Origin of the sequence: Chlorogloeopsis sp. ULAP02, from assembly GCF_038404745.2 — a bacterium.
Classification (GTDB): Bacteria; Cyanobacteriota; Cyanobacteriia; order Cyanobacteriales; family Nostocaceae; genus Chlorogloeopsis.
In genome coordinates this window covers 1-93,657 of record NZ_JAYKTT020000082.1, presented here as the reverse complement: position 1 = coordinate 93,657, position 93,657 = coordinate 1, and the positions used below count along the sequence as shown (strand labels likewise).

Genomic DNA, 93,657 nt, shown 5'->3' with positions numbered 1-93,657 from the left:
GATTTATCAATTCCACCAATGTGATTTAACGGCCAAAAGCGGAGGACTGCACGACCGATAATATTCTCACGTGGAACAACACCCCAACAGCGGCTATCGTAACTGCTACCACGATTATCACCTAATACTAAGTAGGAATCAGGGGGTATGGTTACAGGTTTAGATAAAAAGGGTGGTTGTGGCCCTGAGGTACAAACATCAGTTACTGTACGTTGTGAGGAAGCCAGATACTGGTTTTCCTGCAAGGGTTGATTGTTAATATAAACTTTACCATTCCTGATTTCTATCCTTTCTCCTGGCAAACCAACAATACGCTTAATAAAAGCATCTTGATATTGTTCTTCTTGTAACTCTTTTGTAGGCGAAAAAACTACAATATCTCCTCTTTGGGGATTAGAAAATTTGTAGCTCAACTTATCAACAATAATTTTGTCAGCCTCCCACTGGTTAGGTGAGCCGTGTAGTGTTGGCTCCATTGAACCAGAGGGAATCCAACGAGCTTCAGCGACAAAAGTACGAATACCCAAAGCGAGTACGATACTTAATACAATTGTTCTACCTAGTTCTGCAATCCAGGAGTTATCAGGTTTTTGGCTAGAGTTGTTATCAGACACTTGATTTTGCATGAAATTACTTAACTAAAGACACCATGTGCAGGTGATAAACTTCTCTGTCTAGGGATACTATAATAACTATGTATTTGTTAATTTTAGCTTTATCAATTTATTTTTTGGGTTATGTTGAGATTCTAGCAAGCTAATTTATACATTAGAGACGATAAACTTAATTAGTGACACACCATCTAAATTGATTGCTAACAGTCCAACTAAGTTTAACCCAAACAAATAGTTATTTGTCACAAATCCTTGTTGCCCTCAAACTCTATTATCCATGCCATCTTCCACCAGTTTGCTAATTCGCCGTGCTCAGATTGTTTTAACAAATGGAGATTTAATGACAGGGGATGTGCTAACGCGCGATCGCCTCATTGTCGAAGTTGCACCCGAAATCTCCACAGTGAAGCCTGATAGAGAAATTGACGCACAAGGATTAACTTTGTTGCCGGGAGTTATCGATCCGCAGGTGCATTTCCGAGAACCAGGATTAGAGCACAAAGAAGACTTATTTACTGCTAGTTGTGCCTGTGCCAAAGGAGGAGTCACTTCTTTTCTGGAAATGCCAAATACACGCCCTCTTACCAGTAATCAGCAAGCTCTTGATGATAAGTTGCAGCGTGCTCAAAATAAATGCCTTGTCAACTATGGTTTTTTTATTGGGGCAACAGGAGAAAATCTGCCAGATTTACTAGCAGCTAATCCGACTCCAGGAATTAAAATTTTTATGGGATCGATGCATGGGCCATTGCTTGTTGATCGCGAAGAAATACTAGAGGCAATATTTGCTCAGGGCAATCGTTTAATTGCCGTTCATGCTGAAGATCAAGCGAGAATAAATCAACGACGACAGGAATTTGCTGGTATCCATGATGTCGCAGTTCATTCCCAAATCCAAGATAATCAAGCAGCACTATTAGCGACTAAGCAGGCATTAAAGCTTTCACAAAAGTACCAGCGCCGTCTGCACATTTTACATATGTCCACAGCAGAGGAAGCTGAGTTACTGCGTCAACAAAAACCCAGTTGGGTAACAGCAGAGGTAACACCCCAGCATTTGCTTTTAAATACCAGTGCCTATGAAAAGATTGGCTCCCTAGCGCAAATGAACCCGCCTTTGCGATCGCCCCACGATAACGAAGTCCTTTGGCAGGCTTTGCATGATGGAGTGATAGATTTTATTGCCACGGATCATGCACCCCATACGCTAGAAGAAAAAGCACAACCTTATCCCAATAGTCCCTCAGGAATGCCTGGGGTGGAAACTTCACTTCCTTTGATGTTGACGGCAGCAATGCAAGGGCGATGTACTGTTGCCCAAGTTGTGAAATGGATGTCAACTGCGGTAGCTAAAGCTTATGGCATTCCTAATAAAGGGGCGATCGCTCCCGGTGATGATGCCGATTTAGTGCTTGTAGATTTGAATACTTACCGTCCTGTTTTACGCGAGGAACTTTTGACTAAGTGTCGTTGGAGTCCTTTTGAAGGTTGGAATTTGACTGGTTGGCCTGTTTATACGATTGTAGGTGGACAAGTTGTTTATGAAAAAGGTAATTTAAATACACAAGTGCGCGGACAAGCTTTAACTTTTAATTAAAAGATAATTCTTTGCACGCAAATTGGTATCAATTGAACTGCTGTGTAGGTTGAGTCAGCCGTTCCCAGAAAAAACCTGCTACATTGGCCACTTGGGATACTACAAATAATACTGAAATGAAGATTCCAGGCTGGCTTGATTTTTGCAATAAGGGGTGAGTCAGCAAATTAAAATAGAATGTTAGTGGTTCAACCTTAAAACGCCCTTTGCTACGTTGAGATCTGCGAGTGTGAAAACAGAAAGCACCACGACCGTAGTTAAAATGCTGACGCCAGAATGTAGATAGTGTGAGCTTATGGGCATGATAGACATGAACTTCTGGGGCGTAAATCATCTGATAACCATGATGCAACCAGCGATCGCAAAATTCCCGATCTTCTCCCGCAGCTAAAGGAAAGGTAGTGTCAAACCCCCCCAGAACTTGGAACAGATGTGCTGGCAATGCTAGGTTGTTGGAGGCAAAAAAGCTGACCGGATGAGAACCTGTATTGTAGTATTTATAAAGATAATCAATAAGCACCTGGCTGGCGGTGGAATACAAATTTTCAGGAAGAGCGTTGAGAGTCTGGCCGCCAATCATGCTATCGTCTTCTTTAGCAAAGCGGGCAGCTAACTTTGTCAACCAGTCAGACGCAGGCATACAATCATCGTCAGTAAAAGCTAGGAACTTACCTTGTGCTTGTGCAGCACCTGTATTACGTGCTTTTGCCGGGCCAGAATTATCTTGTCTAAGTAACTTTAGGTTAAGCTGTTGTTGAAAACGAGCCACTATAGGTTCCAAAGACACTTGACTACCATCATCAACTACAATTACCTCAAAGCCAGCATGGGGAAATTCCAAGCGCACCAGAGACTCAAGACAGGTGGCAAGTCGCTCTGGACGATTGTAGGTGGGGATAATAATTGAAAACAAAAGTAGTTCTTGTGCCATTAGAACTTGTATTTGTTGGATTTACTTATATGTTCAGAGGAAATATATCTGTGCAGTTTTTCCTTGAAAGGTATAGTAATCTGGGCGAGGGTATGAAGTGGATCTAGCCGCATAGCCCAAAATAAGCTGGACAAAGCAGCACCTTTTTGACCAAGTTTGTATGACATACGGGCGTGTTCATATACAAAGTTGGCAAACATCTTGGGATGTGCTTGAAATAACTCTTGATGCTTGGCAATCATTCTGTGAAAGCTTTCCTGGCGCAGAATCGGGTTATTGGATACGCGATTTCCCTCATAAGTGTATAGTTGATAGGTAACTATAGGCACACCAAGAATAGAACAGGCTGGGTTGAGCCGTAAAAATAGTTCAGAATGGACGCGAGAGCGAAATAACTCGTCCCAACCACCGATTTGATGAATAACCTCGCGCTCTACAACCAAAGTTTGCTTGGTGTTGTAAGAACTACCAGGCTCTAACTCCTCCAGAGAAAAGTGAGCGCCTCTTAATCGAACTGGAGGCGGAAGGCGTTTATTGATGACTTGTCCTTCGGCATTCACCACCTCTATACCGGAGATGACTGCTACAGGGGATGGTAGTGTTGTCTCAGCCAGTGCCTTGAGAGACACCTCTGCCATGTAGGGAAGGAGGCGATCGTCGTCGTCGAGATATGTAATCCAACAACCTCGCGCTGCTTCTGTTCCAACATTGCGAGCTCCTGCGCCACCACGAGAGGTATTGAGGCGTAAAAGCCGTAGCCGTGGTTCCTGTGGTAAGTTAACTGGCTGCGCTGAATTGTCATCTACGACAATGACTTCTAAATCATCCACAGTTTGTTCCAGAGCACTTTTGACAGCACGGGGCAGTAAGTGAGGGCGATCGCGCGTTGGGATAATGATGCTGAGTAGAGGATTGCTCATTTTCCAGGTATTTATTTTTTAAATTCTGCGATCAGATTAACTTTGTTTAATCACGTATTGTTTCCGTAACTGCATGACTGATCACATTCCAGTTTCTTGGTTGATAAAACAAACATTTACTGATGTTTTTACTTGCTCTGACAATAAATCTAAAAGATTCCACTATATCGAAGGAGCGCACTCCTTCTCTGATATAAATTTTGGAGGTATAAACACCAGGAACTAAACCACAGTAGGGCATTTGCATCTGAATTTCTACTATGCCTGGAGATATTTTTAGATGCTCATTATCACTAGTTGAAGTCATATATAATACATTTTCATTTTCTCCTGCTAAAGCTTTAACTAAAATTCCTAAATTTGCATTATCAACTTTTTTATAAGCTTTGCATTTTACACACAGAGTCACAGACTCACCAGTCATTGGTTCTGAAATTACATTCCCTTGGTCATCCCTAAAATATATAGCGATAATATCTATTCCCAAACTTTCTCTTTCAGGTTTTTCTGGTAATACCATTGCCCCTAAAACATTTTTTGCCCCATTTAAATAGAGGTCTTCTTCGTATTGACGAATGACTGCTTCGGTTTCTCCGGCTAAAATTAGCTTACCTTTTGCAAGATAAAGTGAATTATTACATATATTTAATACACTATGAGAATTATGAGAAACCAGCACAAAAGCTGTACCTTTTTCTCGAAGTTTTGCTAACTTGTTATGACACTTAACTTTAAATTTTATATCTCCTACAGAAAGCACTTCATCAATTAATAAAATATCTGGCTCAATATGAACTGCACAAGCAAATCCCAACCGTGCCGCCATACCAGAACTATAAGTTTGCACTGGTGCATCAATAGCATCCGAAATTTCAGCAAACTCTACCACATCATCAAATTTATCCTTAATTTCTTTTGTTGATAAACCTAAAATTGACATATTTGCATAAATATTTTCTCGTCCAGTTAGGATTGGGTTAAATCCAGCTCCTAATGCAATCAAAGGAGCCAACCTACCCCTAACCTTGACAGTGCCAGTATCTGGCTTAATCAAACCGCTAATAATTCGTAGCAGGGTACTTTTACCAGCTCCATTCGCCCCTACCAAGCCCAGCGCTTCTCCCCGTCGGATTTGAAAACTAACATCCTTAAGAGCCCAGAACTCTCCCGCTCTAAGCACATCGCTCTTGCGGCGTCCCCCTACCAACTCTGTAGTAATATCTTGAACTCCGTAAAACAAGGACTGCTTTAAATCCCGACAAAACTTCTTAGAAACCTTGTCAACTGAAATAAGTAAATCATCATCTGTAGATTGAGTAGCAGTTTCTGTATCAGTCATTCCACTTACGATCATGAACTCACCCTCTCAATCACAAAAGGCATCGCCAGACGAAACGCCACCCACGTTAATAGTAAGCCAACCACGGTAATAAAACTAACAATCCAAAATCCATAAGCATTTGATATCACTCCAGTGGTTGCCAATTCTCGCGTTGTTACCAACAAAGGAGTGACGGGATTGAGTTTTACCAACAAACCAAAGGTTCCACTACTTGGTACAGGATAAATGACTGGAGTTAAGAAAATCCAAAAACCTGTCACCATTGTTAGTCCCTTTGACACATCCTGATATAGTATCCCCAATGGAGATAATAAAGTACCAATTAATGTTCCTAGCAGAATCAGGTGAATTAAAGCCACTGGAGCTAAAATGACTGTCCAACTGACAGGCACCCGAAACCAAACAAAAAAAGCCACAATCAGAATAAGTTTGATCGCAAAGTTGAAAAAGACTTCACCCAGCTTTGCTAAGATAATTGCCTCTCGCGGAAAATTGACTCTGGCTAACATTGGTTTTGCTACAGTCACCGCTTGCACAGGGCCATTTAGTGCTTCTACAAAAGTCTGCCACAAGGCTGTGCTAAACATCACATAAGCTGGATAAGGAAAATCTGTTACCCCAACATTAATTACCTTTGCATCATTTGCCAGAGTAAATCCTGCTGCCATCACAATTGGCGGTAAAAAAGCCCAAGCAAAACCCAGAACTGACTGGCGATATTGAGCACTAATGTCTCGTACCATCAGTCGCCAAGCTAGTTCTCTAGAAGCTAGCAAGTCTAGCCACATGAATCTGAATAATTGCAAAGGATGCCTGAGCAAACTCTCTGGCGTATATATTATCTCAGGCGGCATACGAGACTTTGTTCTACTAGAATTTATCTTTTTCACGGCATTATCCATAATCTTTTCTTCTATTTCAAGTTTGTGATAATGCTCTGGTTGCCGATCGCTCCCCCTGCTGTGAAGCTTGCTTTTGCATCCGTTGAGCTTGCTGTTTAGCATAGCGATCTGTGAGATAGCGGTTCAACATCTTATCTAAAGGAATTAAGATGCGATCGCCCAAGTGATTACTTAACCCAAAGGTAAGGAGACGGTTCAAAGGACTTAGAATTGACATTTGTCGCCTCCATCCCAATTTTTTGTATTTTGCTTGGAAATATCCATCCTCGGCTAGATTCCATTTGTCACGTAAGCGATGTAAGCTTCCAAGCTGCCAAGCATCGCTCCAACGCAGCATATAGTAATGTAAGTCTGTCCACTCTAAAGGCGGGCCTGGAACATAAGTCACTATAGAGGCAGGCTCAAAGTAGACAGTGCCGCCTGCCTGCCTGACACTCATGCAAAAATCTAGATGCTCTTTGGTATTGAGCATCGCTTCGTCTAAAAAGCCAATTCGCTCAAATATTGCCTTGCGCACCAGTACGCAGTGAAATTCTGCTAGTTCAGTCTGGGTGCGTTGCAGTTGTTCGCGCACATCCTTGACTGACTGCCCTTGTTTGTACATTTTCTCTCGCAGACGCTGTCTGGCTTGCTCGCCAGTTTTATCAACCCAAATATGCGATTCTCCCCCGGCAAAATGTACAATTTCGTGTAAGGGCAGATTTTGACACATCAATGGCCCAACAACAGTGGCGGCTGTTTCTTCAGCACACTCAACTAAAGCTTTCAGCCAACCGGGAGAAACAATCACGTCGTTATCAATAAAGACAACGTATTTTGTTTTCACCTCACGCAAACCCAAGTTTCTGGCATGATTGGGCCAGAGGTAATAATTAGTCCGAATCAGTTGAAATCCCTTAGCCTGTGCTTGTGCTTCTAAATAACGCCTAACCTTAGCAGGTGAATTACCATCTACGTAAACTAATTGGAAGGGAAAATCTGTGTGTTCGTAAATGCTCTCTAGTGATTCACGAGCGCAGCTAAAACGCTCTCGCGGCACAACAACAATCGTAACTAGTTCGTCATTCATAAGTGGCAACTCCATATATAAATCTTCAGCCTTCGTAGGGTGTGTTATGGACGGTAGTCTTAACGCACCAAGAATTTAGGATGGTGCGTTGCGCTTTGCGACAACACACCCTACAAAACTAATTTCCTACCTGCGGAAGCCGCGGAGCGGCTTCCGCGTCTACTGCTATCTGCCATCTGTTCTCTAACTTGAAAGTGGGTATGGGGGTGTAAGGGTATAGGGGTGTCGGAGAAAGACATTTTCATGCTTGGCAGTAAAAGTTTTTCATCAGGACTGCCTTCTAAATTCAAATAGGCATAAAAGTTGCGGGTTGAACTGACAACTTTTTGTGAGAATCTTCTGGACGCAATAACTGCTGATAAATTTTGACTAGCTCATCATTAAGCTTTTCGATATCATAGTGTTTTTCAACATATACGCGACCAGATTTGCCCATTTGCGGCCAAATTTCTGAATGGTTAATTAAGTAATCTAATTTCTCAGCCAAAGCATCTACGTCGCGTTCTGGAACCAGGAAGCCGGAAACACCATTTTCTACAAGTTCAGGTACACCACCATGTAAAGTGCTAACAACCGGCAAACCCATTGCCATTGCTTCTTTTAAGACATTCACAGGAGCGTCTTGGTTGCCATCTTTAGCCGTGACACAAGGTGCTGTAAAAATATGGGAGTTGTCGAGAATTTCAATCAGTTCTTGTTGGTTTTTTTGACCTAGTAACTTGACTATGTGACTAACGCCCAACTCCTGTATTAATTTCTGCAACTCATGTTTTAAAGGGCCATCACCTATGATGTTGTACTCAATATTTGGGTTAGTTTTTGCTAGTTTCGCAATTGCTCTAATGCTGTACTCTATACCTTTTTTTTCTACAAGGCGGCCAGTTGTGGCAATCCGCACTTTACCATCGGGATGGGGATAACGGGGAGCAAAACGAAAACGACTGCAATCAATTCCTGAACCATGTACGACAATTTTATTTGGATTGCAACCAAGCGTGATCGCCCGCTGTCTGAAATATTCGCAGTTGGCAAGAAAAAAGTCCCCATTACGGAATAGTTGGCGATAAATGCGATCGCCACGCTGTTGAACATAGCTGCTAATATCATGTCCGCGAAATGTGGTAATTAACTTTGCGTTGGGAGCATTCATGTGACGAAATGCCATGCCACTGAAACTTTGTGTTCCAAATTGGCAATGAATGATATCGTATGACTTTTGAAATGAAGGTATGGCTGTATATAGCAACCACAATGAAATCGCTTCTTTGCCATACTTAAAAAAGTTTAGCGATCGCAGATACAGTAAGGGGTGTTTGTAGAAATTGACGCACAGCAATTCAATACCTTTTATAATCCGCCACAGAAGATTTTTTGGTATTTGATTTAAATAGTAAGTACGCTCAAGTAATTGATATTTTTTCACGTCTGGATGGACTTTCGAGATATCACCCTGTTGGCAGGCATAGATATCAACTTCATGTCCCCGTTTGATTAAACCGACAATTTGATTCAATATAAATGTTTCTGATAAAATTGGAAACTCCCAGACAATAAAAGCTATTTTCATAATAATTATTTTCTAGATTTTTACTTCAAATTATTGTTCAATTGCTTCTAGTTTAATGCCCTTAAGAAATATAATTTTCAATGCTTAATCACTGCTATTTTTATTATTTATGACCTACGCAAAATCCCTCTAAAATCCTCTTGGCTCCGTGTCCTACCCTTACGGGAAGCCGTACCTACGGAAGCCGCTAGCTAACGCAACGCCTTACGGCGAACGCGTCTACCGCGTCTAATGTGTCCTCTGCGGTTTATTATTCCATAACTCGTGTACAAGTCCTGTTATTCTCTAGCAGAAACACCTCCAAATTTTAACCGTATTAACTCCCATGCATATGTATATCTAATAAAAAACATTACAAAAGCAACCTTGATTTTTTCATCCATTTTTTTTAATCTTACATCTACAAAAGCACTACCAACCCACATTAAAGGAGGAATCAAATTCTTGACCAAATTCTCACAAAAGATAAGATTTTGCTTCAAATTAGAGGATTGTTTCTTGATTTGTAAATCAAAAAATCCCCCAGCTAATCTGATTGTTCTTTGATAGAGTTGAGCGAAAGAATATCTAGCCGGATGAGCTACAAGAGTGTCATCTGCGTAAATCTGTTGATAACCAAATGAATAAACACGCTGTCCCCACTCAGCATCACCACTAGATTTTAATGTGGCATCAAACAACCCAACTTTTTCAATTACATTTCTAAAAGTAAAAACATTTGCTGTGGCTCCGTATTTATGCTTTTCCAGGAACTCCTTTTGAGGAAGAGCCATAATACTCTCATATAGTTCTACAGGTGTTGCTTGATTTGGATTCTTGAGGAAGATTTCTACTTTGCCTGCAACTAACCCACAATTAGGAACTTGCAGCAAATTTTTCACACCTTTTTCGATCCAATCTTGAGCAGGAATGCAATCGGCATCAGTAAAAGCAATTACATCTCCTTTTGCTAAAGATATTCCTTTATTGCGAGCTGCGTAGGAGCCAGGAAGACTTTCTGAAGTAGCGATCGCTTGTCCAAACTTAGCAACCACACCCTCAATATCTTCGTCTGGATCTGAATCGTTATCAACAACAATGACTTTGTAAAGGTGTTTTGGGTAAGTTTGATTTTCTAATGCCTCTAAACAAATTTTCAGACGTTGAGCATCATTGAAAACTGGAATGATAACAGAAACAAGTGGACTATATTTATCATCTGTCAGTCTATCTTTATTTAGATAATTTAGACTGCTCATATTTCTGTAAATCAACTTTTTGGTTAACAAATATTCTACTTTAAACTTTTACTGACTCTGTAATCGAGTGCTGGTTTTTTAAAGAATATTTCAAACCAGCAACCGATGAGATATTTTAAAGCAATTACTTCTTGGGAGACTGGCTGACAAGCTCTTGTTCTGAAGTGTTGTCCTGATTTTTACTTTGGCTACTGACCTCTAACACAGTGACGTAATTTTTATGATCTTTATTATCTATGGATGGATTTTTCGACTGCCATTCCTGTTTGGTAAATTCTTCGTAGTAAGAACGTTCTGTATTAACATTCCACAAATCGTGGTTTTCTCCTAAGATGTTTTTGACAGCAAGCATTCCTGTTAGCATCGAATGGTCTTGATTATTGTATCGGTGCATTCCATTTCGACCAACAGTTTGTAAATTTTCAAATGTTTCTAAATAATTCTGAATCACTTGAAGATATTGGCGATATTCTCCGTCATATACTGGATAGGCTTTGTGCTGTCGGATAACCACTCCATCTTCTATATTGCCTAACTTATTTACTAAACCTAATTCAACAATTTCATGACTAGCTAAATCAATCAGTTTTTTATCAGACATTTCCCAAATTTCATCACCCTGGCTACAGAAGTATTCCATCCCCAAGCAAGTCTTGCTTTGGTCGGGTACCATTGCCGGACTCCAATTTTTAAAATTCTGAATGCGTCCGACTTTGAATTGTGGACTGTGGATGTAAAGCCAGTTGTCGGGGAATAGGCTTTCTTCATCAATAATCAGCGACACAATCAAGAAATCTCGGTATTTCAGACCACGAGAAGCTTCCAATATATAGTCAGGTGCTGGAGGATCAAGTCGATGAATTAGTGCGCTTACCGGCATACTAGAGATGAAGTGGTCGCCAGAAAATTGGATGGTTTTCTCTCCTTGCCGAACTGTAATGCTCTTGATGCGATTGTCTTGGCGTTCTACACGGGTTACTTGAGTGTTGAGAAGGACTGGAGTACCTTTTTTTTCTACTTCTTCTTGAAATCGCTCCCACATCATTCCCGGCCCTAAAATCGGGTAGTCAAATTCCTTGATTAAGCTTTTGGCATTTTGACTTCCAAATACAGCATTGATTACTGCTCTTTTGAGCGACATTCCTTGAATTCGTTGTGCTGCCCAATCTGCACGAATTTGGTTGCAAGGAATTCCCCATACCTTCTCGGTATATGTTTTGAAGAATATTTCGTAGAGACGACCACCAAAGCGATCGCTTACCCATTCTTCAAAATTTTCAGGTTCTACTTTGGGTTGTAATCTTGCTTTGAGTTTTGCCTTCAGGTAGCTCAATAAAATCAAGATACTTTGTTTGATACCCAGATTGGATAGTGTATTGAATAAAGAAAGGGGATAGTTGAAAAAATTACCCTGGTAGTAGATTCGCGACAGACGAGGAACTTTGATAAAGTCGTCTTTTAAAACTTCATGCCATAGTTGTTGTACTTCTGTAACTTTAGTAAAAAAGCGATGACCACCAATATCAAAGCGATAGCCTTTATACGTCTCTGTACGGGAAATTCCACCAACTTTGTCAGCTTGTTCAACAACGATAGATTTAATACCTTGCTTAACTAGTTGGTAGGCAGCTGTCAAACCAGCTGGGCCAGCCCCGATGATGACAACAGGATATTTTTCCATTGATATTTTCCTATTGGTATAGTTGTGGATGCATTGTTTCCAAAATTTGTATGTACTTTTCAATACACTAGGTCTATGCAAGCTTGACAGAAAAAATGTAGCGGGCTGTCCCGATTGCAAATGCTAGACCGCCATACAGGTAGTACAGCCAATGCCACGGAATGACACGAAGCGCAAACCAAAAACCGCGCTTGCAATGAAAGAAACGATAAACTTGGAGATTAATGGCTAAAAGTAAAAAGCTTAGTATCAAGGCCACTGCTAGAAACCCTGGAAACCAAAAGGCGGCAAGCAGAGAAATTACAAGCCCATAAGTCAAAATCACACTCAGGCGACTTTTTAGCCCTAAATTTAGATCATTACTCAACTGGTGATCGCGCCAAATCAATTCCGTCCAAGGCAGAGCACGGTAAAAAAATTCAGCTTTTAATAAAGACACTACACCCCAATACTTTAAGTGCTTGACTTGCAAATCTTTGCAAAGTCGAATTTTGTGGCCAGCCTGTTTCAAACGATAACCTAACTCTATATCTTCAATGCTAGGTCGGCGATAACTTTCATCGAAGCCTCCTAAGTCTAGGAATATTTGACGTCGAATAGCCCCGCAAGCACCCCAGAAGGTAAATGCTTCTTCTTTTGCTGTCTGATGAGTGTAGTGGTGGAACAAGTTTTTATACTGCGACAAAAAGTTGCTCGCACCAGGTGCATCATCATATGAGCCAATCAGAGCAGCCAATTCTGGCTCATCGATAAAAGCCTTTTCCACCTTGCTAATAGCATCTGGAGTGATGGTTACATCAGCATCTATAAAGAAGAGAATGTCACCTGTTGCAGCACGCGCTCCTAAGTTACGCGCTTTCGCTGGGCCACCAGATGTAGGTATTCTCAGCACCTTTGCGCCGAATTCCTCAGCTACAAGCCATGAACCATCTGTATCTCCATCAGCTACAACTATGATTTCGGTGGGAGCAGGCATGGCATTAGCCAAACTGGACAGGCAGTGGCGAAAGCTAGCACCTCCATTGTGAACAGGAATAATGACTGAGATTACCAATTTTGTAGCAGGTAAAGTCATTTTTACTACTTGGTTGTGTAAGGTCTAAGTGAGCGTGCAAACGAACGATGAAAACAATGATTTATACCAACTTCGTTCTTGAGCCTCAGCATTACTTTGTCGCTTATTTAAAAGTAATAGAAGTATTTTTGGTAGAGAAACCACTATGAATTCTATAATCTATGAGCAAAATTGTTTATGTAAATATGACTAAATCTGACAAATAATATAATTAACTTCTTTATAGAAAATTTATATTTAATTCTGATCTCAATATTTTTTATAGCTTAAAAATTAAGTATCAATTTTATTGATACTTAATAGTATAAATTTTACCGTTTATAGCAATTTTTGCTTTTTTCTTACGTATAAATATTTAATAATTTAAAATAAAATGTACAAAAAAATACAATATTAACATTAGAACTTTCTAAATATTTTACAAGTTACATAATACAGATATAGAAGTTGCCAAGAGAGTTGTCAGTGTTGATTTTAGAAAATATCCTTGCCTAGCAAGTATTTTAGGTTTTAGTGCTACCTCAATATTATTAATTTACATTTTTTGGTTATATTTAGGTTAACAAAGGTTATGTTTAGGTTAAATACAAGTAAATAGAACTAATATTTTTGAGCTTGCTAATACAAGCAAAGTTTAGTAATACGAAATATCGAGAAATATAGATATCTAGAATTCTTTTTGTTATTCTCAAGTTAAATATTCTCTAAGATTGAAAAGTCGTAGTCGGTAGGAATTGCAGTGACAAAAAAACGAGTCTCGCTCAAGCGACGCCACTTTCTAATGGGCATGAGTACTTTTGTAGGAACAGATGTCTTGGCGATCGCTAGTAGATATAGAGGTGGGAACAATCTTATTCAAGTGACTGCTCAAAAGAATAAAGATTTTTCAGTCACAGAGAATACTCCCTTACGTAACCGAGCGGCAGCAAAAGGATTAATTTATGGGGCAGCTACTCAAACATCTGTACTGTGCTTAGATACAAAGTTTGCGACTAGGTTTGCTCAAGAATGCGCCATGCTGGTGCCAGAGAATGAGCTGAAATGGAAAGCACTTCGCCCTAGCTTTAACAGTTTTGATTTTACTCGCAGTGATCGGCTAGCTCACTTTGCCAGCACTAATAAGATGCTTTTCCGTGGACACACCTTGGTATGGCACAAAAGCTTACCGGAGTGGTTTGAGGCTACAGTCAATAGTCAAAATGCCGAGCAGATAATGCTGAAACATATTACAACAGTTGTTGGGCATTATGCTGGGAAAATTCACTCATGGGATGTGGTTAACGAGGCAGTTTTTCCTGAACACGGGCGAACTGATGGCTTGCGTAATACGCCGTGGCTGAAGTTTTTAGGGCCAAATTATATCGACTTTGCCTTTCGTATGGCTGCACAAGCAGATCCGAAGGCGTTGTTAGTCTACAACGATTATGGAATGGACTACAACACTCCTGGTGATGAAGCAAAGAGAACTGCTGTTTTAAAGTTGCTAGAGCGTTTAAAGTCTAAAGGAACACCAGTGCAGGCTCTTGGTATTCAAGCTCACTTAGAAGGAGAAGCTCCCTTTAGCACTAAAAAGCTCAAGGCTTTTTTGAAAGATGTTACTGATCTTGGTTTGAAAATCATGATTACCGAACTGGATGTAGCAGACAATATGCTACCTAAAAATATTTTGGTGCGCGATCGCCTGGTTGCTAAGATTTATGAAGATTATCTGTCGGTAGTTTTGGATGAAACAGCAGTAATTGCTGTCTTGACTTGGGGATTAAGCGATCGCTATACCTGGCTACGGGATCAAAAATTTCGGAAAGATGGTGAAACAGTACGTCCTTTGCCACTGGATGCCCAAATGGAGCGTAAATTAGCATGGTATGCGATGGCACGCACTTTCGCTCAGGCTCCCATGCGTGTGTTCTAGATTTTTCATACAGATTTACTTTTTTTGCACCAAATACAAATAATATTTTTCATCACCAACAAGGTTTTTACTAAAGCTTTCTAGTTGAGATATCCGAAGATTAGGGGATTCGGTTTTCAAAGGGGAATCTAGAATTAATAGAATCTGATTATTTGTTTGAATGACAAAGTTATTAACTTCTTCAATCACTCTTTGCGACTTGACATCTTTTCTTCTACCCCAATCAACAAAACTACTAAAACGATTCACTTCAGGATAATAAATTTTTCTCTCCAAATGAGCAGCAAGAGGAGACATTATATAATCCTTACTGCCAATAATTACATTATTATTTAACTGGTTACTAATAATAAAGTTAGCTGCATCTCTGCTAGCAGAGAATGGATAAGCCATATCCATACTGAATGCAAATATTCCCGCAAAAAGATGAAGTAACAAGATACTTGTTATCAATTTATTTTTTTGTTTATACCAAAAATTAACAAATCTTTGGAATCTCCCATGAAACCAGTTAGAATCACTATAATAATTGCAAAGCCATAAACAAGCTATAAATAATATAAATAGATGCCCATGATGCCTTAATACTCCTCTAATTTTCGTATAAGCGAACAAAAGAATGCCCAATGTTCCAGAAAGATAAAAGAAAAGTACAAATGGTTTTCGGATAAAAATACATATAGCCAAACACAACAAAATTATTGACAATATTCGAGAAATTTCTGATGGAAAGATATTATTATTCCAAAAGTGAAAATTAAAAATTGGTGGTATGGGAATGTAGCTTTGGAAAATGATTGTAATTATTCCAGCAAGTTTTTTGAGACTGTTAATTAATAAGTCAAACTGTGTAAGTGCAACTTGATTACCTAAATTACCTATCTGTGATTGGCTTGTAACTGTAGTTGTTGTTCTTAGTAGTTGACTGAGAGAAAGTATTAATCCCAGAGAAAATATAGTGAGACTGAAAATTAGATTTTTCTGATTGTGAGCGTAAGAAGTTCTTAGATTTTGATCAAAAATATATTCAGTTAGCAATGTTAATGCTAAAGACAAAGCAATAATCATTATATAAACATTTGTATTTAACATTAATGCTAGAAGAATTGCCAGCCATAAGTAACTATGGTAACGTCTAGGGAACAAATAACAAAATAGAAAAAGAAAAAGAATTCCTAAGTTATAGTTTCTGCTGATTAAGTTATATTCAAAAAAAGGAAAGTATCCGAAAGTAAACAATACTTTTTGTATGCGAGTAAAAGGTGAGTATTGTACAAAAATATAAATGACAAGTGTAGCAATCAATAAATGCAACAATTGCATTGCAGTCGGATTATGTGTGAAGCGAGTAATTATATACAAAAGACTATGCCATAGCCCTGGATGTCCTTCATATTTCAAATTATTATATACATCAATCAAAGATGAACTATCTCTAGCTATCAGCCAAGCTTGTAGCTCATCTCGCCACATTTCATGATTAGCCAAACCAATAAAACTTAAAATCAAGAAAATGGCAACCAGTAAAATTGTAAAATAAGTTTGACTTTTCAAACTTAGATTTAGAAACTTATTCCGAACGTCAATCTGGCTATTTTCCATAGCGGTACATCAAGACTCTATTTGATAATGAAAGTGTGGACATTAAGTAAAAGATTGACCTAATAGCCGATTTGATGAAGGTAGAGGCACAGGCGTTGAATAATAGATATTTCTAGCTGTTTAATGCAAAAGTTAGTCCAATAATACCAAGAAATTTTGAATCATAGTACTGAATTTTCGTATTTTTGCCGTGTCTTTTACTCAAATTTCAATGACGACAACAGCATCTGTGCTATGAATACTTGAGTTTTAATTCCTTTAGAAATGACTTATAAAGTCAAGCTTAAATTGTAGAAGAGTTATTACAGTGAATTGGTTTCCCTACTTCTGGATTTAGACTCCTTGACTTTAAACTAACTGCTTTTACCTATGCTGTATTTTATTGCTAGTTGGACTGTTTTGCTCATCAGTTGCAGTGTAATTGGAATTGGGTTGTTAAATTACTTGGGGGCAAACTTTTGTGTCAGAGTTGGCGATCGCCTATTGGCTGCTGAATGGTTAGGCATGATTGCACTCTCTATTTGTTTACTAGCAGTTTCTCTAGTTTTACCATTATCTTCGCTGATTGGCATACTAGTTGTAGTCACTCTTTGCGGAATATCCTTTGTATCTAGACGCACCCGTACTGAAGTAGGAACTTTGTTGAAGGCATCATCCTGGCAACTAGTTCTGAGCTATATCGGAATAGCGATCGCTGTGGCTGCTTTCACAAATCAGCAAGTGACTTGGATTGACACAGGGCTTTACCACTATTCAGTAATTCAATGGCTACATCAGCACGGAACAGTCACAGGTGTCGCCTTAATTTTCAGTAATTTGGGCTTTACCTCATCATGGTTTGCACTGGCAGCTCCGTTCAACCCACCTAGTTTGGAGGCACGGGTTAGTGCTGTCACGAATGGATTTGTTTTCTTGCTAGCAATATTACACTTTTTAGTTTGTCTAAGGTACACCATCACAGGAAAAGCATTATTTAGCGATTGGTTTGTGATCGTCTTTCTGGGATTGATGTTACCCTTTACGCTTTTATATACCCTTTTTCGAGAAATCCTGATTTCCCCATCTCCAGATCTACCTACGGGATTGCTAATAGGTATTGTTTGCTGGGCAATTTTAGTAGTATCAAATCCTCAATCACCGAGCTTACCAAATTCACAAAATCTATATAATTGTAATGCTCAGGCAGTACCGCTAATTCTATCGGTAGGAGCTTTAACAATCAAGCTAACAGCCATTCCCCTCATGCTTGTGACGAGTCTGTTTTATGCAGTTCACCATCGGCGCTCAATCCAAAAACTTTGCATTGGTGGTGCGATCGCGTTGGTGTTGCTTACTCCCATGCTAGCTGCTGGCATCAAAGCATCTGGCTGTCCATTGTATCCTTCTTCTGTGTTCTGTTTCGATTTACCCTGGTTGCCTGATACAGAAAATATCGATCAAGTTGCGCAGGGAACTCACGGATGGAGCAACTGGTACGGTAAGCCCCCAGAGGGAAGAAATCGTTGGCTGTGGCTACTACTAACTTGGCTCAACTCTGAGCGCCCCAATCAGGTAATGGTAGCACTGATAGTTGCAACTATCTTAGGGGTGATTATGCCCTTCAAATCATTTCGCAAAATTCAAATTAAAGGCAAGTATTGGATTGTGGCAATCGAAATCGTTGGTTTCTTGTTTTTAATGATGACTGCTCCCTTCTTTCGATTTGCTCTGCCTTATCTTCTTTTGATTCCATCCCTATTAATTGCCATTTATGCTCAGTCGTTGCTATCGCAGTTCGTGTTGATTGTGTCTAGATATTCTCAGCGAAGTGCGATCGCTTTTTCACTTGTCTTCATAACTGCTATTTTTATTATCTTCACTCAAACTCACACAATATCTCAATGGCTATTACCTCCGGCAATGCAAAGAGTTCCGGTGATTCAAAGACGGGTGAATGATATTGTTTACTTTTATCCCCAAAATCAAGAGCTGTGTTGGGCAACAGAGCTACCCTGTGGATTTGAGATTGAACCAAATGTCAGACTACGCGATCGCGATCGCGGCATTGCAGGTGGATTTGTTTACACTAAGGATTAACACAAAGTCAATAAAGTATCAGCAAGTTGAGCAGGACGAGATAAATAAGGACAATGTCCTGCGCTCAATTCTATCGCATTAACTCCTAAACGCTTACGTGCAGCATATCTTGACCATTGAGGGGAAATTATTTTATCCTCGGTGCAGACAATATAGATAGATTCTACATCTGGTAAAGCTGGCAAGGGAAAAACCTCTGTTATATGTGCAAAAGATAGATGATTTCGCATCTTAGATATTGCCCAACTTGCCACATCAGGTTTACAGTCGTGAAAGAAAAATTCCATCGCCACTGCTTCATCTTCAAAGTTTTTCCCTAGCGAAGCCGGATTAAAGATATCAGGTTCGTCACGCACCTGCTCAAGTTTAGTTGCTTCTGGCTGCTCATAACCTGCTGCCTTTACCATCTCAGGAGGAATATCTTCATAAGTTTGTTCAATTATATTCATACCTGGGTATGGGATCAGTGCAGCAAGAAATACCAGCTTACGAATTGGACGCTGGTTGGCAACAAGGGGAATCACAGTACCAGCCATTGAGGTTCCCACAAGTATGACATCGTTTTCATTTGGTGGGAGCGATCGCATCACAGCTTCTGCAAAATCTGATAGAGTAGCGGAGGGATTTTCAATGGGTAAATCCATTGCCACCGCCTTATGTCCTTGCGCCTGCAAATAGGGAATAACTAGATCCCAAGCCCACGCGCCTTGACAAGCGGCATGAACTAGACAAAAAAGACTCATACCAACTCCTTGCTCAAAATTTTATCTTCCGTTTCATAATCCAGCAGCCAAGGTGCAGCGAATTGCTGTGCTTGTTCGGGTGGATGGCTTCTTTGCCAGTCAATAGTTTGTCGCAGTGCCTGATCTAGCGGCACAATTTCGTTGTATCCCAGTTCTTGACGAATACGAGTTGCGTCTACAAACCAGTCTTGCTTTGGATTCAAAGGCAATTGCCAATCTGCGGGCAAATGCTCTTGAGGCACAATCACAACTTTGCCTTGCCATCCTGCTACTTCCTTAACTTTAGCAATGCGTTCCGTCTCGCTCAGTACTTCTGCATCAGCAACGTGATAAATATGATCTGCTGCCGATTCCTTTGTGACTGCTAAAGCGATCGCATATGCCACGTTCTCTACATATCCATAAGAACCACGCCATTTAGCAATTTTCTCTGGCACTAAAATAACAGGACGATTTTCATCCATGCGTCGTAAATAAGGTAACAGGCGATGTAGTGGATCTTTCGCACCGTAAACCATTGGCAATCGTACAATTGTCCCCGGTAAGTTAGAGTTGCCCATCACCACTCGTTCCACCAAAATTTTTTCGTAATCTATCGGTGCATCAAGAGGCCTATTAGGCATTTCCCGAAATGGATATAGTGAAGAACGTAAAGGTGAATCTTTGGTTAGCGGTACTGGTACGATATCAGATTCTCTACCTAAAATCACCCCATAGGCACGGTACACATCCATACTGCTAATTACAACTACACGTTGAGCAATCCCCTCAAATGTATTTACTAGAGTTTGTGCGTCTTGCTCAGTGTATGCAACCATATCTAAGACGACATCGGGCGAAAGCTGCTGCAACTCACTTTTCATGTTCGGAAGTTGGGAGCGATCGCCCAAAAATTCATGCACATTTGATGGCAATTTCGCTGTTGTTTTCCTCCGGTGAAACACTGTTATCTCATGCCCCATTTGCACAAGCTGAGAAACTACAGGAGGGCCGATAAAATTGGTGCCGCCAACGATTAAAATTTTCATAATTATTCCTCTAATACCGTTTCTTTGTGAAGCTGCGCCAAATTCTTCTCCATACCTCTTATCTTTGTGTTCTTTGTGTCCTTTGTGGTTCGTTTTTCAGCGCGTCTTCATACAGAATTGGTATAACCATTAACTACTGTACGGGCGGGTTTTAACAACAATCTCTCTAAGATGACGAAATACCTAAATAAACCCGCCCCTACTCACTACTAACAAATGACCAATGACCAATGACTAATGACTATACTTTGGTGTCTTCAAAATGATGCTGTCAATTAAACCATAATCTTTGGCTTGTTCAGCACTCATAACAAAATCTCTTTCAGAATCAAGTTTGATTCTCTCTTCCGGTTGGCCAGTGTTAGCAGCTATTATCCTATTCATGGATTCTCTGAGGTACAAAATTTCTCTAGCTGCTACCTCAATTTCAGTTGCTTTTCCCTCAGCGCTTCCTGATGGTTGGCGAATTGTAATTCGCGCATTTGGAAGAGCGTATCTTTTACCTTTAGTACCAGAAGAAAGCAAGAATGCTGCTGTAGCAGCCGCAGTGCCAATGCATACAGTACATATGTCTGTACGAAGCTGAGTCATAGCATCATATAGAGTCAATGCAGCTGTTAAGGAACTTCCAGAACTATTAATATACAATGTAATATCTTTATCTGGGTCTTCCGCATCAAGGAATAGCATTTGTGCCACGATTAAATTCGCTATTTCTTCTGTTAATTCCCCACGCAAAAAGATAATTCTTTCTGCGAGCAATCGGGAATAAATATCAAACTGCATTTCTCCTTGCCGGGAAGGTGGAATAATAGTTGCAAAGCCGATTTGAGAAGGAGAGTTCATAGCTAATATCACCAAAAGGTAAGATTTAATTTTTTATGAACGGGAATTACTGTGTTAGCAGTCATCTGTAATCTATGAATAGAACCTTCCGCTACAGGTTCAGCTAGTGGCAGAATTTTTGTTCCCGGAAATTGCTTAAGTTCTAGCCATTGTTGAGTGTTTGTATTAGTAAAATTTTGTTCAACCATATATATTTAATTGCTTATGGATGAAATTTATCTGACCAGAGTTTGTAATTGTACCGAGCTTCTGTTGTATCCACATCTGGCATATGCTTTTCCACTAAAACAAATATTTCCTCTATCAATTCACCAAGATGTATAACCGCTATTTGTGGTTCTTTACGAAAAATCTGCTGGAGACGAAATGAAAGTTGATGGGGAGCGATCGCCATTTTATTAATAAACTTATCCATCCCTTTAAATGGAACAGAATTGACAGGATGATACAAGCGATTTAATCCCAACAGTACACCAACAATATTCTTTACTCCATTCAATAATTCATCAGTCAGAAAAAGCACGTCATTTCTTTCTATTCCGTAAAGTTGTAGCACCCACAAAGCACGAAAATGCAAATGCTTTTTCACCATTGCTTGAGCTAATTTATCGGGATAGTTGGCTACCTTTCTCTGCCATTGCGCAAGTAGTTTACCATTGTGTAATGGCAGCATATCAAAGATGCCAGCTAGCATATTTAGCAAAGGCTCGTCAGGGTTACACTCCTCCAGCAACTTGTCTATATCACGCTCGCAACACTCAATGGTGATATGACCGAAATCACATTTGACGCCTTGAACAAAGTACTGTTCGACTATGTATCCTACTTGGCGATCACTAGCATGAAGTCTATAATCTGATCCTTGATTTTGTTCATAAGTTGCTTTTAATTCTTCATCTGTTGGTAGTTCATCATAATAAATACTCATATCAATATCTGAGTAGACATCGGCTTGTCCACGAGCAACAGATCCAGCGATTCCAATCGCTTTCACTTTCGGATTAACTAAGTAGCTAGCCGCGTTTTTTTGCGCCAAAGCAAGTAGTCGTTTGCTGGCGTCATTCATTTTTTCTCCAATTCATCTGTTATTAATTGTTAATAGCAAGACTAACTAAGACTTGTGGCATTTTTTCACTAAGCCTATAGTCCCACCCTCCATTAATAAAGGAATTAAGAATAACACTATCTAACGCCGCATACATACCAATGGGTATTGACGGTAACACCATGCTGTGAGCATTTGGTGCTAGCGTCTGAGTTACTGCTATAGACTCGTGCATAAATTGATTCTGCCACGCTTGAGAATGGCGGATTGGCTCACCTACACCAATAACTTCTTGCCTTAAACCTTTATGCTCAAGTTGCACTCGTGTACCTCCATCTACAGGCTTGAGTGTCCAAGTCACAATAGAAGGCTGGCGCATCATGCTATCCTGCCAAGTGTAAGAAAGCCGCTTTGGCTCCTCTAGCTCAATCACCTCACAACTAATGCTTCCATCTAGCCCTGGCAGTGGGGGACACAAAAACCGAAATCTATGTCCAATACGCGGCTCAAAGTCGTTTTCCATCAGCCATACCGCCAGTACTTCGCTGTTAGTAAGTACCTGCCAAACTCTTTGAGGAGGATAGGGATAGAAAATTTCCTTCTTCAAGTCTCGGAGCATTGATTTTCCTCCAAATAGTCGCCAAGGGCATCTAGTTTTTCTTGCCAGAACTGCTCGTAATGAACAATCCAGTTAGATATCTGCTTCAATGGTTCTGGATTTAAACGATACAGACGTTGTCGTCCCGATTTCCGCATTTCTACTAAGCCTACTTCACAGAGAACTTGCAAATGCTGAGAAATTGCTGGCAAGCTCATCGCAAATGGTTCTGCTAACTCTTTCACTGGTTGCTCTCCAAGACGCAACCGATCCAATAGCGCCCGTCGAGTTGGATCTGCGATCGCAACAAAGACATCGGCACTGGCAGCAGGTCTACTCATCTAGGTAAACCAAATATTTAAGTATTTACTTAACTATACTTCCAATAATATATAAGCAATTGCTTAAATGTCAACTTTAGGGACTTCCAAATAAAAAAAACATCCCAAATTTTCTTGTGGGATGGGTGTCCCCACCCGTCCCATCTGAGGGGCGGGCAGGATGCCCACCCCACAATCCAGGATAATTTGTTTCTTGGAAATCCCTTAACTTGTAAAAATTTTGTTAACAGAAAAAGGTGTGTTTAAGTTAACACACCTTCGGATCTTAAAAATTAACTTTCAAACAGCACCTTATCTAGTTTTAGTTAAAGTGCTACTATATCCTAGCTTCAATCACTCAAAGTAGCGTTTGTTCAACTGCGTACACCAATATGGTGAAAAAGGTTTCTTACTCTATACCTTACAACACCAGTCTTAGGCTACTTGTACTCAACGAGGATACCTCTAAGAGTGCAGTGGCTCACGACAGCGCTGGCTCCCCTACACCTGTTGCAAGTTAGCAGTGAGTAAGCTATTAGTTGGTCTCGTATTTTACTTCACGTTTATGCATTGTGGCCGTATAACTCTTCCACCCATCACCCTCTTCTTCAGTAACTGTATATTCATCAGTAAGCGGAGTACTACTTGTAGATGAAGGCATACCTAACAAACCCATAATAGGAACAAAGGGGTACATTAACGGTATAAACATTCCGCCTGCAACTATCTCGCTCTCATCATTGCTAATTTCTTTACACAGACCAAGAGATTCTAGTTCAGAAATTTTTTGGTCAAAGAAATGACTCATAATTGGCTCCTAAAAGTTTCAACTCATCTATAGCGATCGGTTATTGTTTCCGTATCTAAATTTGATAACCCTAATTAAAATTTAATTCTCACAAATATATATTTCCAGGTTAATTACGCAATCTAAATTTCATAAAGATGAATGCGATATTTCGTATTTAAGAAATTTTTATATCAGTTAATAACAAATGTTTTTTCATTTATAAGTATTAAACATCACTAAATGTTTACCTTAGAACTCCAACATTCAAGCTCAAAGGCTCAAAAATGATTAAACAGTACGCTTATTTACTAAAGCTATACACTAATAGAAGCAGTTAGTACTGATGGAGGATGAATATGCGTTCCTATCCTGTAGTTGCTCTTCTGATGCTTTTAGGCAATCTCCTTTTCTCAACTGCAATCAGTGCTGAGGAACCTGTCACTATAACTAGCTTGGAATTGCGCGATCGCATAGTTGTCATCACCAATGGCAAAGACGAGCTAAAATACTCAGTCAAAATGAAGGATGGCACTATGCTCAGTGCCAATTTAAGCGAAGATGAACTAGCCCAGCAGCACCCTGATATTTACGATCAGGTTCGTCCAGCTTATGCTAACGACAAAAATACCCCTGGTTTGCTGATGTGGGTAGGAGACTTAGAAGGTAAGCCTTGAAGTATTCAACTTTATACATTGCCAAGTGATGCGATCGCCCTTGGGGTATTCTTTAAACTAAAGTACCTTTGTTGAAGAACGATTTAATTGTTCAACAATCCAATCTCTGACAGCTTGGGTAACTTCATCAGCCACTTGATCTAAACAATGATCGGCATTTGGATACAAAATAATACGCTTAGGTTGCAGGGCAAGTTGATAGACACGTTGCGAACAATCAGGAGGCAGTACCCGATCCTCTGTACCATGTAACAGCAGGAGCGAACATCGCGTGGCTAGATCGGCAACAGTTTCTGTGCCATAAACTTGGGTAGCAATGGTAACTACAGTACGAACATCTGGAGCTTGAATAGCAGCTTTAATTACCACCGCACCACCAAAAGAGTGTCCAATCAACGCAAAATTTTGTATCCCTTCGTCATGTAAATAGTTAATACCAGCTAAAACATCTAAGACTGATTCTTCAAGTTCTGCCGGATAACGATAGCGTACTCTTAAAGAAGCTATTCCTTCTTTAGTTAGCTGTTGGCAAAGCAACGGATAAAGCCCACGAGCTGGCGTATCCCAGTCACCACCCACGCCACCAACCCAAATCGCCGCTTGTTCAGTATCCTTAAGCGGATAGTAACGGCAGTGTATGCCACCTCTGCTCGTTATCAGTTTAACTGGGTAATATTCTTCTTGCTGTTGTCCGACATGAACGTCTCGGACTATCCTTTCAAAGGATTCATCATATATATGCTGCATATTATCCTCCGCTACCAACCTCTGTGCTAAGTTCTAGAGTTAGAAAAACGGGTGTAGAGGAAAACCTATCAACAAATGTAATCAGAACTTAGTATTTCTCGCACTATACATCTATACATACACCCCATACTCCGCGCTCGCAGATAAATGTATACATTTGTAGAAATTATTCTGATATCTAAATAATTATGATTGAATATTATTAATAATACTTTTGATAAAAATATTCGCTCATTAATGTTCTGTGAAATAAATACGCGATCGCATCGGCACAATCACCATCACTATCAATATAGATAAGTTTTGGGCAAGCTGCATATTCTTTTGGAAGTGAATTTATATTGGGCAGCGATCGCATTGAAAATATTAGTTAAGAAAAAATCATGGTGATGACCCTGGAGGTAAGCAACTAAAATATAGTTGCTTTGTTTTGAAAATCCAATTAAGCAATACCCAAAACTTTCCGCAATACAACTTGGTCTTCTAATTTGACTTTTAGGCGACCTTTTTCGATATCACGAATCCAGCTTTGACTTTTACCTGCTAGCTTTGCCAGTTCTCTTTGCGAGAGGTTAAGATTTTTTCGCGCTCGCAAAATCTGTTCGCCAATCAAATCACTTGTGGTTTTTGACTTTCTTTTGTTTTTTGCGGTTCGCTGTTGCTTTTTTTCTGAGTCTGCAATGTGCTGTTCCCAGTCTGGAGGCAGATCGAAAGCTAAAATACGCGCATTCATCAGGAGATTCCACTTGCCGCGAGGGCCTATATCTGTAAGCCGCGAGGTGTTGCCACCGTCATTCATCCAAAATTCCAGTGCCTCATCTGGATCTTCGGGAATATCGACTAACTTAGCCCACAAAGGTTGTATGGCAGTTGGGTAAGTAACTGGGTCAAAACAGGGTTTCATTCCATAATGATTGAGGACTTCTAAATCATGTTCAAAAGTCCGTAGCAATCGTTTGCGTTCCTCTCTTTGCCTAAATGCTAAGGTAATTTTTTCTTCACCGTAGGCAACCCGCATTAAGGTAGGAACGGTAATGCGTTGCTCTTTACCCATCTTGGTTTTAAACAGCAACCACAGCATCAATCGCGCTGCACCTTCATGCTGCTGCCAAATACTCATCACTGTAGTTAACAAAGATTTTGGCAGACTCCCGTATTGATAAAATGCAGTTCTTTCCTTACAGCCTTGTTTGTTTAAGAAGTATTGTGTCCAGATACCTGCTCTGACTTTAAAGGTTAAGCCAACCAGATATTTACAACCAAGTTCGTCTTCTTGAAAGTGGTGCTGAATTGTCACTAACTCCCACAAACGACTTCTTGTGATCGAAAACCCCTTGACTTGCCCTTGTTGAGGCCAGTCAATAGAAATGATGAGCGAGCAAGCTTGCTGTACCAAGTTTTTCATTAAAGCCAGCTTGACAGCTTTGCTCAAATCTTTACGTTTCTCTAAGCCCAAATATTTCTCTAATTGGCGTTCATCAATTGCAAACTCTTGCTCCCAAGGTCGATCCAAACTTGTAGCATAAGCTGCAAAAATCAAATGGATACAAGCATTTCTAATATCGAGTGCCTCAATTGCTTCTAGATCTGTTACTAGTTTTTGTGGCAGCTCAGTAATAGATGTGCTTGGATCTGCTGATGCAAGAATATGAAAGGCGATCGCTCCCTTACCTTGGTAGACTTGTCGGCGATAACACAAATTTCCTTGTTCATCTGTTTCCCAAGGCAGTGAAGTGCGTTGTGCCAGCACATTACAAGCTTCCCAAATGACAATTGCCGAAGCAAAGGGGTTGCTCTTGCCATTAGAAAACAAGTCTGGATTAGTCACCTCTCTTGGTTCAACTCTACACCTTCCCCTTTTTGCTTGCCAGGGTATGGGAGAGTTGGTGGGACAGGCTACTACACACTGAGGTTCTGGATAATAACCCTCGCAGTTGTTACAAAGACTCGGATCAATCCAGTATTCATCGTTTTCAATTTTGATAGCACCTGTAGGACATTGAGGACGGCAATTATCACATCCAACGCAACTGTTATTCGGAATTGTATAAGGCATAAGGCTATTGCCACTATATTCGTTGAGATGTTTGGCTCAAGTCTCCCCTGGATGCGTCCTTTCTATGCACTACTCACCACCACATTCTTACTTTTACCAGCAATACATGATTGCTGTACTAACCACCCACATCCATACTCAGACAGACCATCCAATTACAAGCTATTTACAGCTTTTAACCCGACCGAGCCATCAAATCTTGATTATCTATAAATTTCATAATTTTTTCCAGAAATGTGTTCATCATGAGCGTTCATACCATTTCTTTCTTTTTCTGTACGGTAATTACCGACTTTTTTCACTTAATAAAAACTCTTACTGAAATTATCTGTTATCACTAACATTTCAAAATAGAAGTTAGGGAATTAAAATTGGATTATTAATAATATTAATCTTTAACAATTCTGATGATTCTGTCAATTGGTTTACACTTTTTTGTCTTTTACTCATATTCTGGATGAAATTTTTACCATAATTTGTATGACAAATGACTGAAAAAGGCTTAAGAAGGCAGATGGCAGGAGGCAGAAGGTATCAACCTGGTAACGAGGGTGAAGGAGCAAGAACGTCATTCAGATTTCCCTTGTCCCCGTCTCCCCTTGTCTTCTTCTTTTCTCTATTCCCTTTTAATGCAAACAAGTATCATCATTTTTGAGAGTTACAAGAAAACCTCCCCAACCCTGTTCCCTTTTAATTTGGATGTATTATCAGTACAACTCTTGTCTGGTTGAATTTTACTATTCATATTTATAAAAAATTATTGGTAATTAATTTCATCTATTGTTTCAATTACAAAAAACCAGCTGGTTTTTTGTATAAGTTATAGAATTTTGACGAAATAAAAGGTTAAATTAGAACATTAAAAAAATAAAATAAAGGTTATATTAGAGTGAGCGTAAAGCGCAAATATATTCGTCAACAAAATTGCAGAAGGTACATACATGGCAGTATTAACAGGATTGACATTAGGTGGAAAAGCTTGGACTCCAAAATTCATTGAATCAATTGACCAAGATAAATGTATTGGTTGTGGCAGATGCTTCAAAATCTGCGGGCATAACGTCCTAGAACTAAAAGCGATGAATGAAGAGGGAGAATTTGTAGAAGATGAAGACGATGATGAAATTGAAAAGAAAGTAATGACAGTTGCTCATCCAGAAAACTGTATTGGTTGTGAAGCATGTGCAAAAATTTGTTCCAAGAACTGCTATACCCATGCTGCATTAAATAACTAGGTCTTTGGGTAGAAGAGAGATATTATTGTTAAAGGAAATACTGTTTACCTCAAATGTAATCAACGTAGCAAGAATACCAGAGGGGAAAATTAGTTATTTACAGTAACTCTACAAAAAGTTCACAGTAAACAAATCCGTAAATCACAAATTGTTAGTAGTTAACAACTTAAAACTTGCTGCTAAGATAGCCTCATCATTTTTTAGGCAAACAGTTTGCCATCAACAATCAAACTTCTCTATAAGCAGGAAGATCCTGGGAAATAGGAATAAATATATAGTCTCAGAATTGGTGGGGGAACATAAATTAAAACATGATTAAATTCCCCCAATTATTTATTAGAAACATAGAAAATAAAATAGTTAGACAAAGTTGCCTGAAAAAGGTGTAAACCAAAATAAGTACAAAAATTGTAACAGTCACAGATCTAGACACAAACCTAAAAATTCTCTTCTTTGGTGTGACGTATGCATCGAAAGCACAGGATGCAATGTACTACTTTACAACAGGCGAGAATCACACCTTGAACAACGTGTTAAAGAGCAGGTATATATGCAACAAATTCCTGTTTCGCTGTTAACCTTAGTTGCTGGAGTAGTAATCACACTCTTCAGTATTTGGGTTGGTCAACACCACAGTCTACTACCGGAACAAGCATCGCAACAAGCACCTTTAGTAGACGGATTTTTTAATATTATGGTGACAATTGCCACCGCACTATTTGTAGTGGTAGAAGGAACCATTCTGATTTTTTTATGGAAATTTCGTCACCGTCAAGGTGATGATACAGATGGTGCGCCCATCGAGGGTAACTTGCCTCTCGAAGTTTTTTGGACAGCAATTCCAACCATCATCGTCATTGTCTTAGGAATTTACAGTGTAGATGTATACGGGCGCATGGGGGGGTTAGATACTCACAATCATGCTCCATCTCATGTTGCTCAAATGCCTGGAACTGCTTTAGCTGCAACATTGAATGATGGATCTGGGATGGAAATGGCAGCACCAGTCAATGAACCGGAAATTGGGATTGGCGGAGCTAGCGATCGCCCAGAAAAACCCGCCGACTTAGCAGTCGATGTCACGGGAATGCAGTTTGCCTGGATTTTCAATTATCCCAACAGCGGTGTGACAGCTGGTGAATTACACGTTCCGGTTGGTGCTGATGTACAACTGAACCTGACTGCCACAGACGTAATTCACTCTCTTTGGGTACCGCAATTTCGTTTAAAGCAAGATGCAATTCCCGGTATCCCAACTAAACTGCGGTTTATCGCCACTAAAGTCGGTACATATCCCATCGTTTGTACAGAATTGTGCGGTGGCTATCACGGTTCGATGCGATCGCAGGTAGTTGTTCATACTCCCGCCGAGTTTGAAAGCTGGTTAGCAGAAAACCGCATTGCCCAACAGGAACTAAAACAAGCAGTTGCAGTGAACCCTGCTGAATTATCAACATCAGATTTTCTCGCTCCCTACACCCAAAAAATGGGGATAGAGTCAATAGTTCATAGTCATTAATTTGGTGGTTAATCAACTCTGCGTCCCTCTGCGTTTTCCTCTGTGTTCCTCTGCGTTTCAAGGCGCTACGAACTTGAGAAACGCTGTAACCACCAACAGACAAATTATCGCGGAAATTGCTTATGACGCTCGAAATTCCACGGAATCATCCACCGGGAAGTGAAGCCTCTACTGTTGTGGTTGCCGGAACCACTCATCATCCCCAAGCGTGGAAATGGTACCACTACTTCACATTTAATGTTGACCATAAGGTCATTGGCATCCAATACTTAGTAACGGCGTTTTTGTTCTACCTTATCGGTGGGCTGATGGCAGTTGCCATGCGTGCTGAGTTGGCAACACCCGATGCTGATTTGCTAGAACCTAACCTTTACAACGCTTTCATGACGAATCACGGGACGATCATGATTTTCTTTTGGATCGTCCCTAGTGCGATTGGAGGATTTGGCAATTTCCTGGTGCCGTTGATGGTGGGTGCTAGGGATATGGCTTTTCCGAAGTTGAATGCGATCGCTTTTTGGTTGAACCCACCTGCGGGTTTGCTACTATTAGCTAGTTTCTTCTTCGGTGGTGGTTCCCAATCTGGTTGGACGGCTTATCCTCCTCTGAGTCTGGTTACTGCTCCGGTTGCTCAAACATTGTGGGTACTCGCCATTGTTTTGGTAGGAACCTCCTCCATTTTGGGTTCGCTGAACTTTGTCATCACCATCTTGTTCATGAAAGTTCCCAGCATGAAGTGGGATCAAGTTCCCCTATTTTGCTGGGCGATTTTGGCAACTTCCGTTTTAGCACTGGTATCTACACCAGTGTTAGCAGCAGGATTGATACTACTGTTATTCGACCTTCATTTTGGCACATCCTTCTTCAAACCAGATGCAGGCGGTAACGTAGTCCTTTACCAACACCTATTCTGGTTCTATTCCCATCCGGCAGTTTATCTGATGATTCTGCCCATCTTCGGCATCATGTCCGAAGTCATACCCGTACATGCGCGCAAACCTATTTTTGGCTATAAAGCGATCGCCTATTCTAGTCTGGCTATCTGCGTTGTGGGCTTGTTCGTTTGGGTACACCATATGTTTACCAGTGGCACACCCGGTTGGATGCGGATGTTCTTCACCATCTCTACCTTGATCGTCGCCGTTCCCACTGGTGTGAAGATTTTTGGTTGGGTAGCAACCCTCTGGGGTGGCAAAATCCGCTTCACCAGTGCCATGCTGTTTGCGGTTGGCTTATTGATGATGTTTGTTCTAGGTGGGATTGGTGGTGTCACCCTGGGAACAGCACCCTTTGATGTTCACGTTCACGACACCTACTATGTAGTAGGACACTTCCACTACGTATTGTTTGGCGGTTCCGTATTTGGTATTTACGCTGGCATTTACCACTGGTTCCCCAAAATCACTGGACGGATGATGAATGAAACCTTAGGTCGCATTCACTTTATCCTTACCTTTATCGGTACAAATTTGACTTTCCTACCCATGCATGAATTGGGTTTACAAGGAATGCCCCGAAGAGTAGCAATGTACGATCCGCAATTTACCTCCATCAACGAGATTTGTACGATTGGTGCTTATGTTTTGGGCATATCGGTAATTCCCTTCACAATTAACATTCTCTGGAGTTGGATTGCTGGTAAGAAAGCCGGAGACAATCCTTGGAATGCTATGACTTTAGAGTGGACAACCAGTTCTCCGCCTCTGATTGAAAACTGGGAAATCTTACCCGTAGTAACTCACGGCCCTTACGATTACGGTATCAATGGCCATAGTACAGTTTCGGAAACAGGTGAAACGGCTGTTGCTGCTAATGGTTAGTGGTTAGTAGTTAGTGGTTAGTGGTTCTTAACTGGCGCAGGTAGGCAGAAGGGAAGAAAGTTTGTTTATCTGTTCTGGTGTACCCAGTTTATAAAGGCTACTAACTACTATCTACTGTACGGGCGGGTTTTGCTGATAATCTTGCCGTTCAAACAGATAATTTATCTTCTAAAGCCGCCCCTACTAACTAATTACTATCTACTAACATTCAACAATTACATAATATGGCGATCGCAACAACAACGAGTCCAGCTCATCACGAAGAACATCAAGATTTACGAGTCAAGGGACTATTAGCGTTTCTTATGTCGGAATCTTTAATGTTTGGGGGGTTTTTTGCCACTTATTTGTTTTTTAAAGGAAGTAACGAAGTTTGGCCTCCAGAAGGTACGGAAGTAGAGTTATTATTGCCGACAATTAACACCATCATTCTGGTTTCTAGTAGTTTTGTGATTCACTTCGGTGATACGGCAATTAAAAGGAATGATGTTCGAGGGATGCGCAAGTGGTACATCATCACCGCAATCATGGGTGCAGTTTTCCTACTCGGACAAGCTTATGAGTACATGACCTTAGGATACGGTCTGACTACTAACATATTTTCCAACTGTTTTTACTTAATGACGGGGTTCCACGGGTTACACGTTTTTGTGGGACTGCTGTTAATTTTAGGTGTGTTGTGGCGATCGCGTCGTCCTGGTCATTATTCTGCCACGAAACATACTGGCATCGAAATGGCAGAAATTTACTGGCACTTCGTAGACATTATTTGGATTATCCTCTTTACTTTGTTGTACGTTCTCACAAAATTTTAGGGAACAGGGAAAACTGTAACCTGTATCCTGTAACCTATTTCCTTTTTCTCAAGAAGAGCCAGAGGCTCTAGTTCTCGTTACCAGGTTCAACCTGGTAACGAGGGTTTGTGGGCTTGCCTGGTGGCTGTCGGTAGGAGTGCAAGAATTATATACAAAGGAGATTTATATCAAGTGGATGCAGAAAAATTTTCATGGTTTAAAGTACCAGAGAATATCAAAAGTTTATTGATATTAGCAGCAGAAAACTGGGAAAACTCCTCTGTATCTGAAAATTATATCAATCAAGCCTTAGCCAAAACTGGAGAACAAATAGATGTTTTGGTAGCAGCATATAGATACTTTTATTACAAAAACAATTATTCTATGGCATTAAAAATAGCAATTAAAGTAATTGATAAAATTAAAAAGTCAGAAAATTTGCCAGATAATTGGGAACAGCTAAAACCAATATTAGCTAATCGTAAAGAAGACTCAGAAATCCGGATGTATTTAAACTCTTGTGCCGCTTCGGGATTGGTATTAGCGAAATTGGGAGAAATAGAGAAAGCAAAAAAAATATGTACTCAAATCAAAGAAATTGATGATAAGCATGATTTTGGTGCTGGACTGTTATTTGATATTTTGACACGCCCACCAGAAGATGATGATGAGTAAATTTAATCTCTCTTGTAAGTAGCCTTTACTGAGGTGCGTACATCAGGGCAGGGAAAAGGACAATTAAACTCATCTGTCTCCTGTCCCCTATCCCCTATTACCTAACTTCCCTTCTGCCCTCTGCCTTCTCTTATATACTATACCTTCAAAAATATGCAAGGAAAAAATTGGCTTGTCACTGGGGATGGAAATTATCAAATCTGTAAATCTATGAGAGCGTGGGATTTACTAAGGGATAATTATCGCCTTTACAGATTTTTAACTGAATTAGAAGATGTTCTGCAAAATGTAGAAAACGAAGCCAGTCGTTTACCAGAGATTCAAATGCTAGTAAGACGATTAATTGTTAATTCTTACTGGGTACAAAGCCAATATTTAGAACCTTGTCCTCAAACTGGTACTTCGGTTTTACTCCTCTATGATGAATTAGGTTTTCCCTTTACAGTACAAACAGTGACATTTGCACCAGAAACAACTTCTAATATTCATAATCACGGTACTTGGGGACTGGTTGCAGTATTAAAAGGACAAGAAAAAAATACTTTTTGGCGACGTAATTCTAATCCAGAATTACCGGATCAAATTGAACAAACAGGAGAATTAACTTTATTTCCAGGTGATATAATTTGCTTCACACCTGATGCAATTCATAGTGTAGAAGCAATAGGTAATGAACCAACTGTTACTTTTAATCTGTATGGAGAAACTGACCCCAACCAGCGATTTGAGTATAATTTGATAACTCATACTGCTAGAAATTTCTAGTTACTAAATAGCAATAATTATTATTAGTAAAATAATTTTATTTTTTAATTAAAATTTAATTAGGTGAGTAATTTTCAGTGAACAGTCAACAGTAAACAGTTATTAATTGGTAACTGATAACTGATAACTGGTAACTGACATTGATTTTCTATTCTTCAAACCAGTAGGAGTTACTGTAATGGCAAGGGTAATTTTTTATGAAAAACCAGGTTGTAAGAACAATACTAAACAAAAAACTCTACTTACAGCTGCCGGTCATGAAGTGATTGCCTACAATATACTCGCAGAACCTTGGACTATTGAGCGTTTGCGCTCATTTTTTGGCGATCGCCCTGTATCGGAATGGTTTAATCGCGCGGCTCCACGAGTGCAATCGGGCGAGTTAGTACCCGAACAAGTTGATGCTGAAACCGCTTTATTGTTAATGCTCAAAGATCCATTGTTAATTCGCCGTCCTTTGATGCAAGTAGGCGATCGCTGCGAGATAGGTTTCGATACCGAGACGGTTGATGCTTGGATTGGGCTAAAGCCTAAGGATGCGACTTTAAAGGAAATTACAGAAAAGCTGATCGAACAAGACTTGCAAAGCTGTTCTCACAAGCACGGACATGGACATCACCACAATGAACACGAGCCAAAGCAAGGTTCTTGCAATCATTAATTGTACATAGTTCAAACACTTAAACCCAAACTAGCTGCTAAAAAAATTCGCGATCGCAAGCGTGCGATCGTGTTTTCTTATGATATCTTTCTCTCTTTAAGTAATATTTCGTAGTCTTTAGTATATTAAATTACCTTAATACTTGAGATAGTTCCCACTTCAGAAGTTGTATTGTTACGTCTTATATTCGTCAATTAGTGGTTTATCCTGATATATGCAATATAGAAGTTGGGTAAAGCAGCAAACTAAATTAAAGACGAGTAAAGTTCAAATTTTCATCATTATACAAATCAACTATCTCACTCAAACCCTTGTAGATAAGGTTAAAACACCTCTCACAGCAAGAGATCTGATTGCTAAACTCAGTTATCTAAAAATGAAATGACTGGAATACAAGAAAACCCAAACAAAAGATAGAAATAGTCTATCTTGTCAAGCTAATCTCCACTAAATTTGACTGAAATCTGTATATATAGGTAATTTTGCATAAAAAAATAGGCTGTAATAATCACGGAAGACTTTAGCTGCAAGTAAAGCTAAATTGTAAACAAAAGCAATAAAAATAAAAGCAGTACATAATATGCAGCTTATTTATTAGCATGAAATGTGTAATAGCAAAAATGTATGTTTACTCTCCATTATCTAGTAGCTCATTAGCACTTTCGATTTAGTTCTATTATGATTTTGGAGCTATAAATTTATTTTTTAGCGAATTTTGGTTAATTAAAAACTAATTTAATCAAAATAGTTTAGCAAAATCAAAAATGACTCTATCAATAGTCATTTTTGATTAATAATTATTGGTCAAAATTGATTTTGAGAACAATTGAGCCAGTAAATTTTGAATAATATTTAGACTAATTTTAATAGTTTTCATAATTGTTTTGACTGTTGGTTGCAGATATAAGTTATTGCAACTAAGACTTTAATCATGTTTTACTCATGTGGTTATTTTTTTAAAACAAAAAAATGAAATCTTTACTAGATCAAGAGTGGAGGTTGTAATGATACATAGGATGTATCTAATATTTTTAGTATTGATTGGAACTGTAGTTTATCCAATCAAAGGAATAGCTCAAAGCGAAGGTCAAACTGATGGCTCAAATCTCACTATTCAAGATTTTATCGAGCTAGGAGCTCAATCTCTCAAAAGTACTGATGCTACTAAGATAACTGGCGCTAACGTAGATGAATCAAAAGTATCTCAAGTTATCTATGTATCCAAGAGTATGGAAGCATCTGACACTAACGATGGCAGTCAAAAAAATCCACTCTTAACAATAGGTGCAGCATTAGAAAAGGCTAGAGGATATTTGTCACAGGGTGTCTCAACGAAAATAGCACTGAGTCCCGATGTCTATCGTGAAGGTTCACTCAAAATAGATTACCGCTTTCCAAAAGTTCCAGATGGAGTAGTGTTAGTAATTGAAGGACAGGGGAGTACGCCTACAGTCATTAAGGGTTCTGAGCTAGTACCGCTCTCTGCATGGACACCAGCAATTAAAACTGACAAAGGCTTGATATATCGTATGCCTTGGAATTATGATTTTGGTAATCATGGTGGGCCGTACGGTAAATATGGGCCAAAGAACATACTTGCACATAGAAGGGAACTTGTCTTTGTAAATGGCAGACAACAAAGACAAGTATTACTTGAAAAATATAACTATACATTCCCTAACACTTTCCGAGGTACTGGTAGTTATGAGTACTTGGGATTTGTAGAGCCTCAAGAAGCACTGCTTCACTCTGGGAGTTTTGGTGTTGCTGAAAAGAGTGAAAACGGAGATTTTCTGTATCTTCTCCCGAATAGCAATGTCAACTTTAAAAATGCAACCATCGAAGTAGGGGTGCATCCATTCTTGATGCGGTTTTACCAAGTGCGTAATGTAGTCCTACGAAATATTTCATTTCGGCATTCAGTAGGTACGTTGGGTGGAACTGCTGCCGTGATATTTGGTGAAGAGTGGAATAATCAACAGTCCTTGATTAACCGGAATATTTTAATAGACCAATGCCGCTTTGAATGGAATAATTACCAAGGACTTTATTTGTTCAAAACCCAAGATGTAACTGTAAAAAATAGTGTCTTTAACTACAACGGCTTTATGGGTGCATCAACAGACAATATGGTAAATGGGCTGTGGATTGGAAATAGTACAAACTTCAATAACTGGCGTGGCAATCTTTCGGGTTGGAGAGGCTGGGCAATCAGTGGGGCAAAACATCACTTCGCTAAAAATGTGCTGTTCAAAGATCAGCAGGCGATCGGAAACTTTACAAGTGGGATGTGGTTCGATCACGAAAATAATAATGTAGTCATTGATAACTTTGTTGCAGTAAAAAACTCAGCAGGATTGTTTCTAGAGGCTTCGCCGGGGCCGTTTCTTGTCAAGAACTCTTTTATCTCTGACTCTAGACATAGGGCAGGAATTGATATCAGCAATGCTCAAAATATAACGATTTTAGATTCGGTTATTACCAATAATCCCAATCAAATTTCTCTTGTGGGAGCATCCCGATACTACTCTAATTCCACTGCTTATCATCTTGGAGAAGTACAAAAAATTAGCGATATTCCCGTTGGGGTAGGGCCGCTCACTATCCGAAATTCATTGATTTCTTCAGAAACATCAAACCAGATGTTGTTCTTTGCCAACACTGGAAATAATAGGATGTATACTTCGGTGTTTCAGAATAACTATGAATCATCCAATAACACTTATTGGGCTCCGAAACTCAAGTCTTTTCTATTAGAGCCAGATTATCCATCCGTTCCTGGCTCTCCAGCAACTGATATAGAAAAGTGGAAATCTTACACGGGTGACAACGGACAGTGGATAGAACCAAACTTCAATTCGCCTAAAGTCTATGATTACACCGTCTCAAATGTAGAAGTTCGCTCCTACTCTATGCCTGAGGAATTACAACAAAAACTCCAAAGTTTTGAGAATTTTTTTAGTCAAATCAATCGAAACTAGACAATTTTACTTCAGAAAAAAATAGTGATTTTCTTTACTGTTAACAATATATTGTTACATCTTCACCATGACAATCTGCTAAATAAGTTAAAGCTCGAAAACGAAGTTCAACTAACTGTTCGTAGAAAGGATTGAGTTTACATAGAGGAGGAATATAGAGAATAGTACGTTTACAAAGTTTTATTTCTCGTTCAAATGGGCAACTAGCAGGAATAATTTGGCAGAGTAAGCGTGCAAATTTGTAGTCTTCTATTTTTAGAGATTTAAGCTGTTGGCGAACTGGGTGCAAGAATAAATTGACAAAAGTGTTTGCAATGAATGTATTAGTTGACATCATATTGTTAGTGAAGGAGTTTGCTGAGGAATCATTAAGACTTTTTCAAGTAATAGATTATCTGATACAGAAATATCTGCTATTAAAGTATTTTTTGTGTCTTCATTGAGAAGAATTTTTCCCTCAGCAGTGAAACTGAAGTCTTGACCAAGAATAAATCCTTGCTGAATGAGCTTACCAATAGCAAATCTAATAACGTTGTCTAGTAAATCCGTATAGGGTTGACAATCAGAAAAGTTATCTAATATCCAATGACAAGTATCAGTATCTGTAGCAGATAATTCAAATATGGCTGCTGTTAAAAGTGAGTCTGTATATTGATAATCTAGGCTCAGATGTAGATGCTCTATCCAATATTCCACTAGTTGTTTATCTTGAAACTTTAAGATGTATATAGCTCTTTCGAGGTGAAAGTGAAATAGTTCTAAGTTGTTCATAAATTTTAGATATAAAATATGTGGATGTAATCTAACCAACTTATCAAGTTTCCTAATGATTGGTGTTGACTCTCCACTCTTAGGTAAAGCATGATTGAGTTGTTGGTCTTTTGGATGCTTTTAACTTTAAAACTGAAAAATGCAGAAATTGTGGAGATGAAAGAAATTTAGAAAAAATTTTTCAACTCTCCCAGTTGAGAGCGGCTGCAATTTGAGCAGGCAATTTCATGGCTTTGAAAGGCTTGGTAATAATTGCTCGCACTCCCAGTTCGGCAAATCGCCGCTGCTCGGCAGCTTGCGTCTTCGCTGTCAGTAGAATTACGGGAATTTTATTGGTGACAGGATGTGCTTGTAATGCTTTAAAAGTGGCGATTCCGTCCATGTCAGGCATCATTACATCTAAAAGAATCACATCTGGCTGTTCGGCAACAGCCTTTGTTACTCCTTCACTGCCTGAGGCAGCAGTCGAAACCTGCCAAGCCCCTACTGCTTTTAAGGAGAGTTCAGCTACTGCCCGAATATCATATTCATCATCAATAATGAGAATGTGTTTCGTGGTCATAATAAACTCTACTTTGACACTAGTAAAATACGGTGGAAATAACCAAGTAGTAAAATAAACTAAAAAGCCTACTATATAAACTTTCCAGCCTTCTGCCTCCTGCCTTTCTTAATCTTTGCCGCGAATCATTCGGTTGAGTAAATTAATCACTCGTTGCTCAAATTCCTGCGGGGTGATGCGTCCTTTTGTGAGAAATAGGGTTTGTCCTAACCTTAATCGTTCGCGATCGCTTTCATCTAGATCGCGGGCTGTGTAAACAACCAACGGCACTTGGCAGAGGCGGTTATGCTGCCGCAGCCAATCTACTACAGTAAAACCGTCACATTCTGGTAATCCTAAATCCAGTACTAATAAGTCAGGGATGATATTTTGGCTGACTTGTATCGCTTCTCGCCCGGTTTGGGCATAAAAAGTGGTAATGTTGTGGCTATTAAACATAGCAATGAGTACCTGTGCCAAATCTTGATCGTCTTCTATAATCAGCACTTTGAGAGTTTGATTTTGTCGAGAAGTAGCTTTTTCTAAAGCTTGGCACAACAACTTGATTTTTGGAGGTTTGACAATCCAGTCACTCACCCCTTCCGGAAGACCTTTACTCGCATCGGGTAATAAACCACTGAGAATAATTACAGGGATGTTTTGGGTATGTGGCTGTTGTTTAAGAATTGCCAAGGTTTCCCAACCGTCCATACCAGGCATCATTAAGTTAAGAATAATAGCATCGGGATTGTTCGCTGTTGCTTCTTCTACCGCCTCTTGTCCCGATCCAACTGCCAAAACTCGATAGCCTTGTTGTTCTAGCATGGTTTGCACAACAACGCGAACTGAAGGATCATCGTCACACTCTAGCACGAGAGGAGGCTGTGCTGACAAAGTTTGAGAAGACGGGGTGAGGCGGTGAGCATGGAACGCGGAGAATTTATGAAACACATTCCCCCTGTCTCCTTGTCCTCTTGTTTCCATGTCCTCTTGTGTGAGGATTGGCAGGGTAAAAAAGAAAGTACTACCTTCTCCTAAGGTACTTTCAGCCCAGATTTGCCCGCCATGATGTTGCAATATACTGCGACAAATAGCTAAACCCAAACCGGTTCCCCCTTTTTGGCGAGAGTCCGAGGCATCAACTTGTCCAAAACGCTCAAAAACTGTTTCCAATTTCTCTGCCGGAATCCCCCGCCCTTGGTCTGTGACTTTAAATAATATAGAGGGAGATGAGGAGAAAATATTTTCCCTGTCCCCTGTTCCCTGTCCCCTTGTCCCCGCGTCCTCTTCCGCGCTTAACCAAATTGTAGAACCTGGTGGTGAAAATTTAATTGCGTTACTGAGTAAGTTGGTAAGTACTTGGATAATGCGATCGGGATCAGCCCACAGGTGAGATGAAAAGGAGGAAACTGATATTGTCACTCCTGCCTGTGCTGCCATTTCTTCCATCAATTCAACTGACTGCCTGATTAAGTCAGCAGAATCACAGCTTTGCTTTGTCATCTGTATCTTTCCTGACTCGATGCGTTCGATATCCAGGATGTCGTTAATTAGACGTACTAGCCGATCAGTGTTACTGGCAGCAATATTTAACATCCTTTGAGCATCTTCGGGCTGTGTTTGTAAGATGCCACTGGCTAGTAGATCCAAGGCTCCAGAGATGGAAGTTAAGGGTGTGCGCAATTCGTGGTTAACTACCGAAACAAATTCATCTTTAAGGCGCTCGACTTCGCGGCGATCGCTAATATCCTTCATGAAGCAATAATGCCCAATGAATTGCTGTTGTTCGTAAGATTTGACCATCACTACTTGTTTATCAAAAACTGAGCCGTCTTTGCGCACAGCTCTTGCTTCTACTTCTGACTTACCGTTGGTGAGCATTTGTTGGTAGGCTGCACTCAATTTTTCTCGATCCTCTGGGTATACAATCAACTGCCATTCCATACCAATCATTTCCTCGCTTTGGTATCCAAGCATACTGGCATATGCCGGGTTTACCTTGAGATAACGTCCCTGTCTATCTAACTGCGAAATACCTTCTACTGCACTTTCCAACGCCTTACTGAGGTGGCGAAGTTCTTCTTCGGCTCGCTTGCGATCGCTAATATCAATTGCGACACCACCAAGAAATAATTGCCCAGCGCTATCCCAAACTGGAAACTTAAAAACTAACCAATTGTGGAGAGTGCCATCGGGTGTTGGCACTGTTTCCTCTAACTCAGTTGTTTGTCTTGTAGACAAAACAACTTGATCGTGCTGACTAAGTTCCTGTGCTACCTCAATAGGAAATCTGTCAAAGTCAGTTTTTCCTCGTATATCTGCTAGTTTGACTTGGAATATATCTTCAAATCTTTGATTGACATAAACATAACGCCCTTGGACATCCTTCATAAAGCCAACGGTAGGACTATTATTCATAAAGACATGAAAACGCTGTTCACTTTCGTGCAGTGCCTGTTGTGCTTGCTTGCGATCGCTAATGTCACTACCAATGCCGAGAAACCCCGTAATATTGTTATGAGCGTCACGCAAAGCTGTGATTGAGAGCAGTACTGGGAAACGCGAACCATCCTTGCGGATATAAGTCCATTCGCGCTCGTCTACCTGCCCCAGGATCGCGTGGGCAACAAAAACCTCAAACCCTTCTTCAATAGTGAATCCTAGTTCTTGCGATAACTGTTGCGCCCTCTGTACAATTTCGTTTCGATCATGGATGATCACTGGCGTTGTTTTCCCAACTACTTCTGTTGCCGTATATCCTAACAATCGCTCTGCGGCGCGATTAAAGGTGAGGATTGTACCATCTACTGTTGTCGAAATAATTGTGTAGTTAGCACTATCCAAAATAGCTCGCTGTAGCATCGTTGTTTGTTGCAGAGTTTCCTCTGCACGCTTGCGATCGCTAATGTCTAACGTGACGCCAATCATCCGGGTAGGGCTACCATCAGCATCACAAATAGCGCTTCCCCGTGCTAATATCCAATGAACGCTATGATCAGGCCAGATGTTGCGGTACTCCGCTTCATAATCAATATTTTGTTCCAGTGCTCGACTGACAGATTCGCGCACGTAAGCCCGATCTTCGGGATGGATGCGTTCAAATAGCATTCTGTAGGAAAACTCTACTTCGCTTGACAAACCAAAGTTTGCCTTACACTGATAAGATGCTGATAATTCTCCTGTTTTTAGATCGAGTTGCCAAGCACCAAGTTTAGCTGCCTGTAATGCTAACTTTAGTTGTTGTTCGCTTTCTTGTAGCGCTTCATTAGCTTTTACTAGCTCTTTTGTTCGTTCTTGAACTCGGATTTCTAATTCATCATGGGCTTTGCGTAATGCTGCTTCCGCTTTTTGACGTTCTGCGATCTGCTGTTGCAGTTTTTGGTTAGCTGCTTCTAATTCGGCTGTACTAGGTATTTCCAGTGCTTTAGGTACTAATTCCACTAATATAATGGCTGTATACAGTGAAACTAATGCTGTAATGGCTTTAATCGAGCCGGATAGCCAGTAAATCGGATGCCAAAGTGTCCAAACCTCCATGAGATGAGTTGTACCGCAAGCGACGATAAACGCTCCAAACAACAAAAAAATCCTTTTGAAAGGAACATCTTGTCGCTTCTGGATGAAATAGAACAATGTGAAGGGAATCGAATAATATGCTAGGGCAATTAAGGAATCTGATAACAAATGCAACCATACCAACCCTGGATTCCACAGATAGCAATGTCCGTGGGGAATAAAGGGGCTGGAAGTAAAAAATGCGTGTAATAGTTCTGACATAGGGAATAGGGGATAGGGGACAGAGGAAAAGGACACGGGGAGGTGGGAACGCGGGGAATCAAGAGGACGCGGCGACACGGAGACAAGGAGAAGGATTTTCTCTCCCACTCTCCCACTCTCCCTCTCTCCCCCTCCTCTTCTGTCACCTCTAACCTGTAAGCTAATACTTTTAATTACTCAGTACTTTATTTCTTCCCGTTATTTTTGCCTGCTCAAGAACTGTGTCAGCAGCCTGGTAAAGGGCTTGAAGATTGTTACCAGCTTGAGGATACTCGACAACTGCTGCACTGAAAGTGGCATGAAATTTTTGGTCATTGGCAGTTGTAAACTCGATTTGACGAAAACTTTTGAGAACTTCTAAAAGCCTCCGCGCCCCATCACCTTTGTTCATTCCCGCCATCCCCACTACAAATTCCGTACCTCCCCAACGCCCGACGACATCCTGAGTGTGGAATGCCTGTCGCAACACTTGTCCTAATCGGGATAATACGCGATCGCCGATCGCATGGCCGTACTGGTGGTTAATTTGTTTGAGATTGTCCAAATCCACAATGGCGAAGCAAAAGGATTGATGGTGGCGTTCGCTCCATGCTAGCTGACGTTCTATGTCTTGGGTGGACTTGCGACGATTGGAGACAAATGTCAGGGTATCGATTTCTGCTAGATGCCGTTGAGCAAGCGATCGCTCTAAGCGATTGAGAATTCGAGCAATCAATTCTGGTTCAACAATCGGCTTGCTAATGTAGTCGTCAGCACCTGCCGCAAATATCTGCTGTTTAGTTGTAGTATCGCTATGAGCAGTGAGGAACAAGATAGGCAGTCCGCTCCACTGAGGCTCGTTACGTACAACTTGGCATAACTCTATACCACTTACTCCAGGCATTTCTACATCTAAAATCAGCAGTTCCGGTTCAGCAACTGCTATTGCCTCTAAGAATCGCAAGGGATTGTCTAGGCTGTAAACTTTTAGTCCCCAAGGTACCAGTAAACTCTGGACAGCAGTTAAAATCTGCGGATCGTCGTCTACAACCATTACCTTTGCTTCAGTTGGAAGGAAATATTGTAATATTTGATTTACTGTTTCCAGTACTGTGGCTGGAGAAACAGGCTTCTGTAAAACCGCTCTTCCACCTAAGCGAGCAACTTTTACCCTGTCTAATAAACTATCCTGCTCTGTTAAAATTATTACTGGTACTGCTGGGGTACGGTTACTTAGTTCTGCTAACAAAGCCAAAGCACTTTCTGCATTGTCGTCAGCGGGAAGCTCAAGCAAGACAACCTCAGGGCAATCTTCAGCTATCAACTCCTTAGCAGCGATCGCATTTGGGACAATTTGCGTTCGCGTAGCGTGTGTAAAGTTTACTCGTGTATCCCAATTCTTTGTCTCCCTTACCAACATTTCAGCAAATTCCCTATCCTGCTCGACAATCAACAGCAACGGGCGTTCATTCGCTAGTTGATTGACGGATAACAGTCCCGGCTTATACCTAAAGTTCAATAGTTGCAATTCTTGGCGTAATGCCACAACTAATTGCACTAAATGCTGTTTTTTTGCTGCTTTGAGCTGATTGCCTTTTTCTAACAGGGATTCTATTTCTTGAGCTAGACGAGATCCTTCATCAGATTCAAACATACCTAGAGAACCAACTAACTTATGAGCCTCTAGCTTTGCTTGTGACTGCATTTCTTCACTTAGTTTTCCCTGTAACAGCATAGTCGAAGCTTGCCCAATCCCAACCACTCGCTCTTCAAGTTTGTGTACTACCTCCTCCCAAATTTTAGAAATTCCAGTTGAAACTAGATTTTGATTGGGGGAAGTAGACGTGGGGAGCACCAGACGCGGTGACGCTTCCTCAGACGCAAAGAGAGAAAAATTCCCCGTGTCGCCCTTCGGGTACCCTTCGGGTTCTCCGTTGGGCGTAGCCCTTCTCGTAGAGTAGGAGTACGCAGTCGCTACAACGGGGGAGATCCCAACAACGCGCTGCTCACCGTATCGCCATGTCCCCTTGTCCTCTCTCCCCCTCTCCCCGTCTTCCCGTGTCCTCTTGTCCTCTTTCTCAACAGGCTTGAGGCGATATCCAATGCCATAAACTGTCTCAACTGGATCTTCTACGATTCCCACTGCTTTAAGTTTCTGTCGTAAACTTTTTATGTGGGATCTAACCGTATCTTCTGTAGGTGGTTCTTCAAATGACCACAAATGATCTATTAAAGCGCTACAGCTAAAAATCCGGTGATTGTTACGTAGAAAAAGTTCGAGTAAACCGTACTCCTTGGGAGTCAAATGCAGAAGCTTGCTATTACAGGTAACTTCGCAAGTACTAGGATCGAGTTGCAGGTTTTTCCAATTCAACACGGGCGGTAATGCTGAACCACTCCGACGTAATAAAGCCCGGATACGAGCTAATAACTCTTGAAAATCAAAAGGTTTGGCAACATAATCATCTGCACCAGCATCTAAACCTATCACCTTCGTTTTGCTGGTATCTTGAGCTGTTAATAAAAGAATAGGTGTTTGATTACCGCTTGCTCTTAATCGCCGACAGAGACTAATCCCATCTAGCTTAGGCAGCAATACATCTAGCAAAATCAAGTCATAAGTAAATAAATCGGCAAAATCCCAACCTTCCTGCCCATCCTTGGCAATATCGACAGCATAACGCTGATTTGTCAGGGATTTGGCAAGTGATTGGGCTATAACTTCATCATCTTCAATTAATAGAATTCTCATAGCGGCTCATAACCGCAAAATCTGTATTAATTCAATGAAAATGACTAAATCTTTTTGTAAAGATATACTTTTAGCCTAGCTTGAATTGGACAGTAGTTTAACTTGCCTTTGTAAATATCAACATCTTACACTATCTATTTCTAATGATGATATGGATGAACTTTTCCCTATCATTTTTATGAGGATAGACTAGGAAAGAAGTTTGTGCGTCTTCCTCACAGTAGACACTCTCCAGTCACTAGCCTTCAGTCTTCAGACTCTCACTAAGTTTTTTTGATCAAAAATTTAAAGATAATTACAAATGAATTACTTAATTAATTTACATGTATCTTTAATCACATTTTGTTAACAGTATTAATCTGACCTTTCTCCTAATAATTGCGAAAATAGATTACTAATTAGCTTAAAATTATTTAATTTTTTTAATCAGTTAATAAAATCTGACATAATAACTCTAGATGAAAATCAAAATTGTAAAAATTCACCTTCGGGTGAGTTCACTAAGTGAATGGATAATACTTTTAATTGACACTTACCAGCCTGTTTATCTCAATTGACTTATCTCAATTGACCTCAATACAAAATCAGGTTGGAGGTGTTTTTCTTTTTCTATTTAACTACAAACTATTTTGATGATTTTAAAACTAGATGATAGTAATTTTTATTAAAGTGTATATCTAATATCGCCATGATAATGATTATCGCATTCACAAAATACTTTTACAAATACAAATGAAGCTGAGAATTTAAAAATTTCACTTAACTGGTTTTAAATTTTTTGATGCAAGTTTTTTGAATCGAGGCAGTCGAGTATGGATTTAGTAACCCAAAACGGGCAGCCAACAAGCATCATTGGTTTGGCGGGGCATTCAGGGTTAGATGGTACGGCAGTGACAGTAGCATTTGAGGCAGGAGTAAATTACTTCTTCTTTTACAATCTAGAGTTTGAGAGGTTGTTAGAGGGACTAAAATCTCTTGTAGCGAGCAAACGTGAACAAGTTTTAGTTGCAACAGGATATCAAGAACGAGATATTAGCGGGTTGCGTAGTTATTTTGACTCTGTGCGTCGTTGTCTCAATGTTGATGAGGTGGATGTGTTTTTCGCTGAGTACGTCTGTCCTGATGATGATATGGCTCAAGTTGAGGCAATGCTTGATGAATTATACTCTTGGCAAGAAAAAGGACTAGTGCGTTACGTGGGAGTTAGTACCCATAACCGCTCTCTTGCTTTGGAATTAATTAATCTAGGTAAGTTTCAGGTGTTGATGCATCGCTACAACATGGCTCATCGCAAAGTAGAAGCGGATGTTTTGCCATCTGCCTACAGAGCTGGTATTCCTGTGGTTGCCTTCACCTGTACGCGTTGGAGAACTCTTTTACAAGGACATCCCCACTGGCAACAACAACCTCCTACTGCGGCGGATTGCTATCGCTACGCCCTACATCAAAAAGCTGTAAATTTAGCACTTACAGCTCCACAAAATTTACAACAATTAGAGGCAAACCTGTCTGTACTCAATGCTCCTCCACTTACCTCTGAAGAAATTGTCCGTTGGCAAGCATACGGCAACTTGATTTATGGAACTGGACAAGATGCATTTGAGACTCAATGGATGTAAGTAGAAGGCAGCCCCGATGAACTTCGTACTGCCTACTGCCTTTTTTCTTACGAGTTTACAAATTAAGTAGTCAACAACTCAACGGGTAAACGCTTGAAAGCAAGGCGCTCATTTTCGACATCGACAAAGATTGTGTCGCCGTCGTTGAATTCGCCACGTAAGATAGCTTTAGCAATCGGAGTTTCTAATTCCCTTTGAATCGCCCGCTTCAAGGGACGCGCACCGAATACAGGGTCGTATCCGACTTCGGCTAAAAAGTCAAGAGCAGTATCCGAGAGTTTGAGAGACATTTTGCGATCGCCCAATCTTTGCTGTAATCTGTTGACTTGCAGTTGGACAATTTTGCGCAATTCCTGTTTCTGCAAACCGTGGAAGATGATAATTTCATCCACGCGGTTGAGGAACTCTGGGCGGAAACTATTTCGCATCGCCTCCATCACCCGATGGCGCATTTCATCGTAGCGGGAGTCATCTCCTGCCAGATCGAGGATGAACTGCGAACCGATGTTGCTAGTCATGATAATAATCGTATTCTTAAAGTCTACGGTATGACCTTGAGCATCGGTAACGCGTCCGTCATCGAGAATTTGCAACAAGATGTTGAAGACATCGGGGTGTGCTTTTTCGATTTCGTCAAAGAGAACTACCGCATAGGGACGACGGCGAATAGCTTCGGTTAATTGTCCGCCTTCTTCGTAACCTACGTATCCTGGAGGCGCACCAATCAGCCTAGAAACTGCGTGTTTCTCCATATACTCGGACATGTCAATTCGTACCATCGCCTCTTCGGTGTCAAATAGATAGGCAGCCAAGGCTTTTCCTAACTCAGTTTTACCAACACCTGTGGGGCCAAGGAAAATAAAGCTAGCGATGGGACGATTCGGATCTGCTAAACCAGCACGAGAACGCTGAATGGCATCGGCAACTGCTGTGACTGCCTCATCTTGCCCAATCACGCGTTGGTGCAGTTCATCTTCCAAGTGCAACAGTTTTTCTTTCTCAGATTCGACTAGCTTACTGATGGGAATACCTGTCCATTTAGAAATGACTTCCGCAATGTCAGATTCGGTAACTTCTTCGCGCAACAGCGATTTCCCACTGCGTTGAGTTTGTGTTAATTCACTTTCTGCTGCTTCTAATTTACGGTGCAAATCGGTTAACTTGCCGTACTTCAACTCAGCCGCACGGTTGAGATCGTAGTTGCGTTCAGCTTGCTGAATCTCTAAATTAACACGGTCAATTTCTTCTTTTACAGACTGAATTTTGGTGATTATGTCTTTTTCAGACTGCCATTGGGCATTTAACGCCCTTTGTTCTTCTTTTAAATCTGCAAGTTCTTTTTCCAGTTTTTCCAATCGTTCCCTAGAGGCAGCATTGCTTTCTTTTTGCAACGACAGCCTCTCCATTTCTAATTGCAGAATCTTGCGATCAATTTCGTCGAGTTCCTCTGGTTTAGAGGTAATCTCCATTTTCAGTCTGGCTGCGGCTTCGTCTACCAAATCAATGGCTTTGTCGGGCAAGAAGCGATCGCTAATATACCGACTCGATAATGTTGCGGCTGCAACCAAAGCACTATCAGAAATTTTCACCCCGTGGTGAAGTTCGTAGCGCTCTTTCAACCCGCGCAGAATGGAAATAGTATCTTCTACAGTAGGTTGATCGACATAAACTTGTTGGAAGCGTCGCTCTAAAGCTGCGTCTTTTTCAATATACTTACGATATTCATCTAACGTTGTCGCACCAATACAGCGCAATTCACCCCGCGCCAACATTGGTTTGAGCAAGTTGCTGGCATCCATTGCCCCTTGGGTAGCGCCCGCACCAACAACTGTGTGAATTTCATCAATAAACAAAATTATATTGCCACCAGATTCGGTGACTTCTTTAAGGACTGCTTTGAGACGTTCTTCAAATTCACCCCGGAATTTTGCTCCGGCAATCAAAGCACCCATATCTAAAGCAATCAGTTTGCGATCCTTGAGAGACTGAGGTACGTCACCAGCAACGATCCGCTGGGCTAAACCTTCAACGATCGCTGTCTTACCTACACCCGGTTCCCCAATCAATACGGGGTTATTCTTGGTACGGCGAGAGAGAATTTGAATAGTACGGCGAATTTCATCATCGCGCCCGATCACCGGATCAAGTTTACCTTGACGTGCTGCTTCGGTGAGATCACGCCCATATTTTTCCAGTGCTTGATATTTGCCTTCTGGATTTTGATCGGTCACTTTTTGGCTCCCCCGAACTTGTTTAATAATATCTTTTAGTTTTCTTTCGTCTAATCCGAATTCTTGAAATATACTTTTGCCAATGCGATCATCTTTAGCGTAAGCAAGTAATAAATGTTCTATTGAGATATACTCGTCACCAAATTCTTTGCGATAGGTATCAGCTCGATCTAAAAGTGTATCTAAACTCCGTCCTAAGTATACGGAACTGCTGCTACCAGATACTTTTGGTTGACGTTGGATAAATTGATCGGTGCGATCGCGCAGCTTTTGAACGTTGACACCTGCTTTGCTCAAAATCGGGCTAGCTAGTCCTTCTTGATCTAGCAACGCCTTCATCAGGTGTTCGCTTTCGATTTGTTGTTGTTGATATTGTTTAGCAATATCAGGAGTATGCGCGATCGCTTCCCAAGCTTTTTCTGTAAATTGGTTTGGATTGGTTGGTTGCATAGGCTTTTAGAGGAACGAACAACAAAACGCGCACAAAATTAGTTTTGTTCTTATAAAGTCATTGTAAAAAGAAGCGAGCATCTAGCTGGATCGGTCTTCACGTCTTTCTAAAGTAGTATTACCGTCCGAGAGGAGGACAAGGGGGCACGGGGACACGGAGACACGGGGACAAGCGGACACGGGGACAAGGAGACATGGTGATGAGACGCGGTGACACGGAAAGTTCTCATTCCCAGGCTTCACCTCCTAATTCTCATTCCCAGGCTCGGCCTGGGAATGCTATTAAAGAGGCTCCGCCTCCTAATATTTACATCTTTCTTTACACTATGGGTCGTTCTCGCTACCAATTTCTAGAAAGCCAACCACATTTTCTCACCTGCACAGTAGTTAACTGGATTGCCATATTTAGCAAACCTGACTTAGTTGAGATTGTTCTTAACTCATTAGAATTTCTACAAAGCCAAAAGCGTTTAGCCTTGCATAGTTATGTGATGATGGAAAACCATCTTCACTTAATTGCATCTGCTGAAAACTTATCTAAAGAAATAGCAGCGTTCAAATCATTTACAGCCAGATCCATAATTGATTATTTAAAGGAAAATCGAGCAGAGTTTTTGCTAAGACAATTAAAGTTTTATAAGCAGTCACATAAAATTTCGCAAGAATACCAGCTTTGGCAGGAAGGATCTCACCCACAAGCAATATTAAACCAACAGATGTTTAAGCAAAAATTGGAATATATTCACAATAATCCAGTCCGACGTGGTTATGTTGACGATCCTGCTCATTGGCGGTATTCCAGTTATCGCAATTACGTGGGCATAGAGGGAATTTTAGCTGTTGATTTAATTGATGTATAGTTGCATTCTTCTTACTAATGAAGAGCCAGAGGCTCTAATATTTTGTTACCAGGTTGAACCTGGTAACGAGTGTATTTTTCTCGTTTTCTGTCTCTTTTCTCGTTTTCTCGTTCCCTGCCTCTGGCAGGGAATGAAAGCATTAAGAGGCTCTGCCTCCCGAAACTTTAACAGAAGCTGATTTCTCGTTCCCTGCCTTGTTTTCTCGTTTTCTCGTTTTCTCGTTCCCTGTCTTGTTTTTTTCTCGTTCCCTGTCTTGTTTTCTCGTTTTCTCGTTCCCTGTCTCTGGCAGGGAATGAAGCATTAGGAGGCTCTGCCGGCTCTGCCTCCTGAAGCTTTAACAGAAGCTGACTGTATCGGCAATTATGGCTCTCAAGGTGAGTTTGGCGGCAATTTCTGATAAAAAGCTTGATCAGCTAGAATTTTATCGTGATTTAGTGACGTATCTTGAGAGCCACTTCCCTTTGGCGCAGGAGTAAGGCGTAAACTTTGTGTTTTTGGGGGTAAATAGCCACATTCAGACAAATATTCTTTAAGGGCAGCTTCTACAATGGCAGTAGCAGGTAAGGGAACTTCTTGATCGCGGATCTAAGCATTAAGAGCGTTGGCGATCGCATCTGGCAGTGTGATGTTGAGAGATTTCATTAGCTTGTGCTATTGTCAACAATTAATTTAAGAGTAACGCGATCACCCTTTCTCAAATACTTCAGATGTACCTGGATAGCAAGTCTATTCTTTTATGTGGTGGCGATAAAAGCACTCAAGCACAAGATATTGATACAGCTAAGGAATATTGGCAAGACTATAAAAGTTTTGTATATGCTTGTGTGACAATAGCTTGATCGCATCACTCCCAATACTGCTTGGTGAATTGGGAAGGGTAGCGATCACTATCGTGTTGTCTGCAAATACTACACCTTTTGGCTAGAAAGGAATTATATCGCTTATTTCTGGAGATTTTAAAATTAGTTTCTCCCATGCTTCTCTTGCAGCCTCTCTTACATCAGCATCACTGTCTTGCAAAGCTTCAATTAGTGGTTCTGCTGCCCTGGAATCTCCGATTTGTCCTAATGCCCATGCAGACTCTCTACGAATACCTGCATCATTGTTTTTCAAAGATTGAATTAATGCATCTACAGCATTCAACATAAAAAGTAAAAATGCCACTGTTCGTTTAATGTTTTCATCACTATCCCTTAAATCGTTGAGAAGCTTTCTTCTCTCATTATCTTCTGTTTCAATTAGTCCTTTTTGAAATAAGGGAAGAAATGTAAAACCATCAAAAATCCAGGCATATTCACCAATATCATCAGGCCTAGATCCATTTCTCCATTTGTATAGTTCACGAACTTCTGTTGGTAATTTAATTGACCAACCTTGAGTTATCTGGTTGATCTCAGCATCCGAAAGACCGGGTTGTAATAGTGATACTTGTGATGGAAAATGTTTTTGTTTCCATTTTAGTATTCGGTTTAGCGCTTCAGTTAGTAATGACATCGCAGTAATCCATAATTGCCATCCAACTAGTCGTAAAGCCATCGTCCTAATTGGATGAGTTCGGATGGGCGATCGCTTTTTTGCTGATAGTAATTTTACTCACATAAATCACATAAATTCAATGAATTGATTCAGTAAATTCCACTATTTTATCTTCCAGTGTAATCACTTAATTCTGAATTTTTTGGCTCTGTTATCAAACGCAAGGCTTTTTGTTCCTCTACTCTCCATTTCCCACTGCAAGCTACGATCATTCTTACAGCGGTTTTCTGCAAGGTGGGCATTGCCCGTCAAAGCCATGTAGTAAAAATTTTAGATATTGGTGAGCAATGTCCACCCTACGATTTGTGAGCTAACTACTAACAAAACAAAATGACTAAAAAACAAAAATTTCCTTACTTAGTTGGTTCTAAATGGACAGCCCAAAAAAAAGTCGATGGGTGGCGACACTTCCAAGTTGTCAACCGTAAAAATCAGGGTAAGTGGGTATATGCCGAAATGGTAGCTTCTTGTGATCCTAATGTTCGCTTTTGGATTAACGCTAAATTATTGCAAGACAATTCCCAATGGCATCCTGGCTGGCAATCATTGCTAGAAATCGAGGCACTAGAAGGAGATGTTTCGCGATCGCCTTGCTCGTCCTCAAGCTAATTTTGCAAAAAATCAGTCAGTCTTGTTAAATGTAATAATTTTTTATATCTTCAGGAGCTAGAGGCTAGGGACTAGGGGCTAGCGTCCAGGGAAAGAAATTTTCCATCAATGTGTTTAGGCTGTTGCCCGTGGGGGAATAGCTTGAAAAGGCTACAAGGGGCTAGTGCGCCTTTTCCCTGCAAGAACCCCGACTTTTTAGAAAAGTCGGGGTTCTGTTTTTTGTGACTTTTACTATAAATTTTTTGATGATAAGCATATATTTCATCAGGCTTTTAGTTTTTTGTATTTTGTAATTAATTTATATTATATAGTTATATAAAATATTTAATTTAGCTTTTTTAAAGCTCTAAAACTCTTTAGACTTAGATTAAATTCAAAGAAAAACAAATTTTTAAATAAATCATTGAATAACAGTCTTATAGACTTTAAACACCCCTTTCTTTTCAGTTTTATTTGGACAATAATGGCACTCGAAGACCTCACACATCGTCATCTAAGGCGGTGCTGCAAGTGTTTGAGCCAAGAGTTTGATATAAAAAACGATAAGAGGCAAAAACAGTGAAATTAGCAGTTTACGGAAAAGGCGGTATCGGTAAATCTACAACAAGCTGTAATATATCTGTGGCTCTAGCCAAGCGCGGCAAGAAAGTGCTGCAAATTGGTTGCGATCCAAAACACGACAGCACCTTCACCCTAACTGGCTTTTTGATTCCGACTATTATCGATACCCTTCAGGAAAAGGATTACCATTACGAAGATATCTGGCCAGAGGATGTTATTTACAAGGGTTATGGTGGAGTAGATTGTGTAGAAGCTGGTGGGCCTCCAGCTGGTGCAGGATGCGGTGGTTACGTAGTCGGCGAGACGGTAAAATTACTTAAAGAGCTTAATGCCTTTGATGAGTATGATGTAATTTTATTTGACGTTTTGGGTGATGTGGTTTGCGGTGGTTTTGCAGCTCCTCTCAACTATGCTGACTACTGCATGATTGTGACTGACAACGGTTTTGATGCTTTATTCGCTGCTAATCGTATTGCAGCTTCTGTACGCGAAAAAGCACGGACTCACCCCTTACGTTTGGCTGGCTTAATTGGCAATCGTACTTCTAAGCGCGATTTGATTGACAAATATGTGGAATCAGTACCGATGCCAGTATTGGAAGTCTTGCCTTTGATTGAAGACATTCGTGTTTCTCGTGTCAAAGGTAAAACTTTATTTGAAATGGCAGAGCATGAACCATCTTTAAGCTACGTTTGCGATTATTACTTAAATATTGCCGATCAACTACTGGCAATGCCAGAGGGTGTCGTTCCGAAAGATGCCCAGGATCGGGAATTGTTCTCTTTGTTATCTGATTTTTACTTAAATCCGAATAAACCACAGGTTCCTAATCCGGAAGAGGAATTAGACTTGATGATTGTATGAGTCATTTTTTTCTCAGGATGAGGGACAACATGGCCTTTTTTTACAGCTTTACAGAGTCATTAAAACAGAAGTGGTTGCATTTTTTTCAGGTCAATCGTGATTGGATCAAACTTCATATGGAGGTTGAATCAGTTTATACACCGGATGGCGGGAAGCGACCACCTTCTTACCTCATCTTGGGAGTAGCTAACGCTCTAGAACCAAAGCTAGCGCAATTAATGCTACCCTTTTCCAGACTGAATCCTGATGCTGATACTCTCATTGAGGTGCTGGGTTTAAATTTCGATCCAGACTATGCTCTCGGTAACTGCCTGATACCCAAATCACAAAGTTCGGAAGATGGGGATGAGTCAGCAGTATGTTTGGAAGAAAAACTCCATGATGAAACACTGACAATTCCTCAGATCAATGGTTTTGGGAACGGTGTGATCGCTCAAGAGATGGGAATGACTGATAACCATGAACAAAACCAAATGGTTAGTGATGCCACTACTGTGCGAGATCAACTCAGAGCAGTGGCAGTTGCAACCTTAAATGGATTAGAAGAAAATTCCTCATCCCCAGATCAGCAATTTAAAAATGAGTCCCAAGAGCTAATACAAAGCGATGAGGAAGATGAATTTGGTGATATTTCCTTTGATGAATTAAATGAAATAGGCAACCAAATTTCCGCTACCGTTGCACCAGAAAAGGATGATTTTACCGAAGTGTTGTCAGATGTTTGGGGTGACGAAACAGCACAACTTCAGGGTGAAAGCAATACTGATATTTTTGTAGGGGAAGAACTGACAAATAACGCTTTTGATGACTCGGAAATTGCTCGTCTCTTCCCCAAAGCGTGAGTTGGCTAATAGCTAATAGCTATTAGCTATTAGCTATGCCTTAAAAATCAAGGGGAGAATATAAAAAATGACTGTTGCTCAACCAGAAGCTTTAAATTTTGAATGTGAAACCGGTAATTATCATACTTTTTGCCCAATTAGCTGTGTGGCATGGCTATACCAAAAAATTGAAGATAGTTTCTTTTTAGTAATTGGTACCAAGACTTGTGGCTACTTCCTCCAAAATGCGATGGGGGTAATGATTTTTGCTGAACCGCGTTACGCGATGGCTGAGTTAGAAGAAGGAGACATCTCAGCACAGCTCAACGATTATGATGAGTTAAAGCGACTATGCTTGCAAATTAAACGCGATCGCAACCCCAGCGTCATTGTTTGGATTGGTACTTGTACTACCGAAATCATCAAAATGGATTTGGAAGGCTTGGCACCAAAGCTAGAATCTGAAATTGGTATTCCCATTGTTGTAGCTCGTGCCAACGGCTTAGACTACGCCTTCACTCAAGGAGAAGATACGGTGTTAGCCGCGATGGCTGCACGTTGTCCTAATCAGGCTCCTATGGTAGAAACTGATAAGAATGAGCGTAACGCCATTCAAAAGCTGCTCAACTTTGGTAAGAAAAAAGAAGAAGTTGCCGAAGAAGAAGCTGAATACGTTAATCACCCACCTCTGGTTTTGTTTGGTTCTCTCCCCGATCCTGTGGTTACTCAGCTAACCCTAGAACTGAAAAAACAAGGCATTAAAGTTTCTGGCTGGCTACCCGCCAAGCGCTTTACAGAATTACCTGTGATTGAAGAAGGGTATTATGTTGCTGGTGTTAATCCCTTCCTCAGCCGTACTGCTACTACCTTAATGCGCCGTCGGAAGTGCAAATTGATCGGCGCACCTTTCCCGATCGGTGCGGATGGTACTCGTGCTTGGATTGAGAAAATTTGTTCGGTATTTGGTATTACTCCTAAAGGGCTTGAAGAACGCGAAGCGCAAATTTGGCAAAATCTAGAAGAGTATATTAAATTAATTCGCGGCAAGTCAGTCTTTTTTATGGGCGATAACTTGTTGGAAGTTTCTCTAGCGCGGTTCTTGATTCGCTGCGGCATGATAGTTCAAGAAATTGGTATTCCCTACATGGATAAACGCTACCAAGCCGCTGAGTTAGCTTTGTTGGAGAAGACTTGCCAAGAAATGGGCGCACCCATACCAAAGATTATCGAAAAGCCAGACAACTATAACCAAATCCAACGTATTTATGAGTTGCAGCCTGATTTAGTAATTACTGGTATGGCTCATGCTAACCCATTGGAAGCACGTGGTATAAATACAAAATGGTCTGTAGAATTCACTTTCGCTCAAATTCATGGCTTTACCAATGCTCGTGACATTTTAGAATTAGTAACTCGTCCCCTGCGTCGTAATAATAATTTGAAAGATTTGGGTTGGGAAAAATTGGTTAAAGAAGAAGCCAAGATTTAAGTATTTGTTTTTTCTACTCTTTGGTGAGTATTTCATTTGTTTGTCTAGAGATTGGGTGAATCTTTATAAAGCGATCGCAAATCGCGATCGCTTTTTTATTGAAGCTGCCTTTGCGTTGAAGATTCACGTTAATCTCGACAGCAAGTATAAATTCTATTCATGCTGTACCACAAATGGTGATCAGGTACTTGCACTACTCACTACAAATAAATATAAGGCTAATAGTTGTGAGTTCGACAAGTCCCCTTCAATCTGCTATTGGTATAAGCTTCCACAAAGACTTGTAATAAACTTACCTGTCATCAACTTGTTAGCAATTTAATTGCTGTTTTACCTACCTCTGTCAAAGAAAGTATTTGTGCATTCTTGATCTGTTAGTTACACATTTTTAATACTTCTGCTAGGCTTGCCTTGATAGCAACAAATTTTTCTAGCTTATCAAGCGTTCTAAAGACTGTGTAAGTTGGCTGAGTTTTTGCAGTGAATTATCTTGGATTTCAGCAAGGGTTTGTACTGCGTCGCACAATGCCAGAATTTGATAGCCTTGTTGCTGTACTTGTTTTCCCTGTTCTTCAACTTGAGCACTGAGATTATCTACTCTGTATGCTAGACTTTCAATCGTCTCAGTTGTAGAGAGTACAGCTTCTCCAATCTGCTCAACGATTGATTCTAGGCGATTTAATTTGACTTCCACATCTGCTACAACCATTTTTTTAGCTCCTTTATATTGAGATAGAATGACAGCAAAGTTTTTACTTAATTTTTAAATATTTTGAATCATTGAATACAGACAGTACTGTATACAAAAGTTTTGAATTTCTTTTAAATTTATGACGGTATCAGTTTAGATTAGGTGATGCCTCTGCGTGGCAAATTTCATAGTATAAAAATTACTTACTAGGTTGGAATATATTTAGCTAAGGTAGTTTCCTTTGGCTAAAGCAGGACTTACGCACGAGTTGATGGAATAATAAACCACTCCAGACGCAGAGGAAGCGGAGTAAAGAGGATTTGAGAGGGATTTTGTGTAAGTTCTATAAAGAAAACTAGTGATGATATACATCAATTACAACTAAGCCCAGTAAACAAAAAAGTCGCTTGGGCAAAGTATGTTTTTGCGATCGCTCTTCGTAAATGGAAAATGATCTGCTGTTGATAAATAACTAAGATAATCGTTAAATCTTCAAATACGCAATGTTTTGGTGGCAAAATATAACACAACTAACCCAAGTATCTATATAGAGAATAAATTTTCATCATCCCTAAGGGATATTCCGTTACTTTATCCGAATTTTATCAAAAATGATGATTTCACTGAGCTTTGATGAAGATTCAGTGAATATACGGTTGTAATTGTGTGTTTTAGTAAGTAGCAAGCTTATATTCTTAAGTGAACCTTTGTAAAAAATAAATTCTTATCTCAACATTCGGCTTGACAATGTACCAATTACCATTCACAACCGTTGTTGAAAATGCAACTTCCAATACTAGCAATACTAGGAAATTAGAATTAGCAGTTCATCCCTCGGTTCGTTCAAAATTTAAACGTTATTTAGATATAGTAGGTAGCTTAATAGGACTTTTAGTTCTTGCAATCTTATTTATACCGATCGCGATCGCTATTAAAATTGATAGTCCAGGTCCTATATTCTTTACACAAGAGCGCTACGGACTGCAAGGGCGTCCATTTCGTATCCGCAAATTTCGTTCTATGGTGACTGATGCCGAACGGTTAAAGTCTCTAGTGAGTAATGAAGCAAACGGACTGATTTTCAAGAATAAAAATGATTTTCGTGTCACAAAAGTAGGAAGATTTTTACGGAGTACGAGCTTAGACGAACTGCCTCAGTTTTGGAACGTTTTAGTCGGTGAAATGAGTTTAGTCGGAACACGCCCGCCAACAGCGGATGAAGTGATTCACTACAACCAGCGTCACTGGCAGCGTTTAAACGTCAAACCTGGGTTAACAGGTGAATGGCAAGTGAGCGGACGTTCTCGTGTTAAAGATTTTGAGCAAATAGTTGATTTAGACTTACAGTACCAAAAAAAGTGGTATCCACTGTATGACATTCTATTGGTTGCCAAAACCTTCTATGTCATTTTTGGTAGAGTAGGAGCTTTCTGAAGCAGTTACTAAGTAGTCATTCATCATATCACCACGTGAATGTAACACTGAAAGAACTAAGTGGAACAACTAGATTACGCTTCAGATGCGCCCTGTCAGATCCCCGGCTTCTTTAGATCAGTCGGGGATCTATATTTTATAGTTATGCGATCGCCGCTTACCCAAAGACAATGATTGAGATGTTACTCAGCAGAGGCGATTAAAGATTTAATGCAGTAATTCTTCTACTTGATGTTGGCTCCATAAAGTTCTGTACAGCCCTGGTTCTTGGATCAAATCTAAGTGTGTGCCTACTTGCACGATTTGACCTTTATCCATAACAAAAATTCTATCGGCAGTCGCCGCCGCAGACAGTTGGTGCGTGATAAAAACTACTGTTTTGCGTTTCGTACCGCCAGAGAGATTTTTGAGGATTGCTGTTGCAGTTTGATTATCGACACTGGAGAGGGCATCATCCAAAATTAACACGGGAGCATCCACCAGCATTGCCCGTGCTAAGGCAGTACGCTGCCGTTGCCCACCAGAAAGAGTGATACCACGTTCACCGACGATAGTTTCGTATTGCTGTGGAAAAATGCTGATTTCTGGAGCAATCTGCGCAACTGTAGCGGCAAATTCTACTTCTTGTTGTTCAGCAACGGGATCGCCATAGCGAATGTTATTTTTAATCGTGGTACTAAAGAGAAAACTATCTTGAGGTACGTAAGCGATCGCACTTCTTAAATCTGGCAACTTGATTTTAGTAATGTCGATTCCGTCTAAAAACAATTGTTCTTGATTGATATCCAACAATCGGGGTAATGTATTAGCCAGAGTTGATTTTCCTGAGCCAATAGCTCCCACAATTGCCACCGTTTCTCCAGGTGTAATCTTAAAGCTGATTTGATTTAAAGCAGGAGTATCAGAACCAGGGTAAGTATAACTGAGATTTTTGGCTGTTAGTTCTCCTTTTACTTGCTCTGTTGGCAGATTAACTGAATCTGATACATCTTGGATTTTGGGCGTAACACTTAAAATTGCCTCAATCCGATCTATACTCACTTCACCTCGTTGGTAGGCGGTGATTGTAAATCCTAATAAAGCAGTGGGGAAAACCAAGCGCTCCACATACAGCAGCAACGCCACGAAATCGCCAACTTCTAAAACTCCAGAGGCAATTCTCGTCGCTCCTAATAGGATAATTACCAACGAACTAATATTAGCTAGTCCACCAATCAAAGGAAACAGTGTATTTCGACTTTTTGCTAGTTTAAGATTAGCTTGCAGCAGTTGTTGATTTCTCCTAGCGAAGGCACGACGCTCATTTTCCTCTTGGGCATAGATTTTAATTAAGGCAATGCCACTGATATCTTCTTGAATCAAGTCGCTGGTGTCAGAGAGTCGATCCTGCACTTCTAACTGTTCATTGCGGAGGCGATCGCTAAACAAATGTACCACCAGAAACATGAATGGATAAACTGCCAATGAGAAGACAGTTAAATCCACACTGATGGAGAGCATGACAGGTAGCGTCAAAGTGTAGGCAAACAAAGTATTTGCCAAACTTAAGACTGCAAAACCCAATAATCGCCGGATATTATCTACATCACTTGTGGCACGACTGATCAAATCACCAGCAGTGTTTGTTACAAAGTAAGCTGGTTCCAGCTTTAATAAGTGTTCAAAAATTCTTTGTTTAAGTTCAAATTCTACCTGACGCCCCACGCCAAAAATCCAAATGCGGGAAGCCATGCGAATTAGCCACATTGCCGAAGTCAGCAAGACAATGGGTACTACATAGTTTAATAATTGGTTAAAGCTAAAAGCTGCCGAAAGTTTGTCAACAGCCGCACGAATTAATAAAGGAATGTAAACACCCAATGCGTTGACAGTGAACAAAGCAAAAATACCTAATGTCGCATCCCGCCAATGGGGACGTAGGTAGGCACCAAGTTTAGCAAGGCGTCGCGTTTTTGCCATTCCAGCTATTTTGCACTTTTTAATCGTAGAGTATGCCAAGATCTGGCATTTTGTAGCTGCCGACGGAAATATATAGCAAAATCAGAAGTCAGACAGGTATTCTAACAAGCTTTCAAATTAAAGTTTAATAAATTACCCATCCTTAAACTGCTATAAAATTAAAAAAAGGTCACTCAGCTACAGAAGTAACATTATGACCTTTTTTAAAGCTAGTTGTTTTAAACTTACGACTGGCGTCCGCGCAAGAAAAAATAAACCTGATTAAGATAACTTTCCCAGACTCGCGTCGTCAGTGACAGTGTTTCAGCATTGGGGACAAAATCTTCTAACCGCAAACCTCTTCTGGGAATGTCATTAGGAGTTTGCAAAAAATAAGGTGAAACTGCCACAGGCGATAGAATGCTGCTTCCTAGATCTGACACACTAGCGATAGTAGAGTCTGGTTTAAATGCCGCCAGTGTTGGGAATGGAGTTGAATTCAGGGCTGGGTTCAGATTACTTGCCGTTGCTACAGGCGATCGCACCAAAAAGTAAGCAACAGCTGGCGTACTTGCTAGTAGCATAATTGTTAATGCCCAAGCGAGATATATTCCTCCTGGCTTATCTATCGCTCCTGCCTTCATCTTCTGAGCCGCAAGAATTAACAGCAATAGTGAAGCTCCTAAAGGCTTGAGTGGAAAAGAAACTACCCTCCATAACGAGGCTACAGCTGGTTCGTTAGGGTTAATAAACGACAGTAAGATAATCAAGAACAGAACGACTAAAAGCAACCGTCCGACAAAGGTTCCGGAAGGATAAAATCTTTGAAACAAAGTGACTAAGATAGCTATGAGCAGTAGCCACAGAAGTACCCGGCTTAACAATATAAACATAGATTAACTCTCAAATCTTTTTTTGCGGTCAGCCTAGTTATTTTGGAAAATTGAGTTATTTTACCGTCAAATTGTAATCGCACTGTCACTAACTGCAAATACCCCACAACGCTACTCCCATAAGAGGATATTTCCGCAGGAGGATGACTATCCTTCATATCAAGACTACCGTCGTAGTGATTTTAGAGCAATTTTTGTCAAGTGACTGCAATATTTGTAATTTTCTAGATCAGTAATCCTGTTCAGGTAAATTAATTTAATTGAGAAGTTGTTTAATTACAAGGAAAAACTATGTCGCCTGGAAAGCCCACAATTTTGGTTACAGGCGGGGCTGGATATATCGGCTCCCATACAGTGCTTGCTCTGAAGCGAGCAGGGTACGAGGTGGTAATTCTTGATAATTTAGTGTACGGACACCGTGACTTGGTAGAAAAAGCTTTAGATGTAGAGCTGATAGTGGGAGATACAGGCGATCGCACCCTGTTGGATAAGTTATTTCAAAGCCACGAGATTGCAGCTGTAATGCACTTTTCTGCCTATGCCTATGTGGGAGAATCAGTTGTAGATCCAGCCAAGTACTACCGCAATAATGTCGTAGGCACCCTGACATTGTTAGAGGCAATGTTAGCTGCTTCTATCAAGAAATTTGTCTTTTCTTCCACTTGTGCAACCTATGGGGTTCCCAATATTGTACCCATTCCAGAAGATCATCCTCAAAATCCGATCAATCCCTATGGCGCTACCAAGCTGATGGTAGAGCAGATTCTTTCTGATTTTGATGTCGCCTATGATTTAAAATCAGTGCGCTTCCGCTATTTCAATGCTGCCGGTGCAGATCCAAATGGTTTATTAGGAGAAGATCACAATCCAGAAACTCATTTGATTCCTTTGGTGTTGTTGGCGGCTTTAGGTAAGCGCGAATCTATTTCAGTTTTTGGCACAGATTACCCGACAGCAGATGGTACTTGTGTTCGAGATTATATCCACGTTAGCGATTTAGCAGACGCTCACGTTTTGGGCTTGGAATATTTATTAAAAGGCGGCAACAGCGAAGTTTTTAACTTAGGAAATGGCAACGGCTTCTCAGTCAAAGAAGTCATTGAAACCGCCAAGCAGGTTACAGGCAAGGATATTAAAGTAGTGGAGTGCGATCGCCGCCCTGGAGATCCACCAGCTTTGATTGGTAGTGGCGATAAAGCCCGAAAAATTTTAGGCTGGCAACCGCAGTACTCAGCCCTGCCAGAAATTATCACTCATGCGTGGCAGTGGCATCAAAAACGACATCAATAACATCAATAACAGATAGGGAACAGGGAACAGCAAAACAATGTGTGTAACTAATTTTATCTGAGTACTTAAATGGTAGAGGCATCCACAAGGGATGCCTTTGATGATTGTTTTGTTGGTAATTGGTAGTTATAGCAGTTGGCAGGAAGCTTAGGACTGATGATACAAGCGGCATTAAGAGAGTTTCAACCCTATTCCCCGTTCCCTGTTGCCTGTTCCTTTTGATATTACTCTCTATTTAATTGTTGTACTACGGCGAGAAAAACACCAACCACGATCAAAACAAAAGAAGCAATCGCCCAAAGTGGCAAACCAAAAGTTCGTGCCTGTGTAAAATTCTGCTTCACATCCTGTGTACCTTGCGAATTTTCTGACACTTGTTTACCAGCTGCGACTGTGACATTGAACTTTAACTCAAAAGGTTTAAAATTTGCCCCTGTTTTGGGTTTACCGCGCAATTGTAGTTGGTAAGTTCCTTGCCGAGGGAAAGTGATGTCTATTCCAGGTACTCCTTGATAACGCTCTGCCGTCAATGATTGCAAAGCTGGTTCCAACAGAGGAGGTTCTCCAGCTGCGTGAGGTTCCGCATAAACCTGCAACTGACAATTACACTCTGCTAGTCGAATCACCCTACCGCCTTTGCGAGTCAAGGCAAACCATGCTTTTGTCCGTTCTCCAGCGCGAGGATGATCATTTGGTTCTATGTGGAGAATTGCACCCACATCCCCTGTCGTTTTTACTTGATGGGCAAATGTGGCAGAAGTATGAGAAAAAAACTCACCAAATAAGACTAGTAATAATACATACTTTGCCGTTATATGGCAGCGTCGAGAAGTGTTTTGTAACAAATTTTGTCTGAGCATTGTGGAGGTAGTAGCCTTTGGTGAGAGTGAAAATACGACTGCTTTTGAAAACGGCAAATCAAATTCTCCCTGATGTGAAACACTGATTTTTGAGCATGAGAATATCATTACAAGATTATTGCCATATGAGCAAATTTTTAGTCGAATAAGTATTATTAAAATTATTTTTTATATTTTATATTTAAACATTTGTTATTGTTAGATTATCACCATGAAAGCTTACGAAAAATTCCTCTAAAATCCCCTTTAATCCGTGTTATCTGTGCTCTCTGCGGTTTATTATTCCATCACTTGTGCAGAAGACTTAACCATTTTCTAAATTAAATTTGACCAGGTACTTGTATATTTTTCATCAATGTATAGACGCCTTTTTATATTTTAATTTAAATTAAGATTGTATAAATTTAACGTGACTTACTCAACGGTACGTAAAATTTTTCTAAAGATAGTATCGACCAAAAAAAGCGATTTCTCACTACTAACACACCAAGAGTAATTATCACCAACAATACTGACGCTAATTTGTTGAAATCATTTAATCGCAAAGAACCAAGGTAATGCGAGCCAATCATAATTGTATGAATGGTAGCCAAGATTAAAGTCGGTATACTCAAAAGATGAATTTGCCGCCAACGCTTACCCAAAAACTTTTGTAAAGAATCAAAACTCGTTAATGCAGCGGGAGCCATCAACACCAGTGCTACTACACCCGCAGCCATTCCCCACTGAAAATCTGGCGGCAAAAACCAGAAAGCAGCAAAATTCCATTGTAGTGAGTGTTCTATCATGTGGGTAGTATGCGCAACAGAAAGTACAAAAGCGCCTACTCCCAAAGCACGACGATAACGCAAGAGAACTGCCCACAAACCGCTTACAGGACGAGCAATCAGCGCCAGCATTAACAATATCAGCGCGGCGTGTCCAGTGTAATCTACCATTGTGTCACCCGTCCGCAGCAGCGTAAGTACACCTATAGTAAGAGTTACCCAACCACCCAACCGAAACAACTGACTGCGTCTATCTTTACTTACAAACGATGTAGAAACACCTACACCTAACATCGTAGGTATGGTTCCGATGCCAAAAGCCAGCATCGTTGCTGCACCTATCCACAAATTACCAGTTTCCGCAGCTTTAATTTGGGCAGCATAAAGAAAACCACAAGGCATTAAACCCCAAGTCATACCTAAAACAGCTGGTGTCCACCATCTGCTTTTAAGGGAAAGTTTAACCATCCCCGCGCTCAAGCGGTTGTGTAAACTTCCCTTTAACAAGGGGTGCAGTACTGGTATTCGAGGCAAAAAGTCCGGTTTAATTTGTCCTAGTCCAAACCAAATCAACATCATGCCTGTGACAATAGCAATCCACTGGCGTAAATCACTACCAATTCCTGCCAGTTGTCCACTCTTCAGCAATATGGAACCTAACGCACCAATTCCAGCACCAACAAGGGTGTAGCTCAGGAGTCGGCCAAAGTTTAGCAAAGCATGAAATGTCAATTGCTGCTGCCAATTGGAAGTTTTTTGTTGATGAGATAGAGAAAATGCTACAGCCAAAGGGCCACACATTCCCAAACAGTGGCCAAAACTTCCCAGAAACCCCAAAGATATGATGAGTAAATAATCTAACATACTGACGGCTAATGGCTAATCGACAACATTTACGATTAGCAATTCCTAAATTATGTAATTCAGCTAGCCCAGTTGTTGCGAAAAATTTCTTGGACATAGCTAATCATGAGGAACTTTAAAGTAAATTTTCAACTCTGTCAAAAGACAAGTTGTCAAACTTGAGTCAAGCGCTATCCTAAATCAGGAAGGCACGGATAAATCAAATGAAAAAGTGGATTTGGCTGGTGCTGGCGATACTGGTAGCATGTGCGGCAGTTGTTAGTAGCGGATTTTTCAGGCAAGGTGAGCAACCATCGGTCATTGAAACTATTAAAGTTGAAAATCCGCACTTAGGTAAAGAAGACACAGGGACAAGGGGATACGGGGACACGGGGAATGTTTCTCTCTTTGCGTCTTCCGCTCCCCAAGTCTCAGCTAGTAGGCTGTTTGCCCATGTTCAGAATTTAAATTTTAAGCGTTATACAGATGCAGAGCGATCGCGTACCCGTGCTTACATCACTAACGAACTAAAAAAATTAGGCTGGAAATCCCAATTGCAAAAGTTCTCTGATGGTGTAAATGTCTTTGCAGAACGCAAAGGAACTGATAAAGAAGCAGGAGCCATTCTCGTTGGTGCACATTACGATACCGTTGCCATCTCTCCCGGTGCTGATGACAATGCCAGTGGTGTGGCTGTGCTTTTAGAAATTGCCCGACTGCTTGGTTCTCGTCCAACACCAAGAACTTTACAATTAGTGTTTTTTGATCAAGAGGAAGCAGGATTGTTAGGTAGCAAAGCTTTTGTTACTAAAACAGCACATTTGTTGAAGAACTTGCGCGGCGTCATTGTGATGGATATGGTTGGCTATGCTTGCCATACAGTAGGTTGTCAGCAGTATCCTGCGGGTTTGCCTATCACACCACCCAGCGATAAAGGTGATTTTTTAGCAGTAGTCGGTGATACAGAACACTTGCCACTGCTCAACGTTTTTCAACATTTAGATTTAGTTGCACTCAAGCCAGAAAACAAGCGCAGTTTTGATAACAAAAATCTCTCCGTGTCTACCCTTCCCCGCGTCTTTGCATCAATTTCTTTGCCACCCATTTTTACCTTACCAGTTCCGCTCAAGGGCTTGCTAACACCAGATACCCTACGTAGTGATCATGCTCCATTCTGGTTTCAAGGAGTAGGTGCAGTACTAGTGACAGATACAGCTAATCTACGTAGCCCATACTACCATCAACCCAGCGATACACCAAAGACAATAGACCGTAAGTTCTTTACAGGAGCAGCACAGACTGTTGTCAACGTTACTACGGTTTTATTAGAAAATAAAAAGGCTTTGGATACACCAACATCAAATTTTTAACTTTTATAGATACATAAATAATTTTCTAAGTAGCTCTTGCTGAGGTGCGTACTAAACAGGATAAGGGAGATAGGGAAGATGGGGAAGAATTTACTCTTATTACTTCCTCACCTCTCTCACCTTCCTCAACTCTTGTCCCCTGCCTTTTTAGGGGAACCTCACTGATACAACTAGAGTCTAAATCCGTCTGTAGGTGTAGCGTTTGTCATATTTCTATCTTGACTGTGATTTTGTGTCAAATTTTTTACAGCGACTTATATCCTATTAGCTATGGTTCAGCTCAGACCAGGCGGCTTTCACAATCTATCACTTAGTCTTCGTTTCCTTTTAATTCATACAATTTATTTAAGTATATTTACTTTATGTAGTGCTTGTGGTTCAATCCAAGCGCAGAATCATATTCCCGAAACGCCCCTTCCTAAAAATCAAATCTCTTCTAGTCGAGTTGTAGCACTTGGAAAGTTAGTACCAAAAGGAGATGTAATTAAAATATCAGTGGTGAATGCCAGGGATAGTCGCGTTAACCAAATTTTGATTGAGGAAGGTGATGTAGTTAAGCCAAATCAAGTAATCGCGATTTTGCAAGGACGAGATAGAGCCGAACAACAGCTTCGGGATGCCAAGGCAAACGTTGCAATTAAACGATCGCAACTCGAAAAAATTCAGCAAGGGGATGTTAAAGCAGGAGAACTTGCTGCTCAACGTGCAGCGATCACTCTTGTAGAAGCTCGCCTTCGTACCGAGACACAACAAAAACAAGCCGCGATCGCGAAAGCAGAAGCCACAATTCACAATGCCAGGTTGCAATATCAACGTTACTTGACTCTAGATAAAGAAGGAGCAGTCAAGCGTTCTGAGCTAGACGATGCACGAGAAGAATATGAAACAGCTCAAGCAGCTCTGATGGAAAGTAAAGCTGAGTTAGAAAACACCACATCCACCTTACAAGCCCAGCTAACTAAGGAAAGAGCGAATTTAGATAGGTTGCGAGAAGTTCGTCCAGTTGATGTTCGGATTGCCAAAGCTGAACTAGAGCAAGCCTTGATTCAAGTGGAACAGCGAAAAGCTGAATTAGATGATACACAAGTGCGAGTTCCAGTGGCAGGACAAATCTTGAGAATTAATACCCGTGTTGGGGAACAAGTCAACACCGAACAGGGAATTGCAGAATTAGGACAGACAAATCAAATGTATGCGATCGCGGAAATTTATGAAACTGATATCGTCAAGGTAAAGCAAGGGCAGCGAGCCACAATTACTAGCGAGTACGGTGGCTTTCGAGGCGAACTCCAAGGTTTAGTCGCCCAAATAGGACTACAAATTGGTAAAAATCGTCTCAATCAAGACCAGAGTAACCCAACCACCGATGTTAATGCTCGTGTAGTAGAAGTGAAAATCCGCCTTAATCCAGAAGATAGTCGTAAAGTGGCCGCTTTAACAGGTATGCAAGTGAGAGTAAAAATAGATGTTTCGTCGTAATTACCAGATAGAAGCTCCCCTTGCTTGGGCGCAGTTGTCTCATCAAAAAGTTCGCCTGGCAGTAGCAACAACAGGTGTTTGCTTTGCCAACATTTTGATGTTTACTCAACTAGGACTCTTGGCAATGCTGACAGAAGGAACAACTCGACTCCATGAAAGCTTGGGAGGAGATTTGTTGTTGGTATCTTCATTCAGTCCGAGTCTACTTTTTAGAATATCTTTTCCACGCGCATATCTTTATCAAGCAGCAGCAGTGGAAGGTATTACTGATGCTAACCCAATTTACATTGGCAGGGCAAATTGGGTAAATCCCAACCAAATAAATGGGCAGATTCAGCAACACAAAAGCCAAGAACCGGATTTTTTCGGTAACGAAGTTAGAATTATTGCTTTTAATCCTGCTCAACCTTCACTGAAGTTACCAGAGGTTAATCAACAACTCTCCAAATTAACAGCACCAGATGCTGTATTGTTTGATCGCCTATCCCAATCTTCTTTAGGAGCAATTCCAGAATTGCTTCGCACTCGTCCAGAGGTAACAACCCTAATGGATAATCGCCGTACCTTTGCAGTTGGATTGTTCAGTATGGGCAGTACTATCAATGACAAAGGTAATGTGATCATGAGTGACTGGAATTATGCTCAACGCTTTGGAAATAATAGTTTGAATCAAGTCAGAATTGGAGTACTTTCTCTAGAGCCAGGAGCAAATATTAATACAGTCCAAGCAAAATTGCGTACTATTCTTCCTCCAGAAGTGGCAGTCTTAACGCACAAAGAATTGATTCAACGAGAGCAGCAGTTCCATGCCTCACAGCCGGAAGGAATTATCTTAAAGTTTGGTACAATTGTCGGTTTTGTCGTTGGGGTAACCATCCTCTATCAAGTTTTATACTCTGATGTCAGCGATCACTTATCTGAATATGCCACGCTCAAAGCAATGGGTTATACCCATACCTCACTTCTTTCGGTTGTGCTGCAAGAAGCAATTATTCTGGGTGTGATGGGATTTATTCCTGGCTTTATCGCTTCAGTCGGTATCTATCAATTGTTAGTTATACTGACAAGAATTCCTCTCACAATGAAGCTGAGTGTAGCAATTCAAGTCTTTATCCTTACCGTTGTTATGTGTAGCATTTCTGGTGTGATCGCGACAAGTAAACTCCGCTCTGCCGATCCAGCAGATGTATTTTAACAATCAAAGTAAATAATTTTATGGAACCTTGCGTTGCAGTCCGTAATCTTAACCATACTTTTGGTCAAGGTGTATTACGTAAACCTGTACTGAGTAACGTAGCTCTGAATATTTACCCAGGAGAAATTTTTATTCTCACTGGCCCTTCTGGTAGTGGTAAGACAACTTTATTATCACTGATTGGGGGACTGCGATCGCTACAGGAAGGAAGCCTGAAAATTTTCGGTCAAGAACTGCACGGTTGCACTCAAAGACAACTAACTAAAGTGCGAAACCAAATAGGCTTTATCTTTCAACACCACAATCTGCTCAAATGTCTTACCGCCTATGGCAACGTCCGAATGTCCCTCAAGCTGCATCCTGAAATTCCTAAACAAGAGTATCAACAACGAGCCATAGCCATGCTGGGGGCAGTAGGATTGGGCGATCGCGTAGATTACTACCCAGATAAGCTATCAGGAGGAGAAAAGCAGCGAGTAGCAATTGCTCGTGCTTTAGTAGCTCAACCAAAACTAGTCTTAGCAGATGAACCTACTTCATCACTAGATAGCAAAACAGGGCGAGATGTAGTTGATATCATTCAAAGTCTAGCCAAAGAAGAAGGCTGCGCGGTTTTACTTGTAACTCATGATACCCGCATTCTAGATATAGCTGATCGCATTATTCAAATGGAAGATGGTCGGTTACAAGAATTTTCAAATCGTTACTAATTATTAATATCCATAGTCCATGACATTAGTCACACGACATCTTCATACTAAAGTTACAGTTGTATTTGTTACGTCTGACACTAGCGCAGGCGAGCTTCAATTTATACAATACCAGGAATAAGGCATCAAGCCGAGTGCATTTTATGTGCAGGTAAGCAAATCAGAGGAGGATTTTTCGGTGAGTTACTACAATTTTGATGAACATTTCTGGTCTGCTCAGACGGTTTGTAGCAAACAAACATTACCCAAGTCAAATCCAAAGATTTCTCGTATAAGTAACATAAATATATTAAAAGTAATTTTGGCTTTAGGATGCATTGGGATTTGGACACCATTGCTACTTCAAATCTTAGTTCCTGTTATCAATCAGAATCAGGAAGAAAGTTCCCTGTATGCTGATAATTCTGGAGTCCATCGCCTGCTACTAAAGCGAGCCATAATTTTAAATAACCAGTAATTCTTTTTGAAGTAGAAAAAGCAAATTAAATCTAAAAGGTGTACTGTAAAATATCTGACTTCTAATAAGAAGTTGGATAGCTGTGCTTTTAGTTTATTTATCTGGAACAATCAATACTCCTCATGTCTATCCGGAAATTATTCTGAATTTTGTATTCCTTTTTTAATATTATTTTTAGTTATACTAAGGCAAAAAATATTATTCATGTGTGAATAGCGAACTTAATTTGAAAACACTAAGTATGCAAATAAATTAGAAAAAGTTTTAATTTTATACAAGTTTGCTTTGATTTTGTTCTCTAGCGACGTGTAAACACGTTGTTCTAGTAAAGCTGAGAATAAACTTTAGCAAATGATTTAAGAATTGGTATGAAATAGTCACTTAACTAGTATTCATAAATTTCAGTGTATGAGAATCCGGATCTCTTATCTAAAGTTTGTAGAGAATGAATACGGAATCACTCACTGCAAAAGAACAAAACGACCATGATTACAGTGTATGAAACCCTAGCGTTAATTGTATTATGCTAATTTTTAAATTTGTGTTCCCGCTTCTGAAAACTGCTATTATTGGGATTAATTGGATTCGCTTCTTGATACTCAAATCATCTGCAATATTAGTCAAAAAATTAGATGAATCTCATGATTTTTGCAGATGTTAATACTGAATTATCTATTTTGGCAACAATCGAAACAATACTTTGGTAAGAGTAATAACAATGGAATGTAATTGTTGTGGAGAACGTGGTAGTGGCCGATATAAATATTTAAATGTAAAAAATTAGCCACATTAGTAATGTTTCCCAAAAGCCGAAATTTCTTTACTAATGGTACAGTTATATGGTGTTATTTCGGCTTGACGAGTCCCTTCATCTCCATATTTCAAACATAAACTTATGTAAGTATGTGGTTTGTAAGGCATTCTCTCTGCCCATTCAACTGCCACAATACCAGGATATATCTCCACACCTTCCCAGTAAGTTTCTAAGTTTAATGCCGCAACTTCTTCCGGTTCTAAGCGGTATAAATCTAGGTGATAAAGGGGAAGGCGTCCTTGGGTATATTCGTTAATGAGTGTGAAAGTTGGACTGACAATTGCTTCGGTGATACCCAAACCTTCACCAATACCTTGTACTAGAGTTGTTTTGCCAGCACCTAAATCACCTTCTAGTAAAATGACGCTACCAGCATTGAGTAATTGACCGAGAGTAATACCAAGCGATCGCGTAGCCTCTGTATTTGGTAGCAAAATTTTCATATTGGTTATTAATCATTGGTCATTGGTTAGTTGTTAGGGACGGGTTTTGTTGATAATTTTGCCGTTTAAACTGATCATTTATCTTCTAAACCCGGACGTACAGCGGGTAGAGACGCTTCAGTTCCGAAGCGTCTGTATATTAGGGTTATTTCCTTGTCTCCTTCCCCGTGTCTCCACCTCCCCGTGTCCCCTTGTCCTCTTTCCCCTTGTCCACGCCAGTCGCTACAACGGAGGGAACCTCCGCAACGCGCTGGCTCCCTTGTCCCCACGTCCCCCACTCTCCCCATTTCCCATGATGAACTCCACCGTACCATCGCAACAAAACCCGTGCTAATCGTTGGGGATCGTGACGTACACAACCTGTTTCGTCTTCATGCATTACATTAGCTAAAACAATCCTTCGTTCCATTTTGGTTACTTCTTCGCGATCCAAAAAGACAGGATGAGAGCGTTGTTGAGCATAACGAATGAGTGCGCGGGCAGAAGGAGATCTTTTATGTACCAGTACAGCATTAAATAAGGCTCTGCCACCACAAGCCTTATCAATTGCTCGAATGTGGTCACTAACAGTGTATCCCTGAGTTTCTCCTGGCTGAGTCATAATGTTGCAGACATAGATCCGGGGTGATGTAGAAGCAGCGATCGCATCAGCAATTTCTGGTACTAACAGATTGGGAATTACACTTGTATACAAACTACCAGGCCCCATGATAATATAATCAGCTTCTTTTATTACCTTAATAGCTGCGGGTAATGCTGGTGGATTAGCTGGAGTACAGCCAATTTTGACAATATTCCCTCCTGCCTCGGTAATTTTTGATTCACCTTCAATGCGGCGTCCATCGGATAATTCCGCCCACAGGCGAACATCACTGAGGGTTGCTGGCAAAACTTGTCCCCGCACTGCTAGTACTTTGGAACTAGCAGCAACTGCTCGCTCTAAGTCCCCGGTAATTTCACTCATTGCCGTTAAGAACAGATTGCCAAAACTGTGGCCTGTTAAACCATCACCAACACGAAAGCGATATTGAAATAATTCTGTTAATAACTTTTCTTCATCTGCCAATGCAGCCAGACAGTTGCGAATATCTCCTGGCGGCAAAACACCAAATTCCCGCCGCAAACGTCCCGAAGATCCACCATCATCAGCAACAGTAACAATAGCAGTAATATTAGCGCTATAACGTTTTAGTCCTCTTAATAACGTAGAAAGTCCCGTACCACCACCAATCACGACGATTTTTGGCCCTCGGTACAACCGACGATGTGCTAGCAACACATCCACAAGTTCTTCATCGCCTTCTGGTCTTAGTACTTTAGTAATTGAACCCACCGTGCGGGTTTGTCCCCAAAGAAGCAACAACAGCCCGAATAGCAAAACTAGAGGCCCACTAATATAGTTGGGTAAGATGTTAGTAATAACTGTCAAAAAACCCCTAAGTAGCTCCAAAGTCCAAAAAATTGGCGTTAGCTTAACCCAAATCGCCAATCCCAGAGACGCTAGCAGTACACCCCCAACGCTAATTAATAACCAACGTTTTACAGACAGTCCTGGGGATAACCATTTGAACCATTGGTTAACTCGATGGCGAGTGCGACGGCGCGACTGCTTTTGCAAAGTGTTAAGGGCTTGCCTGAAAAAACCAATTGACATACCTAAAAAAGAGCAGTAATACAAACAATGGTTAACAGAGAATTTACACTACCTGGTCTCATGTCCAAGTGTGAAATTACTACATTTTTCACTCCCATGAAACCAAAAGCGTCGAGTTAAACTTGTCAAACTGCCCTGTAACATAACACCTGGCGAGCGTGGATCTGAAAGTTAATGGAAAAGCAAATTTTAGGATTAGACCCTGGGCTAGCCACCTTAGGATTTGGAGCAATTATTTGTAATCAAAATCAAGCTCAGTTACGAGATACCTCAATAAATATGCTAGATTACGGTGTTATTAGTACATCAGCAGATACGGAAATGGGACAACGGCTTCGTATTTTGTACGAAGATTTACACACCTTGATTGAGGAGTTACAACCCGACTTGGTAGCGATTGAGAAACTATTCTTCTATCGTATGGGAAATACTATCTTAGTTGCCCAGGCACGGGGTGTAATTATGCTAGTTTTAGCCCAACACAATCTGCCTTATGTGGAATTTACTCCTGCCCAAATTAAACAAGCTTTAACAGGCTACGGCAATGCAGAAAAATACGAAGTTCAACAAGCTGTGGCACGAGAGTTGAAATTAGAGCATATTCCTCGTCCAGATGATGCAGCAGATGGTTTAGCAGTAGCTTTAACAGCGTGTTTTCAACTGTAGTAAAGAAAGCGGGATCTCTAATGTCTACTTAGGCAGATATCTTGAATGTGCTCGTGTACACCAAAGATTTCCTGAATCACCAACACAATCGGAAAATTTTTACCTGTAGCAGGCATGGCTCTGTAGGCGGGAATTTTGCCATCTTTGACAGGAATTTTGACTGCACCTGCGATTAATCCTTTGGCATCGGTGGTGATGACTTGGGCAGAAATGGGTTGCACTGCTAGGGTAAAACCCGATGCAAGGGTGGCAGTGGCAATAAATTGGCGACGTGTGATTTCTTTCATAAATAAGGCAGAGAACAGAGGGCAGTAGGCAGAAGGCTGATAATATCTAGTTTTTGGACATAATTAGACATAAGTATTTTACGTTTAATTAAGTACCTAAACAAAATTAATTACACACTCGTTATCCTGTTCCCCGCTCCCTGTTCTCTTCCCTCTAAAAGCGATCGCACCCTGAGGAAATTTCTTAACATAATGTCTCAAGAGATATCATCATTCAGGACATTTTCAATATGAGTAAAATACGTGCTGTCGTTGTCGATCCTAATACGCAGGAGCGTTTAGTACTACGTGATGTAGATGCACCCACTCCTGCTGCCAACGAAGCAGTAATCAGAGTAGCAGCAATTTCTCTCAACCGAGGTGAGGTGAAGCGTTCTACCACTGCTGAAGCTGGTTGGCGTCCGGGGTGGGACTTAGCGGGAACAGTAGAAACCCCTGCTGCTGATGGTTCGGGGTTTGGGAAAGGAACGCGAGTTGTCGGTTTACTTCGTTCTGGAGCTTGGGCAGAATTAGTAGCAGTACCAACCCACTCGCTAGCAGAATTACCACCATCAGTATCCTTTGCTCAGGCTGCCACTTTGTCTGTAGCAGGTTTAACAGCTTACCATGCCCTACTCAAAGGCGGTTCGCTTTTGGATCGCCCCGTATTAGTTACAGGTGCATCTGGTGGTGTTGGTAACTTCGCCATTCAATTAGCACGCCTGAGTGGTGCTCAGGTAATAGCACACATTCGCACTCCAGAATATGAGTCTTTTGTTAAAAATGCCGGAGCGGATTCTGTTGTCATTGGTGAAGAACTCTCATCAGCTAGTGAATACGGCCCTTATCATTTGATCGTTGAGTCTGTGGGTGGCAAGACTTTAGGAACAGCTTTAGGCTTGTTGGCAGAAAATGGAGTGACGGTACTGTTAGGTGTTTCTGGGGGAGCAGAGGTAACATTCAATGCACAGCGCTTCTTCGCTACAGGTGGGGCAAGTTTATATGGATTGATATTGTTTCACGAACTACAACGCGAATCGGCAGCAGTTGGATTAAAAAGGCTTGTGAATTTGGTAGCAACAAATCGATTGCGTCCCCATATAGATTTAGAAGCTTCTTGGACAGAAATTGCTGATGTGGCACAAAAACTGCTCGACAGAAGTTTTCCTGGAAAAGCGGTATTGCATATCGGAGATTAGATACACACGACATCTAGAATTGGAGCGATCGCCTCTAGCGATCGCCACTTTTTTAAACAAATTGCACTACACCCCACTGCCCATTCGTTAACCAATCAGGATCAGATTTTGGCATTTGCTCAACAACTTCGGGTGGAATGCCTGCTGCTACTTCTGACTTGAGGGTACGTAGAGCTACCATCGGAACAGGTAAATATGACACTATATCTGCAAAATTAGTCGTATAATTCCAGTATCTATCTCCTAATAATCTACGATAATTTGCATCACCTTTGAGAATCAGCAAACTTGCATTTGCTAACTCATGTTTGAGTGAATCTGGTATTTCCCAAAACGCTAAAGGCGATGTCCAAAAATAATCATCGCGCAGAACTAATTGCCCTGATGCAATATATGCTTGCAACCTTGTACCAACAGCCGAAACTTTTTCATCGCCAGATGTTGCTAAAAACTCTGTTGTATCGTATACATCTTTAATCATGGCATCAGAAACAAAAGTAGGGTGAGGCTTCAAATGCAGATGAACTTGACTAGCAACACCACTACCTAATAGAAAATCTGTTAAACATAAGTCACAAACAAGTTCAAATCCAGCATTATCGACGATAAAATCAATTCGCTGATCTAGATTATTGAGTAACAATTCCGTGACTTTAGACACATCATTTACTAAAATATGAGCTTCTTGGTTTTCGATATCAAAACGACTGCGATTTGACTCAAAAGCTGACCACAAACTCAAGTCAACTCGATTACCCCAAAGTGCAAAATATAGTAGTGCAGTCAAAGCAGTCTGGTGAATTTGACTATGTTTTTGGGATTCTTCCAACCAATTTGTTACTTGAGTGCTCAGAGCAATAATTGCATCTAAAGATGTGTTTAAACCTTGAGATTTTTGCAATTGGAACGGATCTACACCTTGCCATTCACCGGGAAGAAAATAATTAGTAATGTTGAGAATGAGGCGGTAAAAATAAGTTTCGGCAAAGAACCAGGGAATATCTACCCAACGTTGTCCCTTATATGGTTCTAGATATTTATCCCAAGCTGCAAAATCTACATTAGTATCATTTACCAAAGGTAATAAATAACCCGATGGCAGTTCATTGGCTAGGTTTTCTAAACTTTCATTAATGTTAGGTGAAAAATTATTTTCAGCGATAACTCGGCGAGCAATTCCAGGCATTCTTTGAGTGACTGTAAACTCAGTGAAAGTGCCGCTTTCTGAGCCTACAAGGGGTTCTGGCAAGGGTAATTTGGGAATTTGTGATTTCATCACCAAAATTTTCTCTTGTAAAGATTCAGGTCAACAAACAGGATAAGTGAAGTATAAGCAGTTTGATGACCAGAAGCAGAAATCCTTAAGAGGAAACTTGGGGAGAATGTCACCGAAGCGGTAAAGCGATCGCAAATTCTGTTCCTTGCCCTGCTTGAGACATCAAACTGAGCTTACCCTTGTGTTTTTCCTCTATAATTTGACGAGAAATCGATAATCCCATTCCTGTCCCCTTACCAAGAGCTTTAGTTGTGAAAAGGTAATCAAACATCTTCTGCTGAACTTCCGGCGGAATACCAATACCATTATCTGCAATCTGAATCACAACATATTCATCTGCTACAGCTGTTTGAATCCGAATTTGAGGATTGACAGGTAAAGTTTCTTCTAAAGCATCGATCGCATTCGCCAGAATATTCATAAATACCTGATTCAGTAGTCCCGGATAACACTCCACCTTAGGTAATTCCCCGTAGTTCTTAATCACTTCAATTGCAGGGCGATTTCCTACAGCTTTCAAACGATGCCCCAAGATAGTTAGCGTACTCTCCAATCCATCATGGACATTTACCTGCACTTTGGCTGTGGCATCAGAACGCGAGAAATTTCGCAGAGAAATCGAAATATCTTTAATTCTCTCTGTACTTAATTTCATTGACTTCAGTAGTTTGAACAAATCTTGTAGTATAAAATCAATATCAACTTCTCCTAGTATTTGTTCTAGCTTTTGGGCTGCTTCTGGATAAGACTGCTGATAAAACTCAATTACCTGCGTTAAATCGGACACATACTCAAACGCTGGCGTCAGATTACTCACAAGACATCCAATCGGATTATTAAGTTCATGGGCAATACCCGCAACTAGTTGCCCCAAGGCTGACATCTTCTCACTTTGAACCAGATGCAGTTGCGATCGCTGTAACTCCTGCAAGGCTTGAGAAAGTTCAGCAGTTCGCTCACTTACGCGCTGTTCAAGAATTTCATTCCCTTGCTGTAGTTGTGCGTTCTTCTCTTCCAGCGTTTTAGTCAAATGTCGCAGTTGTAAGTGAACATTGACTCTAGCTAGAACTTCTTGTTCTTCAAAGGGTTTGGTGATGTAATCTACTGCACCCAACGACAGCCCTTTTACTTTGCTATCTGTATCTGCCAGCGCCGTTGTAAAAATAATTGGAATGGTTTGAGTTGCTGGATTTGCTTTTAAACGGGTACAAGTTTCAAAACCATCCATCCCCGGCATTTGCACATCTAACAAAATCAATTCAGGAAATTGCTGCTGGACAATATTGATGGCACTAGCTCCATCCATCGCCATACGAATTTTTAACCCCACTTGTTTGAGCGCTTGAGATAGCACAGACAAGTTGGTTGAATTATCATCCACAATTAAAATAAATTCGGCTGCTGAGTGATGCATAATTTGTCACAATTTGCTGACTAAAGATTTAAGAGTAGAAAAATTCTTAATATTTAAATAGCCTTGATATACCAGTAGGGTGCGTTAGAACGGAGTTCATAACGCATCGTATGATTGTGATGCGTTACGGCTAGTTCTTATTGCTCTTACAACTCAAGTCCTTGCATAGCCGTAACACACCCTACCGAACTGCTTACAGAAGAAAACAATAGGGGGAGAGCAGGATAAATTATCAAAAATATTCTCCCTATTGCCGTGTCTTTATGCCATCTGCCCTCTACTTAACTTGGAATAAATTGCTTGATGAACGTTGTGAGTGCATTCAATTCACAGTCTTCTGCAAAATTTGAGATTTTTTGAGCAAAGGCTGTCAATTGAGGATCTGCTGCTTTAAGTTTCTCAACAGTCTCAACAAGTTCATCCAAGTCTCCCATTTCGATTAACTGATTCAGATGCTGCAAAACTTCTACTGAAGGTGCTTTGATAGTTTCTAAAATCATTTCATTAGCAATGGTGGCTTTTGCAATGACAAGTTCGGCTTTGGTGTCATAGACCCACTCTAATTTGAGGTAACGTTGAATCAATTGAAGTAGACTCTCAGCCTCGATTGGTTTTGGTAAGAATTCATTCGCACCTGCATCTACACTTTTGAACTGATCCGCTTCAAACACACTCGCGGAAGAAGCAATCACAGGTGTATCTTTGAACTGGGATAACTGACGCAGATGTCTAAGCATCTCAAAGCCATCCATAATCGGCATTACCAAATCAGTAACGATCAGATCAGGATTCTCTATCACAGCTTTGTCTAAACCTTCTTGTCCATTAAAGGCTTCAACTAAGTCGAAGCCGATTGGTTCTAGCAAACTATTTAAAACAGAGCGGTTTTCCCATCGATCATCGACTACCAGCACCTTACGGATCACTCCTTGATAACCGACAATCGTACCATGCCGAACGACTCTAGAGGACTTTGCCCAATTTTGGGCTTCAGGCAATTCTACATCAAACCAGAATGTGCTGCCTTGACCCAATTCACTTTTCACCTCCAATATACTGCCCATCAGCAAAGCAATTTTTTGACTAATTGCCAAGCCAAGCCCAGTTCCTTCGGCTTGTGTTTTAGCATTTCCCACTTGCTCAAACGGCAGAAAAATTTTCTCTAACTGCTCTGGTTTCATGCCAACACCAGTATCTTGAATCTGAAAGCGAATTTTGTAAGAGTTTTGAGGTGATTTTTCCAAGTGAGAACTCAAAACAGAAAACTCAGAACTTTTAATCTTCTCTACCTTGAACGTGACACTGCCTTGCTCGGTAAATTTGATGGCATTTCCTAATAAATTAATAATCACCTGGCGTAGACGCTTCTCATCACCCCGAATGCCCGTGGGCAAGTCTGCATCCGGTTGATAAACGAAAGCAATTCCTTTTTGCTCGGCACGAATTCGGCAAATTTCAGCAATACCTTGTAGAAAGGACGGAAAATGAAAATCACTGGGATTGAGTTCCATTTTCTGTGCCTCAATTTTAGCTAAGTCAAGAATATCGTTGATTAGCATCAACAAGTGAGAGCCGCATTGGTGAATGATGTTGATACCTTTGCGCCCCTTATCAGTCATTGGTTCTGAGCGCAGGAGAATTTGAGCGTAACCAAGAATGCCGTTTAGGGGCGTGCGTAACTCATGGCTCATATTAGCGAGGAAGTCGCTTTTGGCTTTACTGGCATTGTCTGCTGCTTCTTTGGCGTATTTCAATTCTGCGGTGCGTTGTTCTACCCGCAGTTCAAGTTCTTGATTGGTTTTTTCCAGAGCAGTGAAAGAGTCTCGTAACTGTTGTGCCATACGGTTAAAAGATTGAGCAAGCACACCCAGTTCTTTCACGCCTGAAGTTTCAACTTCTTGATCTAACTCTCCTTGTGCGATCGCCTCTGATGCCCGACTCAACCGTAAAATAGGTCGGGCAATCCAGCGAGAGGTATAAATGCCCAAAACAGTTGCTAGTACCAGTGCAATGATACACAACCAAATGGTGTTGAGAGTGTTTGCATTAATTTGTCCCATGAAGTCTGATTCGGGCATGGCGACAACAACTAACCAATCTAGCCCCCATTCGTCTTGCCAGGGAGAAACTTGGACAAACTGGCGCTGTCCATTCAGTATAAAATCTAGCTGCTGGCTATTTTTAATGGTTTTTAGATCACCAAATTTCTCAGTCAAATAGTTCGATGTCGCTCGAATTAAGTTATCTTTGATTTGAGTACCCTGTAATCGCTGTGGTTTTTGAGCAACCACTGAAAATACTGGAGTATCGCTGGAGCTAGCCACCAAATAGCCAGTGCGTTCCAGAATGAAAATCTTACTTAATTGGCTAACTTTAATTTGACGCAGAAAATCACTGATTTGTGAAAGGCGCTGTTCTACACCAATACTACCGATGATATTCCCTTGCTGATCATAAATAGGTCGGCTAGTGGCGAGTGCCAAGGGATAATTATTAGTTTCCCATTGATAAATTTCGCTCCATCCTGGTTTGCCAGTTTCAACGCTCTTGGTGTACCAGCCTTCCTTCTGAAATTGGTAATCTTTAGTAATTTCAAATAATTTTACTGGCTTGCCTTGAGTATCAGTTGTGTAGTTGTACAAATCACGATTGCCATAACGATTAAGCAACACCAAACTGATATCTGGATTGCCGTGATTTGGAATTGTAGACTCGCGGTAGTATCCAGAGGCAATAAAGTTTCCTGTTTTAGAACCGTAAAGGATATAACCAACGTTATAAGTTTTTACTTGCTTAAATAAGAATTGAGCTAAACGGTCTGGATTTTCTGGATTCAGCAATCCTAAGTCAATCTGTTCACCATTAATTTGAGTTAGATCGCGAGTGGCTGCGGCATAGCTGTCAAGGTGTTGATCGATGCGATCGCCTACCTCAGTCTGCAAGTTTACCACCATTTCGTTGACTGCTTTTTGCCCATTTCGTAGAGAAAGGTATCCAGTCAGTCCTACTGCTGCAAAAATCTGTAGGATGAACGGAACAACTAAAACAATTCGTAGGGGAACTTTATCAGATACTTTAGAAACCTTATGAATTATCGGCTTAAATAGCATATTAATAAGAAGGCTTTAACACTAAGATGTATGTTTATGGTTCCCATCAAGAGTCAAAAATTTCAGGTTCTCACACAATTTTGTTGATGGGTGTTAAAAGGAACTAGGGGCTAGGGGCTAGGGACAAACAGAGGACAAGGGGAGATGCGGAGAATCTATCAAAAACATTCCCCGTTTGCTCTTTCTCCGTGTCCTCGTGTCACCTCGTCACCGCGTCTTTGTGTCCCCTTGTCTCCGTGTCCCACTTTCCCCTCCCCAACTGCGATGGCTGAAAATATCCTATTTAAGAAGGTCAAAAAAGCTTTAAAAGAAGCTGATACTAGGTTTGTTCGCGTTCTTTGGTGTGATAACGCTAACATTATTCGTGGTAAGGCTGTACATGTGGAAATGCTGCGCCACTACTTTGAGTATGGTGTTGGTATATCCGCAGGACAACAGGGTGTTCCGGTAATGTATGATGCTGTTGTTCGTAAGACAGGTTTAGGGCCAGTTGGTGAAGTTAGCTTAATCCCTGATTGGACTAGCCTCATTGCTTTGCCCTATTCTCCCAAACATGCTCGTGTGATGGGGAATATGATGCTTGATGGCGAGCCGTGGGGGTTTTGTCCGCGTCATTTCTTGGTGCGAATGATAGAGGCGGCAAGAAGTCAGAGGTTGGAAATTCAAGCAGCATTTGAGAATGAATTTTACTTGCTGCGGCAAACTGCTGACGGAATTTTACCCGCAGACTCTACACTCTTCGCCTCTACCCAAGCAATGGATATCAATTGTGAAGTCATTAATGAGATTGCCGAGGCGTTGATTGCCCAGGGTATCCCTGTAGAGCAGTATTATCCAGAATCAGGCCCCGGTCAACATGAAATTTCCATGCGATATACTGACGCTTTCAGTGCTGCTGATAGACAAATTGCTTTTAGAGAAACAGTACGAGCTGTTGCAGAACACTACAATCTCAAAGCTTCCTTCTTACCCAAGATTTTCCCAGAAGCTGCTGGTAGCGGTTGTCACATCCATATGAGTCTGTGGCGAGACGGTGAAAATCTACTACCCGATGCGCAAGGTTTCAGTGGTCTTTCGCAGGTGGCAAGAGCATTTATTGCTGGAATATTGGCTCATCTACCAGCACTGATGGCATTGACAACTCCTAGTGTTAATTCTTACCGTCGTATCCGCCCTCATTCTTGGAGTGGTGCTTTCCGTTGTTGGGGGTTAGATAACCGCGAGGCAGCAGTGAGAGTACCTAGTGCTGTTACTTTTGGTAAGCCTACACACTTTGAATTAAAAACTGTGGATGCAACAGCAAATCCTTACTTAGCTTTAGGTGCGGTAATAGCAGCTGGCTTAGACGGCGTGCAACAAGGTTTAGAACTAGGACAGCCAGTAGCTGTAGATCCTGGATATTTATCAGAAGATGAGCGCACAGCCAGAAATATTGATCCTCTACCGACAAATTTAGGAGAAGCGATCGCCCAACTTAAACAAGACAATATTCTTCTCAATGCTCTAAATTCCCAGTTGTCAACAGCCTTTTTAGCTGTGCGTGAAGCTGAGTGGGAAGCAATGAAAGATTGGGAATTAGAAGCAGAGGTGAAAGTTTTACTGGAGCGGTATTAGTGAAGGCAGATGGCAGAGGGCAGAAGGAATCCTACCACTAAGCAGAAAGGGAAGTATTAAGTTTACCAAAGCGGCGATCGCGTTTTTGGTAGCTCAATAAAGCCTGATAGAACGCCATACGGTCAAAATCCGGCCAGAGAATATCAGTAAAGTACATCTCTGTATACGCAAGTTGCCACAACAGAAAATTACTCAATCGCACCTCTCCACTAGTACGAATCAGCAGATCTGGTTCAGAAGTTCCTGCTGTGTCAAGGTATTGTGCAACTAAATTTTCATTTACCTGTTGGGAATTGAGTTCTCCTCTTTCCACCAATTCCGCTATCTGATGACAGGCTTTGGTGATTTCATTACGGCTGCCATAGTTGACTGCAACAGTAAAATGAATTGCCTGATTCTGCAACGTCTGTGTCATTGAATGTTGCATTTCCACTTGTAAAGACTTGGGTAGAATCGATAAATCCCCAATAAATGAGATCCGCACTCCTTCTCGGTGCATTTGGGCTAACTCTCGCTTCAACATTTGTTCAAACAAACGCATCAAAAAATCCACTTCTTGAGTCGGGCGTCGCCAGTTTTCCGTAGAGAAAGCGTAGACTGTTAGCGCTTTGATTCCCCAATCCTTACAACATCGCAATAGTTCTTTGAGCGTCTTTGCTCCTTGACGATGTCCAGCAATACGCGGCAGTCCTTTACTAGTTGCCCATCGACCGTTACCATCCATAATTACAGCTACGTGCTGGGGTAACCGATGCGGATCTAGATCTGCGGGTAGTTTTGAGAAAAGTTTAGAAGTCATAAGTAGTTCGGCAAAATTAAATTTATTCGTGGAGACAAGAAATAAGAAAACAATGTGTGTAATTCTTCTGTCTGAGTACTTAAAAAATCTTGAGCCTTGCTGAATGTGAGTATAAAATTCAAAAATTCGATATCTCAAACTCTTATTCTCTGCGCCTCTGCGTGAGGCTAATTCATTCCTTCACTAGGCACAAGCAACTCTCTCCAAATAACTCTTGCAAATACTCTGGTGTCAGGCTACTATGCCAAATCCACAGACGACGCATTGTATAGATGAATGTGAAAATGAGACTTGCCTGATTGCTCAAAGACCAATCATTCCATTTCAGTGTCCCCATCATGCGTTTCAAAGTACGGAATAGGTTGTTGCGCTTGTAGTCTTGATGGCGCGTTTTCATCAGCGTTCGTCCCACCCGCACAAGAGATGTATCAGGAAAAGCCCATACCCCAAAGCCCCAAAATTTGGTCATGTGGTTAATTTCGTCCTGCACTAGTTCCTCTAAAACATCCTGAAGTACTCCCGTAGAATGAGCCATCAGCCAGATATAAAGACAGGTTGCGCCGTATTCGGTAGCAACACGGTGTAAGCCGTGGCGATACAAGTCTTCATAGGCATCGTTAGTAGGAAGATAACCTCTGACAGTGCGAAGCTTAGGGGTAATTTTTTCACCTGTTAATTGGTAATAAATCTTGAGCAAAGCCGGGGTGTGCTGACGTTCTTCTTTTTCCCACAAACCAGGTTCTATTAACTCTCCATTGTCATTAACAGTTCCACCGACAAAACGAGCCATCTGAGGATGTAACTTTTCCAAATATTGTCGGCTAGTTTGGGTATAGCCTCTGATGGGTGCTTCTGTGTCCATTGCCCCCACAAGAATAGACAAAAATACTTCTGGTTTTACACCGATAATTTGCTCACGATTTATAGCTTGCCAGTCAATCGGTTTCCAAGGGCGTGGTTGGGGATTTTGAAATTGAATTGGTAAATCGAGTAGGCGATCGCACAATTTTTCGTTGGCAAGATAACGCTCTATCAAAGAACGGATGCGGCGCTGAATTTGGAAGTAGTGGGGATTGGAATCTATTTGCTCTGCTAAATCTTCTGGGGTTGGGCTAGGGGCAACAAGCATAATTTTTTACTTATATTTTTATCTCCTTGCCAAATAATTTAAGCTATCCCAGAATAGTTTGTCAGTAGGGTGAAGTAGGAAATTTTACTTGTATTATCAGTGTAAGAGTCGGGGAAAAAGTCGGATGGATGCAAGATTCTGCTTGAGTATACGCGTGAGAATAGTAAGATAGGTTATTTGTAGATCGTTAATTGGCAGGAATTGTGGCAACAGGGAAGTGAACCAAGTTAGCATTTTCTTGTTCAGTTCTTAGTCAGGACTACACTGCGCGTACATTCCTCACCCTGGCTTTAGGAGTTGTAAGATGAACGCTCATAAAATCGAAGTTATTTTAACTGAAGATGGAACACTGACGCTGCAAGGTTTACCCTTTCATGCTGGGGATGCTGTGGAAGTGATTATTCTGGAAGCTAAAACTCCACAGCGCCAAGCAGCACCAAAACCCCAATCAGATCAAAATCGTTATCCTTTACACGACACGCAACCATATCGGTATGATGACCCCACAGAACCTGTTGCTTTGGAAGATTGGGAAGTTTTGCAATGATTGTACTTGATACTCATATCTGGGTTTGGTGGGTACAAAACGATTCACGATTGACTGCACAACATAGACAGTGGTTACAAGATTATGAGCAAAAGGGTTTAGGAGTCAGCATTCTTTCTTGCTGGGAAGTAGCAAAATTAGTCGAAAAAAATAGACTTGTTTTGCCCTTATCTATTAATGAATGGTTAGAAACTGCTTTGGCTTATCCCGGAGTAGAGCTATTAGATTTGACACTACCAATAGTAGTAGATTCAACTCAATTAAACAGTTTTCATAGTGATCCGTTTGACCAACTAATCGTAGCAACAGCCAGATTTTATGATTGTCATTTATTAACTGTTGATGCGAAAATTCTTAATTATCCTGATGTCAAGACACTCAAATAACTAAGTTGATGAGAACAATCAATAGTATATGAATAAATATAAATCTGAATTAGAAGTAGCGTGTGTTACGGCTATGTAAGAGTGATCGCTAATCAAAGAAACGAGGGTAAATCAAAGGTTAATTTATGAGTTGGAAGATGACTGCTCTTGAGTTGTTAGAGCGTTACGCTGCTGGGGAGCGTGATTTTGCTGGAGTTGACGTGAATGGAGCCGATTTGAGTGGGGCTGTATTGAGGGAAATTAATTTAGATCGAGCGGATCTTAGTGGAGTTAACTTTACTGGTGCCGATCTCAGTGGGGGTTATGGTAGAGATCGCCATCCTGCATATACCAAAATTAGATATGCCATTTTAAGAAATGCTATTTTTCAAGATGCCAATGTGAGTTACGTTAATTTCTCTCGTTCCGATCTAAGCTTCGCTGATTTTAGCCGGGCTTACGGTAACGGGGTTTGCTTCGAGGATGCCTGCTTGTTTTGCGCTTTGTTGAACGATGCTGAGATTGGAATTAGCAGTTTTGACGGAGCGAATGTTAAAGGAACTATCCTTGAAGATGCTGAGTGGGTATGAGTTACTTTTCAACTAATTTATTCAGCATTAATTATGATGATGGTGAGTAAATTGTTATTCAATCGCGAGGAAAGAATAAAATTTGACTTCAAGAGACTCTCTGTCGGAAAAGTCGGCAAAAAAGTCGGATTTACAGAAACTTATCCGAAAAGACAGCATGGGAACTGTAAACTATCAATAACTAGCCCTCACGCTTGCAATTAAATATTCTCGCCGTTATACAATGGACGCTGAAGCAGTATTAGCATGGTTAGACACCGTAATTCCTACTCATACCGGAGAACGGTTGAGCGATCTGCAAAAAGTTATTCTTCAGCAAGTTTGGCACGGTCGAAGATATTTAGAAATTGCTAATTATTACGGTTGTACAGAAGGACACGCTAAAGATGTAGGCTCTCAGTTGTGGAAACTGCTTTCCAAAGTATTGAAAGAGAAGATTAACAAAAATAATTGCCGTGCCACTTTAGAGCGTATTCTCAGAAAAACTACTGCTATTTCAAGTTTAATATGTAACTCGCAATTTTCACCTCATACTATCCCGCTTGCAAACACAGATGGTGCAAATGAGGAGTTAAATGCCAATTTTCTGGGACGATCAGAAGCGATCGCCCACCTCAACAATTTAGTAAATCAAGGTATTAAAGTTATCGTCATTCAAGGTGAAGGCGGCGTAGGTAAAACCACTTTGGCTCAACAATATCTGCATCAGGGATTCGATTTAGTCTTGGAACTGTTGATGGCTAAGGAAACTCAGAATATCACTGCTGTGGAACACGTGGTGGAAGAGTGGTTGAAACAGGATTTTGATGAAGAACCTGGGGTGGAATTTGGAGTAACGCTGGGGCGATTGAAGCGACAACTCCACACTCGCAGAATTGGTATTTTGATTGATAACCTAGAACCTGCACTCGACGGGCAAGGCAGATTTATTACTCCCCACCGCAATTATGTAGAGCTATTGCGCGTTTTGGCTGATGCAAGGGTGCAGTCTGTGACTCTGATTACAAGTCGCGATCGCCTTTGCGAACCTGGTGTAAATGCATCCCACTATCGTCTTCCTGGTTTGGATATAACTACATGGCAGCAGTTTTTTATCAATCGAGGATTAGCAATTGATTTAATCACCCTGCAAAATATGCACCGCGCCTACGGAGGTAATGCCAAAGCAATGGGGATTTTGTGCGGTTCAATTCAGGAGGATTTTGACGGTGATATGGCTGTTTATTGGCAAGAAAATCATGCCGATCCCCTATCTACAACAGATTTAAAAAATTTGGCAGTCAGTCAAATCAATCGCCTGCAAGCCCTCGATCCTCAAGCTTATCGCCTGCTTTGCCGTCTGGGTTGTTATCGCTATCAAGATGTATCCCGAATTCCAACTCAAGGGTTATTAAGCTTACTGTGGGATGTCCCGCCTTCGCAACATCGCCAAATTATAGTCTCTTTGAGAAATCGCTCTTTAGTAGAGTGTCATCAAGGCGAATACTGGCTGCATCCGGTAATTCGTACCGAAGTGATCGCTCGTTTGCGTAACAGTGATGAATGGGAAACTGCTAACCACAAAGCGGCAGAATTTTGGACAACCAGCATACAACAAATTTCTACCTTTAAAGATGCTTTGCAAGCTCTGGAAGCCTATTATCACTACATAGAAATAAATGAATTTGAGTTAGCAGGAAAAGTCATACTTAAAAGTAGAGATAATCAATGGCGACAGTTTTTACCACTGGGTAGCACACTGTATCGTATGGGTTGGCTTCAGCCTTTAATTGCTGCTATTACTCAAGTTCTTAGCAATGTTAATGAAAATCAAAATGTCAGCGAACTATATAATATTTTAGGTGATTTATACTGGATTACAGGCAAAATTTATCTAGCGATTAAATGCCAAGAAAAAACAATTAATCTTGCTACTCAAGCACTGAAATCACTCATTTCCAAGCAGGGAAATAAACATAAAGTATATTATTTGCGAATGCTAGAGGTAGATTCTCTCTTAAGTATTGGACTTTATAAAATTGATTTGTGGGAATTAGAAGCAGCTGCCCAATTATTTCAGCAAGTTATTTACCTGGCTCAAAATACCGAACACCATCGCTGGGCAGAAAAAGCTTCTGTGTGTTTAGCCTTAGTCAATTCTTACTTAGGTTTGCGTGAGGCATCTTGCGCGTTAGCAGATGTCATTTATCACAGTATCATTACAGAGCAAATCGTAGAACAAGCTGGGAGATTTGCTTATTTCATTCAAATACTAGGACAAACATATGTTAATTTAGGAAATTTTACCAAAGCCAAAGAAATGTTCCAAAAAGCTTTAGCCTTTGCTGAAGAAAGTCATTATATGCAAGTAAAAGCAAAAACGTTAAATGGTTTAGCAGAAATTTATCGACAGCAAAAAAACTTTGAATTAGCTCTTGCCAATCATGCAGACGCGGTGAAACTTTTAGATAAAATAGGCGCTAAATGTGACTTAGCTATTGCTTATTTTAATTTGGCTTTAACTTATCAAGAGATAGGAAAACCTATAGAAAGTAAAGCTAATGTTGAGCAAGCTATTCAGCTTTTTACTGAAATGAAGGCAACAAAACAAATAGAAAAAGTTGTCGGGTATTTGAGAGTAAGCTAGTACTTCACCCATAGATTTTGACAAGTTGCAGGTTTCAGAACCTCAACTTTTTTAAAAAGTCGGGGTTCTATAATCTCATTTCTCTGAGTTAAACTTCTGCCTGCAAAGTTCTTGAAATAGCGATTCCATTTGCTTGGAGTAGGAGCGGCTATCCATAAATCTAGGGATCTGCTGCATTTTTTGCTTGATTTCGGCGCTTTTTTGTTGGCGCAGATTTGCATCCTGAGCAAGTGCGATCGCTAACTGCACGTAAGCCTCTTCACTATTAGCAATTAAATCAGGCATCTGAAGTTCTCGTAGCAGGGCTGCTGCTGTTCTAGAACGTAGAGCATTACCTTCCATAACAACAGTGGGTAGCCCAACTTCCAATGCCTCAACAGTTGTAGTAGCTCCGGAGTAGGGGCAGGAATCCAAATAGATGTCACCTAGTTTTAAACATTCTTTCACATTAGAGCGACCTTGAATATCTAAAATAATCAGACGATTTTTTTCGATGCCATAGTTAGCAAAGAAAGCAGTTAATTTGCCAAAAAGAAATTGTTTAGCGTACTGTGTATCCCAAATAGGACTGAATGGATATAACAATAGGACAGCTTTAGGCACATCTGCCATAATTTTTGCCCAAGTTATTCTTAACTCCGGAATAATCTTGAAAAAGCTAGCACCAGAAATGAACACAACAGATTCGTCTGGCACCCCTAGTATTTTTCTATTAAGTTGAATTGTAGGGGCATCAGCTTCACTAGTGAAATCGAAACAAAAACCAGTGCCATTAACAGTAACTAATTGCTCGCGATAGTGTGCTTGTGCTTCCAAAGGTTCTACTAAACTTCCAGAAATGTAGTAGTCAACATTTCGCGCTCCTGTAGTTACAGGAGAAACAAAATAAGTAGTCTGTATACGTGCTAGTCGATGCAAAACTAATGAAATTAAGAAGGTTGTGGCGATGAATAAGATATCTAAATCATCAGCACGTATAGCCTGCACTTGGCTATGAGTATCATTAGGTAGTTTAATTAACCGATCTGCACGGCTCTGACAATACTGCTCCAAAGGGTGATCGTGTACTTCAGTGGCATATAAAATAATTTCAAATTTATCTCTATCCAAATACTCAAAAATAGGAAGTGTATTGTAAGTTTCGGGGTGCGGAAGGAAATGATTTTTAAGCACTCCGATACGAATTTTTTTTCGGTTTACAAGTCGTTCCGGAAAAGTATAATCAATCTTGTAGTGCTTACGTTTCAATACTAACTCTGCAATATCAGCAATTTTCGTAAAAATATCGCGCAAATTTTCGATACTAAAGTATAGATATGTAATCTTAATACTTTTAACAACAAATGAAGCAATATTATGCCATAATTCTGAGTTCTGGTTATTGAAGAAGTTAATATTGACATAATTTACTAGTTTTTGAATATGCTTATAATATTTATCTACCTCTCCCACTTCCTGAAAATAACCTGGATAGTAAAGAATAAATTTTAGATATTCTTTTAGAAACCAAAGGGGAGTACAGGTAAAATCATACGTCAATGGTAAATGGTAAGCCTGGCGATACAGCATGGCTACTAGTAGATATTGAATTGCCTTGGGATCATCAAATCCTCTAGCAATATTTGCTGTCAGCGAATCTACAAAATGCTGCTCTGTATCTGTTAGCAGTTCACCTTTAATGCCGCTATCTATAATCAGTTGATGCACTTTACCCACACTACTTGAGTAGGTATTTTCAATACTCTCTGTTGGTATGGTAAGTAAAAAATCGGCAAGTTGTTGTCGGATTTCGCGGATAGTAGGAATTACCGATGGAGTTTGTTCAACAATCTTCTTAGGAATTAATGAAATTAAAGAGTCTAGGCTGATACTTCTAAGCTTATTTTCTATTACAGAAAAGCTTTTTAAATAAATCTGTGGATGAACAATAGCCACTTGAGAAGTATTGATATTTTTTAATTCCCGGTGGAGCGAAGGATATTTTTCTATACAATTATGATTCACAAAAAGTAGGAGATTTTGAGCATAGCAAGGTTCCACATTTTCATGATTCCATATCTTCTTTCTGAGGTAGTCAATTACTACATACCCATTTCTTTGAAAGTGTTGCAGCCAATAATCTGGCCATTGTTCGTTTAAGCTGTATGTTCCTCCTTGAGAAGGTATAGCTGCTGAAAAAAGAATAACAGATCCAAGATTGGTGAGGGAATCGATAAATGTTTTGGCAGAGTCGATGGGGAGATTTTGAGCGACTTCTAGAGATACGACTAAATCGAATTTTCTATTTATTTGCAGTGTTTTTTTTAAGTCAAATAACAAAAATTCTGCTGGAGAAATTTGTAAATTTTCTGTATCTATATAGTCGCCATCTATTCCTAAGCAATCCTCAATCCCAAATTCTTTGAAAACAGATAGCCAAATTCCTACACCACAACCCACATCAACCACACTGTGCGGCTGGATTAACTCTAGAAGTAGAGGAATAATTTCTCTGGCTGAACGTCGTGAACTCTCTTGGCTTGGCTCAGAAAAGTTTTGAGGAGAAAATTCACTTGCGACCATAGTTTAAAACTCCTCCTAGTACCTAACCTCTTTTGCTTTGAGCCTTTGGTTGTTGTACAAGTGCGCTCATGAAGCTAATTCTACATCGCAAGAAGCCCCACAGTCTCCATCTCAAACACAACAAATTCCAACTATTCTAGTAAAGCTAGCTAAAGCGATCGCGAATATTTATCCAAGCAGTGCTGTCCACTTTAATAGTGATGATACTGAAACTCGTAGTTATTGATCGGTGGTATAGTCATCACAGTTTCGGTTCAATTGAGTTAAAACTATTGCCAAAACTGCGATTCAGCTAATTTTTAGCTTAGTTTATTAGAAATATATAGACTAACTACCAATCACTTTTTTGACAAGTATTTGTAAAAATGTTAGCTTCGATACTTTATAGTATCTACAAAATAATTATAGGATTTAAAGGCTTTTTCCTCGCAGCCTTTGCTTTTCACAAACAACTTTTTTAGAATCCCAAAGTCTCAAATTATGGCTTGTTCTGCCACCCTAAATCAACTGATTGACGTTCTGGTTGCCAAACCTGCAAATTTATCAGATGCAGCATTAGCACAATTAAGTAGCGGTATCCAAACTGATACGCGTATCCTCAAACCAGGTGAAGTTTTTTTGGCTTTACGTGGCGAAAAGTTTGATGGGCATGACTTTGTATCAACCGCGATCGCCAAAGGAGCCTTAGCAGCAATTGTGGATTTTGAATACCAGAATCCTCAATTTCCCGTGTTGCAAGTAAAAGACACGCTCAAAGCATATCAAAAAATCGGCAGATGGTGGCGCGATCGCTTTGAGATCCCAGTGATTGGGGTAACTGGTTCTGTGGGTAAAACCACTACCAAAGAATTAATCGCCGCCGTTTTAGCAACCCAGGGAAACGTTCACAAGACTCATGCCAACTTTAATAACGAAATTGGCGTTCCAAAAACTCTCCTAGAACTAAGTGCAGAAAATGACTTTGCTGTGATTGAAATGGCGATGCGCGGCAAGGGACAAATTGCCGAACTCACGCAAATTGCCCGTCCGACAATTGGCGTCATTACTAATGTCGGGACAGCACATATAGAGTTACTTGGTTCTGAAGCAGCGATCGCCTCTGCTAAGTGTGAGTTATTAGCAGAGATGCCCAAGGATGGTGTGGCGATTCTCAACCACGACAATCCCTTATTAATGGAGATGGCAGCGAAGGTTTGGCAAGGCAAAGTAGTGTCTTTTGGCTTTGATGGCGGAGATATTCAGGGCAAGTTGATAGATAGCGAAACTATAGAAGTCGCAGGTATGCAATTACCCCTACCCATGCCAGGGCGTCACATTGGTGCTAATTACATGGCAGCTTTGGCAGTAGCGCAGGTTTTGGGCATTGACTGGTCAGTTTTGAAATCTGGCATCGAGGTGGATATGCCAAAAGGGCGATCGCAGCGGTTAGAATTGCCCAATGATGTAGTAATATTAGATGAGACTTACAATGCTGCACCAGAAGCTATGCTAGCAGCGCTAAATTTGTTGGCAGACACACCAGGTAAACGACGAATTGCTGTATTAGGTGCAATGAAAGAATTGGGAGAGCGATCGCACCAGTTACATCAGCGAGTTGGTGAAACAGTACGAAAATTGAACCTGGATGCTTTGTTGGTTTTGGTAGACGGACAAGACGCCGAAGTAATAGCTCAAAGCGCCCAAGGTATTCCCTCAGAATGTTTTACAACTCATGCAGATTTGGCTGCGAGATTGAAGAGTTTTATGAGAGAAGGCGATCGTATTCTTTTCAAAGCAGCCCATTCCGTGGGACTCGATCGGGTTGTCAGTCAGTTGCGTGCGGAATTTGCCAATTCTTAAAAGGCAGATGGCAGAAGGTAAAATACCCTTCGTAAACAGTAAGTAGTAAGTAGGCTGTGTTACGGCTAGTTCTCACTCTCATTAACTCTCAAATCCTTACATAGTCGTAACGCACCACAATCACGCGGTGCATT

General features: G+C 40.7%; 77 protein-coding genes and 2 pseudogenes. 36 read left to right on the top strand and 43 right to left on the bottom strand.

The window, feature by feature from the left end; all coding sequences use genetic code 11:
- Positions 1 to 626, bottom strand: a 626-nt coding sequence (lepB, locus tag U2718_RS30655; RefSeq protein WP_411813393.1) for a signal peptidase I, incomplete at its 3' end; no start/stop codon positions are given.
- Between the two features lie 265 nt (positions 627 to 891).
- On the opposite strand from lepB, the gene U2718_RS30650 reads away from it, so the two are divergent.
- Positions 892 to 2,211 carry a dihydroorotase gene (locus tag U2718_RS30650; protein WP_341993779.1) on the top strand — a complete coding sequence of 440 codons (1,320 nt, stop codon included), beginning with the start codon at positions 892 to 894 and terminating at the stop codon, positions 2,209 to 2,211.
- A gap of 28 nt (positions 2,212 to 2,239) precedes the next feature.
- Here the strand turns inward: U2718_RS30650 and U2718_RS30645 are convergent, their stop codons facing one another.
- The 9 genes from U2718_RS30645 to U2718_RS30605 all read right to left on the bottom strand — a co-directional run bounded on the left by U2718_RS30645 (position 2,240) and on the right by U2718_RS30605 (position 12,936).
- The gene (locus U2718_RS30645) at positions 2,240 to 3,142 is read right to left on the bottom strand and encodes a glycosyltransferase (RefSeq protein ID WP_341993780.1); all 903 of its coding nucleotides are present in this window, start codon (positions 3,140 to 3,142) and stop codon (positions 2,240 to 2,242) included.
- The gene (locus U2718_RS30640) at positions 3,142 to 4,062 is read right to left on the bottom strand and encodes a glycosyltransferase family 2 protein (protein ID WP_341993781.1); all 921 of its coding nucleotides are present in this window, start codon (positions 4,060 to 4,062) and stop codon (positions 3,142 to 3,144) included. The genes U2718_RS30645 and U2718_RS30640 overlap by 1 nt, the downstream gene beginning before the upstream one ends.
- Before the next feature lie 46 nt (positions 4,063 to 4,108).
- Positions 4,109 to 5,416, bottom strand: coding sequence for an ABC transporter ATP-binding protein (locus U2718_RS30635; protein ID WP_341993782.1), 1,308 nt, complete (start codon positions 5,414 to 5,416; stop codon positions 4,109 to 4,111).
- A complete protein-coding gene (locus tag U2718_RS30630) occupies positions 5,413 to 6,258 on the bottom strand; it encodes an ABC transporter permease (protein ID WP_341993848.1) in 846 nt (281 codons plus the stop codon). The genes U2718_RS30635 and U2718_RS30630 overlap by 4 nt, the downstream gene beginning before the upstream one ends.
- Before the next feature lie 64 nt (positions 6,259 to 6,322).
- A complete protein-coding gene (locus U2718_RS30625; RefSeq protein ID WP_341993783.1) occupies positions 6,323 to 7,375 on the bottom strand; it encodes a glycosyltransferase family 2 protein in 1,053 nt (350 codons plus the stop codon).
- A gap of 286 nt (positions 7,376 to 7,661) precedes the next feature.
- Positions 7,662 to 8,942 (bottom strand): glycosyltransferase, encoded by a 1,281-nt coding sequence (locus U2718_RS30620; RefSeq protein ID WP_341993784.1) that lies wholly within the window; start codon positions 8,940 to 8,942, stop codon positions 7,662 to 7,664.
- Positions 8,943 to 9,220: 278 nt separating this feature from the next.
- Entirely contained in the window at positions 9,221 to 10,180 is a 960-nt protein-coding gene (locus tag U2718_RS30615) for a glycosyltransferase (protein WP_341993785.1), read from the bottom strand.
- Positions 10,181 to 10,304: 124 nt separating this feature from the next.
- Entirely contained in the window at positions 10,305 to 11,861 is a 1,557-nt protein-coding gene (locus U2718_RS30610; RefSeq protein WP_411813392.1) for an NAD(P)/FAD-dependent oxidoreductase, read from the bottom strand.
- A gap of 73 nt (positions 11,862 to 11,934) precedes the next feature.
- Positions 11,935 to 12,936, bottom strand: coding sequence for a glycosyltransferase family 2 protein (locus tag U2718_RS30605; protein WP_341993787.1), 1,002 nt, complete (start codon positions 12,934 to 12,936; stop codon positions 11,935 to 11,937).
- Positions 12,937 to 13,675: 739 nt separating this feature from the next.
- Here U2718_RS30605 and U2718_RS30600 point away from each other — a divergent pair.
- Positions 13,676 to 14,848, top strand: a complete 1,173-nt coding sequence (locus U2718_RS30600) for an endo-1,4-beta-xylanase (RefSeq protein WP_411813391.1) — start codon at positions 13,676 to 13,678, stop codon at positions 14,846 to 14,848.
- 15 nt (positions 14,849 to 14,863) lie between these two features.
- On the opposite strand, the gene U2718_RS30595 is transcribed toward U2718_RS30600, so the two are convergent.
- Complete coding sequence (locus U2718_RS30595; protein WP_341993788.1) at positions 14,864 to 16,450, bottom strand: hypothetical protein; 1,587 nt, start codon at positions 16,448 to 16,450, stop codon at positions 14,864 to 14,866.
- A gap of 369 nt (positions 16,451 to 16,819) precedes the next feature.
- Here U2718_RS30595 and U2718_RS30590 point away from each other — a divergent pair, with 369 nt between their 5' ends.
- Positions 16,820 to 18,526 carry an LIC_10190 family membrane protein gene (locus tag U2718_RS30590; RefSeq protein WP_341993789.1) on the top strand — a complete coding sequence of 569 codons (1,707 nt, stop codon included), beginning with the start codon at positions 16,820 to 16,822 and terminating at the stop codon, positions 18,524 to 18,526.
- Here U2718_RS30590 and U2718_RS30585 read toward each other — a convergent pair.
- The 8 genes from U2718_RS30585 to U2718_RS30550 all read right to left on the bottom strand — a co-directional run bounded on the left by U2718_RS30585 (position 18,523) and on the right by U2718_RS30550 (position 23,914).
- Positions 18,523 to 19,269 carry an alpha/beta hydrolase gene (locus U2718_RS30585; protein WP_341993790.1) on the bottom strand — a complete coding sequence of 249 codons (747 nt, stop codon included), beginning with the start codon at positions 19,267 to 19,269 and terminating at the stop codon, positions 18,523 to 18,525. The genes U2718_RS30590 and U2718_RS30585 overlap by 4 nt on opposite strands.
- Positions 19,266 to 20,297: an NAD-dependent epimerase/dehydratase family protein gene (locus U2718_RS30580; RefSeq protein ID WP_341993791.1), complete on the bottom strand. Its 1,032-nt coding sequence runs from the start codon at positions 20,295 to 20,297 to the stop codon at positions 19,266 to 19,268. The genes U2718_RS30585 and U2718_RS30580 overlap by 4 nt, the downstream gene beginning before the upstream one ends.
- Before the next feature lie 234 nt (positions 20,298 to 20,531).
- On the bottom strand, positions 20,532 to 21,143 hold the full coding sequence (locus U2718_RS30575; RefSeq protein WP_341993792.1) for an ATP-dependent Clp protease proteolytic subunit: 612 nt from the start codon (positions 21,141 to 21,143) through the stop codon (positions 20,532 to 20,534).
- An 8-nt stretch (positions 21,144 to 21,151) separates the two neighbouring features.
- On the bottom strand, positions 21,152 to 21,331 hold the full coding sequence (locus U2718_RS30570) for a hypothetical protein (RefSeq protein ID WP_341993793.1): 180 nt from the start codon (positions 21,329 to 21,331) through the stop codon (positions 21,152 to 21,154).
- A 14-nt stretch (positions 21,332 to 21,345) separates the two neighbouring features.
- On the bottom strand, positions 21,346 to 22,209 hold the full coding sequence (locus U2718_RS30565; protein WP_341993794.1) for a nucleotidyltransferase domain-containing protein: 864 nt from the start codon (positions 22,207 to 22,209) through the stop codon (positions 21,346 to 21,348).
- A 22-nt stretch (positions 22,210 to 22,231) separates the two neighbouring features.
- Positions 22,232 to 22,807, bottom strand: a complete 576-nt coding sequence (locus U2718_RS30560; RefSeq protein ID WP_341993795.1) for an SRPBCC domain-containing protein — start codon at positions 22,805 to 22,807, stop codon at positions 22,232 to 22,234.
- A complete protein-coding gene (locus U2718_RS30555) occupies positions 22,792 to 23,127 on the bottom strand; it encodes a metalloregulator ArsR/SmtB family transcription factor (RefSeq protein ID WP_341993796.1) in 336 nt (111 codons plus the stop codon). Before U2718_RS30555 ends, U2718_RS30560 begins: the two co-directional genes overlap by 16 nt.
- A gap of 514 nt (positions 23,128 to 23,641) precedes the next feature.
- Complete coding sequence (locus U2718_RS30550; RefSeq protein ID WP_341993797.1) at positions 23,642 to 23,914, bottom strand: hypothetical protein; 273 nt, start codon at positions 23,912 to 23,914, stop codon at positions 23,642 to 23,644.
- 338 nt (positions 23,915 to 24,252) lie between these two features.
- Between U2718_RS30550 and U2718_RS30545 the strand changes: the two genes are divergently transcribed.
- The gene (locus tag U2718_RS30545) at positions 24,253 to 24,570 is read left to right on the top strand and encodes a hypothetical protein (protein ID WP_341993798.1); all 318 of its coding nucleotides are present in this window, start codon (positions 24,253 to 24,255) and stop codon (positions 24,568 to 24,570) included.
- A gap of 57 nt (positions 24,571 to 24,627) precedes the next feature.
- On the opposite strand, the gene U2718_RS30540 is transcribed toward U2718_RS30545, so the two are convergent.
- The 3 genes from U2718_RS30540 to U2718_RS30530 form a co-directional block, all read right to left on the bottom strand.
- Positions 24,628 to 25,317 carry an alpha/beta hydrolase gene (locus tag U2718_RS30540; RefSeq protein WP_341993799.1) on the bottom strand — a complete coding sequence of 230 codons (690 nt, stop codon included), beginning with the start codon at positions 25,315 to 25,317 and terminating at the stop codon, positions 24,628 to 24,630.
- Between the two features lie 202 nt (positions 25,318 to 25,519).
- Entirely contained in the window at positions 25,520 to 25,675 is a 156-nt protein-coding gene (locus tag U2718_RS30535; protein WP_289790393.1) for a hypothetical protein, read from the bottom strand.
- Positions 25,676 to 25,759: 84 nt separating this feature from the next.
- Entirely contained in the window at positions 25,760 to 27,373 is a 1,614-nt protein-coding gene (locus U2718_RS30530) for a helix-turn-helix domain-containing protein (RefSeq protein WP_341993800.1), read from the bottom strand.
- A gap of 941 nt (positions 27,374 to 28,314) precedes the next feature.
- Here U2718_RS30530 and fdxB point away from each other — a divergent pair.
- From fdxB to U2718_RS30490, 8 genes are all read left to right on the top strand, one after another.
- A complete protein-coding gene (gene fdxB, locus U2718_RS30525) occupies positions 28,315 to 28,608 on the top strand; it encodes a ferredoxin III, nif-specific (protein WP_341993801.1) in 294 nt (97 codons plus the stop codon).
- Between the two features lie 550 nt (positions 28,609 to 29,158).
- A complete protein-coding gene (locus U2718_RS30520) occupies positions 29,159 to 30,127 on the top strand; it encodes a cytochrome c oxidase subunit II (RefSeq protein WP_341993802.1) in 969 nt (322 codons plus the stop codon).
- Between the two features lie 122 nt (positions 30,128 to 30,249).
- A complete protein-coding gene (gene ctaD, locus U2718_RS30515; RefSeq protein ID WP_341993803.1) occupies positions 30,250 to 31,947 on the top strand; it encodes a cytochrome c oxidase subunit I in 1,698 nt (565 codons plus the stop codon).
- A gap of 206 nt (positions 31,948 to 32,153) precedes the next feature.
- The gene (locus U2718_RS30510; RefSeq protein ID WP_341993850.1) at positions 32,154 to 32,762 is read left to right on the top strand and encodes a heme-copper oxidase subunit III; all 609 of its coding nucleotides are present in this window, start codon (positions 32,154 to 32,156) and stop codon (positions 32,760 to 32,762) included.
- A gap of 171 nt (positions 32,763 to 32,933) precedes the next feature.
- Positions 32,934 to 33,416 (top strand): hypothetical protein, encoded by a 483-nt coding sequence (locus U2718_RS30505; RefSeq protein WP_341993804.1) that lies wholly within the window; start codon positions 32,934 to 32,936, stop codon positions 33,414 to 33,416.
- A gap of 153 nt (positions 33,417 to 33,569) precedes the next feature.
- Positions 33,570 to 34,181, top strand: a complete 612-nt coding sequence (locus U2718_RS30500) for a cupin (RefSeq protein ID WP_341993806.1) — start codon at positions 33,570 to 33,572, stop codon at positions 34,179 to 34,181.
- Between the two features lie 178 nt (positions 34,182 to 34,359).
- Positions 34,360 to 34,842 (top strand): ArsC/Spx/MgsR family protein, encoded by a 483-nt coding sequence (locus U2718_RS30495; protein WP_341993807.1) that lies wholly within the window; start codon positions 34,360 to 34,362, stop codon positions 34,840 to 34,842.
- 1,004 nt (positions 34,843 to 35,846) lie between these two features.
- Positions 35,847 to 37,823: a right-handed parallel beta-helix repeat-containing protein gene (locus U2718_RS30490; RefSeq protein ID WP_341993808.1), complete on the top strand. Its 1,977-nt coding sequence runs from the start codon at positions 35,847 to 35,849 to the stop codon at positions 37,821 to 37,823.
- Between the two features lie 40 nt (positions 37,824 to 37,863).
- Here U2718_RS30490 and U2718_RS30485 read toward each other — a convergent pair whose 3' ends face one another.
- The 5 genes from U2718_RS30485 to U2718_RS30465 all read right to left on the bottom strand — a co-directional run bounded on the left by U2718_RS30485 (position 37,864) and on the right by U2718_RS30465 (position 45,643).
- Positions 37,864 to 38,157, bottom strand: a complete 294-nt coding sequence (locus U2718_RS30485; RefSeq protein ID WP_341993851.1) for a Mo-dependent nitrogenase C-terminal domain-containing protein — start codon at positions 38,155 to 38,157, stop codon at positions 37,864 to 37,866.
- Positions 38,157 to 38,594 (bottom strand): hypothetical protein, encoded by a 438-nt coding sequence (locus tag U2718_RS30480; protein WP_341993809.1) that lies wholly within the window; start codon positions 38,592 to 38,594, stop codon positions 38,157 to 38,159. Before U2718_RS30480 ends, U2718_RS30485 begins: the two co-directional genes overlap by 1 nt.
- Before the next feature lie 181 nt (positions 38,595 to 38,775).
- Positions 38,776 to 39,156, bottom strand: coding sequence for a response regulator (locus U2718_RS30475; protein WP_341993811.1), 381 nt, complete (start codon positions 39,154 to 39,156; stop codon positions 38,776 to 38,778).
- 108 nt (positions 39,157 to 39,264) lie between these two features.
- On the bottom strand, positions 39,265 to 42,672 hold the full coding sequence (locus U2718_RS30470) for a PAS domain S-box protein (RefSeq protein ID WP_341993852.1): 3,408 nt from the start codon (positions 42,670 to 42,672) through the stop codon (positions 39,265 to 39,267).
- Positions 42,673 to 43,081: 409 nt separating this feature from the next.
- Positions 43,082 to 45,643: a response regulator gene (locus U2718_RS30465; RefSeq protein ID WP_341993812.1), complete on the bottom strand. Its 2,562-nt coding sequence runs from the start codon at positions 45,641 to 45,643 to the stop codon at positions 43,082 to 43,084.
- 812 nt (positions 45,644 to 46,455) lie between these two features.
- On the opposite strand from U2718_RS30465, the gene U2718_RS30460 reads away from it, so the two are divergent.
- On the top strand, positions 46,456 to 47,262 hold the full coding sequence (locus tag U2718_RS30460) for an aldo/keto reductase (RefSeq protein WP_341993813.1): 807 nt from the start codon (positions 46,456 to 46,458) through the stop codon (positions 47,260 to 47,262).
- A gap of 62 nt (positions 47,263 to 47,324) precedes the next feature.
- Here the strand turns inward: U2718_RS30460 and clpB are convergent, their stop codons facing one another.
- A complete protein-coding gene (gene clpB / locus U2718_RS30455; protein ID WP_341993814.1) occupies positions 47,325 to 49,943 on the bottom strand; it encodes an ATP-dependent chaperone ClpB in 2,619 nt (872 codons plus the stop codon).
- 194 nt (positions 49,944 to 50,137) lie between these two features.
- Between clpB and U2718_RS30450 the strand changes: the two genes are divergently transcribed.
- Together U2718_RS30450 and U2718_RS30445 are read left to right on the top strand one after the other, a co-directional pair.
- On the top strand, positions 50,138 to 50,803 hold the full coding sequence (locus U2718_RS30450; RefSeq protein ID WP_341993815.1) for an REP-associated tyrosine transposase: 666 nt from the start codon (positions 50,138 to 50,140) through the stop codon (positions 50,801 to 50,803).
- A gap of 707 nt (positions 50,804 to 51,510) precedes the next feature.
- Positions 51,511 to 51,642 carry a hypothetical protein gene (locus U2718_RS30445; protein ID WP_276750211.1) on the top strand — a complete coding sequence of 44 codons (132 nt, stop codon included), beginning with the start codon at positions 51,511 to 51,513 and terminating at the stop codon, positions 51,640 to 51,642.
- Between the two features lie 82 nt (positions 51,643 to 51,724).
- Here the strand turns inward: U2718_RS30445 and U2718_RS30440 are convergent, their stop codons facing one another.
- A complete protein-coding gene (locus tag U2718_RS30440; RefSeq protein ID WP_341993816.1) occupies positions 51,725 to 52,339 on the bottom strand; it encodes a HEAT repeat domain-containing protein in 615 nt (204 codons plus the stop codon).
- Positions 52,340 to 52,669: 330 nt separating this feature from the next.
- On the opposite strand from U2718_RS30440, the gene U2718_RS30435 reads away from it, so the two are divergent.
- The 5 genes from U2718_RS30435 to U2718_RS30415 all read left to right on the top strand — a co-directional run bounded on the left by U2718_RS30435 (position 52,670) and on the right by U2718_RS30415 (position 57,005).
- A complete protein-coding gene (locus U2718_RS30435; protein ID WP_341993817.1) occupies positions 52,670 to 52,948 on the top strand; it encodes a TIGR02450 family Trp-rich protein in 279 nt (92 codons plus the stop codon).
- Positions 52,949 to 53,506: 558 nt separating this feature from the next.
- Positions 53,507 to 54,373: a ferredoxin:protochlorophyllide reductase (ATP-dependent) iron-sulfur ATP-binding protein gene (gene bchL / locus U2718_RS30430; protein ID WP_341993818.1), complete on the top strand. Its 867-nt coding sequence runs from the start codon at positions 53,507 to 53,509 to the stop codon at positions 54,371 to 54,373.
- Between the two features lie 29 nt (positions 54,374 to 54,402).
- Positions 54,403 to 55,215 carry a DUF5331 domain-containing protein gene (locus tag U2718_RS30425; RefSeq protein ID WP_341993819.1) on the top strand — a complete coding sequence of 271 codons (813 nt, stop codon included), beginning with the start codon at positions 54,403 to 54,405 and terminating at the stop codon, positions 55,213 to 55,215.
- Positions 55,216 to 55,282: 67 nt separating this feature from the next.
- The gene (locus U2718_RS30420; RefSeq protein WP_341993820.1) at positions 55,283 to 56,683 is read left to right on the top strand and encodes a ferredoxin:protochlorophyllide reductase (ATP-dependent) subunit N; all 1,401 of its coding nucleotides are present in this window, start codon (positions 55,283 to 55,285) and stop codon (positions 56,681 to 56,683) included.
- Between the two features lie 40 nt (positions 56,684 to 56,723).
- Positions 56,724 to 57,005 (top strand): hypothetical protein, encoded by a 282-nt coding sequence (locus U2718_RS30415; protein WP_341993821.1) that lies wholly within the window; start codon positions 56,724 to 56,726, stop codon positions 57,003 to 57,005.
- Positions 57,006 to 57,113: 108 nt separating this feature from the next.
- Here the strand turns inward: U2718_RS30415 and U2718_RS30410 are convergent, their stop codons facing one another.
- Positions 57,114 to 57,392 carry a hypothetical protein gene (locus tag U2718_RS30410; protein WP_341993822.1) on the bottom strand — a complete coding sequence of 93 codons (279 nt, stop codon included), beginning with the start codon at positions 57,390 to 57,392 and terminating at the stop codon, positions 57,114 to 57,116.
- A gap of 729 nt (positions 57,393 to 58,121) precedes the next feature.
- Between U2718_RS30410 and U2718_RS30405 the strand changes: the two genes are divergently transcribed.
- Entirely contained in the window at positions 58,122 to 58,808 is a 687-nt protein-coding gene (locus tag U2718_RS30405) for a sugar transferase (protein WP_341993823.1), read from the top strand.
- A gap of 207 nt (positions 58,809 to 59,015) precedes the next feature.
- Here U2718_RS30405 and U2718_RS30400 read toward each other — a convergent pair whose 3' ends face one another.
- Positions 59,016 to 60,767 (bottom strand): ABC transporter ATP-binding protein, encoded by a 1,752-nt coding sequence (locus U2718_RS30400; protein WP_341993824.1) that lies wholly within the window; start codon positions 60,765 to 60,767, stop codon positions 59,016 to 59,018.
- Positions 60,768 to 60,991: 224 nt separating this feature from the next.
- Complete coding sequence (locus tag U2718_RS30395; RefSeq protein WP_341993825.1) at positions 60,992 to 61,639, bottom strand: hypothetical protein; 648 nt, start codon at positions 61,637 to 61,639, stop codon at positions 60,992 to 60,994.
- A 291-nt stretch (positions 61,640 to 61,930) separates the two neighbouring features.
- Here U2718_RS30395 and galE point away from each other — a divergent pair, with 291 nt between their 5' ends.
- Positions 61,931 to 62,929, top strand: a complete 999-nt coding sequence (gene galE, locus U2718_RS30390) for a UDP-glucose 4-epimerase GalE (RefSeq protein ID WP_341993826.1) — start codon at positions 61,931 to 61,933, stop codon at positions 62,927 to 62,929.
- A 224-nt stretch (positions 62,930 to 63,153) separates the two neighbouring features.
- Here galE and U2718_RS30385 read toward each other — a convergent pair whose 3' ends face one another.
- Together U2718_RS30385 and U2718_RS30380 are read right to left on the bottom strand one after the other, a co-directional pair.
- A complete protein-coding gene (locus U2718_RS30385) occupies positions 63,154 to 63,789 on the bottom strand; it encodes a hypothetical protein (RefSeq protein WP_341993827.1) in 636 nt (211 codons plus the stop codon).
- Positions 63,790 to 64,193: 404 nt separating this feature from the next.
- Positions 64,194 to 65,420 (bottom strand): sulfite exporter TauE/SafE family protein, encoded by a 1,227-nt coding sequence (locus U2718_RS30380; RefSeq protein WP_341993828.1) that lies wholly within the window; start codon positions 65,418 to 65,420, stop codon positions 64,194 to 64,196.
- A gap of 203 nt (positions 65,421 to 65,623) precedes the next feature.
- Here U2718_RS30380 and U2718_RS30375 point away from each other — a divergent pair, with 203 nt between their 5' ends.
- From U2718_RS30375 to U2718_RS30355, 5 genes are all read left to right on the top strand, one after another.
- Positions 65,624 to 66,769: a M28 family peptidase gene (locus U2718_RS30375; protein ID WP_341993829.1), complete on the top strand. Its 1,146-nt coding sequence runs from the start codon at positions 65,624 to 65,626 to the stop codon at positions 66,767 to 66,769.
- 270 nt (positions 66,770 to 67,039) lie between these two features.
- Positions 67,040 to 68,248 carry an HlyD family efflux transporter periplasmic adaptor subunit gene (locus tag U2718_RS30370; protein ID WP_341993830.1) on the top strand — a complete coding sequence of 403 codons (1,209 nt, stop codon included), beginning with the start codon at positions 67,040 to 67,042 and terminating at the stop codon, positions 68,246 to 68,248.
- Positions 68,235 to 69,443, top strand: a complete 1,209-nt coding sequence (gene devC / locus U2718_RS30365) for an ABC transporter permease DevC (protein WP_341993831.1) — start codon at positions 68,235 to 68,237, stop codon at positions 69,441 to 69,443. The genes U2718_RS30370 and devC overlap by 14 nt, the downstream gene beginning before the upstream one ends.
- Before the next feature lie 20 nt (positions 69,444 to 69,463).
- A complete protein-coding gene (locus U2718_RS30360) occupies positions 69,464 to 70,153 on the top strand; it encodes a DevA family ABC transporter ATP-binding protein (RefSeq protein ID WP_341993832.1) in 690 nt (229 codons plus the stop codon).
- Between the two features lie 178 nt (positions 70,154 to 70,331).
- Positions 70,332 to 70,610 (top strand): hypothetical protein, encoded by a 279-nt coding sequence (locus U2718_RS30355; RefSeq protein ID WP_341993833.1) that lies wholly within the window; start codon positions 70,332 to 70,334, stop codon positions 70,608 to 70,610.
- Between the two features lie 789 nt (positions 70,611 to 71,399).
- On the opposite strand, the gene tsaE is transcribed toward U2718_RS30355, so the two are convergent.
- Positions 71,400 to 71,867 carry a tRNA (adenosine(37)-N6)-threonylcarbamoyltransferase complex ATPase subunit type 1 TsaE gene (tsaE, locus tag U2718_RS30350; protein WP_341993834.1) on the bottom strand — a complete coding sequence of 156 codons (468 nt, stop codon included), beginning with the start codon at positions 71,865 to 71,867 and terminating at the stop codon, positions 71,400 to 71,402.
- Between the two features lie 286 nt (positions 71,868 to 72,153).
- Positions 72,154 to 73,521: pseudogene (locus U2718_RS30345) on the bottom strand (gluconeogenesis factor YvcK family protein); the annotation flags it as partial.
- Positions 73,522 to 73,695: 174 nt separating this feature from the next.
- Between U2718_RS30345 and ruvC the strand changes: the two are divergent.
- Positions 73,696 to 74,187 carry a crossover junction endodeoxyribonuclease RuvC gene (gene ruvC / locus U2718_RS30340; RefSeq protein ID WP_341993835.1) on the top strand — a complete coding sequence of 164 codons (492 nt, stop codon included), beginning with the start codon at positions 73,696 to 73,698 and terminating at the stop codon, positions 74,185 to 74,187.
- Positions 74,188 to 74,219: 32 nt separating this feature from the next.
- On the opposite strand, the pseudogene U2718_RS30335 reads toward ruvC, so the two are convergent.
- Positions 74,220 to 74,474, bottom strand: a pseudogene (locus tag U2718_RS30335) (dienelactone hydrolase family protein); the annotation flags it as partial.
- Between the two features lie 230 nt (positions 74,475 to 74,704).
- Between U2718_RS30335 and U2718_RS30330 the strand changes: the two are divergent.
- Positions 74,705 to 75,652, top strand: a complete 948-nt coding sequence (locus U2718_RS30330) for a zinc-binding dehydrogenase (protein ID WP_341993836.1) — start codon at positions 74,705 to 74,707, stop codon at positions 75,650 to 75,652.
- A gap of 52 nt (positions 75,653 to 75,704) precedes the next feature.
- On the opposite strand, the gene U2718_RS30325 is transcribed toward U2718_RS30330, so the two are convergent.
- The 3 genes from U2718_RS30325 to U2718_RS30315 form a co-directional block, all read right to left on the bottom strand.
- Positions 75,705 to 76,928 carry a damage-control phosphatase ARMT1 family protein gene (locus U2718_RS30325; protein WP_341993837.1) on the bottom strand — a complete coding sequence of 408 codons (1,224 nt, stop codon included), beginning with the start codon at positions 76,926 to 76,928 and terminating at the stop codon, positions 75,705 to 75,707.
- Between the two features lie 109 nt (positions 76,929 to 77,037).
- Positions 77,038 to 78,342: a response regulator gene (locus U2718_RS30320; protein ID WP_341993838.1), complete on the bottom strand. Its 1,305-nt coding sequence runs from the start codon at positions 78,340 to 78,342 to the stop codon at positions 77,038 to 77,040.
- Positions 78,343 to 78,623: 281 nt separating this feature from the next.
- A complete protein-coding gene (locus U2718_RS30315) occupies positions 78,624 to 81,452 on the bottom strand; it encodes an ATP-binding protein (RefSeq protein WP_341993839.1) in 2,829 nt (942 codons plus the stop codon).
- Between the two features lie 264 nt (positions 81,453 to 81,716).
- Between U2718_RS30315 and U2718_RS30310 the strand changes: the two genes are divergently transcribed.
- Positions 81,717 to 83,066, top strand: a complete 1,350-nt coding sequence (locus U2718_RS30310; RefSeq protein ID WP_341993853.1) for a glutamine synthetase family protein — start codon at positions 81,717 to 81,719, stop codon at positions 83,064 to 83,066.
- Positions 83,067 to 83,103: 37 nt separating this feature from the next.
- On the opposite strand, the gene U2718_RS30305 is transcribed toward U2718_RS30310, so the two are convergent.
- Together U2718_RS30305 and U2718_RS30300 are read right to left on the bottom strand one after the other, a co-directional pair.
- A complete protein-coding gene (locus U2718_RS30305) occupies positions 83,104 to 83,865 on the bottom strand; it encodes an isoprenyl transferase (RefSeq protein ID WP_276746020.1) in 762 nt (253 codons plus the stop codon).
- A 172-nt stretch (positions 83,866 to 84,037) separates the two neighbouring features.
- On the bottom strand, positions 84,038 to 84,994 hold the full coding sequence (locus tag U2718_RS30300; RefSeq protein WP_341993840.1) for a ferritin-like domain-containing protein: 957 nt from the start codon (positions 84,992 to 84,994) through the stop codon (positions 84,038 to 84,040).
- Between the two features lie 304 nt (positions 84,995 to 85,298).
- On the opposite strand from U2718_RS30300, the gene U2718_RS30295 reads away from it, so the two are divergent.
- The 4 genes from U2718_RS30295 (at position 85,299) to U2718_RS30280 (ending at position 89,122) form a co-directional block, all read left to right on the top strand.
- A complete protein-coding gene (locus U2718_RS30295; RefSeq protein ID WP_341993841.1) occupies positions 85,299 to 85,541 on the top strand; it encodes a hypothetical protein in 243 nt (80 codons plus the stop codon).
- A complete protein-coding gene (locus U2718_RS30290) occupies positions 85,538 to 85,927 on the top strand; it encodes a type II toxin-antitoxin system VapC family toxin (RefSeq protein ID WP_341993842.1) in 390 nt (129 codons plus the stop codon). Before U2718_RS30295 ends, U2718_RS30290 begins: the two co-directional genes overlap by 4 nt.
- A 125-nt stretch (positions 85,928 to 86,052) precedes the next feature.
- Positions 86,053 to 86,496 carry a pentapeptide repeat-containing protein gene (locus U2718_RS30285; protein WP_341993843.1) on the top strand — a complete coding sequence of 148 codons (444 nt, stop codon included), beginning with the start codon at positions 86,053 to 86,055 and terminating at the stop codon, positions 86,494 to 86,496.
- 223 nt (positions 86,497 to 86,719) lie between these two features.
- Positions 86,720 to 89,122, top strand: coding sequence for a tetratricopeptide repeat protein (locus tag U2718_RS30280; protein ID WP_341993844.1), 2,403 nt, complete (start codon positions 86,720 to 86,722; stop codon positions 89,120 to 89,122).
- A gap of 75 nt (positions 89,123 to 89,197) precedes the next feature.
- Here the strand turns inward: U2718_RS30280 and U2718_RS30275 are convergent, their stop codons facing one another.
- Positions 89,198 to 91,684, bottom strand: coding sequence for a methyltransferase domain-containing protein (locus tag U2718_RS30275; protein ID WP_341993845.1), 2,487 nt, complete (start codon positions 91,682 to 91,684; stop codon positions 89,198 to 89,200).
- A gap of 37 nt (positions 91,685 to 91,721) precedes the next feature.
- Between U2718_RS30275 and U2718_RS30270 the strand changes: the two genes are divergently transcribed.
- Together U2718_RS30270 and U2718_RS30265 are read left to right on the top strand one after the other, a co-directional pair.
- On the top strand, positions 91,722 to 91,910 hold the full coding sequence (locus U2718_RS30270; RefSeq protein ID WP_341993846.1) for a hypothetical protein: 189 nt from the start codon (positions 91,722 to 91,724) through the stop codon (positions 91,908 to 91,910).
- Positions 91,911 to 92,164: 254 nt separating this feature from the next.
- The gene (locus tag U2718_RS30265; protein WP_341993847.1) at positions 92,165 to 93,523 is read left to right on the top strand and encodes a UDP-N-acetylmuramoyl-tripeptide--D-alanyl-D-alanine ligase; all 1,359 of its coding nucleotides are present in this window, start codon (positions 92,165 to 92,167) and stop codon (positions 93,521 to 93,523) included.
- Positions 93,524 to 93,657: the final 134 nt, after the last annotated feature.

What these genes read in the sequence shown, in the direction of transcription:
- U2718_RS30650 (WP_341993779.1), top strand. Translation starts at nt 892, where the DNA reads ATGCCATCTTCCACCAGTTTGCTAATTCGCCGTGCTCAGATTGTTTTA.
- U2718_RS30645 (WP_341993780.1), bottom strand. Translation starts at nt 3,142, where the DNA reads ATGGCACAAGAACTACTTTTGTTTTCAATTATTATCCCCACCTACAAT.
- U2718_RS30640 (WP_341993781.1), bottom strand. Translation starts at nt 4,062, where the DNA reads ATGAGCAATCCTCTACTCAGCATCATTATCCCAACGCGCGATCGCCCT.
- U2718_RS30635 (WP_341993782.1), bottom strand. Translation starts at nt 5,416, where the DNA reads ATGATCGTAAGTGGAATGACTGATACAGAAACTGCTACTCAATCTACA.
- U2718_RS30630 (WP_341993848.1), bottom strand. Translation starts at nt 6,258, where the DNA reads ATGCCGCCTGAGATAATATATACGCCAGAGAGTTTGCTCAGGCATCCT.
- U2718_RS30625 (WP_341993783.1), bottom strand. Translation starts at nt 7,375, where the DNA reads ATGAATGACGAACTAGTTACGATTGTTGTTGTGCCGCGAGAGCGTTTT.
- U2718_RS30620 (WP_341993784.1), bottom strand. Translation starts at nt 8,942, where the DNA reads ATGAAAATAGCTTTTATTGTCTGGGAGTTTCCAATTTTATCAGAAACA.
- U2718_RS30615 (WP_341993785.1), bottom strand. Translation starts at nt 10,180, where the DNA reads ATGAGCAGTCTAAATTATCTAAATAAAGATAGACTGACAGATGATAAA.
- U2718_RS30610 (WP_411813392.1), bottom strand. Translation starts at nt 11,861, where the DNA reads ATGGAAAAATATCCTGTTGTCATCATCGGGGCTGGCCCAGCTGGTTTG.
- U2718_RS30605 (WP_341993787.1), bottom strand. Translation starts at nt 12,936, where the DNA reads ATGACTTTACCTGCTACAAAATTGGTAATCTCAGTCATTATTCCTGTT.
- U2718_RS30595 (WP_341993788.1), bottom strand. Translation starts at nt 16,450, where the DNA reads ATGGAAAATAGCCAGATTGACGTTCGGAATAAGTTTCTAAATCTAAGT.
- U2718_RS30590 (WP_341993789.1), top strand. Translation starts at nt 16,820, where the DNA reads ATGCTGTATTTTATTGCTAGTTGGACTGTTTTGCTCATCAGTTGCAGT.
- U2718_RS30585 (WP_341993790.1), bottom strand. Translation starts at nt 19,269, where the DNA reads ATGAGTCTTTTTTGTCTAGTTCATGCCGCTTGTCAAGGCGCGTGGGCT.
- U2718_RS30580 (WP_341993791.1), bottom strand. Translation starts at nt 20,297, where the DNA reads ATGAAAATTTTAATCGTTGGCGGCACCAATTTTATCGGCCCTCCTGTA.
- U2718_RS30575 (WP_341993792.1), bottom strand. Translation starts at nt 21,143, where the DNA reads ATGAACTCTCCTTCTCAAATCGGCTTTGCAACTATTATTCCACCTTCC.
- U2718_RS30570 (WP_341993793.1), bottom strand. Translation starts at nt 21,331, where the DNA reads ATGGTTGAACAAAATTTTACTAATACAAACACTCAACAATGGCTAGAA.
- U2718_RS30565 (WP_341993794.1), bottom strand. Translation starts at nt 22,209, where the DNA reads ATGAATGACGCCAGCAAACGACTACTTGCTTTGGCGCAAAAAAACGCG.
- U2718_RS30560 (WP_341993795.1), bottom strand. Translation starts at nt 22,807, where the DNA reads ATGCTCCGAGACTTGAAGAAGGAAATTTTCTATCCCTATCCTCCTCAA.
- U2718_RS30555 (WP_341993796.1), bottom strand. Translation starts at nt 23,127, where the DNA reads ATGAGTAGACCTGCTGCCAGTGCCGATGTCTTTGTTGCGATCGCAGAT.
- U2718_RS30550 (WP_341993797.1), bottom strand. Translation starts at nt 23,914, where the DNA reads ATGAGTCATTTCTTTGACCAAAAAATTTCTGAACTAGAATCTCTTGGT.
- U2718_RS30545 (WP_341993798.1), top strand. Translation starts at nt 24,253, where the DNA reads ATGCGTTCCTATCCTGTAGTTGCTCTTCTGATGCTTTTAGGCAATCTC.
- U2718_RS30540 (WP_341993799.1), bottom strand. Translation starts at nt 25,317, where the DNA reads ATGCAGCATATATATGATGAATCCTTTGAAAGGATAGTCCGAGACGTT.
- U2718_RS30535 (WP_289790393.1), bottom strand. Translation starts at nt 25,675, where the DNA reads ATGCGATCGCTGCCCAATATAAATTCACTTCCAAAAGAATATGCAGCT.
- U2718_RS30530 (WP_341993800.1), bottom strand. Translation starts at nt 27,373, where the DNA reads ATGCCTTATACAATTCCGAATAACAGTTGCGTTGGATGTGATAATTGC.
- fdxB (WP_341993801.1), top strand. Translation starts at nt 28,315, where the DNA reads ATGGCAGTATTAACAGGATTGACATTAGGTGGAAAAGCTTGGACTCCA.
- U2718_RS30520 (WP_341993802.1), top strand. Translation starts at nt 29,159, where the DNA reads ATGCAACAAATTCCTGTTTCGCTGTTAACCTTAGTTGCTGGAGTAGTA.
- ctaD (WP_341993803.1), top strand. Translation starts at nt 30,250, where the DNA reads ATGACGCTCGAAATTCCACGGAATCATCCACCGGGAAGTGAAGCCTCT.
- U2718_RS30500 (WP_341993806.1), top strand. Translation starts at nt 33,570, where the DNA reads ATGCAAGGAAAAAATTGGCTTGTCACTGGGGATGGAAATTATCAAATC.
- U2718_RS30495 (WP_341993807.1), top strand. Translation starts at nt 34,360, where the DNA reads ATGGCAAGGGTAATTTTTTATGAAAAACCAGGTTGTAAGAACAATACT.
- U2718_RS30490 (WP_341993808.1), top strand. Translation starts at nt 35,847, where the DNA reads ATGATACATAGGATGTATCTAATATTTTTAGTATTGATTGGAACTGTA.
- U2718_RS30485 (WP_341993851.1), bottom strand. Translation starts at nt 38,157, where the DNA reads ATGTCAACTAATACATTCATTGCAAACACTTTTGTCAATTTATTCTTG.
- U2718_RS30480 (WP_341993809.1), bottom strand. Translation starts at nt 38,594, where the DNA reads ATGAACAACTTAGAACTATTTCACTTTCACCTCGAAAGAGCTATATAC.
- U2718_RS30475 (WP_341993811.1), bottom strand. Translation starts at nt 39,156, where the DNA reads ATGACCACGAAACACATTCTCATTATTGATGATGAATATGATATTCGG.
- U2718_RS30470 (WP_341993852.1), bottom strand. Translation starts at nt 42,672, where the DNA reads ATGGAGGTTTGGACACTTTGGCATCCGATTTACTGGCTATCCGGCTCG.
- U2718_RS30465 (WP_341993812.1), bottom strand. Translation starts at nt 45,643, where the DNA reads ATGAGAATTCTATTAATTGAAGATGATGAAGTTATAGCCCAATCACTT.
- U2718_RS30460 (WP_341993813.1), top strand. Translation starts at nt 46,456, where the DNA reads ATGGATTTAGTAACCCAAAACGGGCAGCCAACAAGCATCATTGGTTTG.
- clpB (WP_341993814.1), bottom strand. Translation starts at nt 49,943, where the DNA reads ATGCAACCAACCAATCCAAACCAATTTACAGAAAAAGCTTGGGAAGCG.
- U2718_RS30450 (WP_341993815.1), top strand. Translation starts at nt 50,138, where the DNA reads ATGGTGATGAGACGCGGTGACACGGAAAGTTCTCATTCCCAGGCTTCA.
- U2718_RS30445 (WP_276750211.1), top strand. Translation starts at nt 51,511, where the DNA reads ATGTACCTGGATAGCAAGTCTATTCTTTTATGTGGTGGCGATAAAAGC.
- U2718_RS30440 (WP_341993816.1), bottom strand. Translation starts at nt 52,339, where the DNA reads ATGGCTTTACGACTAGTTGGATGGCAATTATGGATTACTGCGATGTCA.
- U2718_RS30435 (WP_341993817.1), top strand. Translation starts at nt 52,670, where the DNA reads ATGACTAAAAAACAAAAATTTCCTTACTTAGTTGGTTCTAAATGGACA.
- U2718_RS30425 (WP_341993819.1), top strand. Translation starts at nt 54,403, where the DNA reads ATGGCCTTTTTTTACAGCTTTACAGAGTCATTAAAACAGAAGTGGTTG.
- U2718_RS30420 (WP_341993820.1), top strand. Translation starts at nt 55,283, where the DNA reads ATGACTGTTGCTCAACCAGAAGCTTTAAATTTTGAATGTGAAACCGGT.
- U2718_RS30410 (WP_341993822.1), bottom strand. Translation starts at nt 57,392, where the DNA reads ATGGTTGTAGCAGATGTGGAAGTCAAATTAAATCGCCTAGAATCAATC.
- U2718_RS30405 (WP_341993823.1), top strand. Translation starts at nt 58,122, where the DNA reads ATGTACCAATTACCATTCACAACCGTTGTTGAAAATGCAACTTCCAAT.
- U2718_RS30400 (WP_341993824.1), bottom strand. Translation starts at nt 60,767, where the DNA reads ATGGCAAAAACGCGACGCCTTGCTAAACTTGGTGCCTACCTACGTCCC.
- U2718_RS30395 (WP_341993825.1), bottom strand. Translation starts at nt 61,639, where the DNA reads ATGTTTATATTGTTAAGCCGGGTACTTCTGTGGCTACTGCTCATAGCT.
- galE (WP_341993826.1), top strand. Translation starts at nt 61,931, where the DNA reads ATGTCGCCTGGAAAGCCCACAATTTTGGTTACAGGCGGGGCTGGATAT.
- U2718_RS30385 (WP_341993827.1), bottom strand. Translation starts at nt 63,789, where the DNA reads ATGCTCAGACAAAATTTGTTACAAAACACTTCTCGACGCTGCCATATA.
- U2718_RS30380 (WP_341993828.1), bottom strand. Translation starts at nt 65,420, where the DNA reads ATGTTAGATTATTTACTCATCATATCTTTGGGGTTTCTGGGAAGTTTT.
- U2718_RS30375 (WP_341993829.1), top strand. Translation starts at nt 65,624, where the DNA reads ATGAAAAAGTGGATTTGGCTGGTGCTGGCGATACTGGTAGCATGTGCG.
- U2718_RS30370 (WP_341993830.1), top strand. Translation starts at nt 67,040, where the DNA reads ATGGTTCAGCTCAGACCAGGCGGCTTTCACAATCTATCACTTAGTCTT.
- devC (WP_341993831.1), top strand. Translation starts at nt 68,235, where the DNA reads ATGTTTCGTCGTAATTACCAGATAGAAGCTCCCCTTGCTTGGGCGCAG.
- U2718_RS30360 (WP_341993832.1), top strand. Translation starts at nt 69,464, where the DNA reads ATGGAACCTTGCGTTGCAGTCCGTAATCTTAACCATACTTTTGGTCAA.
- tsaE (WP_341993834.1), bottom strand. Translation starts at nt 71,867, where the DNA reads ATGAAAATTTTGCTACCAAATACAGAGGCTACGCGATCGCTTGGTATT.
- ruvC (WP_341993835.1), top strand. Translation starts at nt 73,696, where the DNA reads ATGGAAAAGCAAATTTTAGGATTAGACCCTGGGCTAGCCACCTTAGGA.
- U2718_RS30330 (WP_341993836.1), top strand. Translation starts at nt 74,705, where the DNA reads ATGAGTAAAATACGTGCTGTCGTTGTCGATCCTAATACGCAGGAGCGT.
- U2718_RS30325 (WP_341993837.1), bottom strand. Translation starts at nt 76,928, where the DNA reads ATGAAATCACAAATTCCCAAATTACCCTTGCCAGAACCCCTTGTAGGC.
- U2718_RS30320 (WP_341993838.1), bottom strand. Translation starts at nt 78,342, where the DNA reads ATGCATCACTCAGCAGCCGAATTTATTTTAATTGTGGATGATAATTCA.
- U2718_RS30315 (WP_341993839.1), bottom strand. Translation starts at nt 81,452, where the DNA reads ATGCTATTTAAGCCGATAATTCATAAGGTTTCTAAAGTATCTGATAAA.
- U2718_RS30310 (WP_341993853.1), top strand. Translation starts at nt 81,717, where the DNA reads ATGGCTGAAAATATCCTATTTAAGAAGGTCAAAAAAGCTTTAAAAGAA.
- U2718_RS30305 (WP_276746020.1), bottom strand. Translation starts at nt 83,865, where the DNA reads ATGACTTCTAAACTTTTCTCAAAACTACCCGCAGATCTAGATCCGCAT.
- U2718_RS30300 (WP_341993840.1), bottom strand. Translation starts at nt 84,994, where the DNA reads ATGCTTGTTGCCCCTAGCCCAACCCCAGAAGATTTAGCAGAGCAAATA.
- U2718_RS30295 (WP_341993841.1), top strand. Translation starts at nt 85,299, where the DNA reads ATGAACGCTCATAAAATCGAAGTTATTTTAACTGAAGATGGAACACTG.
- U2718_RS30290 (WP_341993842.1), top strand. Translation starts at nt 85,538, where the DNA reads ATGATTGTACTTGATACTCATATCTGGGTTTGGTGGGTACAAAACGAT.
- U2718_RS30285 (WP_341993843.1), top strand. Translation starts at nt 86,053, where the DNA reads ATGAGTTGGAAGATGACTGCTCTTGAGTTGTTAGAGCGTTACGCTGCT.
- U2718_RS30280 (WP_341993844.1), top strand. Translation starts at nt 86,720, where the DNA reads ATGGACGCTGAAGCAGTATTAGCATGGTTAGACACCGTAATTCCTACT.
- U2718_RS30275 (WP_341993845.1), bottom strand. Translation starts at nt 91,684, where the DNA reads ATGGTCGCAAGTGAATTTTCTCCTCAAAACTTTTCTGAGCCAAGCCAA.
- U2718_RS30265 (WP_341993847.1), top strand. Translation starts at nt 92,165, where the DNA reads ATGGCTTGTTCTGCCACCCTAAATCAACTGATTGACGTTCTGGTTGCC.